This window comes from Brevibacillus choshinensis (genome assembly GCF_001420695.1).
GTDB classification, from domain to species: Bacteria; Bacillota; Bacilli; order Brevibacillales; family Brevibacillaceae; genus Brevibacillus; species Brevibacillus choshinensis.
In genome coordinates this window covers 1363317-1478659 of the sequence record NZ_LJJB01000010.1, presented here as the reverse complement: position 1 = coordinate 1478659, position 115343 = coordinate 1363317, and the positions used below count along the sequence as shown (strand labels likewise).

General features: G+C 48.7%; 101 protein-coding genes and 1 pseudogene (2 of these 102 cut by a window edge). 95 read left to right on the top strand and 7 right to left on the bottom strand.

Going from position 1 to position 115343, the window contains the following annotated elements; genetic code table 11:
* The 5 genes from AN963_RS17105 to AN963_RS17085 all read left to right on the top strand — a co-directional run.
* Nucleotides 1-3706 carry the 3' portion of an ABC transporter permease gene (locus tag AN963_RS17105; protein WP_236708006.1) on the top strand. 188 nt of this gene lie to the left of the window's left edge, so 3706 of the gene's 3894 nt are visible here — the last part of the coding sequence; its start codon lies off the left edge, out of view; its stop codon occupies nt 3704-3706.
* 66 nt (nt 3707-3772) lie between these two features.
* A complete protein-coding gene (locus tag AN963_RS17100) occupies nt 3773-6544 on the top strand; it encodes a lipase/acyltransferase domain-containing protein (protein WP_055745738.1) in 2772 nt (923 codons plus the stop codon).
* A gap of 14 nt (nt 6545-6558) precedes the next feature.
* Nucleotides 6559-6891: a hypothetical protein gene (locus tag AN963_RS17095; RefSeq protein ID WP_055745737.1), complete on the top strand. Its 333-nt coding sequence runs from the start codon at nt 6559-6561 to the stop codon at nt 6889-6891.
* Nucleotides 6892-6972: 81 nt separating this feature from the next.
* Nucleotides 6973-7470 carry a YwhD family protein gene (locus tag AN963_RS17090; protein ID WP_055745736.1) on the top strand — a complete coding sequence of 166 codons (498 nt, stop codon included), beginning with the start codon at nt 6973-6975 and terminating at the stop codon, nt 7468-7470.
* Nucleotides 7471-7844: 374 nt separating this feature from the next.
* Complete coding sequence (locus AN963_RS17085) at nt 7845-8099, top strand: hypothetical protein (protein ID WP_055745735.1); 255 nt, start codon at nt 7845-7847, stop codon at nt 8097-8099.
* A 38-nt stretch (nt 8100-8137) separates the two neighbouring features.
* On the opposite strand, the gene AN963_RS17080 is transcribed toward AN963_RS17085, so the two are convergent.
* On the bottom strand, nt 8138-10189 hold the full coding sequence (locus AN963_RS17080; RefSeq protein WP_055745734.1) for a transglycosylase domain-containing protein: 2052 nt from the start codon (nt 10187-10189) through the stop codon (nt 8138-8140).
* 343 nt (nt 10190-10532) lie between these two features.
* Here AN963_RS17080 and speE point away from each other — a divergent pair, with 343 nt between their 5' ends.
* The 14 genes from speE (at nt 10533) to icmF (ending at nt 28821) form a co-directional block, all read left to right on the top strand.
* Nucleotides 10533-11366, top strand: a complete 834-nt coding sequence (gene speE, locus AN963_RS17075) for a polyamine aminopropyltransferase (RefSeq protein ID WP_055746348.1) — start codon at nt 10533-10535, stop codon at nt 11364-11366.
* A gap of 20 nt (nt 11367-11386) precedes the next feature.
* Nucleotides 11387-12256 carry an agmatinase gene (gene speB / locus AN963_RS17070; RefSeq protein ID WP_055745733.1) on the top strand — a complete coding sequence of 290 codons (870 nt, stop codon included), beginning with the start codon at nt 11387-11389 and terminating at the stop codon, nt 12254-12256.
* Nucleotides 12257-12407: 151 nt separating this feature from the next.
* Complete coding sequence (locus AN963_RS17065; RefSeq protein WP_055745732.1) at nt 12408-13652, top strand: MFS transporter; 1245 nt, start codon at nt 12408-12410, stop codon at nt 13650-13652.
* Between the two features lie 64 nt (nt 13653-13716).
* Nucleotides 13717-14130: a DUF1934 domain-containing protein gene (locus AN963_RS17060; RefSeq protein ID WP_055745731.1), complete on the top strand. Its 414-nt coding sequence runs from the start codon at nt 13717-13719 to the stop codon at nt 14128-14130.
* 75 nt (nt 14131-14205) lie between these two features.
* Complete coding sequence (locus tag AN963_RS17055; RefSeq protein WP_236708005.1) at nt 14206-14604, top strand: hypothetical protein; 399 nt, start codon at nt 14206-14208, stop codon at nt 14602-14604.
* An 84-nt stretch (nt 14605-14688) separates the two neighbouring features.
* Complete coding sequence (locus AN963_RS17050) at nt 14689-16113, top strand: sigma-54 interaction domain-containing protein (protein WP_055745730.1); 1425 nt, start codon at nt 14689-14691, stop codon at nt 16111-16113.
* Nucleotides 16114-16294: 181 nt separating this feature from the next.
* Nucleotides 16295-17653, top strand: a complete 1359-nt coding sequence (gene kamA, locus AN963_RS17045; RefSeq protein ID WP_055745729.1) for a lysine 2,3-aminomutase — start codon at nt 16295-16297, stop codon at nt 17651-17653.
* A 297-nt stretch (nt 17654-17950) separates the two neighbouring features.
* Nucleotides 17951-20026, top strand: coding sequence for a (Fe-S)-binding protein (locus AN963_RS17040; RefSeq protein ID WP_055745728.1), 2076 nt, complete (start codon nt 17951-17953; stop codon nt 20024-20026).
* 163 nt (nt 20027-20189) lie between these two features.
* A complete protein-coding gene (locus AN963_RS17035) occupies nt 20190-21368 on the top strand; it encodes an acetyl-CoA C-acetyltransferase (protein ID WP_055745727.1) in 1179 nt (392 codons plus the stop codon).
* A gap of 13 nt (nt 21369-21381) precedes the next feature.
* Nucleotides 21382-22233, top strand: coding sequence for a 3-hydroxybutyryl-CoA dehydrogenase (locus AN963_RS17030; RefSeq protein WP_055745726.1), 852 nt, complete (start codon nt 21382-21384; stop codon nt 22231-22233).
* 31 nt (nt 22234-22264) lie between these two features.
* Nucleotides 22265-23407: an acyl-CoA dehydrogenase gene (locus tag AN963_RS17025; protein WP_055745725.1), complete on the top strand. Its 1143-nt coding sequence runs from the start codon at nt 22265-22267 to the stop codon at nt 23405-23407.
* 71 nt (nt 23408-23478) lie between these two features.
* Nucleotides 23479-24621, top strand: coding sequence for an acyl-CoA dehydrogenase (locus tag AN963_RS17020; RefSeq protein WP_055745724.1), 1143 nt, complete (start codon nt 23479-23481; stop codon nt 24619-24621).
* A 240-nt stretch (nt 24622-24861) separates the two neighbouring features.
* Nucleotides 24862-25494 (top strand): TetR/AcrR family transcriptional regulator, encoded by a 633-nt coding sequence (locus AN963_RS17015; RefSeq protein WP_055745723.1) that lies wholly within the window; start codon nt 24862-24864, stop codon nt 25492-25494.
* Nucleotides 25495-25569: 75 nt separating this feature from the next.
* Complete coding sequence (icmF, locus tag AN963_RS17010) at nt 25570-28821, top strand: fused isobutyryl-CoA mutase/GTPase IcmF (protein WP_055745722.1); 3252 nt, start codon at nt 25570-25572, stop codon at nt 28819-28821.
* A 75-nt stretch (nt 28822-28896) separates the two neighbouring features.
* On the opposite strand, the pseudogene AN963_RS17005 reads toward icmF, so the two are convergent.
* Nucleotides 28897-29421 (bottom strand): annotated as a pseudogene (locus AN963_RS17005) (DUF1572 family protein); the annotation flags it as partial.
* Nucleotides 29422-29719: 298 nt separating this feature from the next.
* On the opposite strand from AN963_RS17005, the gene rpoE reads away from it, so the two are divergent.
* Together rpoE and AN963_RS16995 are read left to right on the top strand one after the other, a co-directional pair.
* Nucleotides 29720-30289, top strand: a complete 570-nt coding sequence (gene rpoE, locus AN963_RS17000; RefSeq protein ID WP_055745721.1) for a DNA-directed RNA polymerase subunit delta — start codon at nt 29720-29722, stop codon at nt 30287-30289.
* 192 nt (nt 30290-30481) lie between these two features.
* A complete protein-coding gene (locus AN963_RS16995) occupies nt 30482-32083 on the top strand; it encodes a CTP synthase (RefSeq protein ID WP_055745720.1) in 1602 nt (533 codons plus the stop codon).
* A 59-nt stretch (nt 32084-32142) separates the two neighbouring features.
* Here AN963_RS16995 and AN963_RS16990 read toward each other — a convergent pair whose 3' ends face one another.
* Nucleotides 32143-32937, bottom strand: coding sequence for a lipid II flippase Amj family protein (locus AN963_RS16990; protein ID WP_055746346.1), 795 nt, complete (start codon nt 32935-32937; stop codon nt 32143-32145).
* Between the two features lie 160 nt (nt 32938-33097).
* Here AN963_RS16990 and AN963_RS16985 point away from each other — a divergent pair, with 160 nt between their 5' ends.
* The 15 genes from AN963_RS16985 to spoIIR all read left to right on the top strand — a co-directional run bounded on the left by AN963_RS16985 (nt 33098) and on the right by spoIIR (nt 46071).
* Entirely contained in the window at nt 33098-33472 is a 375-nt protein-coding gene (locus AN963_RS16985) for a response regulator (RefSeq protein WP_049740841.1), read from the top strand.
* A gap of 97 nt (nt 33473-33569) precedes the next feature.
* Nucleotides 33570-34424: a class II fructose-1,6-bisphosphate aldolase gene (fba, locus tag AN963_RS16980; protein WP_055745719.1), complete on the top strand. Its 855-nt coding sequence runs from the start codon at nt 33570-33572 to the stop codon at nt 34422-34424.
* A 15-nt stretch (nt 34425-34439) separates the two neighbouring features.
* Nucleotides 34440-35084, top strand: coding sequence for a fructose-6-phosphate aldolase (gene fsa, locus AN963_RS16975; protein WP_055745718.1), 645 nt, complete (start codon nt 34440-34442; stop codon nt 35082-35084).
* Nucleotides 35085-35162: 78 nt separating this feature from the next.
* A complete protein-coding gene (locus AN963_RS16970; protein WP_055745717.1) occupies nt 35163-36446 on the top strand; it encodes a UDP-N-acetylglucosamine 1-carboxyvinyltransferase in 1284 nt (427 codons plus the stop codon).
* A gap of 28 nt (nt 36447-36474) precedes the next feature.
* Nucleotides 36475-37431, top strand: a complete 957-nt coding sequence (gene glpX, locus AN963_RS16965) for a class II fructose-bisphosphatase (RefSeq protein ID WP_055745716.1) — start codon at nt 36475-36477, stop codon at nt 37429-37431.
* Nucleotides 37432-37475: 44 nt separating this feature from the next.
* Complete coding sequence (gene rho, locus AN963_RS16960) at nt 37476-38756, top strand: transcription termination factor Rho (protein ID WP_055745715.1); 1281 nt, start codon at nt 37476-37478, stop codon at nt 38754-38756.
* 71 nt (nt 38757-38827) lie between these two features.
* Nucleotides 38828-39727 (top strand): peptidoglycan DD-metalloendopeptidase family protein, encoded by a 900-nt coding sequence (locus AN963_RS16955; protein ID WP_055745714.1) that lies wholly within the window; start codon nt 38828-38830, stop codon nt 39725-39727.
* Between the two features lie 70 nt (nt 39728-39797).
* A complete protein-coding gene (locus AN963_RS16950) occupies nt 39798-41063 on the top strand; it encodes a radical SAM protein (protein ID WP_055745713.1) in 1266 nt (421 codons plus the stop codon).
* Between the two features lie 104 nt (nt 41064-41167).
* Nucleotides 41168-41368, top strand: a complete 201-nt coding sequence (rpmE, locus tag AN963_RS16945) for a 50S ribosomal protein L31 (RefSeq protein ID WP_055745712.1) — start codon at nt 41168-41170, stop codon at nt 41366-41368.
* A gap of 87 nt (nt 41369-41455) precedes the next feature.
* Nucleotides 41456-41752 (top strand): FAD-binding domain-containing protein, encoded by a 297-nt coding sequence (locus AN963_RS16940; RefSeq protein WP_055745711.1) that lies wholly within the window; start codon nt 41456-41458, stop codon nt 41750-41752.
* 42 nt (nt 41753-41794) lie between these two features.
* Nucleotides 41795-42385, top strand: coding sequence for a thymidine kinase (locus AN963_RS16935; RefSeq protein ID WP_055745710.1), 591 nt, complete (start codon nt 41795-41797; stop codon nt 42383-42385).
* 86 nt (nt 42386-42471) lie between these two features.
* Nucleotides 42472-42969, top strand: coding sequence for a sporulation protein (locus AN963_RS16930; RefSeq protein ID WP_055745709.1), 498 nt, complete (start codon nt 42472-42474; stop codon nt 42967-42969).
* A 193-nt stretch (nt 42970-43162) separates the two neighbouring features.
* Complete coding sequence (prfA, locus tag AN963_RS16925) at nt 43163-44239, top strand: peptide chain release factor 1 (RefSeq protein WP_055745708.1); 1077 nt, start codon at nt 43163-43165, stop codon at nt 44237-44239.
* Nucleotides 44223-45113, top strand: coding sequence for a peptide chain release factor N(5)-glutamine methyltransferase (gene prmC, locus AN963_RS16920; protein ID WP_055745707.1), 891 nt, complete (start codon nt 44223-44225; stop codon nt 45111-45113). The genes prfA and prmC overlap by 17 nt, the downstream gene beginning before the upstream one ends.
* Before the next feature lie 139 nt (nt 45114-45252).
* Complete coding sequence (gene spoIIR, locus AN963_RS16915; RefSeq protein WP_055745706.1) at nt 45253-46071, top strand: stage II sporulation protein R; 819 nt, start codon at nt 45253-45255, stop codon at nt 46069-46071.
* A 65-nt stretch (nt 46072-46136) separates the two neighbouring features.
* Here spoIIR and AN963_RS16910 read toward each other — a convergent pair whose 3' ends face one another.
* Nucleotides 46137-46931, bottom strand: coding sequence for a DUF3298 and DUF4163 domain-containing protein (locus AN963_RS16910; protein ID WP_055745705.1), 795 nt, complete (start codon nt 46929-46931; stop codon nt 46137-46139).
* 230 nt (nt 46932-47161) lie between these two features.
* On the opposite strand from AN963_RS16910, the gene AN963_RS16905 reads away from it, so the two are divergent.
* From AN963_RS16905 to AN963_RS16640, 54 genes are all read left to right on the top strand, one after another.
* On the top strand, nt 47162-48253 hold the full coding sequence (locus AN963_RS16905; RefSeq protein WP_055745704.1) for an L-threonylcarbamoyladenylate synthase: 1092 nt from the start codon (nt 47162-47164) through the stop codon (nt 48251-48253).
* A gap of 62 nt (nt 48254-48315) precedes the next feature.
* Nucleotides 48316-48873, top strand: coding sequence for a manganese efflux pump MntP (locus tag AN963_RS16900; protein ID WP_055745703.1), 558 nt, complete (start codon nt 48316-48318; stop codon nt 48871-48873).
* Between the two features lie 32 nt (nt 48874-48905).
* Nucleotides 48906-49370 carry a low molecular weight protein arginine phosphatase gene (locus tag AN963_RS16895; protein WP_055745702.1) on the top strand — a complete coding sequence of 155 codons (465 nt, stop codon included), beginning with the start codon at nt 48906-48908 and terminating at the stop codon, nt 49368-49370.
* A gap of 144 nt (nt 49371-49514) precedes the next feature.
* Complete coding sequence (rpiB, locus tag AN963_RS16890; RefSeq protein ID WP_055745701.1) at nt 49515-49970, top strand: ribose 5-phosphate isomerase B; 456 nt, start codon at nt 49515-49517, stop codon at nt 49968-49970.
* Nucleotides 49971-50540: a TIGR01440 family protein gene (locus AN963_RS16885; RefSeq protein ID WP_055745700.1), complete on the top strand. Its 570-nt coding sequence runs from the start codon at nt 49971-49973 to the stop codon at nt 50538-50540.
* Between the two features lie 45 nt (nt 50541-50585).
* Nucleotides 50586-51836, top strand: coding sequence for a serine hydroxymethyltransferase (locus AN963_RS16880; protein WP_055745699.1), 1251 nt, complete (start codon nt 50586-50588; stop codon nt 51834-51836).
* A 160-nt stretch (nt 51837-51996) separates the two neighbouring features.
* Nucleotides 51997-52626, top strand: coding sequence for a uracil phosphoribosyltransferase (gene upp, locus AN963_RS16875; RefSeq protein WP_055745698.1), 630 nt, complete (start codon nt 51997-51999; stop codon nt 52624-52626).
* Nucleotides 52627-52642: 16 nt separating this feature from the next.
* Nucleotides 52643-53791, top strand: coding sequence for a non-hydrolyzing UDP-N-acetylglucosamine 2-epimerase (wecB, locus tag AN963_RS16870; RefSeq protein ID WP_055745697.1), 1149 nt, complete (start codon nt 52643-52645; stop codon nt 53789-53791).
* Nucleotides 53792-54021: 230 nt separating this feature from the next.
* Nucleotides 54022-57177 carry a phosphodiester glycosidase family protein gene (locus AN963_RS16865; protein WP_055745696.1) on the top strand — a complete coding sequence of 1052 codons (3156 nt, stop codon included), beginning with the start codon at nt 54022-54024 and terminating at the stop codon, nt 57175-57177.
* A 129-nt stretch (nt 57178-57306) separates the two neighbouring features.
* Nucleotides 57307-58695 (top strand): adenosylmethionine--8-amino-7-oxononanoate transaminase, encoded by a 1389-nt coding sequence (gene bioA, locus AN963_RS16860; protein WP_055745695.1) that lies wholly within the window; start codon nt 57307-57309, stop codon nt 58693-58695.
* A complete protein-coding gene (gene bioD / locus AN963_RS16855; RefSeq protein ID WP_055745694.1) occupies nt 58692-59435 on the top strand; it encodes a dethiobiotin synthase in 744 nt (247 codons plus the stop codon). The genes bioA and bioD overlap by 4 nt, the downstream gene beginning before the upstream one ends.
* Entirely contained in the window at nt 59432-60430 is a 999-nt protein-coding gene (gene bioB, locus AN963_RS16850; protein ID WP_201783758.1) for a biotin synthase BioB, read from the top strand. Before bioD ends, bioB begins: the two co-directional genes overlap by 4 nt.
* Before the next feature lie 13 nt (nt 60431-60443).
* Nucleotides 60444-61637, top strand: a complete 1194-nt coding sequence (gene bioF / locus AN963_RS16845) for an 8-amino-7-oxononanoate synthase (RefSeq protein ID WP_055745693.1) — start codon at nt 60444-60446, stop codon at nt 61635-61637.
* On the top strand, nt 61638-62384 hold the full coding sequence (locus AN963_RS16840) for an alpha/beta fold hydrolase (protein ID WP_055745692.1): 747 nt from the start codon (nt 61638-61640) through the stop codon (nt 62382-62384).
* Nucleotides 62353-63195, top strand: a complete 843-nt coding sequence (gene bioC / locus AN963_RS16835) for a malonyl-ACP O-methyltransferase BioC (RefSeq protein ID WP_055745691.1) — start codon at nt 62353-62355, stop codon at nt 63193-63195. The genes AN963_RS16840 and bioC overlap by 32 nt, the downstream gene beginning before the upstream one ends.
* A gap of 38 nt (nt 63196-63233) precedes the next feature.
* Entirely contained in the window at nt 63234-64424 is a 1191-nt protein-coding gene (locus AN963_RS16830; RefSeq protein ID WP_055745690.1) for an acetyl-CoA C-acetyltransferase, read from the top strand.
* A gap of 133 nt (nt 64425-64557) precedes the next feature.
* The gene (locus AN963_RS16825) at nt 64558-64767 is read left to right on the top strand and encodes an AtpZ/AtpI family protein (RefSeq protein WP_055745689.1); all 210 of its coding nucleotides are present in this window, start codon (nt 64558-64560) and stop codon (nt 64765-64767) included.
* An 11-nt stretch (nt 64768-64778) separates the two neighbouring features.
* Nucleotides 64779-65147: an ATP synthase subunit I gene (locus AN963_RS16820; RefSeq protein ID WP_055745688.1), complete on the top strand. Its 369-nt coding sequence runs from the start codon at nt 64779-64781 to the stop codon at nt 65145-65147.
* 66 nt (nt 65148-65213) lie between these two features.
* Nucleotides 65214-66029 (top strand): F0F1 ATP synthase subunit A, encoded by an 816-nt coding sequence (atpB, locus tag AN963_RS16815; protein WP_055745687.1) that lies wholly within the window; start codon nt 65214-65216, stop codon nt 66027-66029.
* A gap of 54 nt (nt 66030-66083) precedes the next feature.
* Nucleotides 66084-66305, top strand: coding sequence for a F0F1 ATP synthase subunit C (gene atpE, locus AN963_RS16810; protein ID WP_049740871.1), 222 nt, complete (start codon nt 66084-66086; stop codon nt 66303-66305).
* A gap of 110 nt (nt 66306-66415) precedes the next feature.
* Nucleotides 66416-66919 carry a F0F1 ATP synthase subunit B gene (gene atpF, locus AN963_RS16805; protein ID WP_055745686.1) on the top strand — a complete coding sequence of 168 codons (504 nt, stop codon included), beginning with the start codon at nt 66416-66418 and terminating at the stop codon, nt 66917-66919.
* Nucleotides 66916-67443 carry a F0F1 ATP synthase subunit delta gene (locus AN963_RS16800; RefSeq protein ID WP_055745685.1) on the top strand — a complete coding sequence of 176 codons (528 nt, stop codon included), beginning with the start codon at nt 66916-66918 and terminating at the stop codon, nt 67441-67443. The genes atpF and AN963_RS16800 overlap by 4 nt, the downstream gene beginning before the upstream one ends.
* 43 nt (nt 67444-67486) lie before the next feature.
* Nucleotides 67487-68998 carry a F0F1 ATP synthase subunit alpha gene (gene atpA, locus AN963_RS16795; protein ID WP_055745684.1) on the top strand — a complete coding sequence of 504 codons (1512 nt, stop codon included), beginning with the start codon at nt 67487-67489 and terminating at the stop codon, nt 68996-68998.
* 73 nt (nt 68999-69071) lie between these two features.
* Nucleotides 69072-69935, top strand: a complete 864-nt coding sequence (gene atpG / locus AN963_RS16790) for an ATP synthase F1 subunit gamma (RefSeq protein ID WP_055745683.1) — start codon at nt 69072-69074, stop codon at nt 69933-69935.
* 49 nt (nt 69936-69984) lie between these two features.
* A complete protein-coding gene (gene atpD / locus AN963_RS16785; RefSeq protein WP_055745682.1) occupies nt 69985-71394 on the top strand; it encodes a F0F1 ATP synthase subunit beta in 1410 nt (469 codons plus the stop codon).
* Between the two features lie 27 nt (nt 71395-71421).
* Nucleotides 71422-71820 carry a F0F1 ATP synthase subunit epsilon gene (locus AN963_RS16780; protein WP_055745681.1) on the top strand — a complete coding sequence of 133 codons (399 nt, stop codon included), beginning with the start codon at nt 71422-71424 and terminating at the stop codon, nt 71818-71820.
* A 217-nt stretch (nt 71821-72037) separates the two neighbouring features.
* Entirely contained in the window at nt 72038-72778 is a 741-nt protein-coding gene (locus AN963_RS16775) for a DUF6042 family protein (protein WP_055745680.1), read from the top strand.
* Nucleotides 72779-73077: 299 nt separating this feature from the next.
* Nucleotides 73078-73449 carry an NADH-quinone oxidoreductase subunit A gene (locus AN963_RS16770; RefSeq protein WP_055745679.1) on the top strand — a complete coding sequence of 124 codons (372 nt, stop codon included), beginning with the start codon at nt 73078-73080 and terminating at the stop codon, nt 73447-73449.
* On the top strand, nt 73440-73958 hold the full coding sequence (locus tag AN963_RS16765; protein WP_055745678.1) for a NuoB/complex I 20 kDa subunit family protein: 519 nt from the start codon (nt 73440-73442) through the stop codon (nt 73956-73958). Before AN963_RS16770 ends, AN963_RS16765 begins: the two co-directional genes overlap by 10 nt.
* Nucleotides 73955-75340 carry an NADH-quinone oxidoreductase subunit C gene (locus AN963_RS16760; protein WP_055745677.1) on the top strand — a complete coding sequence of 462 codons (1386 nt, stop codon included), beginning with the start codon at nt 73955-73957 and terminating at the stop codon, nt 75338-75340. The genes AN963_RS16765 and AN963_RS16760 overlap by 4 nt, the downstream gene beginning before the upstream one ends.
* Nucleotides 75341-75344: 4 nt before the next feature.
* The gene (locus AN963_RS16755) at nt 75345-76493 is read left to right on the top strand and encodes an NADH-quinone oxidoreductase subunit D (protein WP_055745676.1); all 1149 of its coding nucleotides are present in this window, start codon (nt 75345-75347) and stop codon (nt 76491-76493) included.
* Nucleotides 76493-77500 carry an NADH-quinone oxidoreductase subunit NuoH gene (gene nuoH / locus AN963_RS16750; protein WP_055745675.1) on the top strand — a complete coding sequence of 336 codons (1008 nt, stop codon included), beginning with the start codon at nt 76493-76495 and terminating at the stop codon, nt 77498-77500. The genes AN963_RS16755 and nuoH overlap by 1 nt, the downstream gene beginning before the upstream one ends.
* Nucleotides 77501-77616: 116 nt before the next feature.
* On the top strand, nt 77617-78030 hold the full coding sequence (gene nuoI, locus AN963_RS16745; RefSeq protein ID WP_055745674.1) for an NADH-quinone oxidoreductase subunit NuoI: 414 nt from the start codon (nt 77617-77619) through the stop codon (nt 78028-78030).
* 2 nt (nt 78031-78032) lie between these two features.
* Nucleotides 78033-78542 carry an NADH-quinone oxidoreductase subunit J gene (locus tag AN963_RS16740; protein ID WP_055745673.1) on the top strand — a complete coding sequence of 170 codons (510 nt, stop codon included), beginning with the start codon at nt 78033-78035 and terminating at the stop codon, nt 78540-78542.
* Complete coding sequence (gene nuoK / locus AN963_RS16735) at nt 78539-78850, top strand: NADH-quinone oxidoreductase subunit NuoK (RefSeq protein WP_055745672.1); 312 nt, start codon at nt 78539-78541, stop codon at nt 78848-78850. Before AN963_RS16740 ends, nuoK begins: the two co-directional genes overlap by 4 nt.
* Before the next feature lie 27 nt (nt 78851-78877).
* Nucleotides 78878-80800 carry an NADH-quinone oxidoreductase subunit L gene (gene nuoL, locus AN963_RS16730; protein WP_055745671.1) on the top strand — a complete coding sequence of 641 codons (1923 nt, stop codon included), beginning with the start codon at nt 78878-78880 and terminating at the stop codon, nt 80798-80800.
* Entirely contained in the window at nt 80784-82325 is a 1542-nt protein-coding gene (locus AN963_RS16725; protein ID WP_055745670.1) for a complex I subunit 4 family protein, read from the top strand. The genes nuoL and AN963_RS16725 overlap by 17 nt, the downstream gene beginning before the upstream one ends.
* A gap of 4 nt (nt 82326-82329) precedes the next feature.
* Nucleotides 82330-83856, top strand: coding sequence for an NADH-quinone oxidoreductase subunit NuoN (gene nuoN / locus AN963_RS16720; RefSeq protein WP_055745669.1), 1527 nt, complete (start codon nt 82330-82332; stop codon nt 83854-83856).
* A gap of 734 nt (nt 83857-84590) precedes the next feature.
* Nucleotides 84591-84821, top strand: coding sequence for a DUF1146 family protein (locus AN963_RS16715; RefSeq protein WP_055746344.1), 231 nt, complete (start codon nt 84591-84593; stop codon nt 84819-84821).
* 99 nt (nt 84822-84920) lie between these two features.
* Nucleotides 84921-85667: a YwmB family TATA-box binding protein gene (locus AN963_RS16710; protein ID WP_055745668.1), complete on the top strand. Its 747-nt coding sequence runs from the start codon at nt 84921-84923 to the stop codon at nt 85665-85667.
* A gap of 18 nt (nt 85668-85685) precedes the next feature.
* Nucleotides 85686-87011 carry a UDP-N-acetylglucosamine 1-carboxyvinyltransferase gene (gene murA, locus AN963_RS16705; protein WP_055745667.1) on the top strand — a complete coding sequence of 442 codons (1326 nt, stop codon included), beginning with the start codon at nt 85686-85688 and terminating at the stop codon, nt 87009-87011.
* A gap of 152 nt (nt 87012-87163) precedes the next feature.
* Nucleotides 87164-88174 carry a stage II sporulation protein D gene (spoIID, locus tag AN963_RS16700; protein ID WP_055745666.1) on the top strand — a complete coding sequence of 337 codons (1011 nt, stop codon included), beginning with the start codon at nt 87164-87166 and terminating at the stop codon, nt 88172-88174.
* Between the two features lie 90 nt (nt 88175-88264).
* Nucleotides 88265-88996 (top strand): M23 family metallopeptidase, encoded by a 732-nt coding sequence (locus tag AN963_RS16695; protein ID WP_055745665.1) that lies wholly within the window; start codon nt 88265-88267, stop codon nt 88994-88996.
* Between the two features lie 175 nt (nt 88997-89171).
* Nucleotides 89172-89456 (top strand): sporulation transcriptional regulator SpoIIID, encoded by a 285-nt coding sequence (spoIIID, locus tag AN963_RS16690; RefSeq protein WP_055745664.1) that lies wholly within the window; start codon nt 89172-89174, stop codon nt 89454-89456.
* Nucleotides 89457-89536: 80 nt separating this feature from the next.
* Entirely contained in the window at nt 89537-90553 is a 1017-nt protein-coding gene (gene mreB / locus AN963_RS16685) for a rod shape-determining protein (protein ID WP_055745663.1), read from the top strand.
* A 6-nt stretch (nt 90554-90559) separates the two neighbouring features.
* Nucleotides 90560-91504 carry a flagellar hook-basal body protein gene (locus AN963_RS16680; RefSeq protein ID WP_055745662.1) on the top strand — a complete coding sequence of 315 codons (945 nt, stop codon included), beginning with the start codon at nt 90560-90562 and terminating at the stop codon, nt 91502-91504.
* A gap of 15 nt (nt 91505-91519) precedes the next feature.
* Nucleotides 91520-92353 (top strand): flagellar hook-basal body protein, encoded by an 834-nt coding sequence (locus AN963_RS16675; RefSeq protein ID WP_055745661.1) that lies wholly within the window; start codon nt 91520-91522, stop codon nt 92351-92353.
* A gap of 28 nt (nt 92354-92381) precedes the next feature.
* Nucleotides 92382-92630, top strand: coding sequence for a DNA-directed RNA polymerase subunit beta (locus AN963_RS16670; protein ID WP_055745660.1), 249 nt, complete (start codon nt 92382-92384; stop codon nt 92628-92630).
* Between the two features lie 226 nt (nt 92631-92856).
* Nucleotides 92857-94326 carry a M20/M25/M40 family metallo-hydrolase gene (locus tag AN963_RS16665; protein WP_055745659.1) on the top strand — a complete coding sequence of 490 codons (1470 nt, stop codon included), beginning with the start codon at nt 92857-92859 and terminating at the stop codon, nt 94324-94326.
* Nucleotides 94327-94534: 208 nt separating this feature from the next.
* On the top strand, nt 94535-95056 hold the full coding sequence (locus AN963_RS16660; RefSeq protein ID WP_055745658.1) for a CDP-alcohol phosphatidyltransferase family protein: 522 nt from the start codon (nt 94535-94537) through the stop codon (nt 95054-95056).
* A 186-nt stretch (nt 95057-95242) separates the two neighbouring features.
* Nucleotides 95243-95701: a 3-hydroxyacyl-ACP dehydratase FabZ gene (gene fabZ, locus AN963_RS16655; RefSeq protein ID WP_055745657.1), complete on the top strand. Its 459-nt coding sequence runs from the start codon at nt 95243-95245 to the stop codon at nt 95699-95701.
* A 70-nt stretch (nt 95702-95771) separates the two neighbouring features.
* Nucleotides 95772-96509, top strand: coding sequence for a WecB/TagA/CpsF family glycosyltransferase (locus AN963_RS16650; protein WP_055745656.1), 738 nt, complete (start codon nt 95772-95774; stop codon nt 96507-96509).
* Between the two features lie 27 nt (nt 96510-96536).
* Nucleotides 96537-97637: a glycosyltransferase family 4 protein gene (locus AN963_RS16645; protein ID WP_055745655.1), complete on the top strand. Its 1101-nt coding sequence runs from the start codon at nt 96537-96539 to the stop codon at nt 97635-97637.
* Nucleotides 97638-97816: 179 nt separating this feature from the next.
* On the top strand, nt 97817-102391 hold the full coding sequence (locus tag AN963_RS16640; protein ID WP_055745654.1) for an S-layer homology domain-containing protein: 4575 nt from the start codon (nt 97817-97819) through the stop codon (nt 102389-102391).
* Nucleotides 102392-102473: 82 nt separating this feature from the next.
* Here the strand turns inward: AN963_RS16640 and AN963_RS16635 are convergent, their stop codons facing one another.
* Nucleotides 102474-103127, bottom strand: a complete 654-nt coding sequence (locus AN963_RS16635; protein ID WP_055745653.1) for a YigZ family protein — start codon at nt 103125-103127, stop codon at nt 102474-102476.
* Between the two features lie 288 nt (nt 103128-103415).
* Here AN963_RS16635 and AN963_RS16630 point away from each other — a divergent pair, with 288 nt between their 5' ends.
* The 4 genes from AN963_RS16630 (at nt 103416) to AN963_RS16615 (ending at nt 111663) form a co-directional block, all read left to right on the top strand.
* A complete protein-coding gene (locus AN963_RS16630) occupies nt 103416-104789 on the top strand; it encodes a TolC family protein (RefSeq protein ID WP_055745652.1) in 1374 nt (457 codons plus the stop codon).
* A gap of 357 nt (nt 104790-105146) precedes the next feature.
* On the top strand, nt 105147-108383 hold the full coding sequence (locus AN963_RS16625) for an S-layer homology domain-containing protein (protein WP_330218840.1): 3237 nt from the start codon (nt 105147-105149) through the stop codon (nt 108381-108383).
* Nucleotides 108384-108514: 131 nt separating this feature from the next.
* Entirely contained in the window at nt 108515-110728 is a 2214-nt protein-coding gene (locus tag AN963_RS16620; RefSeq protein WP_055745650.1) for a hypothetical protein, read from the top strand.
* Between the two features lie 110 nt (nt 110729-110838).
* A complete protein-coding gene (locus tag AN963_RS16615; protein WP_055745649.1) occupies nt 110839-111663 on the top strand; it encodes a hypothetical protein in 825 nt (274 codons plus the stop codon).
* A gap of 140 nt (nt 111664-111803) precedes the next feature.
* Here AN963_RS16615 and AN963_RS16610 read toward each other — a convergent pair whose 3' ends face one another.
* Both AN963_RS16610 and AN963_RS16605 read right to left on the bottom strand, forming a co-directional pair.
* Complete coding sequence (locus AN963_RS16610; RefSeq protein ID WP_055745648.1) at nt 111804-112448, bottom strand: hypothetical protein; 645 nt, start codon at nt 112446-112448, stop codon at nt 111804-111806.
* A gap of 21 nt (nt 112449-112469) precedes the next feature.
* Nucleotides 112470-113363 (bottom strand): tyrosine-type recombinase/integrase, encoded by an 894-nt coding sequence (locus AN963_RS16605; protein ID WP_055745647.1) that lies wholly within the window; start codon nt 113361-113363, stop codon nt 112470-112472.
* Nucleotides 113364-113775: 412 nt separating this feature from the next.
* Between AN963_RS16605 and AN963_RS16600 the strand changes: the two genes are divergently transcribed.
* Nucleotides 113776-115343: the 5' end (the start) of a hypothetical protein gene (locus tag AN963_RS16600; RefSeq protein ID WP_152985684.1), read on the top strand. It continues 4798 nt past the right edge of the window; only the first 1568 of its 6366 coding nucleotides appear in the window; its start codon is at nt 113776-113778; its stop codon lies off the right edge, out of view.

Below are 115343 nucleotides of genomic sequence, written 5' to 3'. Positions count from 1 at the left end.
AGCAGATCGAGGCTGGTACTATGTCTACTCGCCTTCACCCCAAGACGCTAGTAAAGATTTTGATGAAGCTTTGTATTGGATTCAACGATTCAATGGAAATTCCAACTACATACTAGGAGGCAGTGCAAACGTTTATAGCAAAATGGTTTCGAATATTACGAATCCCTCAATGCCATCCTACCAAGCCTACAACCTCGCAGAACTAGCAACAGCCTCCGGTGGCGCCGGCTACACGATCGGTGACAACCTCGAGCCAAACGGAAACGGCTATATTTCCGTAGGCCACTTCCGCACCACTTCTCCACCTACCGGGCAAGTTTCGACCAATAAAACCAAATACGCGGTCAACGAACAGGTGACCATTTCGGCAAATGCCACGGACTATTCTTACTATGACCGTGGCATTCTTGTTTGGAATTTGTCGGTTATCAACAAGACAACGGGGAAGGGCTACTACCAGTTTGAAACAAACAAGGAATTTCCCGACCAGAGCGGCTACCTCCCGCCTGTAAACGAGTCCAGCAGTCCCAATCCTTTTCCCTGGAGCCAAGCCTACCAATACAAGCCCACCGAAGCTGGGGTCTACGAGGTTTCCCTCACGATTACTGACAGGCATCATCGCGCCAGACAAGGCTCTGCTAGCATGAGTGTATCGACTCCTTACACCTATCAATTCACGGTAGGGGACACTCCGACTGAGCCGGATCCAGACCCCGATCCGCCTGGAACGTGTAAACGCATCACGATGGACCTCCGATTGGAGCAGGAAAATAGCGACAAGGAACTCACAGGGGTGTCGAGTGGCGGTGAGAGCATCTCTGTGAAAGACGATACGAGAATCATTGCGACCGCCAAGAAAGCGGGAACGTTTAAGCACAATGGCGCAGTGATGCAGAGCGGCTCTGGCAACAATCGCAAAGTAGGGATCACCGATGCTCCAGCAGCAGGTACATTTACGATTGCCTATGAAAGCGATGATGGGACAGAGTGCTGGCAAAAGACATTTGAAGTCTCAAACGGTGAAGACGGAACAGATCGATGCCCGATTATAACCGTAAATGGCAGTACCGCTTACAATGGATCTACGATTGAAGTTGCTCCTGGCGAAGAGGTCAGTCTGCAGGCCAAATATACGGATGCAAATGGAGAGCAGGGACCCGCAGAAATCAAATGGGATGTGACCCGGCCAGATGGCTCTGTTGAGACACTGCCAGGCTTCTACGAGGAAGTAGGAGGACGTGAGAGATGGGGAACGCGGAATTCGGCAAAGCTGAGCCTTCCCTTTGGAACGGGGACCGATCGTCATGATGTCCTGCTGGAAAGAGGAAAAACTTATCAGGTAAAACTGAATTTCGAGAGTGCACAATGGTTGGGCAGACCAGAGTGCGATTGGGTGCTTACGATTAAGGTGAGAGATTCGTCTTGCACGATTACAGAGCAGTCGAAAATCAAGTTCAAAAAGTACGGGGAACCACCTTCTGAATTTCCCTCTGGAGGGGTGACTCTCACTGACTTCGATTTTGATCCCATCTACAAGGAGAATTTTACGCAAACCGCAGATGGATACGATACCCACATGAAAGTCTCAGCAAGCGCAGCAGGTACATGGTATCTGGAATATGGCGGGAAAAAAGTGGCGCTCAGTCAAAAACTGGCGGCTGATGAGAAGCAAGAAGTGCTGCTTCCAGAAGATTTTGAAGTGGGGGAGGAAATGAAGCTCGTATTCATTTCTGAGACGGGCTGCATCAGGGAGTTTGCCTTCACCGTTCTCACGTACAAACGATGCTATGGTCTGGTGGTCAGTATGGAAAACACGTCCGGAGACGAAAAATGGACACGAAACGTGGAACGAGGCGAAATCGTGGAGCTGAGCTCGTCAGATTTTAGCGATGCTGGTTATGATCTCAGAATGTTCACGAGCGAAGATACCAAATTCCTCGTGCAATGGTTTGACCCGGATACGAAGACATGGAAGTACAAGCGGGGGGACCATTCTTTGCCGAACAGTACCAATCCGCGAGAAAATCACTGGTTGAAGCTTCCAAAGGACGAGAACACAGACGAAGTACTCGAAGGGTTGTACATTGTTGAGTTTTATGACGAAGACGCCTCTGCGAATATGTGCGATGGACACTTCTTTATCCAGATCGGTGAAGGTGCACCTGCGGGTGAGAATCTGTTGATCATGAAGAGCAGCTTTTCCATCTCGCCCAAACAGCCGCAAGCAGCAGGGACCGCAAGTACCATCACATTCAAGATCAAAAATGCCGGTCAGCTGGAACATGACACCAAGCTGGCAGTCCGATGGGAGAGCTCTCCACAGGAAACGATGCTTGATGTGGATAAGTTCAAGCCGGGTGAAGTTAGAACAATAACAGTACCCACACAATATCCACAGAAGGGGGAAAACTTTATCGCAAACATCAACCCTGCGAAAAACAAGCCGGACAATGAAACGATTTGGTCCGATAACCGTGCCCTTTGGCCAGTCAAAATAAACGGAGACTCAGAGCTTCCAAATCCGCCTGGCGGGGGAGGAGATTTTGACGGCGGTGAAATCGGTTTAGAGATCTATGACAGTGACAAACGCCAATTGCAAAAACTGGCTGTGCAGGCGGACGGAGTGTGGGAACGTGAGCCTGCGACTGTTCGGGTAGTGATTGACCAGACGAAGATCAACGAAGGCTTTCAAAAGACTCAACAAGAAATCAATGCAAAAATTACGGAGTACAAGGGACAGCTCGAACAATCTGTGAGCGGTGAAGGAATACAAAACGTCACGGTCAATGCACAGCCAGGTTGGATTTCAGATGCGAAAAGCATGGCCAATTACAACCCGGTATTGCTTGATTTAAAAGTCAGTGGACCTGGGGTACCGCAGCAATGGCAAGTGAGTAGCGCATCGACTGGAGGGGATTACATTTACACAGGTACGATTGTCCCTACACAAACGACATGGCGCCAGGAGCTGCAATCGCTGAAATACAAGGCTGAAATCGACGGATTTGTAATTAGCATGGATTACAGCATTCAATTTAACCTGACCTACGATAGCTGCACGACAGACGAAGATGACGGGGAGACTTGTGAGGCAAAAAGCGAAACGAAAACAATGAGTGGCCGTTATACGATTACCGTGAAAGGGGGAGAGCGTCAGTTTGAGGTATTCGAGCCAAATGCTGTAGGTACCATTCACCATACAGCGGAATGGGTAGAGTATCATACCCGGGACCGTTATCCAAATAGCTTGCCCGATGACTTTTATGCAGGGGAGCGCATTTTGTCTCAGGTGGAGCTGCAGACTCGTCACCGACATCCAGTTAGTGGTCAGTACCCCGTCATCGTCTCCGCGCAAGCTTGGATCTCAGAAACAGGAATGAGGCAAACCCTGCTGCAATCATTATTGACACTTGGGGCAGTAAGCCCGCAGCTTTGGAGGGGCAGCACTTATTCAGCATCCAAGCTGGGCACTCGGGAGGTGGGCGTAGACATACCGTTGATGGGTGATAAGCAACGGGGCTTTCAAAAAGACTCCTCTTACGCTGTCTACTACTCCGTGCAGTTCCGTTTTGATGCGAAGAAAGGGTTTTTGTACCCGGTAAAAAGTGGAGGGCAAGGGCACGATCTGAGCGATTACCGGATCCCCTTCCGCATTATCGCTAACGCATGGGAACGCCAAGGAATACGTAACCACACCACTCACTAAATATATTTGCACCCCCTCGCTGTCTTTTTCTACTGTGGAGAAAGAAAGAGACGAGGGGGTATTTTTGTGGGGAAATCGGCTAAACGCCTAGTTTTTCTGTTGCTGATACTCACGTTGATAGGGAGCAGTTTTGATCAGAGTGCTTGGGCCCAGGAGGAACGCCGGTCGCTCGTAAAAGAGGCATGGGCGTGGGTAGAAAAAGGGGAACTACGTATTCAGGCTTCCTTGCAAAAGTCAGTGGATGAGATCGAGGTCACGGTCAAACAAGACGATGAAGAACTCACCTATTCATTTCTAGAGGGAACTCGTTTTTCTGTAGCGATCAAGCCGTCTGATAGCCGTCCATTAACGATCGAGTGGAGAACGGCAGAAGAGGAAGAGCCTGTGATTCGTTGGAAAATCCCTGTGCCTGAGTCAGTAAGGATAAGTACGGATGGAATCGAGCTGAAAGAAGTTTCTTGGGATCGGGGAACCGATAAAAAAGAAGACCGGCTGGAATTGACTTCATCTGAGGTCACAGAGCAGGCCGAAGAGCTGGAAGTACCAGCTCTGAGCCAACAGCAAGCAAAAGTGGAGCGATGGGCAAAAGACTTCTATCGCGAGTATTCCAATGATAAAAAACCGAGAGAAGCGGCTATGCGTAGTAGGCCAGCCACGTTTGAGCTGGAGCCAAACGATACCGTCGGAAAAGCTGATTGGCTGTTTGATGCAAAAGACGCCTTTGGCAAGATTGGGAAATCAGGCGATGTGGATATGTGGAAAATCAAAGCAACTAGAAATGGGACGATGAATATCAGTCTTCGCGATATCCCGAGAGATCAGGACTATAACCTATATGTGTTTTCTGGGGATAATCAGGAGCTGAGGAGCTCAGAACAAGCAGGACAAGCTGACGAAGCGATAGACGGAATCACTCTTGAACAGGGCGAATGGTACTACATAAAAGTCCAAGGAAGCGGCGGATCTTACCACAAAGATTTTTACTACCGATTGAGGGCAGATTTCGTGTCCGAGCAAGGAGAGGCCAAGCTGGATGAGTACGAACCAAACAATTCACTAGCGGAAGCACATACTTTGACCACCGACTACGATACTACCCTGCAAGCAAATCTTCACAGCCTGACCGATATCGATTTCTATCAATTCGGGATTACGCTGGCTTCGACTGTGAGATTAGATCTGAAGGAACTCCCTGAGGGGATGGATGTCGATCTGTACTTGCTGGATCAGGCGGGAAAAGTGCTTTCCAAGTCAGAAAAACCAAAAAACGCCAACGAACAAATTGTCTTTCAAGCCAACCCGGGGACGTATATCGTCAAGGTAGCTGCCAGCCAGCGCTCAGGATTTGCACCGAATACATACAAGCTGGATGTAGCAATAAATACAATCCCTGTTATTGTCATTCCGGGAATAGGCGGCTCTCGGCTTGAAGTAGAGGAAAGTGGCAAGATTTCTGAAATTTGGCTGGGGCTCGGGGATAGTCTGATTGGCATCAATGATCCCAGACATCGTAGACTTCTCTCACTGGAGCCGATTCGGCCAAACAGCGTTGACGTGCAGCCTCGTGAAGATGGAATCAGTATTTTCCCGGAGCGGGCAGACGAAGGGTTTCGTGCCATTGAGTACCTTTCCTATTCACCGTTAGATCCGATCCGAGACACGACAGAGCAGTATTACAGCATGGTCAAACAATTGGAAAAGATGGGATACAAAAAGTTTCGATCGCTATTTGCCATGCCGTATGATTGGCGCTACAGCAGTACCAAAAATGCGGTTGCCCTCAAGCAAAAAATTGATCTCGCCCTCCAAAGATCGGGTGCGAGTCAGGTGCAGCTGGTAGCGCATAGCATGGGAGGATTGTTGGTCCGAGAAACCCTTTTGACCAACGTATCCTACCAATCCAAAGTCAACCGAATCATTTACATGGGGACGCCATTTCTGGGAGCGCCGAGAGCTTATCAGGCCATCCAGTACGGCTACAACTTCTCTATACCGTGGATGGATGAGGGGACAGGAAAAATTATATCGGAGTATGCACCGGCCGTTTATGAGCTGTTGCCGTCCAAAAAGTATTTCCAGACCGTGGGCTTCTTGAAAAAGGACAAAAATGAACCGTACAGCTACGATGAATTTTTGCAAGACAAAGCAATTCGTTTGTCCTATGCACCGCTCGTTAAGCAAGCCGGCAAATTACATGAAAAATGGGATGCCAAAACAATCAATGTCCCACAGTACTCAATTGTTGGACAAGGGGAACCGACGCTGCTTGGCTATTTCTTTGACCATTATCACCAAGCTTGGACCCCTTATTATGACAAAGGGATGGGGGATGGCACGGTACCGTATCTCAGTGCTAGCTATGCGCAAAAAGACATCAAGAAGAAGTATTACGTGACTGGTGAGCACGCAAAATTACCGAGCATCCCGCAGGTCATTCATCAGGTAACGCAGCTGTTACAAGGAATAGAGGATACCCAACCCGGTCTACGTAAGTCCGCAAGCAAACAGCAGAAGTATTTGACCTACATCCTTTCCCGAGACGATGGCTCTTTTCCTGAGGTTAACGTCATCAAATCAGGAAAATCCATGACACTGAACCAAAAGAAAAAGGAAGTGTGGGATGACCTCTCCATTGAGTACCACGGTAATCTCGTCGTATTGCACATAAAAGACGGGGAGGATCTGGAGTTCGAGCAGACCAACCGAACGAAAGCGGGAGGAGCCCAGCTGCAAATCCAGCGTTTTTCATCAGAAGATCCCGAGCAAGAGCAGGAAACTGGAAAATGGTATCGGCTGGGCCAGAGGGGTCTAATGGAAGCAACCGATCTACGTCAGTAAGAAAGGAAGACAACATGGAAAATGTTCTTGTGTGGATCTTCATTGGCCCGTTTGTTTACGCGTGGCAATTAGCGGGTCCCTTTGTAGCGCTATTTATCACAGCCTATATACGCGCTGTATTTGGTTTTCGGGTATGGATAACGATACTAGTGGCGTTTTGTTCTAGTTTTCTCTATTACTTTGTCATCATTCCAACAGGTGGATTATTAGGAGGCGGAATGTGGATCATTGAGCTGTTGATGGCGCTGCATACATCATTGCTCGTGACCTTCTTGCTGTGGATCTTTGAGAAATGGATGTGGCGATCAAACAGAGCAAACAACGCCAAACAACCGACAGATTTATAACTGGGCACACAGTCAAATTGCGTCGCTATACGTTTCCGAGTAGAATATAGAAAGGAGAATGATGATCTGGAGGGTGTTAACGTGGATATTTTTGATAATAAAAAAGGCGGCTTTACCATCATGAGCGGAAAGACCGATGTGCATGGCGGTTTTGGTCAAGGGGTACTGGACCTGAATGCTGTCTCCTCAGTCATTATCGATGGCGACGAAGCATACATCGATATGGGTGCGTTGCATGCCAAGAGTTCAGTGGAAAAAGGGATTAAATGGACGATCAATAAAGACGAAGTGCCAAACGGAAAACCGTATTGGCTCGTATGGGTGACCGTAGACCGCAATGAAGCGGGTCCCTATTATGCGGGAGCGACTGCATGCTACATGGAAGTGGATCGGGAAGCACGCCGTGGCTATAAAATCTTGGCGGATCATGTCAACCGCATGGACTATTCCATGAAGCGCCGTATCATGCTATCTGACTTAGGAGAAAAGGAAAAGGCTGCTCTGAAAAAGCTTTTGACTGATAATAATGCGGCTATGTTTGACAATTCCACAGAGGAATTAAAGCAAGCTTTGTCCTAAACTTGCACAGATAGTAAGTTATTCCTATCTGGTATAAGTGCTGCTAAGCGAAACTTGCGCCCTTTGGTTGCAAAAGCTTCGCGGAGCCAAGCTTTCTAAGAAATCGTGAACGGTCTGTGAACAAATGGTGAAATCAATTGTTACCAGTTTGGGAGTAAGGTAAACTTATTTTCATATCTGTGTACATGTACACTAGGTCATCAAACAGGGAAAGAGCCGTCACTCTTTCCCTGTTTGTCATATATTCAGATCCTTTTTTTAAATGCATTCCGACCCTCCTGACTTAGACTTTTTTTTCAGCTCATGCTTTTTCGTTCAGAGCGGAACACTACAAAGGCATGACAACTTAAGTCTGACCGGAAGGGGCGTTACCCATGAGCGAAGAACCCCGTGAACAGGAAACAAGCGCCGATCATTTTGTTAAGCACGGCGGCGTCCATTTCCGCACGCACGTGTCTCCCCAGGAAATAAACAATTTTATTCGCAAGCTTCCTGCGGGAAAAAGGGACAGCTTGTTTGAAGTTTTGGAGCAGCTCGATCAAGCAGGCCTAATTAGCGTCATCAACGACCACGTCTTTACCGATGGTGATGGGGTCATTGCAGGCGGCGACGAGCGGACTATACGTTAAACAAAAAGGGGCGTGGCAGATACCACGTCCCTTTTCCATTACTCAACCGGCTTCCACCAGCTGCCCATCCGCTGCCAAAAAGAGGATGTATCCGGTGGCTTTAACGGTGTTGGCGCTTCATTCGCCGGTAAATGGTCTGTGCAGTAATCCTGCGGTTCTGTTCCACTCGCAAAGTAGAACAATTGAGGCGTAGGACAATGCTCGGTGGCCAATTTCCCCGAATGAGGATCGATGTAGACGGAGACCACTCCAGCAGGCATATCGAACAGAGCTGGAGGTTGGTCTTTCAAGGCACTCTCCATAAATTGCGCCCAGATTTTTTTGGATAAATATCCTTCTTTCACGTCGTCTACTTTTTGGTTTTTGTCGTATCCGATCCAGACGGTGGACACGAGCTGTGGCGTAAATCCGCTCAGCCAAGCATCATAATCGGTCGAGCCTGTTTTTCCAGCAACCGGGCGATTTAACTCATTTACGACTCGGAAGCCTGTGCCGCCACGCTCAAACACACTTTGCATCAGATTGGTCAGCAAGGAAGCAGCAATCGGATCAGCAGCAGGCGTTTTTTCCGGTTTTTCCTCGACCAAAATATTTCCTTGATTGTCCTCGATGGAAGTAATGGCGATTGGCTTGACAGCCTGGCCCTTGTTGGCAATCGCAGAATAAGCGGTATTCAGTTCCAGCGGGGAGACTGGAGACGTGCCCAAAGCCAGCGAAGGAACTGCTTGTAACGGGCTCGTAATGCCCAGCTTATTCGCTTCATCCACAACCTTCTGTGGACCCAAAAAGTCGATGGTCTTTACTGCGTAAATATTATCCGAGGTCTTGATGGCTTCCCGCATGTTAATCATCGCATGGGCATATTTTCCCCCGAAATTATTGGGGATGTATTGCTTGTTATTGTCGTAGGTAAAAACGGTTGGCTCGCTCTTCATCATGGTCAGAGGCGTGTATCCGTTCTGCAGGGCTGCGAGGTACATAATCGGTTTGAAAGACGAACCCGGTTGTCGTTTCCCAAGTGCACGGTTGTACTGACTCTGTTTGTAATCCCGGCCTCCGACCATCGCTTTGATGTAGCCGGTAGCAGGATCCATGGCGACCAGTGCGACTTGCAGGTTGGGATTATCCTTTGGCAATACAGATGCGACGATATCCTCTGCCTTTTTTTGCATAACGGGGTCCAATGTCGTATGGATCTTTAAGCCCCCGTGTATAAACAATTCTTCGTCGATGCCGTACTTGTTTTTGACCAAATTGGCGATATAGTCGCGGAAATAAGGTGCTTGCTCCGCCACGCTATCCGAAGTTCGATCTTTTAGCTTGATGGTTTCGGCAAAGGCTTGTTCGGCCTGCTTTTGGGTGATCATTCCGTCGCGCTCCATCGCATCCAGAATCAGCTTTTGCCGTGATTTTGCTTTTTCGAAATCGATAAAAGGAGAGTAGTACGAAGGTCCTTTTGGAATTCCTGCCAACATGGCACTTTCCGCGATGGTCAAACTTTTGGCGTCTTTGCCAAAGTATGTTTGCGCAGCAGCTTGTGCACCGTAAGCGGAGTGCCCGTAGTAGATCTGGTTCATATACATCTCCAGAATCTCGTCCTTGCTATAGTTCAGCTCCAATTGGATCGCGAGCAATGCTTCCTTGATTTTTCGTTCCCACGTTTTATCCAGGCTCAGGTATAGATTCCGCGCTAATTGCTGGGTAATCGTGCTGGCTCCTTGACGCATGTCCATGTTGATGACATCCACGTAAGCTGCTTTCGCCAATCGTCTCCAGTCGAAGCCGTAATGCTCGCGAAACGACCGGTCTTCAATGGCGATGGTTGCATCTACGAGCGGAGGAGCGATATCACTGATTGGTACTACGATCCGGTTTTCACCGCGATGCATGGTGTCCAGTACATCACCTGTAGAGGCGTAAATGGTCGTAGTCTGTTTGACAAATGTCTCAGGCAACGGCTGCGAACGTAGATACAAGATCAGGAGCAGGGCGGCAAAAGATACGCATAATAGGCTGAGTATGACAAATTTTACGAATTTCTTGGCCCAACGTAGATAACGGAGCAAGGGCGCTTCCCGAATCACTTCCATGTGCAAATCCTCCTTTCTCCCGATGGATTGTCAGAATCGGGACATACTAAGACACAGGATAATCCTAGTATGGGTCAGTAATTCTCTGGATAAACTTCCCTTAGCCAATGTAAGGAAGCTTGTCCAAAAAAACCTTGCATTTTGAAGGACAGCCACTATAATTTTCTTGTACTATCAGAAAGTATTGATATTCTTATGTTTGATAGTTCGAGCGCAACATAGCGGGACGTCTAACCAAGGAGAAGTGTTTTTCCTTTGGGAGCTAAGGTTGCCCTAAAAGGCTTGGCAAAGTCAAGTCTTCTAATACATGCGGTTACTTGAAGGAGGGTACATAACCATGAACATGGAATTGTGGTACACCGAGAAACAAACGGAAAATCACGGGATTACAACGAAAATTACTGACACCCTATACAGTGAAAAAACCGAGTTTCAACAAATCGACGTCATTACTACCAAGCAATTTGGACGCATGTTAGTGCTCGACGGCATGGTTATGACCACCGATGTCGATGAGTTTGTTTACCATGAGATGATCACTCACGTAGCGCTCAACACTCACCCGAACCCGAAAAAGGTGCTGGTAGTAGGCGGCGGCGACGGCGGAGCAATCCGCGAAATCGTGAAGCATCCATCCGTGGAAAAAGCGGTATTGGCTGAAATCGACGGTGGCGTAATTGAGTCCTGCAAAAAATATTTCCCTGAGATTGCAAGTGCGCTGACTGGTAATTCCCGCGTTGACGTACAAGTAATCGATGGTATCAAACACATTCATGACCACAAAGGCGAGTACGATGTGATCATGGTTGACTCCACAGAACCAGTTGGACCGGCAGTTGGCCTGTTCGAAAAAGGTTTCTACCAAGGCATCCATGACGCTCTGAAGCCAGATGGCATCATGGTAGCGCAAACCGAATCGCCATGGTTCAACCGTGAACTGATCAAGCGCGTATTCAAAGATCTCAAATCGATCTTCCCGGTTACCCGTCTCTATACTTGCAGCATCCCGACCTATCCATCTGGTCTGTGGAGCTTCACCATTGCTTCCAAGCAACACGATCCATTGGAAGTAGATGCTTCTAAAATCAAAACTCTTGATACCAAATACTACAATGCGGACCTTCACCACGCTGTCTTCAAACTGCCTAACTTCGTGGCTGAGCTGACCCGCGACTAATCGGAGGAGGACGAAGAAGAATGCGTTTTGACGAAGCATACTCCGGCAATGTCTTCATCCGTAGCCACGGTAATTACGAGGAGAGCCAGGCAGTCATTTACGGTATGCCTATGGACTGGACAGTGAGCTTCCGTCCAGGCTCCCGTTTTGGTCCTGCTCGGATCCGCGAAGTATCCATCGGTCTGGAAGAGTACAGCCCGTACCTCGACCGACTGTTGGAAGACATCAAGTACTTTGATGCAGGCGACATTCCACTTCCTTTCGGGAACGTGGAAGGTAGCTTGGATATGATCCGCAATTTTGTTGCGAAAGTGCTGGAAGACGGCAAGTTCCCATTCGGTTTGGGTGGCGAGCATTTGGTTTCCTGGCCTGTATTCCAAGCCGTTTATGAAAAGTACAAAGATATGGTGGTTTTCCACTTTGACGCGCATACGGACCTGCGTGACAACTACGAGGGCTATCAGTACTCTCACTCCACTCCGATCAAAAAGGTGTGCAACCTGATCGGTGGAAAGAATGTCTACTCGTTCGGTATTCGCAGCGGTATGCGCGAAGAGTTCGAGTGGGCGAAAGAAAACATGCACCTGTACAAATACGACGTGCTGGAGCCAGTGAAAAAGGTATTGCCAACTATCGGCAATCGCCCGATTTACCTGACGATCGATATTGATGTTCTCGATCCTTCTCACGCGCCGGGTACCGGTACGACAGAAGCAGGCGGCATCACTTCCCGTGAACTGCTGGACACGATTCATTTTATGGCCAACAACGGGGCAAACGTAATCGGTTGCGACCTGGTAGAGGTAGCGCCTGTATACGACCACAGTGAAATGACGCAAATCGTCGCATCTAAAATCGTGCGCGAGCTGCTGTTGAGCTTCGTAAAATAACAGACGATAGTCAAACGTCTCCGGATGCAAAAACCGGAGGCGTTTTTATGTCTTACCTAAAAGACAGATTATTTTTAAACATTTTAGTTTACAAAATATAACAATAACGATACGATGTTCTCGAGAAGTTTTAACGGGGGAGCTGTTTCCGATGAAAGAAGTCTTTGCTAACGTAGATTTTCGTAAATTATTTTTCTCTAATCTTTTTTCCGGATTTGGCCAAGGAATGACGATGATCGGGATTGCCTGGTATTTGGTAGAAACGACGGGATCGGCCCAGCTACTAGGCTCCACAATGTTTTCCTCTGCCGTCTTGATGTTTTTTATTGGTCCATACATTGGCACCTTGATTGACCGCTTTTCCCGCAAAAAAATGCTGCTGGTGGAAAATGCAATCGGATTTAGCGTACTCGGCGCCTTAGCAGTATGGGGCTTTTTTGGTTCGTACGTCGAATGGATGCTCATCGCGATTTATCTCGTGACGACTTTTATGTACCAGATTCATTACCCGGCTCAATCCGCGTTGGTACAGGAAGGCTTTGAACCGAGACATTACAATAGCATTAATAGCTTGTTGGAGATCGAAGGACAGACGGCTTCCGTTCTTGCGGGCGGGGTCGCCGGATATTTATTGAGTTCATACGGCTTGCATATCGTCATCCTTTTTAATGCGCTGACCTATCTGTTTGCTTTCGGTTTGCTGTCCACCATGAAATACACCTTTACCTTGGAGGGCGAAGCCAAGGCAAACCAGGGTGTCAATTGGCTGGGACAGCTCGGGCAAAGCTGGCGATACATACGGGAGAAGCGGGGGTTCCTGGTCTTTGGAATCTCAGCCATGATGCCGTTCATCGCCATTATGGCGAGCAATTTGTTAAAGCCCGTGTATGTGAGCCAGACACTAAAGGCAGACGTTTCGATCTTTTCTTTCGGAGAAATGGCCTATGCGATAGGAGCGGTGGCTGCAGGTGTGCTTGTCTCCATTATGGTCGCCAAAATGGGTCAATTGTCGGCGATCGTGGGCAACACTCTCCTGTTCGCAATTGTAATTATCGCGATGGTATCCTTACCATATGGCTGGGCACTGGTAGCATCCTACATGGTGTACGGCTGGTGTAATGCTTCTGTCCGTTTGATTCGACAATCTCTCTATATGACGATCGTACCGAAACATTTTATGGGGCGAGTCATGAGCTTTTTCAATTCAATCGGTATGATGATGCGTCTGGTGTTGATTGGTCTGTTTACGATGATGATCGACTATACAGGCGCAAGCACTGGGTATGTGATTCTGGCAGGTCTCTTACTGCTGGCTGCTGTTGGTATCGCCATTACGATGCGCTCCATGCTCGCTGAGGCTCATGAGCAGGCCGCGGTTGCAACGGAAGAGCGTTGAAGGGTAAAATGAACCGATGTAAAAGAATCTGGATTGGATGAAAAGGTGGAGAGTGGAGACAGTCATGCTAGACGTGCAAATCGAATTGACAGCCAAACACCGTGTAGACGGCGACTGGGAGGAAACGACCCACTCCTATCAAGGGAAATGTGTGCAGAAGGTCGGGGCCTGGTACTTGACCTACAAGGAGCAGGTAGAAGGCGCAGGAGAGGTCAGTACGACTCTCAAGCTGACGGAACAGTCGATCACGCTTGTACGTCAAGGCGGAGTATCGACACGACAGCAGTTCGAAAAGGGAGCCAGCACCCATTCGAGCTATCAAAGCCCGTACGGACCCTTTGCCATGGAGACTCATACGAATAAGCTGCGAATTCGCTATGAACAGGAGATGCCTACCCATATAGAACTCGCTTACCAGCTGTGGATGAATGAGCAATATGCCGGTGAGCACGAACTGTCCATACTGGTACGAAAATAAGCCGCCCTTGGCAAGGGCGGTTTTTTACACGTACAATAGGAGTATTCTGACTGGAGGCAAAAGGGGGACGTAAGCATGATGTTTGTGCTCGTGAACGGACTGATTGCCGGTCTTGCTTTGGCAGCGTTTCTGGCGTTGGGAGATGGCTTGTTTGGCACCAGCACGTTTTCCGTGTTGATTGATGTCAGCTACGTGCCAGGAATGGAAAACCTGCCTTCCATCGTCGAACTGTTCATCCACCTGCTCATCAGCTTGGTGATTGCCTATGTATGGTTGCGTTTTTATCCACGGGGCCGTGGTATAGAAGCGGCAAAGTACGTATTTTACTGGATGCTGGCTTTTGCGGTTGCGTTTCTGCCGTTTAGCCTGTTGAGCGGATCGACTCTTTCATGGACTGCGCTTTTGATCTGGGTGCTGGGACACCTGTTGTATGCGACAGTTCTCGTGGTGCAGGTGAAAAGGAACCGTGAGTGATCATGCTTGTATAAATGGAATGTGCCGAAAATTCGGCATAGTGATGATTTTTTGGCAGCATGGGTGAAGGGAGTGAGTGCCAGGATGCCATTGTCCGATACAGTGGAAATGTTACAGGCGATTCTCGGGGCAATTGACGAAGGGATTCACGTGGTAGATGCCAGCGGGATCACGATTTTCTATAATCATGTGGCGGCCAAACTGGATGGGCTCACCTCGGAGGAGGTCTTGGGCAAGCCACTACTCGAGGTGTTTCCTTCATTGGATCGCGAGTCCAGTACATTACTCCGCGTAATTGATAGCGGCGAGTCGATCTACAATCAGCCACAGGTCTATAAAAACTGGAAGGGCGTACGGGTGGAGACGATTAATACTACCTTGCCGGTGCGAGTCGGTAAGCGCTTGGTCGGAGCCGTCGAGGTCGCGAAAGACATCGGAAAGCTAAAGGAGCTGTCAGAGCGTCTAGTTGATCTGCAGGCCAAGATCAGCAAGCCCAAACGGACGAAGCGTTCAGCAGATGGACTTTCTTTTCAGTTCGAAGATATCTTGACCAGTAACGAAGAGATGAACCAAGTGAAGGAGCGTGCTCGTCGGGCAGCACGAACTTCGTCCCCCGTGTTAATTTACGGCGAGACGGGTACTGGAAAAGAACTTTTCGTACAATCTATTCACCAGGCATCGGCGCGTAGCAGCAAGCCGTTTATTGCTCAAAACTGTGCGGCGCTCCCTTCTTCTCTGCTGGAAAGCTTGCTTTTCGGTTCGACAAAAGGGAGCTTCACAGGAGCTGATGACAGGCCAGGTTTGTTTGAGCTGGCTGATGGAGGCACCTTGTTTTTAGATGAATTAAACAGTATGCCGCTTGATTTGCAGGCCAAGCTGCTACGTGTTTTACAGGACGGTCAGATCCGTCGTATTGGCGGCAGCCAGCAGATCAAAGTCGATGTGCGCGTGATCGCTGCAGTCAATGAACCGCCGAAAATCCTTGTCCAACAAGGATTGATGCGTACAGACCTGTATTACCGGATCAATGTGGTGTCGTTCGAATTGCCGCCATTGCGCAGGCGGAGGGAGGACATTGATCTTTTGGTAAGCCATTTCCTCGATAAGTTTAACCAGCAATTCGGCATGAATGTACAAGGAATCAGCCCCGAAGTAAAGGGATTGTTTGCCTCTTATGCGTGGCCAGGAAATGTTCGCGAGCTGGAGCATGTCGTTGAGGCTGCGATGAATATGGTCGACTCGGATACGATCGAGGTGGATCACCTGCCCCCGCACTCGCTAGAGAGACCGATGGGGCAATCGACTGCGGAGACGTGGATGCCGGAAACGCTGCTGCAAGCTAGGGAGGGTCGGTCATTGCCCGACCTGATGAAGGAAATGGAGGAGCAAGTCATCCAAGAAGCGATGAAATCGACGGAAGGCAATGTACTTCGGGCAGCAAAGCTTCTGGGAATACCTCGTCAAACCTTGCAGTACAAACTGAATCAGCGAACGAATCCTTTAAACTAACTGCCGAAAATCCGGCACAAAAACCGATCGAGAATAGAGCGAGAACTGCAGGAAGAAGCCGACAAAACGCTCTATTCCTTATTTTCTAAATTTTTCGATTTGGTTGGCACGACCCTTGCATCTCTTGTTTTCGTGAGTGAAATACACTAGCTTCACCACTGACGAGAGGAGATGTAACACGATGACGGTAGCGACTAAGCGCGACTGGCGCCAACTTGAGCTTTGGAAAGATGTAACAGACGAACAATGGAATGACTGGATGTGGCAGCTGACCCACACCATTAAAACGGTAGATGATCTCAAACAGGTGATCAATCTGACGCCTGAAGAAGAAGAAGGCGTACGCATTTCCACGCAGACGATCCCGTTGAATATTACTCCATACTACGCCAACCTGATGGATCAAGACGATCCAAAAGATCCAGTGCGTATGCAGTCTGTTCCTCTTTCTTCCGAGATGGTTCGCACCAAGTACGACATGGAAGATCCACTTCATGAAGACGCGGATTCACCTGTGCCAGGTCTGACTCACCGCTATCCAGACCGTGTCCTGTTCCTCGTGACCAACCAGTGCTCGATGTATTGCCGTTATTGCACACGCCGTCGCTTCTCCGGCCAAATCGGCATGGGCGTACCTAAAAAGCAACTGGATGCTTGTATTGACTACATCCGCCGCACGCCTGAAGTGCGTGACGTTCTTTTGTCCGGTGGAGACGGCCTGCTGATTAACGACCGTGTACTCGAGTACATCCTGAGCAGCCTGCGTGAAATCGAGCACGTAGAAATCATCCGTATCGGTACTCGCGCTCCTGTTGTGTTCCCGCAGCGCATTACCGAAAACCTGTGCAATATCTTGAAAAAGTACCACCCTGTATGGCTCAACACGCACTTCAACCATCCAAAAGAAATTACACCAGAAGCAAAGCAAGCCTGTGAAATGCTCGCCAACGCAGGTGTGCCACTGGGTAACCAAGCCGTTATCCTTGCTGGAATCAACGATTGCGCCAACACCATGAAAAAACTGGTGCAGGACCTGGTCAAAATCCGCGTCCGCCCATACTATATTTATCAGTGCGACCTGTCCGAAGGTATTGGTCACTTCCGCGCACCTGTAAGCAAAGGGATCGAAATCATCGAACACTTACGCGGCCATACCTCTGGCTATGCAGTACCGACGTTTGTGGTGGATGCTCCACACGGTGGCGGTAAAATTCCTGTAAGCCCGAACTACATTATCTCGCAGGCTTCCGACAAAGTGGTATTGCGCAACTTCGAGGGTGTAATTACCTCGTATCCAGAACCAAAGCACTACCACGAGCACGACGAAGAAAACTGCGAATACTGCAAGGCATCCAAAGGAAAAGCTGTGGGTATCGCTGCCCTCATGCAGGACGAAGCAGACAATCTGGAGCCTACCGATCTGCCGCGTAACAAGCGTATCAAAGCGACCAAGGTGAAGTCGCTGGCAGACGTTCGCACCGAGCAAAAAATAAAAAAAGAGCAACCGGATTCCACGGAAAAAGAAGTTTCCGGTAAATAAGAGGAGTTTGTAGAGGCAGTCGTCTGGAGTTGATCCGGACGGCTGTTTTTTGTATCTGCAAGATCGCACCCTCAATAAAGTAAGATTTATTAGATTTTTTCCAGCGTAGTTTTAAGGATGGTTGGCCAGCAATAAGTATGATAAGATCAAGGCATATTCAATATCGAGCGATCGCTCAGTTTTGTTTCATTTTTCGGAAAAAGGCACCTTGGAGACTGAATAGTCATTCATTTTTTTGCCTGATTCTGATAAAATAGAAACAAAAGAAAACTCGATCAATTGAGGAGGAGTAGAATCATGCTGGCACTCATTAACCTGATCGCCTTTTTCCTGGTGCTCGCTTACGGACTTTACTTGGCCGGACATGTCGTCTACAGCAGGTATTTGTTCATCAAGCTGGGCAAGAAGCCAGACGTGAAGGATGACTTTGGCGCACGCATCAATCTGTTGCTGGACAACGTCATTTTTCACAAAAAGCTCTTGAAGGACAAAAAGAGCGGCATCATGCACGGCGTCATGTTTTACGGCTTTATCATTTTGCAGTTCGGTGCGATCGAGTTGGTGATCAAAGGACTGTCAAAAGGCTTTGAGCTTCCATTTGGTAGCGCTCACAAATACTTCAGCTTGATGCAGGAAATCACGACGTTCCTCATCCTGGCTGCTGTAGGATACGCTTTTTATCGTCGGTACATTGAAAAGCTGAAGCGTCTCAAACGCGGCTTTAAATCAGGGATAGTTCTGCTGCTGATCTCCTCGCTGATGGCGTCGGTTCTACTCTCTCTCGCATTTGAGCAGCTCTGGCTGGGTCATGAGCCTTCTGGATTTGCTCCGATTTCATCGGTTCTTGCTATCATTTTTTCCGCGATCGGTATGGGGCAAACAGCAGGTGCAGCGCTATTCTACGTATTCTGGTGGGCGCATCTGATCATTCTACTTGGCTTTGCTGTCTATGTCCCGCAGTCCAAACACGCTCACTTGCTCTTTGCTCCTGTGAACGTCTGGTTCAAAAAGCTGGACCCGCCTGGCAAGCTGTCGAGCATCAACTTCGAAGATGAGACCCAGGAGGTATTCGGGGTCGGCAAAATCGAAGACTTTACCCAAACGCAATTGATCGACCTGTACGCCTGTGTGGAGTGCGGTCGTTGTACGAATATGTGTCCAGCATCGGGAACGGGTAAAATGCTGTCCCCGATGGATTTGATCACGAAAATGCGTGACCACCTGACGGAAAAAGGAGCATCGGTGACATCCCGTACGCCATGGATGCCGAGCTTTGCCTTCGCTGACACGAAAGCCAATCAGATTGCAATGCAGTCTTCTGAAGTAGCAGCGACCTCCGAAGGTGCAACAGCTGTGTATGAGAAAAATCTGATCGGCGATGTCATCACGGAACAGGAGCTGTGGGCTTGTACCACCTGTCGGAACTGCGAAGACCAATGTCCGGTGATGAATGAGCACGTAGACAAAATCATCGACTTGCGCCGTTATCTCGTCATGACAGAAGGCAGCATGCCCGCAGAAGCTCAGCGTGCCCTGAACAACATCGAGCGCCAAGGCAATCCGTGGGGGATCAACCGCAAAGACCGGATGAAGTGGATCGAAGGCTTAAATGGCGAATACGCGGTTCCAACGGTCAAAGAAGCGGAGGAATTCGAGTACCTGTTCTGGGTCGGTTCCATGGGATCGTTTGACCTGCGCAGTCAAAAAATCTCCCAAGCCTTTGTCAAACTGATGCACGAAGCGGGAGTGAAATTCGCTATTCTCGGCAACGAGGAGAAAAACTCAGGTGATACTGCCCGCCGGATCGGGAATGAATTCTTGTTCCAACAGCTGGCACAGGAAAACATCGCCTTGTTTGAAGGGTACGAAGTGAAGAAGATCGTCACATGTGACCCACATGCTTTCAATACGTTCAAAAATGAGTATCCGGAATTTGGTTTGCAGGCGGAAGTCTACCACCACTCCGAGCTGTTGGCCCAGTGGGTGAAAGAAGGACGTCTGAAACCGATCAAGGAAGTCAACGAGCGCATCACGTACCACGATTCCTGCTATTTGGGACGCTACAACGAGATTTACGACAAGCCACGAGTCATTCTGGAAGCCATTCCAGGCGTGGAACTGCTCGAAATGAAGCGTAGTGGTTGCGACAGTATGTGCTGTGGTGCAGGTGGCGGCTTGATGTGGATGGAGGAGCACGAGGGCTCCCGTGTCAATGTGACCCGTACGGAGCAAGCTTTGGAAGTAAACCCTACGGCAATCGCCAGTGCGTGCCCGTATTGCCTGACGATGATGAATGACGGCGTGAAAACAAAAGAAAAAGAAGACGAAGTAAAAACGCGTGACGTAGCGGAGATTCTGGCTGACGCTATCTAATGTTCACATTGGAGGAAAAGCTGCTCGTGCAGGGCAGCTTTTTTCTACCTAAATACATTGACTATTGTGGCAGCAAACGGCAAAATGAGAGTATAACAAATTGAGCGAACGCTCGGTCATATGAGACCTTTGGAATGAAACTTCAAGTGGAGGGATCGTTCACATGAAAACAGTGATTGTAGGGGCGGCGCGTACCCCCTTTGGCAAGTTCGGCGGAGCTTTGAAAGCGTTGTCTGCCGTGGACCTGGGAGCAGCGGTCATCAAGGAAGCGTTGGAGCGATCGGGTGTCTCTGGCGAGCAAGTCGATGAGGTCATCATGGGCATGGTCGTACAGGCTGGAGCAGGCCAGGTTCCTTCACGTCAGGCGGCACGTAAAGCGGGATTGCCGTGGAATGTGGCTAGCGAGACGATCAATAAGGTATGTGCTTCAGGCATGCGTGCTGTGACGATGGGCGATCAGATCATCCGTGCAGGTGACGGTGAGATTATTGTTGCCGGTGGGATGGAGAGCATGAGCAACGTCCCGTATGCTTTACCCGATGCGCGGAACGGCATGCGTATGGGAGATGCGATCGTTCGTGATCTCATGATGTACGACGGTCTCACTTGTCCGTTTGATCAGGTACCGATGGCTGTCCATGGCAGTAATGTAGCGGATGAGTTCGGAATTAGCCGCGAAGCACAGGATCAGTGGGCACTACGCAGCCAACAGAGAGCGTCACAGGCGATCGAGAAGGGGCTTTTCGCAGATGAAGTGGTCGCCGTGTCGATCCCGCAAAGAAAGGGAGATCCACTCCTCGTTACCAAGGATGAGGGACCACGATCGGACACAACGATTGAAGGATTGGCAAAGCTACCGCCTGTGTATAAAAAGGACGGGACAATCACAGCGGGCAATGCCCCGGGAATTAACGACGGTGCAGCTGCCATGGTCCTGATGTCCGAAGCCAAGGCAGCAGAGCTCGGAATACAACCGCTGGCGACTATTTTGGGTCATGCCGAGGTGGGGGCTGAGGCTCCTTACATTGCGACAACGCCAGGTCTCGCCATCCAGAAGCTACTGAAAAAGACGGGAGTAGCATTGGAAGACATCGACCTGTTTGAAGTAAACGAAGCGTTTGCGGCAGTCACTTTGACAAGTGGCAAAATCGTCGGTTGGGATGAGGAAAAAGTGAATGTCAACGGCGGAGCGATCGCACTGGGACATCCGATCGGAGCGAGCGGTGCACGGATCATCATGCATCTCGCCTACGAACTGAAACGTCGAGGTGGCGGACTCGGGATTGCAGCAATATGCAGTGGGGCCGCACAAGGTGACGCGGTTCTGATTAAAGTGGAGTAGGGAGGACTTTTGCATGAACGTACAAGCGATAATGGTGATTGGCGCAGGACAAATGGGCAGCGGCATCGCGCAAGTAGCGGCACAAGCTGGTTTCCGCGTCTATCTAAACGATATCAAGCAAGAATTTGTGGACCGCGGTCTGGCGACGATTACGAAAAATCTGTCGCGTAACGTGGAAAAAGGTTCCCTGAGTGAGGAGGAAAAGCAGGCTGTGCTGTCACGCCTCGTGCTGTCGACCGATTTGGCAGATGCAAAGGATGTAGACTTTGTCGTCGAGGCTGTTACGGAAAACATGGCGGTCAAGACGCAGATCTTTTCCAAGCTCGACGAAGTTTGCCCACCGCATACGATATTGGCTAGCAACACGTCTTCCTTGCCTATTACCGAAATTGCTGCTGTGACCAAGCGCCCGGAGAAAGTCATTGGAATGCATTTCATGAATCCGGTTCCCGTGATGAAGCTGGTCGAGATCATTCGTGGACTGCAAACGGCAGACGAGGTTTACCAGCTGACAGAAGATCTGTCCAAGCAAATGAAAAAAGTCCCGGTCAGCGTCAATGACTTCCCTGGTTTTGTTTCCAACCGAGTACTGATGCCCATGATCAACGAAGCGATCTACTGTGTATACGAAGGTGTGGCAACTCCAGAGGCGATTGACGAAGTGATGAAGCTGGGGATGAACCATCCGATGGGACCGCTCACTCTCGCTGATTTCATCGGTCTGGATACATGTCTGTACATTATGGAAGTGCTACATGAAGGGTTTGGCGATTCCAAATACCGCCCTTGCCCGCTGCTACGTAAATATGTAAAAGCGGGATGGCTCGGCAAGAAATCCGGTCGAGGTTTCTACGTTTATAACTGACAGATGATTTCGGCAGAAAGGTAGGACTGAGATGGATTTTCGACTAAATGAAGAGCATGAAATGATGCGTCGAATGGTTCGTGATTTTGCTCAAAAGGAGATTGCTCCTTTTGTTCCAGTGATGGAGGAGACTGATCAGTTTCCACGCCATATTTTGAAAAAGATGGGCGAGATGGGGCTGATGGGTGTTCCAGTGGCAGAAGAGTGGGGAGGAGCAGGTGCGGACTTTCTCTCCTATATCATCGCCATACATGAAATATCCAAGGTGAGCGCGACAGTGGGCGTCATCTTGTCTGTTCATACATCGGTTGGCACCAGCCCGATTCTGTACTTTGGGACAGAAGAGCAAAAACGAAAATACGTCACCAAGCTAGCTGCAGGGGAGTACCTGGGTGCATTTGCTCTGACCGAGCCACACGCTGGTTCTGATGCGAGTAGCATCCGTACATCTGCCGTTCGTCAAGGTGACGAGTACATTTTAAACGGAAACAAAGTGTTCATTACCAATGGCGGTGAAGCGGACACGTACATCACGTTTGCCGTAACAGATTCCTCCAAAGGAACGAGAGGAATTTCCGCTTTTATCGTGGAAAAAGATACTCCAGGATTTACCGTCGGGAAAAAAGAAAAGAAAATGGGGCTGCATGGCTCCTACACGACCGAGCTGGTGTTTGACAATGCTCGCGTCCCTGCTGAGAATTTGCTCGGGCAGGAAGGGGAAGGTTTCACGATCGCGATGGCAAACCTAGACACCGGAAGGATCGGGATTGCCGCGCAAGCTTTGGGAATTGCGGAGGCTGCCGTACATTATGCGACAGAGTACGCCAAGGAACGAAAGCAGTTCGGTCAGTCCATCGCCAAACAGCAGGCGGTAGCTTTCAAGCTGGCAGACATGGCGACGGCAGCAGAAGCAGCGAGACTCTTGGTTTACCAGGCAGCATCATTGCGCAGTCAAGGGAAAGCGTGCGGGATGGAAGCATCTATGGCCAAACGTTTTGCCTCTGATACAGCGATGCACCTCGCGACCGAAGCTGTGCAAGTGTTTGGTGGCTACGGTTACACGCGTAAGTATCCGGTGGAGCGACTGTTCCGCGATGCCAAAGTCACACAAATCTACGAAGGTACCAATGAAATTCAACGAATCGTGATCGCCAAGCATTTGCTTGCTGACTAAAAAATGAGTTGTTGTCCGGCGAAGCGTTCTGGTTCCGGACTGACCGAAAAGCACACGGGGGAGTGGTAGAAATGAATTTCCAACTGACCGAAGAACATGAGATGCTGCGAAAAATGATCCGTGACTTTGCCGAAAACCAGGTGGCTCCGACGGCAGCGGAACGCGATGAGGAAGAACGCTTTGATCGTTCCATTTTTGAACAAATGGCACAACTCGGTCTGACGGGAATCCCGTGGCCGGAAGAATACGGAGGAGCAGGGGCCGATTACTTGAGCTATGTGATCGCGGTTGAAGAGCTCTCCCGCGTGGATGCATCCATAGGTGTGACGCTGTCTGCTCAAGTATCATTGGCAAGCTGGCCTCTCTACAAGTTTGGTACGGAAGAACAAAAGCAGAAATTTTTACGCCCATTGGCAGAAGGTAAAAAGATGGGAGCGTACTGCCTCACAGAACCGGGCTCGGGCTCTGACTCAGCAGGTATGCGCACCACGGCTGTTCGCGATGGCGACCAATATATTTTAAACGGAAGCAAGATCTTCATCACGAATGCGGGTGAAGCTGAGATTTACATCGTATTTGCTGTGACAAGTCCAGAGCTCAAGCACAAGGGCATTACCGCTTTTATCGTAGAAAAAGGCATGGACGGCTTTACGATGGGGAAAAAAGAGAAGAAGCTGGGGATCCGCTCCTCGCCAACGTTGGCTATCAACTTTGAAGATGTCCGCGTTCTGGCAGAAAACATGCTGGGGAAAGAAGGCGAGGGCTTCAAGATTGCGATGATGACGCTGGACGGCGGACGCAACGGGATCGCAGCACAAGCACTTGGAATCGCACAAGGTGCCTACGAGCACGCTCGTAATTATGCAAAAGAGCGCAATCAATTCGGTAAACCAATCGCGGCTCTGCAAGCGATCCAATTTAAGCTCGCGGACATGGCTACCAAGATCGAAGCGTCTCGTTTGCTCACTTATCAAGCGGCATGGCTGGAGGATCAAGGACTGCCATACGGTAAAGCATCCGCGATGTCCAAAGTATTTGCGGGTGACACTGCGATGGAAGTAACTACGGAAGCCGTGCAAGTATTCGGCGGATATGGTTACACTCGTGAATATCCAGTAGAGCGCTTTATGCGCGATGCGAAAATCACTCAGATCTATGAGGGTACGAACGAAATTCAACGGGTCGTTATCAGCAACTACTTGTTGAAAGAATAATCGAATCGAGAAAAACTGCGGACTCGTTTCCAACCACCGACTGGGGAGCAGCACCCACTGCTCCCACCATTTCTTCTATAATAAAAAGCCCTACTTACTGAATGGGAAAAGAAAGGTTTGGCTTCTGTCGCTTCCTCGCGTATAATAATTGCGAAAAGATACAGAGACGAGCGTTTTTTTGCTTGACTTTTGGTGAAGCATCTGACCAAACGCTCAGTCGGTCGGAAAGGTGGATTTGTTGTGTCCGAGAAAAGAAAAAGCATTCCTTCCTTAGTGAAGGACCCCAAGCTCATCGAGAAGCGGCGGGAACAGATTATTGAAGCGGCAGTGAATCTGTTCATTCATAAAGGCTTTCATAAAACCACAACCAGAGAGATCGCCCGTGCTTCTGGTTTCAGTATCGGTACCTTGTATGAGTATATTGAATCAAAGGAAGATGTCTTGTATCTCGTTTGCGACGCAATCCATGCGGAAATGGAGAGTCGTCTGCGCGAGGCCATCAATTTTAACGGGACCGGTCTGAAAATATTAAAGCTGGCTCTCAAGAGCTTTATCCGTGTGATGGACCAAATGAGCGATCGCGTGTTGCTCATTTATCAAGAGTCTAAGTCGCTGCCAAAAGAAACGCTTCGCTTCGTTTTAGGACGCGAGGAGGAAATTTCGCAAGTTTTCGTGGAGATTATTCGCAAAGGAATTGCTGACGGTTCCCTTCGCATGGACGAAAAACACGTCAAGCTCATGGCCGATAACATTATGGTGCTGGGTGAGATGTGGGTATTCCGTCGCTGGGCCTTGCACAAGCACTATACGCTAGAGGAGTTCACCGAAAAGCAGATAGCCTTGTTACTGCGCGAAATCAGTGTCTCCGAATAAAAGGTAGTTTAAAAAGTTCGGGAAACATCCCCCTTTTTAAACTTATTTCATATGAATCTCGGGGAGAGTGGAACGATGGAAACAGAATTGTATCGTCCGCAAAACAAAGTTCGTTTTGTGACCGCAGCCAGCCTGTACGATGGTCACGATGCCTCGATCAACATCATGCGTCGTATTTTGCAATCTTCAGGAGTCGAAGTGATCCATCTGGGTCACAATCGTTCTGTTGATGATATTGTTACCGCCGCGATACAGGAGGATGTGCAAGGCATTGCCATCAGCTCTTATCAAGGCGGTCATGTGGAATATTTCAAGTACATGATTGATTTGCTGAAAGAGCGGGGCGCAGAGCATATCCGCGTATTTGGTGGCGGGGGCGGAGTCATCGTTCCACGCGAGATTCGGGAATTAGAGGAATATGGAGTCTGTAAAATTTACTCGCCAGATGATGGGCGTCATTTTGGTTTGCAGGGCATGATCAATGACATGATCCGACAATCCGATTTTCCGACGGTCAAGCAGCTGAACGAGGAATTCCAGGAGCTCCGTGAGCAAAACCACCGAGCGGTCGCGCGGCTGATTTCCGTGGCGGAATACGCCGTCGACCAACCTGAGTGGGTAGAATCGATCAAGAACAGCGTTCCTGAGCCGCAAGAGACGATTCCTGTGCTGGGGATTACCGGTACGGGTGGCGCAGGGAAAAGCTCTTTGACTGATGAACTGGTTCGTCGCTTTATTCGCACATACGCTGACAAGACAATAGCCATTCTCTCTGTCGACCCGTCCAAGCAAAAATCAGGCGGAGCGCTTTTAGGTGACCGCATCCGTATGAATGCCAACAACACGCCGCGTGTCTACATGCGCAGCTTGGCTACACGTAAATCCGGTATGGAGCTGTCTGCGGCATTGGAGGATGCGATCCGAGTCGCGCGTGCAGCTCACTTTGACTTGATCATCGTGGAGACGAGCGGGATTGGCCAAGGGGATGCGCAAGTCACTGACGTGTGCGATGTTTCCATGTACGTAATGACCAGTGAGTTTGGGGCGCCATCTCAGCTGGAAAAGATCGATATGCTGGACTTTGCCGACGTGATCGCGATCAATAAGTTTGAACGCAAAGGCTCCGAGGATGCCTTGCGTGAAGTGCGAAGGCAGTACCGGCGAAATCACCAGCTGTTTGAGCTTCCAGACGAGAAAGTACCTGTCTACGGAACGATTGCCAGCCAGTTTAATGATCCAGGGACCAATGTCTTGTTTGCGGCACTGATGCACAGGATTGTGGAGAAGACTGGGGTAGACTGGTCGGTAGAGCAATTGGATACGACTCCTGTCAAAATTCATAAAACTTCGTTGATTCCGATAGAACGGATCAATTATTTGCAGGACATTGCCAATACGGTTCGAAAATACCGCCAATTTACTGACGAACAGTCAGCGATCGCTCGGAAGCTGTTCCAACTGCATGGTGCAAAGGAAACGCTGTTGGCCTCCGGAGATGATTCTGCACAAGAAGTAGCAGCTGTGCTGGATAAACAAATCGGGTTGTTTGAAGAGAAGCTACATGCGGAGTGTAGACGCATCCTCAATCAATGGCCAAAGCTGAAGGCTTCTTATAAACAGGATCAATATGTGACCAAAATCCGTGACAAGGAGATCGTGACAAAGCTGTTCAGCGAATCGTTGTCCGGTACTCGCATCACCAAAGTAGCCGTGCCTGAGTACGAGGATTGGGGCGAGATTTTGAAATGGTCGCTCAAAGAAAACGTACCAGGGGAGTTCCCTTACACGGCAGGCGTATTCCCGTTCAAGCGGGAGGGAGAAGATCCCAAGCGTCAATTCGCGGGTGAGGGAACGCCAGAGCGGACCAACAGACGGTTCCACTTCTTGTCGCAAAATGACGATGCGAAGCGACTCAGTACCGCATTTGATTCGGTGACGTTGTACGGGGAAGACCCTGACTATCGCCCTGACATTTATGGCAAGGTCGGGAACAGTGGTGTGAGCATTTGTACGCTGGATGACATGAAAAAGCTGTACGCAGGCTTTGATCTGTGTGCGCCAAGCACTTCTGTATCGATGACCATTAACGGCCCGGCTCCGATGATTTTGGCCATGTTCATGAACACGGCGATTGAACAGCAGATGGAAGCATTCGTGCAGCGAGAAGGTCGTCAGCCTACCGCAGAGGAGAGCGAGCAGATCAAAGCCTACACGCTCTCTACCGTACGTGGCACCGTGCAGGCGGATATTCTCAAGGAAGATCAGGGACAAAATACCTGCATTTTCTCTACGGAGTTTGCTCTGCGGATGATGGGCGATATCCAGCAGTATTTCATCGATAAAAAAGTACGCAACTACTATTCCGTCTCTATCTCGGGCTACCATATCGCGGAGGCTGGGGCGAATCCGATTACCCAATTGGCGTTTACTTTGTCCAACGGCTTTACGTATGTCGAGTACTATTTGAGCCGCGGCATGAACATTGACGACTTTGCACCGAATTTGTCGTTCTTCTTCTCCAATGGTCTCGATCCGGAATACACCGTGATCGGACGTGTAGCACGCCGCATTTGGGCGACCGTGATGAAAAATCGCTATGGTGGCAATGATCGCAGCCAAAAGCTCAAATACCACATTCAGACCTCGGGCCGTTCACTGCACGCGCAAGAGATGGACTTCAATGACATCCGGACTACCCTGCAGGCACTGGTCGCGATCTATGACAACTGCAACTCGCTGCACACCAATGCTTATGACGAAGCGATCACGACACCGACTGAAAACTCAGTACGACGCGCGATGGCGATCCAGATGATTATCAACAAAGAATTGGGCTTGGCGAAGAATGAAAACCCGCTGCAGGGTGCATTCATCATCGACGAACTGACCGATCTGGTCGAGGAAGCAGTCATGCAGGAGTTTGAGCGAATCAGTTCTCGTGGTGGCGTGTTGGGGGCGATGGAGACTCAATACCAGCGCGGTAAAATCCAGGATGAGTCGATGTACTACGAAATGAAAAAGCACACAGGGGAGCTGCCGATCATCGGCGTCAACACCTTTATCAACCCGAACTCCTCTGAGGAAGACTACGAGATTGAGCTGGCGCGTGCTACGGAAGAGGAGAAGGTCCAGCAGATCCTAAACCTGCGTGCCTTCCAGGAAAGCAATCGAGTTCAGGCTGGAGTAGCTCTTCGTCGACTGCAAGAAGTCGCTACGTCCGGTGGCAATATTTTTGCGGAGTTGATGGAGACAGTGAAGGTTGCTTCGCTGGGTCAAATTAGTGCAGCTTTGTACGAGGTTGGCGGTCAATACCGTAGAAACATGTAAGGAAGTGTCCCTCGGCAGCTAGCCGGGGGATTTTTATGTAACAAAACGGTCATAGAAAAAAGCGGCATAGGGGAATCACTGGCCGCTTTTGTTTTTCTTTTTAACAGTTTCGGTATATTCCAAGGATTTGCCGCGAGGAACACTGAGATTTCTCCAGCTCGTATCCTTGATCTGTTTGGCCGCATAGACAATCTGCCCGATGTGATAGGGATAATGAGACACCTGTCGGATAATCGCCTTTAAGACGGTATGAGGCTCGTCACGGATGGTGACCGTTTTCATCAGGTCTTCGTCACTGAGTTTGGACAAGGCGTCGAAAAACGTTTGCCAGCCATCCTCCCACGCGACCATCAATTCCTCCCGACTCGCGTAGCCGCCTTCAAATTCCAAATCGCGTTTCCGATTGGGCTTCTCCCCATCGCTTGATAAAAAATCTGTCCATCTAGCGATCATATTCCCCGATAAATGTTTGACGATGATGGCGATACTGTTGGATTCAGAGGAAGGTGCCCAATGAAGCTCACCAAAGGTAAGTTGTTCCATCGCTTTTTCTGCCAAGAGTTTGTTCTCTTTAAACTTATCAACTGTACATAAAAGGAATTAGTGTGCCATTTCCAATGGAATCCTCTCCTTCTCTTGGAAATACCCATTATCTACCATGGTAGCATAGCTTTGCTAAAATGATGAAGAGAAAAAGACCGTGAATAATATATCGCGAACCCCGTTTGAAAGCCTTGCATTTTCGTCTAAAATAAGGAATACTGTATGTTAGCCTTCGTATGTAGTACAATCGAAGCATCCGACATTATTGTAGATTTACCTATACAAAGCCGCGCCTCACCAAGAAGTGTAGGCAGTATGGTATCCCATAGTTTTCAATGGAAAGGACGTGCCCTGAGTGAGTCAATTGTTTGCTCATGTTGATTCCGAGAAACTGAGTGAGATGGCATTGGTTGACATTGCGTATGAAATTTTGCGTCAAACCAATCGAACTTACAACTTCCGCGAGCTGATGGATGAACTGGTTGCCGTTCGCAAGATGACGAAGGAACAACTCATGGCCATCATCGCTCAAGTATACACAGAAATTAATATCGACGGCCGCTTCGTTTGCCTCGGTGACAATGTCTGGGGTCTGAAACGCTGGTATCCGACCGACACTGTTGAGGAAACACAAGAGGGCGGAGGAACCAAAAAGAAAAAGGTTATCTTGGACGACGACTTCGACGACTACGATACGGAAGACGACATCGTCGAAGAGTACGAAGAAGACGATGTGGTTATCTTTGAAGACGAAGAAGAATTCGTGGACGAAGAGGCTGAGATCGAGGAAGAAGAAATCGAAGCTGAAATCGACGAAGAGGAAATCGAAGACGAAGAGGAATTGTTCGAAGATGAAGAGCTGGCAGAAGAGGAATCGGACGAAGAAGGCGACGATGATGCCGCTGACGACGATGACAAATTATAAGTCCTTGACTTCCGCTTGAGGGACAGATAAAATACTCCTTGGGCTTCACATGAAGAAGGATCAAATATGGGAAACTATAAAACAAAAGTGCCCCTACCCCATTGCTTTACGGGATAGGACTCCGCTTTTGTTTTTTCTTTTTTTTGGAGCCGTCTTCATACGATTTATCATCATCTTGAGGAGGACGTTAGCATGACGAAGTATATTTTTGTGACAGGCGGGGTCGTATCCTCGTTGGGAAAAGGGATTACAGCGGCGTCTTTGGGACGACTCCTGAAGAATCGGGGTCTCAAGGTAACCATCCAGAAATTTGACCCATACATTAACGTTGACCCGGGAACGATGAGTCCGTATCAACATGGGGAAGTATTCGTGACCGATGACGGAGCGGAAACGGATTTGGACTTGGGTCACTACGAGCGGTTTATCGACATCAACCTGAGCGCGAACTCCAACGTAACGACTGGTAAAATCTACTCCTCTGTTATCGCGAAAGAGCGTCGCGGTGACTACTTGGGCGGAACCGTACAGGTTATCCCTCACATCACCAACGAAATCAAAGAGCGGGTATTCCGTGCAGGGCGTGAAACCGGAGCAGACGTGGTAATCACAGAGATCGGCGGAACCGTTGGTGACATCGAGAGCTTGCCATTCCTGGAAGCGATTCGTCAGATCAAGAGCGACATCGGCCGCGAAAACGTCATGTACATTCACGTGACGCTCGTTCCTTACATCAAGGCAGCCGGCGAAATGAAAACAAAACCAACCCAACACAGCGTAAAAGAATTGCGCAGCCTGGGTATCCAGCCGACAGTCATCGTCACTCGTACTGAGCAACCGATGACACAAGAAATGAAAGACAAGCTGGCATTGTTCTGTGACATCGATAAAAATGCAGTAGTAGAGTGTATCGATGCTGAGACGCTTTATGATGTTCCATTGCAATTGCAAGCACAAGGACTGGACGATTATGTTTGCCGCCATCTGGGCTTGACTTGTCAAGAAGCGGATATGACCGAGTGGAAATCACTCGTTGGCAAAATCAAAAACCTGTCCAAAACCACTCGCATCGCGATTGTTGGTAAATATGTTGAACTGCACGACGCTTATTTGTCCGTTGCAGAAGCTCTGTATCATGGCGGTTATGCTATTGATTCCAAAATCGACATCAAATGGGTGAGTGCAGAAGAAGTCACCTTGCAAAATGCAAGCGAACTGCTCGGTGATGTAGATGGCATCCTCGTACCAGGTGGTTTCGGTGACCGTGGTATCGAAGGGAAAATCATCGCGACGCGCTATGCTCGTGAAAATAAAGTTCCGTTCCTGGGTATTTGCCTGGGTATGCAGATTGCAGTTATTGAGTTTGCGCGCCACGTAGCTGGCATGGATCTGGCAAACAGCTCCGAAATCAATCCAGATACACCTTACCCGGTTATCGATCTCTTGCCAGAGCAAAAAGAAATCGAAGACAAGGGTGGCACGATGCGCCTGGGTGTTGGCCCAACGAAAGTTGAAGAGGGCACATTAACCGAACAGGCTTATGGCAGCACTGTGGTGTATGAACGCCATCGCCATCGTTATGAAGTAAACAACGAGTACCGTGAGCGACTGGCTGAGCTGGGCTTGCGTTTTGCAGGTACGACACCGGATGGACGTCTGGTAGAAATCGTGGAAGTTCCAGAGCATCCTTGGTTCCTGGCTACCCAATTCCACCCAGAGTTTACATCCCGTCCAAACCGTCCACAACCATTGTTCCGTGATTTTGTAAAAGCAGCGCTTACCAACCAGAAGTAATAGGACTAACTGAAAAACGCACCTGCGCTAACATTGTCGCAGGTGCATTTTTTTTGGAATTAGTGGAACAGGGGAGTGATCCATGCGACCCAGTACGCTGCAGGGATGAGCAAGATCTGAGCGAGCAGCGTCCCGAAAAAGCGGGAGATCATCAACCACATGTACATATCGCGGATCGAGTCAAAAGAAGACTTTCCTTGCATCGCCTTTTCCGTCATGAGCGCTACTTGCGGGTCCACTAATATCGTCATGAAAATGGTGGCAAAGCCGTTGATCATCCCGGATGACATCAAGACGGTTGCCTTGTAGTCAGGTGCCAGCAGAGTCGCGTAGAGAACGGACAAGATACTGCTCGTATAGATGCCGGTACCGATGCAATTTAACAACAAGAGGCGTTTGGGCACGCCTTTGATTCGAAAGCGGGAAATGACTTGGAGACTAGGCACACGGACATGGTGCCGGACACTCCGGATGCTGTCGATGGTGACAGCTGTGCGCAGCATCTGTGGGATCGAGCCAGCTAGCTCCAGATGGGCGATCAGTCGTTTCGAGAGCTGTGCAGCAGTCGGAAAGAGCAAGATAGCGGTCAGGGTGCCGAGGGAAGCCGCAGCGATAATCAAGTGCAGCTTCAGGCTCGGATCGGTGTGCATGAGCGCAGCCTGATCGATCAGTCCTCCGGTAAAGGGGCCTTGTATCAGATTCGACGTACGGGACAAAAGTAGGATAATTCCTACGAGCGAAAGGGCAACCGCCAATCTTCCGGTCTGTACGCCTGCATAGCGAACTGCGTAGGAAAGAGTCTCCGTCGTATGGATAATGAAAGTTAACAAGCAGATCAGCAAGACGGCGTCCATCATGGTATGTCGGCTCCTTACTTAGCTAAAAAATAGTATCCCTATTATACTCCAAAGCATTGGAGTGGGAAAATTTCAACGAGATGCGGGGAGGAGTTTCCTGAATTTAGGCGAACCTTATGTCATTAAGGAAAAGGCTCTGGTCAGGGGGGGAATCGAATTGTTGGACAAGCATGATAAAAAAGTATTGGTGGTAGACGATCAGTACGGTATCCGCATCTTGTTATACGAAGTACTAGGTAAGGAAGGTTACAAGACGTTTCAGGCGGCCAACGGAAAGATGGCATTGGAAATCGTTGAAAAGGAATCTCCTGATCTGGTTATTCTAGATATGAAGATCCCGGGTATGGACGGAATTGAGATTTTAAAGCATATCAAAAAAATCAATCAGGACATCAAGGTTATCATGATGACAGCTTACGGTGAGCTGGACATGATAAAGGAAGCGACACAATTAGGAGCATTGACACACTTCACAAAGCCGTTTGATATCGACGAACTGCGTATGGCTGTGCATCAACAATTAGCTTGTTAGTCCCAGAGGTATCCTAGACATGCGTACCTGTTAACAAGCAGGTGTCTGTGATATAATAAGCCACAGATTGAAGTCTGCTAGAGGAGGATTTACTAAAATGCCACTCGTACCTATGACCGCTTTTACCGAAGACGTCAAAAAGGATAAATACGCCGTCGGACAATTCAATTTGAACAACCTGGAGTTCACTCAAGCGATTACCGAAGCAGCGATGGAAGAAAAGTCGCCAGTTATCTTCGGAGTGTCTGAGGGTGCTCTTAAATACATGGGCATTGACTATACCGTAGCCATCGCAAAAGTGGCAGCGGAACGTGCTGGTGTCCCAGTCGCTCTTCACTTGGACCATGGCAGCAACTTTGACATGGTAATGAAGTGCATCCGCGCTGGATTCTCTTCCGTTATGTTTGATGGTTCTCATCACTCTTTTGAAGACAACCTTCGCCTAACGAAGCAAGTAGTAGAGGCTGCGCACGCTGTTGGCGTTTCTGTAGAAGGCGAGCTCGGTACGATCGGTGGGGTAGAAGATGACCTCTCCGTAGACGAAGAAGACGCAACTCTGGCAAATCCAGAGGAAGCAATCCGCTTCTGGGAAGAAACCAAGGTAGACTATGTAGCGATCGCTGTTGGTACAGCACATGGTATGTACAAAGGCGTTCCTAAAATCCGCTACGACATTATCGAAAAAGTAGCGAGCAACATCGGCGCACCAATCGTGCTGCACGGTGGTTCCGGCGTACCGGATGAAGCGATTGTCAAATCGATCAGCCTGGGCGTTGGTAAAATTAACGTGAATACGGAATCTCAAGTCGCATGCACCGAAATGATTCGCAAAGTGTTGGCTGCCAAGCCGAACGAGATTGACCCGCGCAAATACTTGGGCCCTGCTCGCGACGCGATCAAGGAAGTAGTTAAAGGAAAAATGCGCTTGTTTGGCAGTAGCAACCGCGCGTAACCAAGGAGGATAACCATGCGTTTTCTGATAGATACAGCAAACGTCGACGAAATTCGTGAAATTCACGAGTGGGGCGTTCTTGCAGGCGTGACCACGAATCCATCCCTGGTTGCCAAGGAAGGACGAGATTTCGTCGAAACACTCAAAGAGATTATCGACATTGTCGATGGACCCATCAGTGCCGAGGTCATCAGCACCGAAGCGAAAGGCATGATTGAAGAGGGCGAAAAGCTAGCTTCCCTGTCCAAGAACATCGTGATTAAAATCCCGATGACAGCTGAAGGGTTGAAAGCAGCGAAGTACTTCTCGAAAAGAAAGATCAAAACCAACGTGACGCTGGTGTTTTCTGCTAACCAAGCATTGTTGGCTGCACGTGCAGGAGCGAGCTTCGTTTCTCCGTTCCTGGGACGTTTGGACGATATCGGCCAAGATGGCATGAATTTGATCGATGATATCTCTGAAATTTTTTCTGTTCACGGGATCGAAACAGAAATTATCGCGGCGTCGGTTCGCCATCCCGTCCATGTGACGGAAGCGGCAAAGCGTGGAGCACATTTTGCTACCATTCCGTCCAAAGTATTTAAACAAATTATTACTCACCCGCTGACAGATAGCGGTCTGGAGAAGTTTCTCGCTGACTGGGCTAGCATGCAAAAATAAGATCGTATTAATAGCTCCAAGCACCTTTTCCACTGGGGAAGGTGCTTCTTTCCCGATTACGCCTGAGGAGAGCAGAACATGGATAAGCTGATCATCAATGGTGGGAAACCGCTCGCGGGGACGGTAACCATCAGCGGAGCGAAAAATAGCGCAGTCGCCTTGATTCCGGCAGCGCTTCTGGCGGATGGGCCAGTCGTCATTGAAAACTTGCCCCGCATTCAGGACGTGGACATTTATTGTGAGCTCCTGCAAGAAATGGGAGCTGACGTGCTTTTTGAGGATGACTGGATGGAAGTCGATGGGCGAGCGATGAGGCTGATGCTGATGCCCAACGGTCGTATTAAAAAGCTGCGTGCTTCCTACTATCTCTGGGGAGCTCTGCTAGCGAAGTTTGGAGAAGCACAGGTAGGATTGCCGGGTGGCTGTGATCTAGGTCCGCGTCCGGTCGATTTGCATATCAAAGGCTTTGAGGCGATGGGCGCCCAGGTGGAAAATAAGAACGGCGTCATGACTATCAAAGCAAAGAATGGCCGACTCCAAGGAGCGCGGATTTATCTCGATCTGGTCAGTGTCGGTGCAACTATTAACATCATGCTGGCTGCTGCCAAAGCAGAGGGCGTGACCATTATTGAAAACGCAGCTCGCGAACCGGAGATCGTCGATGTGGCTACCCTGTTAAACAATATGGGTGCCAACATCAAGGGAGCGGGCACGGATATGATTCGCATCCAGGGCGTGGAGCGTTTGCGTGGCTGTCGCCATACGATTATTCCCGACCGGATCGAGGCAGGGACCTATATGATCGCTGCAGCAGCGACGAACGGGAATGTGTTGGTGGAGAACGTTATCCCCAAGCATCTCGAATCATTGACTGCAAAGCTGCGAGAAATCGGGGCGCAAGTGGTGGAAATGGACGATTGTATTCAAGTAATCGGTCAAGAGGTCTACCGCTCTATTGATGTGAAAACAAGTCCGTACCCAGGATTTCCTACCGATCTTCAACAACCGATTACAACCCTTTTGACATTGGCAAAAGGATCGAGTATCGTCACAGACAATATTTACAGCTCGCGCTTTCGCCATGTCGATGAACTTCGACGCATGGGAGCGACGTTGAAAGTCGAAGGCAGGTCTGCCGTGATCGAAGGTGGCAGCAGCCTGAATGGAGCGAAAGTGGTGGCGTCAGATTTGCGAGCGGGAGCAGCCTTATTCATCGCGGGTCTGGCTACAAATGGAACAACAGAGCTAGAAGGCTTGGATCATATTGACCGGGGTTATGAAAATTTAGTAGGCAAGCTGCAAACACTAGGAGCCGATGTGGTACGGATAGGCTTGCATCGCTCAGAAAGTCATCAACGTTAATGAATCACCAGGAGAGGAGTCTTCCAGAATGGAACGCAGTTTAACACTTGAACTGGTACGTGTGACCGAGGCAGCAGCTTTGGCTTCGGCTAGTTGGATGGGTCTCGGAAAAAAAGATGAGGCTGACGATGCCGCAACAACTGCAATGAGAAAAGAGTTTGAAAAAGTGCCGATGGACGGAATCGTCGTAATCGGTGAAGGGGAAATGGATGAAGCGCCGATGCTCTACATTGGAGAGCGTCTGGGGCAAGGAGTTGCTCCTGCGGTTGATGTAGCGGTAGACCCGTTGGAAGGAACAAACATCCTCGCCAAAGGTACGTGGGGAGCAATCTCTGTTATCGCGATTGCAGACCGCGGCAATTTGTTGCATGCGCCTGACATGTATATGGAAAAAATAGCAGTAGGACCAAAAGCAGTCGGCAAGATTGATATCAACGCGCCGATTCGCGATAACCTGAAGGCTGTTGCACAGGCGCAAGGCAAGGATATCAGTGACTTGGTAGCGATTGTGCTGGATCGCGACCGTCATCAACAAGTCATTCATGAAATCCGTGAAGCTGGTGCTCGGATCCGCCTCATTTCTGATGGAGACGTAGCTGCGGCTATCAATACGGCATTTATGGATACAGGGGTAGATATCATGTTTGGCTCTGGTGGAGCACCTGAGGGCGTTCTAGCTGCCGTGGCATTGAAATGTCTGGGTGGAGAAATCCAAGGCAAGCTCTTGCCGCAGAGCCAAGAAGAGATCGAACGCTGTATTAAAATGGGGCTGACGAATCCTCATCAAGTCCTGTTCATGAACGATCTGGTAAAAGGCGACGATGCCATTTTTGCTGCGACAGGCGTTACGGATGGAGAACTGCTGAAAGGTGTACGTTTCCAAGGGACACGCGCAACTACGAATTCAGTGGTCATGCGAGCAAAAACGGGAACGGTACGCTTCATTGAAGGGAATCACCGACTGGAGCGCAAACCGACGCTATAGTCACTTTCACATCGCAAGAAGAGTAAATAAAGAGTGGTGGATGTATGTTAATTTCTGAACTAGAAGAAAAGAAACTTACCGATCTCTACAAATTGGCAAAGGAATATCACATTCCGTACTATTCACAGTTAAAGAAGAAGGAATTGATATTTGCGATTCTTCGTGCCAGAGCGGAAAAAGACGGTCTCATGTTTATGGAGGGTGTACTGGATATCCTGCCGGAAGGATACGGTTTCCTACGCCCGATCAACTATCTCCCTAGCTCCGAGGACATCTACATCTCCCAATCGCAGATCAGACGCTTTGATCTGCGGATGGGGGACGTAGTATCGGGTAAGGCACGGCCGCCAAAGGAGAACGAACGTTATTTCGGGCTCCTGCAAGTAGAGGCAGTCAACGGAGAAGACCCCGAAACAGCTGCAGAGCGTTTGCATTTCCCCGCTTTGACACCGCTGTATCCTCAAACCAAGCTCGTACTGGAAACATCTCCTGATCGTGTTTCCACCCGCCTGATGGATCTCCTCTCCCCTGTTGGACTGGGTCAGCGTGGACTTATTGTGGCTCCGCCAAAAGCGGGCAAAACCATGTTGCTAAAAGAAATCGCCAACAGCATCACGGAGAGTCGCCCGGATATACATTTATTTGTTTTGCTTATTGATGAGCGCCCAGAAGAAGTAACGGATATGCAGCGTTCCGTAAAAGGGGAAGTCGTAGCTTCTACCTTTGATGAATTACCTGAAAATCATATCAAGGTAGCAGAGCTGGTCCTGGAGCGCGCGAAACGTCTGGTCGAACACAAGAAAGACGTCGTGATTTTGCTCGACTCGATCACACGATTGGCACGTGCCTATAATCTGGTGATTCCACCGAGCGGTCGGACGTTGTCTGGTGGTATCGATCCAGCTGCTTTCCATCGTCCCAAGCGCTTTTTTGGTTCAGCGCGGAACATCGAAGAGGGTGGCAGCCTGACCATTTTGGCTACTGCACTTGTAGAAACCGGCTCTCGTATGGATGACGTCATTTACGAAGAGTTCAAAGGTACGGGGAACATGGAGCTACATTTGGATCGGAAGCTGTCAGAGCGTCGGATTTTCCCTGCGATCGACATTCGTCGTTCCGGGACGCGGCGTGAAGAACTGCTTCTCACCAAGGAAGAGCTGGACAAGTTGTGGATGATCCGCAAGAACATGAATGAGACCAACGAATTTGTGGATTCATTTATCAAAAAGCTGGCGGATACCAAAACCAATGATGAATTTTTACAAACGCTGGAATCCAAGCAAAGTCGCGGAAAAGCAGCAAATACGACGGTGAGTTCTTCATGACTCACCGTCATTTTTTTGTACCTTTAGGCATACCGTAGGGAATAGAAATTCGAACGAAGGAGGAGTCTTCTGTGGATTACGTGCAACCCGCTCACATAGGGAGCCCGGAAGAGGCCAAAAGGGTGGTCGTGGAGCAGACCTTGTTTCAAGCATTCAATCCTTATGCGAGCTTGGCTAAATCTGATGCGCCATCAAAAAATAAGGTCATGGTGTATGCCGTGAACCAGGGGGATACCCTCTCGGACATTGCCCATCGGTATGGCCTCACTTTGCGCAAGCTGATTGAAATGAACAAGATCAATAATCCCAATTTTGTTGGAGTAGGGATGAAGCTGATCATCAGCCGGGATGAAGTGAAGCATATCGTCAAACGCGGAGAAACGCTCAACTACATATCGACACGATACGGTGTCAGCAGGGAATTGCTGGTAGATCGCAATCCTTTGCTCAAGTGGCTGTCGGACAACCTATATGTGGGACAGGTCGTATATGTCCCAATCATAGGTGATCGACCGTTGCAGGCAGAAGACCTGCAGCAAAAACGGAATACGTCTCAGGCGGCGAGCAGACAAGTGATTGGGCGCGTGCGGGAACGCATGGAATGGCCGGTGAAAGGTGCTACGATCACGAGTGGTTTCGGCGTACGCTGGGGAAAAGCTCATAAAGGGGTAGACCTGTGGAATGAAAGCGAGGCAAAAGCGCCCATCTATGCAGCAAAGTCAGGGGTTGTAGTCGAGGCAGGGGCCAATCGATCGGGTTACGGCCGGATGGTGGTGCTCGATCACGGGGACGGGTTGCAGACGTTTTATGCCCATATGCGCAGCATTATCGTCGCTCCTGGTCAATCGGTGGGAGCGGGCGATATGCTTGGGTTTATGGGACAGACGGGCGATTCGACGGGGTACCACTTGCACTTTGAGGTACGGCAGGACGACGTACCGATCAATCCGCTACCGTATCTCGGCAGGTAACCCTTCACAATTTACATTGCTTTTTCAATGCGTTACAATGGGCAAAGCAAAGAAGCGAGGCGATTTTCCCATGTATTTAGTGTACGCAGATGAAAAAGGTAATGTATACGACCACCCCGGCTTGCTGTCGGTGGCACGTAACGGTGATATATTGACTGAAATTCTGGAGGAAGAGCTGATTCCGCTGCCGGAAGGAGCGACTTTAGTCAGCTTGCCAGATACCGTACCGATCGGGATGGATCCGGATACAGGTGAAATGGTAAAGCTGGATGGTTGTACGGCGGTGGGAGCACTTGTTCCTCAAGGAATTACACGTTTGCTGCTTCCTGGGTATGTGAAATCAAACAAGGATAGCAAGCTACCTCTTTTCGGTTATTCCGCTGTTGTTTGGAAGGATGGTAGTTTCTGGGTAGCGGGTCGAGCGAGTGATGACATCTACAAGTGGGATCCACTCAACTTCCCGATGGACGAGCTTCGTCAGCGCGTGGAGAAAACGTTGGAGCAGTTTCCGCAGAACCGGATTTTGAACCATCTATCTCATTGTGCGCTGGAGTATGAATGTCTGACAGCTTCCAATAACTTCTTCCATCGCTGGGAAGGAAGCCTGCCGGTTTCGTATACCTGTAATGCCGGTTGCTATGGCTGTATTTCCGAGCAGCCCGAGGATAGCGGCTTCCCGTCTCCGCAGACGCGGATGAACTTCAAGCCAACGGAGGATGAGCTGGTGGAGGTCATGCTTCATCATCTGCAGGATCCAGAGAGCATCATCAGCTTTGGACAAGGCTGTGAAGGAGAACCTTCCACGATGGCATCCATCATTGTTCCGGCGATGCGTCGCGTGCGGGAACAGACAGATCTGGGCTACATTAACATCAACACCAACGCAGGGCTGACGGACCACATCAAAGGAATCGTGGACGCGGGTCTTGATCTGATGCGGGTCAGTATTATCAGCGCGATCGATGAGCATTACAATGCGTACTATCGACCACGCAACTATACTTTGGAAAATGTAGCGCGTTCGGCTGAGTATGCTGCTTCCAAAGGTGTTTATACCTCGATTAATTACCTGTGCTTCCCAGGGGTCTTTGACCGTGAAGAAGAGATGGAAGCGATGATTAACTTCATCCGCAGAACAGGAATCAAATTGATCCAGATGCGCAATCTAAACATTGATCCAGAGAGCTACCTGTCGATGATTCCGAAGGCTCAGGGCGAAGTGTTTGGTATGAAGCAAGCCATTGAGATCTACCAGGAAGAGCTGCCAGATGTAGTGATCGGGTCGTTTACTCACATTCCTCCGGAGCAGCTGCGACGCAGGAAAAACATGGCCTAAGTCGGCAACCTGTTGCATTTGTGCTGACGGCGTGCTACTATTTTTTATGTGTTTATATAACTCTGTTTCGGCAAACGATTCAGGGCGGAAAGAGGTGCATTGAGATGAAACAAGGTATTCATCCACAGTACAACACTGTGAAGGTAACATGTGCATGCGGTAACGAGTTTGAATCCGGTTCTGTGAAGCAAGCGCTGAAAGTGGAGATCTGCTCCAACTGCCATCCTTTCTTCACCGGTAAACAAAAATTCGTTGACGCTGGCGGCCGTGTAGACCGTTTCAAACGCAAATACAATCTTTCCTAATCGGAGAGGATTGGAGCAACCAGGTAGAGCAATCTGCCTGGTTTTGTTTTTCTCCGGATCTTTTTCTTATCGATACGAGATGGTGCAATGAACAAATCGGATATCCCATCGTCGATGCGTAAGGGAATGGCGCATTTCCCCATCTTTAACAAGGTAGCGCAGGGAGAGAAATTTGACCCGGATGGAGTTTTTGTAAAAAAATATCTTCCCGAGCTGCAGCAAGTACCTCTACAATATATCCATAAACCGTGGGAAATGCCGCAGAGTTTACAGGAGCAAACGGGATGCGTCATCGGTCTGAACTATCCGCCTCCGTGCGTGGACCATGCGCAAAGAAGGAAGCTCGCTCTGTCCCTGTTCAGGAGGCCAAGGATCGTCGTCTGACAAAGGCAGAGTAATCACTTCTTGATAAAGGGAGATAGAAACGTGGCACAACTTTATTTTCGCTATGGAGCAATGAACGCTTCCAAATCGATTCAGCTTTTGACAGTCGCTCATAATTACGAGCAATCAGGAAAAAAAGTAATGGTGTTTACTCCGGCAGTCGATGACCGCTTTGGAGTGGGGAAAGTAGCTTCGCGTGTGGGGATCAGTCGGGAAGCCTATCCGATTACAGAAGAAACGAATCTGTACGAAACCGTCGCAGCGGAGGAACGAAAGCCGCATTGTGTACTTGTGGACGAAGCTCAGTTTATCGGCAAGCATCATGTCGAGCAGCTGGTGGCGATTGTAGACGAGCTTGGCATTCCTGTGATCGTCTACGGGCTGTTGAAAAACTTTAAAAACGAGCTCTTCCCGGGAAGTGCAGCGTTGCTGTGTGAGGCAGATAAGGTAGAGGAAATTAAAACCGTATGCGTCTACTGCAATAAAAAAGCGACCCATATCCTCAAGTTTAAAAATGGAAAGCCTGTCTATAGCGGAGAGACTATTGAAATTGCTGGAAATGATACCTACAGCAGCGTCTGTCGACGTCATTACTACCATCCGCCAGCCAATCTAGAACGAAAAGAAGATTGATAGTGAGCAAATGCCACCCCGATTCGCCCGTGCATGAGCATCCGACGTGATGCGCAGACTAAGGCAAAACAGGAGGTGGCTTTTTCATGCGACGCTTGCCTATTTGGAAAAGCTCGATGGCAGTGCTTTGTGTGGCTGCCCTTGCTTCCGTGCTGACTGCCGGATGCAATCGAACCATGACACAGGAGAAGGGCTACGGAACCCAAAATCTGGATCGGCAGCACAATACCACGATTAAAGGGGAGACTAGTGGCGATATCATCCATCGTCCTGCGACTCCAACGGAAGATCGGGACGGGCTGATGGGACGAAACCAAAACCCGAATCTGATCATTGGACATAACCAAACGCGTGGATATCAGGTCGATCTGAAAAATATGGAGATGATGGCCAAATCCGTGCCGGGTGTAGAAAATGCCCGCATCACACTGAACGGCGGAAATGCATATGTTACTCTTGATCTGGTGCACAACATAACAGCTAACCAAGCGCGGACAATCGAAAAAGAGGTTATTGCAGGACTGAAGCAGAAAATACCACGCTACGATTTCCATGTAACCTCAAACGAAGGTTTTCATCGCTAGTATCTGAGACAGTTGTGCAACAGCGGTGCGGATCAAGCGAAAGGCTCGGCATCGCCGGGCCTGTTTTGTTGTTTTTCATCTATGGAATCCTTTTCCCAGTAAAATAATGCGCTTTGACTTATTTCTTGTTTCCTCCTATAATTTATCTGTTATGATTGTATTTTCGTATTCTTTACGATTGGGGTGAAGTACAGTGTTTACACGCTTATCCGCAGTTGAAGAGCGTTTTGAAGAAGTGACCAATCTCCTATGTGACCCCGACGTCATTAGTGACACAAAACGCTTGCGTGAATTGTCCAAGGAACAGTCTTCCCTGGAAGAAACCGTGACGACCTACCGTGAATATAAATCAGTTGTATCCCAGGTGGATGATGCCAAGGCCATGCTGGAAGAGAAACTGGACGACGAAATGCGTGAGATGGTCAAGCTGGAAATCAGTGAATTGGCTTCGCGTAAGGAAAAATTGGAAGACCGTTTGAAAATCCTGTTGCTGCCAAAAGATCCGAACGATGAGAAAAACGTTATCGTCGAGGTGCGCGGTGCAGCAGGCGGAGACGAGGCTGCCTTGTTTGCAGCGGTACTGTTCCGTATGTACACTCGCTTTGCCGAGCGCAACGGCTTCAAGATCGAAGTATTGGAAGCAAGCCCTACCGATATTGGTGGATACAAGGAAATCGTCTTCTCGCTTAGCGGTCGCGGCGCTTACAGCAAAATGAAGTTCGAAAGCGGAGCGCATCGCGTACAGCGTATTCCGGCTACTGAGTCCGGCGGGCGCATTCATACCTCTACGGCGACTGTTCTGGTACTCCCGGAAGCAGAAGAAGTAGAAGTAGAAGTACACGACAAAGATATTCGTATCGACACCTTCTGTTCGAGTGGTGCCGGTGGACAGAGCGTTAATACCACCAAGTCTGCCGTACGTGTAACCCATCTTCCTACAGGTATCATGGTTTCCTGTCAGGATGAGAAGTCGCAGCACTCCAACAAAGATAAAGCATTGCGTGTATTGCGTGCTCGTCTGTACGATTTTTACATGCAGCAGCAAAATGCCGAAGTAGATGCCAACCGCAAGAGCTTGGTGGGTACTGGTGACCGCAGTGAGCGTATCCGTACGTACAATTATCCACAAAGCCGTGTGACCGACCACCGTATCGGCCTGACGTTGCACCGTTTGGAGTCAGTTCTCGAAGGCGAGCTGGATGAAGTGATCGACAACCTGATCATGCATGAACAGACGGAGTTGTTGAAAAGCCATGCAAACACAGCTTGATTGGTCTGATGTCACGACGATCCGAGAAGCCCTGACACGGGCTTCTTCCTTTTTACGCGAGAATGAGGCCAAAGATCCTGTATTTGAAGCGGAGCTGTTGATTCGGCATTGTCTGGACTGGGATCGTACGCGATTTCTGATCTCCATGATGGATCCTATCACTCCCGAGACGATTGAACGATTGGATGAGTTGCTCCAGCGACGTGCCCAGCACGAACCGTTGCAGTACATGTTTGGTTCTCAGGAGTTTTACGGACGCCCTTTCGTCGTACGACCAGGGGTGCTGATTCCTCGGCCTGAAACCGAGATCCTGGTGGAGCAAGTGCTCTTGCATGCAGAAAAGCTGTGGCCAGACAGTAGTAGTCTTGATGTGGCTGATATCGGAACAGGGAGCGGAGCCATTTGTATTACGCTTGCTTGTGAGCGTCCGGGCTGGAACGTCACAACGGTGGACCTTTCTCCAGATGCGACGACCATCGCCAAGGAAAATGCACAACGGCTTGGTGCGCAGATACGCTTTTTGCAAGGGGATTTGGTGCAGCCTTTACTCACAGCAGCTGAGCAAGTCGATATCCTTGTTTCCAATCCGCCCTATATCCCGAGCACGGATGTAGACGAGCTGGATGCTGAGGTGCTCGAGCATGAGCCGCGGTTGGCCTTGGATGGTGGTTCGGATGGTTTGGATTGCTATCGTCGCCTGTGCGAGGCGCTGCCAGCAGTGCTGCGATCGCGATCGCTTGTCGCCTATGAAGTCGGCATTCATCAAGCTCGTGATGTAGCTGATCTGATGTTGGCTTCCGGTGTGATTGATGAGGTGCATATCGTTTCAGATTTGGCGGGAATCGAACGGGTAGTTATCGGTGTCAGACGATAAGGACCTGCTCGTCTCGCCTTTTTTTGCTATATGGACGAATATTTTAGATCCGTGTTTGAATTCAGAACCTTCTGCCCATACTGATGCTAGAGAGAAAAAAGAGAGAAGTACAAGCACAGTATAGAGGGAGAGGTTGTATATGAAACGGACAGTGTTGATGGTATTTAGTGTATTGATGCTAATGATGAGCTGGGAGGGACAGCTTACTTCGGCCAATGTGATGGACAATGGGCCGATCCCTCAAGAATCGATTCGCCTGCGGATCATTGCCAACAGTGATTCCTTTCAGGATCAATGGCTAAAGCGGGAAGTACGTGACGCGCTCATCGCGCAAATGGATACGTGGGCAAAAGACATCGGATCATTTGAGGACGCGGAAAAGGTAGTTTCCGCCAATCTGCCGGTGATGCAGCAAGTGGTGGATCAAACGATTCGCGATCGCGGTTTTTCCTATCAGGCAGTTGTTGATTTCGGACAGGTTCCATTCCCGACAAAGCTGTATGGCTCCTACGTCTACCCGGCAGGTAATTACAAAGCGCTGCGCGTACAGATCGGGGAAGCAAAGGGACAAAATTGGTGGTGCGTTCTGTTTCCGCCACTCTGCTTTATCGATATGTCCAATGGGGATGCGGTGCAAGCGACTGCGACTTCTGAGGAGAACGAGCAAGCAAAAACGAGTGACGCAAACATAGAAGGAAATGTGCAACCGATCGAGGAAACGCACACTGCTGTGACTGGCAGAACGCGTGAGGGCTGGCAGGAATGGCGGCAAATGCGTTTGGAGGACGGGCAAGCTGGCCAACAACCAGAGGAAGAAGTAGAACCAGAAATTCGTGTGGTTGCAGCTGAGACTGATCAGACCGATTCTGTGGAACAAATACAACCAGAGGCTGTGCCAGCGCCACAGGTTCAAGTGCGATTCTATCTGCTGGAAAAGCTGGAGAAGCTGTTCTCCTGATCATAAAAGATGAAACGACACCCGGCGGAGGCTAGGTGTCGTTTCGTCGCGATCAGGGACAGATTTTATTGCAGCAATGCTTTGACGTCAGGCTTCAGCAAGTTGACGAAGCTACGCGAAGGAATCGTGAAGGAAGGCATTCCTGCGGCATAAGGAGCGATTTCGTACTGAGTGAAATGGATGACCAGATTTCCGTTTTCAAAGGAGAAAGGTTGATTTTCAGCGATGGTTTCAAAGTTATACATATCTTTGATCTCAGGGTTGGTCTGAATTTGTTGTTTGATCAGATTGTTTAGAACGTAGCGATAGTCGTATCCTGGTTGGAACAAGTCAGAAAGCTGCAGGTTTTTCGCCTTGTCCAGATTTGCGATGTTGTAGAACGTCACATCTGTCATTCCGTGGGCTCCGCCGGTGTACGTGTAGGTTTGTACAGAGAAGGCTACGAGCTTGCCAACGGATTGCACTTTATAAGAAATGTCGATGGCATGTGGATGCACGGGATATCCATATTTCTTGGCGTCAATCGCGTCTTGCTTGCCCCCGATTTGACTGGCTTTGAGTTCATCCTGAGCAAGCTTGAGTATGTCGGCATTCAATTTGGCTTCGAAAGCTTTGTCGGTCAAGCCACTGATGACAGGGAGCGAAATGTTGGCTTCATACTCCGCCGTTTTCTGTTGAATGACTTTCGATGTGATCACGACACCTTTTGCCTGTGGTTTTTGGACTTGTACGACAGGCGTAGCCGGTTTTGTCGGTGCGGCCGGTTTGGCTGCAGTTGCAGCAAATGCAGGTGCGGCTACAGCGCTGAGTAGGATAGCAGAGCTAATAACATTTACTGCCAAAGATTTGAACGATTTCATATGAATGTCACGATCCTTTCAATAAGGGGCCGTCTTAGATTTTGTTGACTCCCTTATCCTACTACATCTGTGAGAGACGTTCGGTTAAAAATTGGTAACAATGACTTTTTCCACGGGGATTGAAGAAGTTATTCACAAGTTACCCACAGGCTGTTGAAAACTTTAATCAGCACATCTATACTAAAGGCACTCATTGTTAAGAAACGTGCTAGAGAAAGGACATTTATAGAATGGAACGAAACGTAGTGACGAAAGTTTGGTCTGTGGATAACGATGTGGAAAATGCTGTGGAAAAATTACAGAGTTGTACACAGATTGTGGATGCAGCGCGTTTTCTCCGTGAAAATGCGGCTGTCGCGTTTCCAACGGAGACTGTCTATGGTTTGGGAGCCAATGCATTGTCCAATGATGCAGTGGAAAAAATATTTGCAGCAAAAGGCAGACCTAGTGATAATCCACTGATTGTGCATATTGCTACAAAAGAGCAGTTATCCACGGTCACGTCTGATATTCCGGCCAAAGCGGAACAGTTGATGGATGCTTTCTGGCCAGGCCCACTGACTATTATCCTCCCAAAAACGGATCAGGTAGCTTCATTAGTGACGGCTGGACTGGATTCAGTCGGGGTGCGCATGCCTGATCATCCGGTTGCGCTCGCATTGATCGCAGCAGCGGGTGTCCCTATTGCAGCCCCTAGTGCCAATCGTTCTGGTCGCCCGAGTCCAACGACAGCAGCACATGTACTTGCTGACTTGGAAGGCCGTGTAGCGGGAGTGGTGGATGGTGGGGCGACGGGTGTAGGACTCGAATCGACGGTGATTGATGTGACAGTTGAGCCACCTGTGGTCCTGCGTCCTGGGGGCATTACTCGTGAACAGCTGGAAGAGGTGATTGGCCCCGTAGATTTGGACCCATCCTTTCAGGCAGGAGCTTTGGAGACTCCGCGAGCACCAGGCATGAAGTACACGCACTATGCGCCAGAAGGTGAAATGTGGCTGGTAGATGGTGACGAAGAGCCTGTGCGCGAAAAAATGGGTGACATGCTTCGCGAGGCGAAACAGCACGGTCGAAAAACCGGTGTCCTGGCTACCACAGAATCCTCGGATTATTGGCAAGCGCATCCTGATGCCGATGTGGTTCTCTCGGTAGGCTCACGAAGCGATCTGGGAGAAGTCGCGCATCAGTTGTACGCCGTACTGCGCGATTTTGACCATCATAACGCCCAATTTATCGTGGGAGAGACTTTCTCTCGTGAGGGACTGGGTATGGCGGTCATGAATCGCCTGGAAAAAGCAGCAGGGGGCCGCATCCAGCACGCCTAAAATGTCTTGTCTAAACTCCTTCTTGTCCGCATAGGTTGAAGAGACGAGGAGGGGGAGGCCAGTTGGATCAAGTCTTGTTTCAGTGGGGGCAATTTCTGACCTTGCTCATGATAGCCTTTGCGTTGAGTATGGATGCCTTTTCTTTGGGGATCGGCGTAGGCATGGTAGGGATTCGATTGCGGGAAATACTAAAAGTTAGCATCACCATCGGGCTTTTTCATATAGGAATGCCTATAGTGGGAATCCTCGTCGGAGCGTATTTGTCCGAATTGGTTGGGGATATTGCCGTTTTTATCGGCGGAGGTGTCCTCATGGCGATAGGTTTGCATATGTTATGGAACGGATTCGTCAATGGCGATCAAAAGGTTTTGAGAACCAAAGGATTTGGCCTGATGATCTTTGCCTTCAGCGTGAGTCTGGATGCTTTGACCGTAGGGTTTTCTTTCGGATTGATTGAGGTGAACAGGCTGTTGGCTATTTCCCTTTTTGGCATTATGGGAGGCGCCATGTCCTACTTCGGTTTGCTTCTGGGCAGAAGTGTGGGAGGATGGCTGGGGGATTATAGCGAATTAGTAGGTGGACTTATTTTGTTTTGTTTTGGGTTAAAATTTATCTTATAGCACGATGACGCAGGCAGAAGGAGGCGAGTTACGTGAAACGGATATTGTTTGTCTGCACAGGCAACACATGCCGCAGTCCGATGGCAGAGGCGATGTTTCGCGTCAAAACGGCTGGACAAGGCTATGAAGTTCGCTCTGCAGGCGTGGCAACTTTTGACGGACAATCGGCTTCGTTGCATGCCAGAGAAGTAATGGCAGAGCGCGGGATCGAGCATGTACATCAGTCTAGTCGACTGGATGCGGGGCTCATCGACTGGTCTGATGTGATTCTGACCATGACAACGAGTCATAAACATGCCATCCTGACGTATTTTCCAACTGCGGCGGGCAAGGTACACACCTTGCGAGATTTCGTTGGTGTGGAAGGTTATGGCGATATAGCCGACCCGTTTGGTGGGACATTGGAGGATTACCGCAGGTGTGCGGAAGAAATTGAAGAGTCTCTGGACAGGCTATCTGTTCGATTGCTCCAAGAGCGCTTTCGTGAATCGCGTTAAGAATGAAGTGCTGGTGTGAGAACAGTACCTTGTTTCGTGTGATAGTACGAACATTTTCTTCGCCAAAAGGTTAAATGTTCACTTTTTACTTGTGCGATTATGATGTATAATGAGTGAGATCATGAACAAGCGAGGGATGACAAGATGAAAGTAGCAATTGCTGCTGATCATGGTGGATACAAGCTGAAAGAGGAGATCAAGACGCTGTTGGCCTCCTTGAATATCCAGACGGAAGACTTTGGCTGTTCTTGCGCAGATTCGGTTGATTACCCAGACTATGCTTTGCCAGTAGCTGAAAAAGTAGCAGCTGGTGAGTTCGACCGTGGGATTCTGGTCTGCGGGACTGGGATCGGTATGTCTATCGCGGCCAACAAGGTACCGGGTATTCGTTGCGCATTGGTGCACGACACGTTCTCGGCAAGAGCAACACGCGAGCATAACAACACAAATGTACTGGCTATGGGAGAACGCGTAATTGGTCCTGGACTCGCGCTCGATATCGTGAAAATCTGGCTGGAGACGGAGTTCCAAGGTGGACGCCACGAACGCCGAGTGGAAAAGATTTCGGAGATCGAAGCGAAACATGCGGGAGTGAAGTAAGTGGATCTGCTCGCCATTGAAAAACAGGTCAAGGAAGTTGTTGAGGAAGTTGCCCGCATGGCGGAGCTTGCGCCTGGACAAGTCTTTGTTATCGGCTGCAGTACCAGCGAAGTGCTGGGCAAGCATATCGGCAAGGCAGGAAGCAAAGAAGTAGCTGCCGCCCTTTATCGTGGCATCCGCACCGTTCAGGAACAGAGCGGGTTTGCCGTGGCTTTTCAATGTTGTGAACATTTAAACAGGGCATTGGTCGTGGAACGTGAAGTGATGGAGCGATACGGATGGGATGAGGTATCGGTCGTCCCCGTCCCCACAGCAGGTGGTTCCATGGCAGCCCACGCTTACGCACAGATGAAGGATGCGGCTGTGGTAGAGCATATTCGTGCTCATGCGGGTATTGATATCGGCGATACGCTGATCGGCATGCATTTGAAGCATGTTGCGGTACCTGTAAGGCCGACTCATCGTGTTGTAGGGGAAGCACATGTAACGGCAGCACGGACTCGTCCCAAGTTGATTGGCGGTTCTCGTGCTGTGTACGAATCAGCACCACTCAATGAGAGTTGTACCTAAAAAGAATGTGAGACAAGCTCATGTTCACGAAGGAGAGAATAGATCATGCTAGATTTTTTGCGTAAACAAGACCCGCAAGTATTGGAAGCCATCCAGTTGGAGTTGGGAAGACAGCGCGACAAAATTGAACTGATTGCGTCCGAGAACTTCGTTAGCCGCGCGGTTATGGAAGCAATGGGAACTGTCCTGACAAACAAATACGCAGAAGGTTATCCTGGCCGTCGTTACTATGGCGGATGCGAGTACGTAGACATTGCGGAAAACATCGCACGCGATCGTGTCAAAGAACTGTTTGGAGCAGAACACGCAAACGTTCAACCGCACTCTGGCGCTCAAGCTAACATGGCTGTATACTTCACCATTTTGAAGCCAGGCGATACTGTACTCGGTATGAACCTGTCCCACGGTGGTCACTTGACGCACGGAAGCCCAGTTAACTTCTCCGGTACCTTGTACAACTTCGTAGAGTACGGTGTTGATCAGGAATCTCATCTCATCAATTACGAAGACGTTCGTGCCAAAGCTCTGGAACACAAGCCAAAATTGATCGTAGCTGGTGCGAGTGCGTATCCACGTACGATCGACTTTGCGAAATTCCGTGAAATCGCGGATGAAGTGGGCGCATACTTCATGGTAGACATGGCGCACATCGCTGGTCTGGTAGCAGCAGGTCTGCATCCAAACCCAGTGCCACACGCACACTTCGTTACTTCTACTACTCACAAAACCTTGCGCGGACCACGTGGCGGTTTGATCCTTTGCAAAGAAGAATTTGCGAAAGCGATCGATAAATCCGTATTCCCTGGCGTACAAGGTGGACCATTGATGCACGTGATTGCTGCAAAAGCTGTTTCCTTTGGCGAAGCGCTGCAACCTGACTTCAAAGACTACGCAGCTCGCATTGTGAGTAATGCAAAAGCTTTTGCTGAAGCACTAAAAGCAGAAGGCCTGACGCTCGTATCTGATGGTACCGATAACCACCTGGTGCTGGTCGACGTGAGCAAAATCGGCTTGACTGGTAAAGTAGCTGAGCATCTGTTAGATGAAGTCAGCATTACGACTAACAAAAACACCATTCCTTACGATTCCGAAAGCCCGTTCGTAACCAGCGGTGTTCGCATGGGTACTCCAGCGGTCACTAGCCGTGGCTTTGATGAAGAAGCCATGAAAGAAGTAGCGGCAATCATCGCGCTGACTCTGAAAAACCCAGAAGACGCAGCGAAACACGAAGAAGCACGCCAGCGCGTTGCGGCTCTGTGCCAACGCTACCCGATGTACGAAGGATTGGAAATCTAAGTTTTACCATGTTCGAAAACAGACCCTTAGTGGGTCTGTTTTTTTTACATAGCCAGCTAGAAAGTGAACAAAAAAAGAACGAAGATTGGGCAAATTGACGGCAGGACACTCCTTCGCTATGATGAGAAGGATGTATTGATAGGGAAACGGAGGAACGATGATGAGCCGTGTATACGTGTTTGACCATCCGCTGATCCAGCATAAAGTAACTTATATCCGTGACAAGAATACGGGGACCAAGGAATTCCGCGAATTGGTGGACGAAGTTGCCACATTGATGGGCTATGAAATTACCCGCGACATGCCTTTGGAGGAGACCACGATTGAAACACCAGTGGCTACCTGCAAGTCCAATGTGATCGCAGGGAAAAAAGTAGGTCTGGTACCGATTTTGCGCGCTGGTCTCGGTATGGTTGACGGACTTTTGAAGCTGATTCCTGCTGCGAAGGTAGGCCACGTCGGTCTGTATCGCGATCCGGAAACTTTGCAGCCAATCGAGTACTATGTCAAGCTGCCATCTGACGTCGCTGAGCGCGAATTGATCGTGATCGATCCAATGCTGGCAACAGGCGGATCTGCTGTAGCAGCGATTGCCGCACTGAAAAAGCGCGGAGCGAAAAATATGAAGCTGATGTGTTTGATCGCGGCCCCAGAAGGAATCAAAATGGTACAGGACGAGCATCCAGATGTGGATATTTTCGTTGCTGCTATAGACGAATATTTGAACGATCATGGATATATCGTGCCAGGTTTGGGCGATGCGGGTGACCGCTTGTACGGCACGAAGTAGCGGGAGAGGGAAACCGATGAAAACTTGTAAAGTGATGACGGTATTCGGTACGCGTCCGGAAGCGATCAAAATGGCACCGCTTGTGCACGAGCTAAACAAGCACGGCGAGCAGATTGAATCGGTCGTTTGCGTGACGGCACAGCATCGTCAAATGCTGGATCAGGTGCTGGAGATTTTTGAAATTAAACCGGACATTGATTTGAATATCATGAAAGACCGGCAGACATTGGTGGGAGTCACGACTCGTGCACTGGAAAGTCTGGATGCGGCTATCAAGGAAGTGAAGCCAGATATCGTGCTGGTTCACGGTGATACGACCACGACTTTTGTTGCGAGTCTGGCAGCGTTCTACAACCAGGTGGCGATCGGCCATGTGGAAGCGGGCCTGCGTACGTGGGACAAGTACTCGCCATTCCCGGAAGAGATGAATCGCCAGCTGACCGGTGTGATGGCAGACCTGCACTTCTCGCCAACAGACGGCTCCGCAAATAATCTGCGTCAGGAAAACAAGCGAGAAGAAACCATCTACATCACCGGTAATACGGCGATCGATGCGTTGAAAACAACGGTGCGTGACGATTATACACACCCTGTACTCGACCTTGTTTCCGATCATAAAATGGTGCTGATGACGGCTCACCGCCGCGAAAATCTGGGTGAGCCGATGCGACAGATTTTCCGTGCGGTGAGAAGAATCGTCGACGAGCATCCAGAGATTGCCGTCGTCTATCCGGTGCATCTCAACCCTGCCGTGCAGGAAGTGGCGCATGAGCTCCTCGGAAGACACGAACGAATTCATCTGATCGACCCACTGGATGCTTTTGATTTCCACAACTTTGCTCGACGCGCGCACTTGATCCTGACCGACTCTGGTGGGGTTCAGGAAGAAGCTCCTTCTTTGGGTGTTCCAGTTCTCGTATTGCGTGATACGACTGAACGCCCAGAAGGTATCGCAGCAGGCACACTGAAGCTGGCGGGTACAGATGAAGAACAGGTATACGCAATGACAAAAGAACTGCTGACGGACCAGAAAGCATTCGAAGCTATGGCTCATGCCGCCAATCCATACGGTGATGGGGAAGCATCCCGCCGGATTGTGGAAGCCATTCTGTATCATTTTGGCTTGCGTTCGGATCGTCCGGAGCCGTTCCAATCTGGTCATTAAATACCCAGTCTCTATAAAATGTCGTCCACAAGATCCCGCCCGGTTTATTGTCACAACCGGGCGGGATTTCTTTCCATTCCGTAACGGCATACTATTTGGTATATTTTTCTAATAGAGAATATAGCGACAAGGTGAAACTATCAACCACCTTGCTGCGTCTAAGTTTTAGTTAGGACACCTACATACACAAAGACACAAAAGAGACAGGAAAACGGAGAGGAGTTACCAACATGAGAGCGCGGAAGGCAGTGACGCTGCTCACGGCTGCAACAGTAGCCTGGGGAGCTTTTGTTCCGTTTGTGCCCCTTGCGACGAATGTCGCGCTGGCGAGAGCGGAATCAAGTCCATTGCAAATGATGTGGCAGACCCCGATTGGCGAGGGCACCACTTTACTCAAATACACAAAATCCTTTGCGAATCAATTGGTTACTGTGATGGTGACCAAGGTCGATTTGAGCAATCAGTACGTAGAAGTAAAGCCCGTCTACGGAACAAAAGGGAAGTTGACCGAAAGACAAACGGTTACGCAAATGGCACGTGAGACGGGAGCAATTGCGGCGATCAATGCCGACTTCTTCAACATGTCCAAACGCGGCGCTCCATTCGGGATCGTCCAGAAGGATGGGGAACTGATCTCTTCGATGGGTCTCATTTCTTACTGGTACAGCCTGGGTCTGACTGGAGACAAGACCGCAATCATCGAAAAATTCGGATTTGGCGGGAAGGTAACTGCGCAGAACGGGGCTACCTATTCCATTCAAGGGGTCAACAAGGAAGAGTACAACCCCAGCGAAGGACGAAAAAGTCACCAGAATCAGCTGAATTTGTACACGCCTTCTTTTGGTAAGACAAGCCTAGGCGCTATTTCCGGCTACAAGGATGTTGTAGAGGTGCTGTTCGTCGACAACGTAGCCAAAGAAGTTCGCATGAATCAGCCAGGAGTATACATACCTTACAACGGCTACGTCCTATGGGGCCACGGAGAAGCGGCTGCCTACTTGAAGCAAAACTTCCCGGTAGGTTCTACCGCTCAGGTCGAATACCAAACGACACCGCAAAACCTCAACCTGTTGCAAGCAGTGGGAGGAAACGTTCTCTTGGTCAATCAGGGAAAAGCGCTCACCTCTTTCCAAGCGGATAAATCCATCACGTCTATCAACTCACGTACGGCCGTAGGGATTTCTCAGGATGGCAAAACGCTGTACATGGTGACGATTGATGCCAGCAAAGGGGTATACCTCGATGAATTGGCGAAAATCATGGCAGAACTGGGGTCCTATCGTGCTGTGAACTTTGACGGGGGCGGTTCCACGACTCTTGCTGCACGAATGCTGGGGGAAACACAAGCGAATTTGTCCAACGTACCGAGCGGGGGCGTTGAGCGCAGAGTGCCTACTGGTCTGGCCGTGTACAATACGGCTCCTCCAGGAGATCTGAGAGGCTTTACCATCGATGTACCTTCGGATGTGCTCATTGGACAGACTGTTTCGATGACTGCTTCCAAAGGGTATGACACGCATTTTCAGCCGTTTGCCATCAATTCCTCCAATGTCAACTGGAACGTCAGTGGCTCGGATGCGGGTACGGTTGAGGGAACGCGCTTTACGCCTGCGCGTTCGGGGCAGATCACATTGCAGGGACGCTTGGGCAATGTGACGCAAAATAAAGAAATTCACGTCGTTTCTGGCAGCGAAGTCCAGCAAATCGTCGTTTCTCCAAATCCAATCACGGTCGCTCCAGGCCAATCCCTGACGCTTGATATCAAAATCAAGACGAAGAAGGGTGCGCTGGTTCAGGCTACACCGCTTAGTGTGCAGACCAGTGTAGATTCGTCCATAGCCACTGTGAACGACAAGCTGCAGCTGGTAGCGGGTGAACAGCCAGGCAACGGGAAAGTGACCGTCACCTATGATGGCGTCTCGACTACGATCCCATTTGCTATCGGTCAATTCGAACAGCCTTGGTTGACCTTTGATAATCAGGTCGGCATGTTTCATGCAGCGAATCCAGCGAGCATCAGCTCTGCCGGTTCATTTGCAGCAGTCAGCGATCAAGTATTCCGGACGAAAAAATCCGCGAAACTCGTTTACAACTTCTCAGGAGCTCCGGCGAGCAGCATGAGGATTGCCTACGGTGTGCTCGGAGCCAAACCGGTAGCGATCCCAGGCAAGCCGCTTGGATTGGGACTGTGGGTAAATGGCGACAACAGCAGACACTGGCTGCGTGCAGAAGTGATCGATGCGAACGGCAAAACGGTCTACGTCGATCTGGCAAAAGAAATCGACTGGTCGGGCTGGAAGCAGGTCAAAGGCTACTTCCCGAGCAATGCCGCTTATCCGTTGCAGCTCAGAAGCATTTACGTCGTCGACCAGCCAAACGACGGCATTACACACGATCAAGGCACGCTGTACTTCGATGAAGCTTCGCTCCTGTTGCCAAACCAGACAGGTCAACCGAGTGATACAGCGGTCGTACCGGAATTGCCAGGCAACATGTCACTGGGATCGGAGCTCGACTTGCAGCATTCCTTTGTGAATACCGCATCCTTCCTGGAAACAGCACTGATTGAGGTCGATCCGATCGTGACACAGGCCCTCCCAGGCTATGTACCGGCGGATTACTCTTTCACCATCAAGCCAGGAGAGCTAAAAGCAGGTGCAGAGGATCGCATTTCGACGTCGCCAATCCAGTTGACGCTGGTACCGAAAAAATGGATCGCCGGAAAAGGAATTGGACTCTTGTACGTGAATGAAGCCAACAATACGCTCGATCCACTGCTTGGTACGAGAAATGCACAGGGGCAATGGGTCTATGACGTCAACTCCTACGGCAAGTATGTTCCGTACTATCTGGACAACGCAGGTGCATCGTTTACCGATATCGCCAATCATCCAGCAAAAGCAGAAATCACGTACATGGCAGATAAAGGCTATGTAAAAGGTTTGACGGAAACCACATTTGGCCCTGAAGTGTCTTTGACTCGGGCGCAGTTTGTCACGTTGATCGCTCGCACCTTTGACTGGGAGCTTCCATCTACACCAAAGCTCGGCTTCAAAGACAAGGTGCCCGCTTATGCGCAGGGAGCTGTGCAAGTTGCCGTATCCAAGGGATTGGTCAAAGGCTACGGGGACAACACGTTCCGTCCAGACCAGCCTGTGACACGTGCAGAAGCGGCTGTGATCCTCGACCGTCTCGTGAATAAAAAGGGAGCGTCCAAAACGGTTGGTGACAAAGGAACATGGCCTTCCTGGGCCTCCACGTCTATCACCAACATGGTGGGACTTGGTCTGATGGATCCGGTAAGCAACAAGTTCCAGCCAAACAAGGCAACGACCCGTGCTGTATGCGTCGTGGCACTGTATCGCATTTTGCAGCAAACGAAATAAGTAGAAAACAACCAATAAAAGGACCTAGTTTCTCCAAATGGAGCGACAAGGTCCTTTTTTGTTGCCAAACGGAACAAAAATGTTTTGCGAAAATATGTTAACCAAATTAAAATACAAGTTAACAAATAAGTGTTAACGAAGGAGTTGGTTTGGTTGCTTTATTCGCAAGATGAGTTGGCTGCCAAGAACAAGCAGTATCTCTGGCATCCTTTTACACAAATGAAAGACTACATAGAAGAGGAACCGCTGATCATTGCCAGCGGGAGGGGCATCAAGCTCTTTGATGTTCATGGAAAGGAATATTACGACGGCTTTTCGTCTGTATGGCTCAATGTTCACGGTCACAATGTGCCAGAGCTGAATCAGGCGATTATCGAGCAGCTCGATCAGGTTGCCCATTCTACGTTGCTCGGTATGGCGAATGTGCCGTCTATTCTGCTGGCGGAGCAGCTGATTCGATATGCACCAGAAGGCTTGACCAAGGTGTTTTATTCGGACAATGGGGCTACCGCTGTGGAAATATCACTGAAAATGGCGTTCCAGTATTGGCAAAATCGCGGCATTGCAGGTAAGCGGTCTTTTATCACCATGAACAATGCCTACCATGGCGATACCATTGGGGCAACCAGTGTGGGAGCCATTCCGCTGTACCACCAGGTCTACAAGCCGCTCCTGTTTTCGCCGTATGTGATCCCGTATCCGTACCCTTACAGAGAGGGGGGTGACGATGCAGCAGTGAACGCTACGCTCGATCAACTCGAGCAGCTGTTGCAGGAAAAAGCGACTGAGATTGCCGCCATGATTGTAGAGCCAGTGGTACAGGGAGCCAGCGGAATGATCATCATGCCGGACGGTTGTCTGAAGAAAATAGCCGACATGCTGCAGGCCTACGACGTACTTCTGATTGCGGATGAGGTAGCGACTGGTTTCGGGAGAACGGGGAAAATGTTTGCCTGCGAGCACGATGGCATCACCCCAGACATCATGGCAGTGGCAAAAGGAATAACGGGAGGATACCTGCCAGTAGCGGCGACACTCGTCAAGGAAGCAATCTACGAAGCCTTTTACGCTGACTACGAGGAGCAGAAAACATTTTTCCACGGACATTCATTTACGGGAAATCCACTAGGGTGTGCAGTCGCATTGGCCAACCTGCGCTTGATAGAGGAGCGACAAATGGTAGCAGAGGTTGCGAAGAAATCGGAGCAGCTTGCCGGGATGTTGCAATCTTTTGCAGATGAGCCTCACGTTGGGGACATACGACAAAAAGGGTTAATGGTTGGAATTGAGCTCGTACGGGACAAGGAAACGAAGGAGCCCTATCACTGGAATGAGCGCATCGGGGTACGTGTTTGCAAGCTAGCCAGGGAGAAAGGTCTCTTGACCCGACCGTTAGGCAATGTGATCGTCCTCATTCCTCCTCTCGTCTCTACCGACGAAGAGCTGGGTGATATGGTAAACATCCTCTTTGAATCGATCAGAGAGGCCACTCGAGAGGCGAGGGTGGGAGTGGAATGAAGGAGCAGCGATATGCCGGTTTGTTTATAGCTGGAACGGATACAGGAGTAGGCAAGACCTTCGTAACGGCAGGCTTGGCAGCCGCTTTGCGTGAGGAAGGGCTCAAGGCGGGGGTGTGGAAGCCGGTCATGTCTGGAGCATTGGCAAACGAGGTGGGGAGTGATGCTTACCGACTGCATAGCATTTCCGGGGTGGAGGATTTGCCAGAGGAGATCGCTCCGTTGGTATTTCCAGAGCCGCTCACCCCGCTGTTAGCGGCAAGGGCAGCAGGACAGGAACTCACGATGGAGCAGGTTCTGCGAGGTGGGAAGATCCTCAAAGAACGCCATCATTATTTGCTCGTGGAAGGTGCGGGTGGACTCGCAGTTCCCCTTACCGAGACAGAAATGATGATCGACGTGGCCGTTCAGCTGGGGCTTCCCCTCCTGTTAGTAGCACGATCTGGACTAGGGACGATCAACCATACATTGTTGTCCATCTGGTACGCGCGAGAAAAGGGGGTACCAGTCGCTGGGGTCATTTTGAATGAGGCAAAGACAGATCATACCGACGATGCCAGTATCGCGACCAATGCGAGACTGATTGAACGGTATGGAGAGATCCCTGTTTGGGGGAAGGTGCCGAGACTGAAGGAGTCGCTCTCCCGTCAGCAACTGGTTGCGTTCATGCGGCAGCATGTAAACCTGGCAGCTATTCGTTCTGAGCTAGAAGCACAAATGATTGGAGGAGAGGGATCATGATCGATCAGACTACGGTTTTCGACTGGATGGACTTTGCGAAAAAGGCAATAAACAAGGACATGCTTACGCGTGAAGCGGCATTGAGCGTGTTACATGCGGATGACGATGAGCTTTTGCCATTGATGCATGCGGCATTTCAAGTCAGAAGACACTTTTTTGGCAAGAAGGTGAAGCTAAATATGATTCTGAACGCCAAAAGCGGTCTCTGCCCGGAGGATTGCGGGTACTGTTCCCAGTCTATTGTATCTACTGCACCAGTAGCCAAGTACACGATGCTGGACAAGGAAACGCTACTGGCAGGTGCCAGGGAAGCGATGAACCGCAAAGCCGGGACCTACTGCATCGTAGCTTCTGGTCGTGGTCCTACCGAAAAGGAGCTCGGGCAGGTCATCGATGCGGTAAAGGAAATTCGCGAGACGATGCCTCTGAAGATTTGTGCTTGTCTGGGGATTCTGAGCGAAGAACAGGCATCTCGTTTACAGACGGCTGGGGTCCACCGATACAACCACAATCTCAATACGAGCCGCTCCCATTATGGGGAAATCACGACCACCCATTCGTACGATCAGCGGGTGGAAACGGTAGATACAGTAAAGAGAGCCGGCATGTCACCGTGTTCTGGAGTCATTATCGGAATGGGCGAGAGCGACGAAGAAATCGTAGAGATGGCGTATGCTTTGAGAGAGTTGGACGCGGACTCGATCCCGGTCAATTTCCTGAATGCGATACCAGGCACACCTTTAGAAAATAACGGGCGGACTCCGGCTATCAAAGCACTGAAAGTTCTCGCGCTGTTCCGCTTCCTTTGTCCTACTAAGGAAATTCGTGTAGCAGGTGGACGGGAAGTCAATTTACGGTCTATGCAGCCATTTGCCCTGTACGCGGCCAATTCGCTATTCGTGGGAGACTACCTGACGACCCCGGGTCAGGAAATTACGTCCGATCATCAAATGATTGAAGACCTCGGATTCGAGATCGAGTTATGCGCGCTGTAGGCAGGAAAACGGCATGACGAATCGATATGCTTGGATGGACGAGGAATGGGGGCGTCTGGAAAAAATCGCTCAGTCGAGGCAAATAAACACCGTGGATTCCGTACTTGGGGAGCGGGGGGCATGGATCCGGGTATCAGGCAGATCCTTGCTGAATTTGTCGTCGAATAACTATCTTGGACTTGCGCATGATCCAAGGTTGAAAGCAGCTGCGACGGAGGCGATCGAGGTTTGGGGGGCGGGCGCGACAGCCTCCCGATTCGTCAATGGCAGCTGTTCCTTGTATACCGAACTAGAACAGCGTTTGGCAGATTGGAAGCAGCGAGAGGCAGCGCTGGTATTTGCAAATGGCTATCAGGCGAATACCGGTGTCATCTCTGCTCTGGTTGGTCGGGGAGATGCGGTATTTAGCGATCGGCTGAATCATGCCAGTATTGTGGACGGGATCGTTTTGAGTCGCGCTGAGCATTACCGTTACCGCCATAACGATACCGAGCATCTAGAGTTCCTGTTGAAGCAGCATAGGAATGCGCGTAGAAAATTAATCGTCACAGACACCGTATTTTCGATGGATGGCGATACGGCTCCGCTGGCCGAACTGGTGACACTGAGAGATCGATATGGAGCTTTGCTGATGGTCGATGAGGCCCATGCAGGAGGGGTGCTAGGAGAACGCGGTGAGGGGCTGAGCCACGAGCTTGGTCTGCACAACGAAGTCGATGTGATTATGGGGACTTTCAGCAAGGCGTTTGGTGCATACGGGGCGTATATTTGCGCGGACCAGAGCGTGATCCGGTATCTGACCTCCAAGGCTCGTTCCCTCATCTACTCGACCGCTTTGCCACCTTCTGTGATTGCCTCGATCCATGCAGCACTGACGATCGTGCAGGAAGATACGAGCAGGCGGGGGCGCTTGCGTCAAATGTCCAGCTGGTTCCGGAAGCGGCTAAACACGCACCCATTTGAAGTAGGAGCAGGATCTTCCCCCATCATCCCGTTGATTATCGGGGATAACGAAAAGGCACTCCAATACAGCAGGATGCTGGAAGAGCGTGGTATAGCCGCAGTGGCGATTCGCCCGCCTACAGTGCCTGTGGGAACAGCGCGAATTCGCTTCACGGTAATGGCAACACATACTCTTTCCGAACTGGAGTGGGCAGCTGATCAATTGAATCAAATTCGTGCGGATCTGGAAGGGGAGAGAGGATAAATGGCGACGAATCCAGCCATTGTGTGGCTACCTGGATGGGGGATGCCTGATGAGCTCTGGGACCCGATTCGGTCGGGGTTACCTGCTTACCATCACGTCATTCCAGACTATACGAGAGTGACACAGCCAGAAGAATTTATCGTCATGATTGAAAAAGAGGTAGGGAGAATCAGCCACTTGCCATTGATCGTGGTCGGTTGGTCCATGGGTGGCATGCTTGCGCAGAGATTGGCGGCTCGTTATCCAGTGACAGGGCTCGTCCTCATCAGCACCACAGGTCGCTTTGTCCGTTCGAGGGAGGAGCGGAGCAAAGGCTGGCCAGAAGCCTATGTGACGAGGATGCAGCGCGGGCTGGTAGAAGACAGGAAGCACGTGATGGAAGCATTTTACTTGAGTATCCTCTCAGAGCGGGAGCGGCTAGAGAAAAAGTGCTCGTTTCAAGTAAAGGGGCAAAACGAGTGGACCCAAGAGGCCCTTAGGGCAGGACTCGAATATTTGCGGGAAGAGGACTGCCGTCCGTTCTCTCCCGCTCTTTTTTGTCCAACAACGATCATACATGGAACGAATGACACTGTTTGTCCGGTTGCAGCTGGTGAAGAATTGGCAGCGCAAATCCCGGGTGCGACCTTTATGCAAATAGAAGACTGCGGTCATGCGCCGCTCATTTTTCATCCAGAAATCATCACGCTTGCTGTACAAAGGATGGTGGAGATACATGGGGAAACGGACCGTAGGAAACCGATTTAGTGAAAAGGCGGGTACGTATGATCAGTACGCGCTGGTGCAAAAGAAGATGGCTGAACGGCTACAACAGCTCATTTTCAATGCTGCCATTCCGGAAAAAGTCACGCAGCTTCTCGAAATTGGATGTGGAACGGGAGGACTGACCCGTTTGCTGCGAAGGCATTTTTCTGAGACAAAGTATCAGGCGATCGACATTGCCCCGGGGATGCTCGATCAAGCGAGAAATCAGTTGCGGGCAGAAGGTCTGGATTGTGACTTTCTGCGGGCGGATATCGAAGATTGGGTCTGGGCACAGAAGGAAAGGACGATGGATTTGATCGTATCTGGCGCCTGCTTTCAATGGCTTTCACAACCTGCCGAAACGTTGAAAGGTATTGGTAAGCTTCTGCGACCGGGTGCTCCTCTGCTTTTTTCGACGTTTGGTCCAGATACATTTGAGGAGCTTCATGCGTCATTCGGGTATGCGCACTTGTGCTTGGGACAGGCTGATGTTCGTCACGGTTTATCGTTTTACTCTGGTGACCAATGGGAATCGATGCTGCTAGTAGCGGGCTTTGAGGAGATACAAGTCACCTCGCAAAAGGTCGTCCTGACTTATCCATCCGTGATCGATTTTTTGCATGCAGTAAAGGCAGTTGGGGCAAATGAGAGCCAGGAAAAAGCGTCTGGTCTGGGGCATAGGAGTCTTCTAATGGAAATGATAGGGTACTATGAACGAGCATTTGCGACTGAACACGGCATACCGGTTACATACGATTTGCTGTATATTCAAGCAAACCGAAGCAGGAATCTACAAAAAAACATGGAATCATAGGAAGGTTGACTAACTTGATTCCGAGGAGTGTTTCGACTATGGGTCAAAAAGAAATCGTAATCGCTAGTGCCGTGCGCACTGCCATAGGAAGCTTTCAAGGGGCGCTGTCTGGTGTAAGCGCTACAAAATTGGGTGGTATCGTGCTGGAGGCTGCTCTGGAACGCGCTGGCGTACCCAAGGAAGCGGTAGACGAAGTAATCATGGGGAATGTGCTGCAGGCGGGTCTGGGACAGAATCCGGCGCGTCAGGCATCGATACAGGCGGGTTTGGCAAATGAGGTACCATCACTCACGATCAACAAAGTTTGCGGCTCTGGACTCAAAGCCGTGCATTTGGCTGTACAGGCAATTCTGAGCGGTGATTCAGACGTCGTGCTCGCCGGTGGTATGGAGAACATGAGTCAAGCGCCATACTTGCTGGAAGGCGCTCGCAACGGCTACCGCATGGGCGATCAAAAAGTGGTAGATTCCATGATCCGCGATGGTTTGTGGTGTGCCTTTAATGACTATCATATGGGAATCACGGCTGAAAATCTGTGCAGCAAATTCGAGATTGGCCGCGAAGAGCAAGATGAATTCGCCGCGTGGAGCCAACAGAAGGCACAGAAAGCTCTGGAATCCGGACGCTTTCAGGAGGAGGTCGTACCTGTTGCCATTCCTCAGAGAAAAGGCGATCCAGTGATGTTCACGGTCGATGAATTCCCGCGTGCGGGAGTGACAGCAGAAGCACTGGGTAAATTAAAGCCTGCTTTTAAAAAAGACGGCAGCGTGACGGCTGGAAATGCTTCGGGCATCAACGACGGGGCAGCAGCGCTTTTGATTATGTCCAAGGAAAAAGCGGATGAGCTGGGCGTCAAACCATTGGCACGAATCATTGCCAATGCTAGTGCAGGTGTCGATCCGAGCATCATGGGCTACGGTCCAGTTCCGGCTACAGAACGGGTTTTGGAGAAGGCTGGATTGTCTATTTCCGACATTGACCTGATCGAAGCAAACGAGGCATTTGCCGTACAATCCTTGTCTGTAGGCAAGGCTCTCGGCTTTGATTCCGAGAAAGTAAATGTGAACGGAGGAGCGATTGCCCTGGGTCACCCGATCGGCGCCAGCGGAGCTCGAATTTTAGTTACCCTTGTTCACGAATTACAAAAGCGTGACGGGGTAAAATATGGGTTAGCGACTCTTTGCATTGGCGGAGGACAGGGAGTAGCGACAGTCATTGAAAAAATATAGTTTTCAAATGTGAACGCTTTGTGTACAGACGGAGTCGAACGTTGACAAAGGGAATAATTCTTCGTTAATATGGATGAGGGCAAAGGGGCACTTGACACCAGCCCTCTCCTTATGTATGAAAGGAGAATGTCCTGTGTCGAAAATTGATAATCCTTGGCGAGCCATCACATTGGTCACTTTGATTGGTGTCGATATGGCAATTTGTGTGATTGCAGGGGTGTTTCTGGGTAAGTATCTGGATGGGCTCTTTGCTACCAATCCTCTGTTTTTGATGATTGGACTTCTCGCAGGATTAGGTATAGGCGTTTACAGCGTCTACCGCATTATTCGCGGGTACCTCTAGGGAGATGGGACATGCAAACGTTTTCTTTGGCTATGCGAGCCACTTTTCGCTATGCCTTTTTCAGTATGGCGATCGCCACGATACTCTGGGCGGTGTTGCCATCATACCGATTTTTCTTGCAAAGCCTCCTACTTGGGATGGCTTGCAGTCTTGTGAATGGGACTGTCCTCTTCAGCAAAACCTGGCGTATCGGTCAGATGGCTGTCGATCCAAGTGTACGGCCTAGAGGGACTGGCATGCTACAACGCCTCATCGTCGCGGGGTTTGCTGTCTTCCTGACGATGCGCTTTCCTCACTTGTTTGGACTTGCCGGAGTTTTGATAGGATTGTTCCTCTTTCAGGTTCTCAGCTTCCTTTTTGTGTATCGCTCCTTTAAATAGATAACTGGATTTCTTTTTTACATGTACGCTTGAAACATACTCGCGCGGAAGAAAGGGGTGAAATACATGCATTATTCTCTGCGATTTGAATGGTTGGGCATGGTATTTGACATCTCCACTATTCTCATGATTCTGGTAACCTCTCTGGTCGTACTCTTCATGTGTATCGGGATGACACGCAGCCTGACCTCCGCTACTCCAAGCGGCGCGCAAAACGTGATGGAATGGATTGTGGACTTTGTCACCGGTATTACCAAGAGCTACATTACACCAAAGAAAGCCGCGGGTTTTGTATCCTTGGCACTCACGTTGTTCCTCTATATTTTCTTAGGGAACCAATTGGGACTTTTGCTCAACGTGAACACAGCTCACCATAATGGTCCAGGCCATGAGGTTAGCCAAGGTGTCGTCGACATGCTGACGATCTCCACCAATGATGAAATGAAACAGCAAAAGGTGGAAAAGGTTACGGAAGAGTTGAACTCTACCGATCCGCACGCGCATGGCGTAGTAATTGGTTGGTGGAAATCGCCTACCGCAGCGCCGAGCGTAACATTCGCTCTGGCACTCATCGTTCTTCTATACGCTCATTATCTGGGAATCAAGAAGAGCTTTGGCGGTTGGCTGAAACATACATTCCTGAACCCGATTCACATTCTCGAGGAGTTCATCATCAAACCGTTGACGCTTCCTTTGCGTCTATTCGGTAACATTTTTGCGGGTGAGGTTTTGATCGCCTTCCTGCTGAGTGTAGGAATCTTCGGTAGTATTCCGCTGTTCATCTGGCTGGGTTACTCCGTATTCGTTGGTTCCGTACAGGCGTTCATCTTTACAACGCTTGCGATGGTGTACCTCTCGCAGCAAGTGAACGAAGATCATTAATCGGCAATTTCCGTATCTCATTCTTTTTTACAACACTAAGGAGGTTTTTAAACAATGGAAGGTTTGGCACTAGCAATCGGTATCGTATTTGGTCTTGCTGCTCTTGGCGCGGCAATCGGTAACTCCCTGGTAATCTCTCGTACAATTGAAGGCGTAGCTCGTCAACCAGAAGCACGTGGTAACCTGATGGGTCTCATGTTCCTGGGTCTTGGTCTGGTAGAGGCAGTTCCGATTATCGCTGTTGCGATCGGTTTCATCCTCTACGGTCGTCTGTAAGCGAGCAACGGAAACGATAGGCGGGCGCTTGATACCCGCCTCTATTTTTGGATGAAGCGGTATGAATCCGTGAAGATACATCTTTCTTTTCGCAGGAAGGAGTGAAACGAATGCTCGACTTTGGTGCCGTATCCCTGGAATGGGGAACGCTATTAATCCAAGCAATTGTATTCTTGTTGTTGTTGCTGGCTGTTCGTAAATTCGCCATGGGCCCGATCGTGGGCATGATGGAAAAACGCCGTCAGCATATCGAAAGTGAAATCTCCTCAGCTGAGCGCAACCGTAATGAAGCGGAAGTACTGCTCGCTGAGCAACGTCGTGTACTGGATGAAGCACGTGCTGAATCCAAAGCCATCATCGACCGTGCTGCAAAGCAAGCGTCCGATGAAGCTAGCAAAATCGTAGCGGAAGCACAAGCTGCATCCGAACGTATGAAAGCGGAAGCAAGCGCTGAACTGGCTCGTGAAGTAGAAAAAGCGAAACTGGAACTGCGTGAGCAAATGACTAGCCTTTCCGTACTCTTGGCTTCCAAGATCATCGAGAAAGAACTGGACGAAGCTGCACAAAAGTCTACTGTTGACAAATTTCTCGCACAAGTGGGAGATCGCTTATGAGTAGCGCAGTAGGTAAACGTTATGCTCGTGCTCTCTTCGATGTAGCGAGCGAGCGTGGCAAGATCGATCAGGTGGAAGCAGACCTCGGCGCAATCGTGCAAGCTGTTGAGCAGAATGCCGATCTGAGCAAGATCATGCATCATCCGCACATTGCTGCTGATGCAAAAATCAAGCTGGTTGACGACCTGTTCAAAAGCCACGTAGGGGAAGAAAGCTACAATTTCCTCTGCGTGCTGATTCAAAATGGACGGGAAGTAGAACTGGCTGAGATCTACAGTTCCTTCGTGAAGCTGGCGAATGATGCTCGTGGTGTCGCAGATGCGATCGTTACGAGTGCAAAGCCACTCACATCCGAAGAACAAGCAGAGTTGGCTGAGAAGTTCGGTCAAACCTTGAATAAAAAGCTGCGTTTGACGGCAGTGGTAGACCCAGCTATCCTCGGTGGCATCGTGATCAAAATCGGTGACCGTCTGTACGATGGCAGCCTGAAAACCAAGCTGGAAACCTTTGCGCATCAAGCGTAAAGTTCGGTGGACTCAAGAAGTTGGATGAATGGGGTGAATGTAAGTGAGTGCAATCAGACCAGAAGAGATTAGCTCCCTCATCAAAGAGCGGATCGCTAACTTTAAATCTGAAATCGAAGTTGTGGATGTAGGCACAGTCATCCAAGTAGGTGACGGTATCGCCCGCGTTCACGGTTTGGAAAAGGCCATGCAAGGGGAGCTCCTCGAGTTCCAAAATGGCGTAATGGGTATGGTACTCAACTTGGAAGAAGATAACGTGGGTGTCGTTATTATGGGACCTTTCCGCGACATTAAGGAAGGCGATACTGTAAAACGTACCGGCCGCGTTATGGAAGTTCCAGTAGGGGAAGCGCTGCTCGGCCGCGTAGTAAACCCACTGGGTCAACCAATCGATGGTCAAGGCCCTATCGCTAATGACGGTTTCCGCCCAATCGAGAGCCCAGCTCCTGGTGTTATGGCGCGTAAATCCGTACACGAACCACTCCAAACCGGTATCAAAGCGATCGACGCGATGATCCCAGTTGGTCGTGGACAGCGTGAGTTGATCATTGGTGACCGTCAAACTGGTAAAACAGCTGTGGCGCTCGACACGATCATCAACCAAAAAGGTCAAAACATGATTTGTATCTACGTAGCAATCGGTCAAAAGCAATCTACCGTTGCAAACATCGTAGAAACTCTGCGTAAAGCAGGCGCTTTGGAATACACCATCATCGTATCCGCTACAGCTTCTGACCCAGCTCCGATGCTGTATCTGGCTCCTTACACAGGTGTAACGATGGGTGAATACTTCATGTACAAAGGACAACACGTCCTCTGCGTATACGATGACCTGTCCAAACAGGCTTCTGCATACCGTGAGATGTCCCTGTTGCTCCGTCGTCCTCCAGGCCGTGAAGCATACCCTGGTGACGTTTTCTACTTGCACTCCCGTTTGCTGGAGCGCGCTGCGAAATTGTCCGATGAATTGGGTGGCGGTTCTATTACTGCTCTGCCTTTCATTGAGACTCAAGCTGGCGACATCTCCGCTTACATTCCTACCAACGTAATCTCCATCACGGATGGACAGATCTTCCTGGAGACTGACCTCTTCAACGCAGGTCAACGTCCAGCGGTGAATACTGGTCTTTCCGTATCCCGCGTAGGTGGTTCTGCGCAAATCAAGGCGATGAAAACGGTAGCAGGTCCGCTCAAGCTCGAGTTGGCTCAATACCGCGAGCTCGCTGCTTTCGCTCAGTTCGGTTCCGACCTGGACAAAGCGACCCAAGCTCGTCTGACCCGTGGTGAGCGCTTGATGGAAATCATGAAACAAGGTCAGTTCGATCCAATGCCTGTTGAGAAGCAAGTCGCTTCTATCTATACAGCAACAAAAGGTTTCCTGGATGACATTCCAGTTGGCGACGTAGGCCGCTTTGAGAAGGAGCTTCTGTCCTATCTGGATTCCAACAAACCGCAACTGTTGGAGCATATCCGGACTACGAAACAGCTTCCAGATGCAAAAGAAATGAACGCAGCAATCGAAGAGTTCAAAAAAGGCTTTTCGGTAACTCGATAATCGAGTGCGGTTGACATCAGATGCATGCCGGGCGATAAAGCTCGGGCATGCGTCCTCAAGGTGGTGAATACGAGTGGCTAAAGGAATACGTGAGATTCGACGCAGTATCAAAAGTACGAAAAATACGCGCCAAATCACGAAAGCGATGAAAATGGTGGCAGCTGCAAAGCTTCGCCGTAACCAGGAGAAGGCAGAGGCGGCACGTCCGTACGCTGACAAAATCCAGGAAGTGATTTCTAGCATTGCGAGCGGTACCACTGGTTCCAAGCACCCAATGCTTCAATCCCGTCCTGTGAAAAAGACTGGTTACATTGTCATCACTTCCGACCGTGGACTTGCAGGTGGCTACAACGCCAACATGCTTCGCGCAGTGATTAATACAATCGCTGAAAAGCACAAGTCTAAGGATGAGTATGGCATTTTCGTCATAGGTCGCAAAGGTCGCGACTTTTTCCAGAAACGTAATCACCCGGTAATGGAAGAAGTGACAGGTCTGCCAGCTAGCCCAGCCTTTGGCGACATCAAGAAGATTGCAGGTGCAGCGATTCAGATGTTCGCGGATGAGAAAATCGACGAACTGTACCTCTGCTACAACAAGTTCCAGAGTGCAATTTCGCAGGTACCTACCGTAAAACGCTTGCTGCCGTTGGAAGCTCCCGAGAGCAACAGCGAACGCAAAATGAATTACGAGTATGAGCCGTCCTCGGAAGAAGTACTGGCCGTTCTGCTGCCGAAATATGCGGAAACACTGGTATACAGTGCGCTTCTGGAAGCGAAGGCTTCCGAAGAAGGTTCCCGTATGACTGCAATGGGCAACGCGACAGACAACGCAACGGATATGATCAACCGTTACACATTGATCTACAACCGTGCCCGTCAGGCAGCCATTACTCAAGAGATTTCCGAGATCGTCGCAGGTGCAAACGCACAAGCGTAAAGGCAGCGAATAGCTCCCAATTCAGCTTTACAGGAGGGGAAGAAGTAAGATGGCGAATGGACGCGTGGTTCAGGTAATGGGTCCGGTTGTTGACATCGAGTTCGATCGTGGACACCTGCCTGCCATTTACAATGCGATCAAGATTCAACATAAAGCACAAAGCGCTGGCGAGCGTGACATCGATTTGACTGTTGAGGTTGCGACTCACCTTGGTGATAACCAAGTTCGTACCGTAGCGATGTCTTCTACCGATGGTTTGGTTCGCGGTATGGAAGCAGTAGATACTGGTGCAGCTATTTCCGTTCCAGTGGGTAGTGTAACCCTCGGACGCGTATTTAACGTATTGGGAGAACCGATCGACCTGCAAGAGTTGGGTCAAGTAGATCGTCGTGACCCAATTCACCGCAAAGCTCCTGAGTTCGTTGATCAAGCGACTACTATTGAGATCCTTGAGACAGGAATCAAGGTTATTGACCTCTTGGCTCCTTACATCAAGGGTGGTAAGATCGGTCTGTTCGGTGGTGCGGGTGTAGGTAAAACCGTTACCATTCAAGAACTGATCAACAACATCGCACAAGAGCACGGCGGTATTTCCGTATTCGCTGGTGTAGGTGAGCGTACCCGTGAAGGTAACGACCTGTACCACGAGATGAAAGACGCAGGCGTTCTGCCGAAAACCGCGATGGTATTCGGTCAAATGAACGAACCACCTGGTGCACGTCTTCGTGTAGCTCTGACCGGTTTGACCATGGCGGAATATTTCCGTGATGAAGAAGGCCGCGACGTACTGTTGTTTATCGATAACATCTTCCGCTTTACCCAAGCGGGTTCTGAAGTATCCGCTCTCTTGGGCCGTATGCCATCCGCGGTAGGTTACCAGCCAACACTGGCTACCGAAATGGGTCAACTGCAAGAGCGTATTACTTCTACGAAAAAAGGTTCCGTAACGTCTATTCAAGCGATCTACGTACCAGCGGATGACTATACTGACCCGGCTCCTGCTACTACGTTTGCTCACTTGGACGCTACGACTAACCTGGAGCGTTCTATCGCTGAGTTGGGGATCTTCCCTGCGGTTGACCCACTCGCATCCACTTCCCGTGCCCTGTCTCCGGACGTTGTAGGTCAAGAACACTACGATGTGGCTCGTGGCGTGCAAAAAATTCTGCAACGTTACAAAGAACTGCAAGATATCATCGCAATCTTGGGTATGGATGAGTTGGGTGATGAGGACAAGCAAGTAGTTGGACGCGCACGCCGCATTCAACGTTTCCTGTCCCAATCCTTCCACGTTGCTGAACAATTTACCGGTAACCCTGGCCAATATGTGCCATTGAAAGATACCGTACGCAGCTTCAAAGAAATCCTCGAAGGTAAGCACGACCACCTTCCAGAGGTAGCGTTCCTGTATGTTGGAACGATTGATGAAGTGGTAGAGAAAGCGAAGTCCATGGCGTAAGACACCCTGGAAAGGGGAGACCAGTAAGTGAGCAAGATGACAGTTGAAGTCGTAACTCCTGAACGGGTTGTCTACAGCGGTCAAGCTGAAATGGTCATTGCCCGCGGTGTAGTTGGGGATCTCGGTATTTTGCCGAATCACATGCCGCTGGTGAGCCCGCTGAAAACAGCGCCAGTTCGGATCAAAACAGAAGGCGAAAAAGAAGTAGTGATGGCTGTAAGCGGCGGCTTCATGGAAGTTCGCGGCGATAAAGTGACCATCCTTGCTGAAACGGCTGAATTGCCGGGAGACATCGACGTTGAACGTGCGCAGGCTGCGAAAGGCCGTGCAGAAAAGCGTTTGAATGAGAAGTATCCTGACCTTGACTTCCAACGTGCTGAGCGTGCGCTACAACGTGCGATCGCTCGTCTGGATGTAACGAAGTAATGCAATAGGCTGGTATCCCCGCGCCCACGAGGTTGCGGGGATTTTTCGTACTTAGGTTGTATGAGCTGGGACTGTTTGGGGGCATGATATTTCCAGTTGGTAATTGCCTATGGTTTCTGTGTATAATAGACCTAATGCCCTGCCGACAAGCGTAATTGTATGGATGTCATCGGGATGAAACGGCATTGGCTATTGGGGAAAAAGGAGAGTAGTAGTGATGCAAACCATTCGCGATATCCGCCAAAACAACGAAGGCGTAGTAATTCCCAGCAGCTATGCGGCCAATGGTTGGTCCAGCGTGCTGTCTCATGAAATGAACGTGTTGTTTCAAGCTATGTGCTATGTAGTTACGAAATTCGAAACCAAAGCAGAAATGGAAAGCGCGCTGAAAGATTTCAACGCTCTGGAAGGCACGTTTACTGCTCCGGTTAAAGATCAATTTAAATCAGAAGAAGATTTCAATGGCTACGTGAACTTGTTGAATCGCTTTAAAGCTTTCATGAGCCGCTCCAACTATGAGTATCCAAACTCTCGTGAAGCTGCGGTTGAACTGTTCACCAAATGGGGCTTGGTTATCGACAAAGGGGATGTATGGGATGTTCCTGTTTACCCATTCCCGGATGCTGCTGAGCTGTTCCAATTGAGTGATGCTGAAACACTTGCTCTGGCTCATGTGAAGCTGGAAGCATTGGTTCATCCGATCTTCAGCCGTCTGATCATGACGTTGCATGAGCAAGATGAGAATACGTTCAATCTCTCCAAAGCTGAGCTGAAGAATATGCTCAACACGAACGACGAGATGTTGACGGAAGTGTTGATCAAATTGACGCCGTACATGGAAGAAGCGATTGAAAACATCCTGGAGATTCCAGAAGACGAAGCCATGACCTTTACCGTTGTGTGGGAGCGCGTTTACGAGGACTTCCTCGGAGAACAGTTCTCTAAAAACGTGCAATAATGGAATACAGGATGATTAGACAGGCCTATTCGTTTAGTCATCAAAGTATGATGGAAAAACTTAGGGAAACTACCCTGAGTTTTTTCCTTTATATGGCACATTAGGGAGGCTTTCGTTAGACACTTTATAGGCAATTTGCTATAATGATAAAGGTATTTTTTTCTATCAGTATCAGATTGCGCCAATAAAAAAACCTACATCCGAATACTGCAGGCAGTACCCTTTGCAGGAGTCTCCACTCCATCAGAGGGCACGAAGCAAGGGATCCATACACTTTCACGAAAGCGGAGGGAACGTGGGTGAATGACATCTATACCAACAATTATGTCATTGTCGCCATCTTTTTGATCCTTGGTGTGTTATTGCCCGTGGCTACTGTCAGTTTCATCGGTCCGCTGTTACGTCCAAAGAAACCAACGCGGGAGAAACAAACTACTTATGAAAGCGGTAACATTCCGGTTGGGGACAGTTGGGTACGCTTCAATGTGAAGTATTACATCTTTGCCCTCATGTTTGTGATTTTCGATGTAGAAACGCTCTTTCTGTACCCGTGGGCCGTCGCCTACAACAAGCTCGGTCTGTTTGCATTAGTGGAGATGGTCATCTTTATATCCTTGCTGGTAGTAGGATTGATCTACGCGTGGAGAAAGAAGGTGCTGGAATGGAACTAGACCTGACAAGCATTGCGCCTGAGTTACAAGAAGAACTGGATCGCAACGTCATGTTTACGACGTTGGAGACAGTAAAGGGTTGGGTACGCAGTAACTCCCTGTGGCCCTTGACATTTGGACTCGCCTGTTGTGCGATCGAGATGATGGGAACGGGTGGGGCTCGCTACGACCTGGACCGTTTTGGAGTGATTTTCCGTGCGTCACCGCGACAATCCGACGTGATGATCGTGGCGGGTACGGTAACGAAAAAAATGGCGCCATTATTGCGCAGACTGTACGATCAAATGCCGGAGCCAAAATGGGTCATTGCGATGGGGTCATGTGCGACTGCCGGAGGCCCGTATGTGCGTTCCTACAGCGTGGTAAAAGGCGTGGATCAGGTTGTGCCTGTCGATGTGTACATTCCAGGTTGCCCACCGAATCCAGCTGCATTGATCTATGGAATCAACAAATTGCAAGAAAAGATTCGGTATGAAGCGAAGACTGGGAAGCAGGTGACCAGTCAATGAGTGACGAAAAACGCAAGCCGACGCCAGAGGAAAAGGCACAGGCGGCAGCAGAGGCTCGTGCCAAAGCTGAAGCTTTGCGAAAATTAAGAGAACTAGAAGCGGCGGATGAAACTTCGACGCAGGCAGATGAGAACGAACCGGCAGAAGCGAACCCTGCTCCAGCTCCAGTAAAGCCCGTCTCAGAAATGACAGCAGAAGAAAAGGCCGCAGCCAAAGCCTCAGCGGCCGCCGAGGCGAAAGCGAAGGCTGCGAAAGAGGCGAAAGAGGCGGAAGCAGCACCAGCGAAGCCCGTCTCAGAAATGACAGCAGAAGAAAAGGCAGCAGCTAAAGCCGCAGCGGCCGCAGAGGCAATCGCGAAAGCGAAGGCTGCGAAGGAAGCGAAAGAGGCGGAAGCAGCACCAGCGAAGCCCGTCTCAGAAATGACAGCAGAAGAAAAGGCCGCAGCCAAAGCTGCAGCAGCCGCCGAGGCAATCGCGAAAGCCAAGGCTGCGAAGGAAGCGAAAGAGGCAGTAGCTCCGTCTAAACCAGTATCTGAAATGACACCGGAAGAAAAGGCCGCTGCCAAAGCCGCCGCAGCCGCGGAAGCATTAGCAAAGGCCAAGGCTGCGAAAGAAGCCAAGGAAGCAGCCCAAGGCGCAGAAGCTGGCGACACAGGTACAGATGCCGATGCCAAGGCGAAAGCCGCAGCGGCAGCAAAGGCAAAAGCGGCCGCCGCAGCCGCCGCGAAGGCAAAAGCAGCGCGTGAAGCAGGTGCAGATGCCGGTGATGCGGGTGGAGAGGATGCCAAAGCCAAAGCAGCAGCTGCAGCCAAAGCCAAGGCTGCTGCAGCAGCCGCAGCAAAGGCAAAAGGTGCGCAAGCGACGGATGACGCCGGGGGAGCAGAAGAAACACCGAAAGCTCCTTCTAAAAATCAGCCTTACCTAGATAAATACATTTCCCGACTGACCGAAGTATTTGGCTCTGAGACGTTGGAAGCCTCCTATATCAATGTGTTGGCAAAAGAAGTTCCGACTCTTGTCATCAAGAACGATCGCTGGCTTGAAGTCGCTCATTTTTTGAAAGAAGACGAGCAATTGGGTTTTGACTACTTGTCCGATCTGCATGGAGTAGACTACGAGGACCGGATGGAAGTCTACTACCATTTATATTCCTACAAGAATCGGCAAAGTGTGGCGGTGAAGGTCAAAACGGACAGAGAGCAATCAGCAGTTCCTTCCGTCATGGACATCTGGTATGGAGCCAATTGGAATGAACGAGAGACGTTTGACCTTTTAGGCATTCATTTCCCGGGACATAGGGATATGCGTCGAATTTTGTTACCAGACGACTGGGTAGGCTACCCGTTGCGAAAAGATTACGTGCAATACGACGAGGAGGTTTAATTCAATGAGCCAGAACATCCTCACGACTCAAGTAGAGACCTCTCCTGATACAGGCATTCGCACGGAAGAGATGCTTTTAAATGTAGGACCACAGCATCCTAGTACGCACGGTGTGTTTAGACTGGTTGTAAAGATCGACGGTGAAACGATCCGAGAAGCGATTCCGGTGATGGGATACCTGCATCGCGGTACAGAGAAGCTGGCGGAAAACTTGACCTATACGCAAATCATTCCGTACACGGACCGGATGGACTATGTGTCGGCGATGACCAACAACTACGTTCTCTGTCATGCGGTAGAGACGATGATGGGCTTGGAAGTTCCAGAGCGAGCACAGTTTCTGCGTCTGATCGCGATGGAACTGAACCGTGTAGCCAGCCACCTGGTCTGGTGGGGAACGTATTTGCTCGACATCGGGGCGATGGGACCGTTTCTCTATGCATTCCGGGATCGGGAAATGATTCTCGACTTGTTCAATGAGCTATGTGGAGCACGGATGACCTTTAACTACATGCGCGTAGGCGGAGTCAAATGGGATGCGCCTCCTGGATGGGTCGAAAAGGCCAAAGAATTCGTGCAGTACATGAAGAGCGAGCTTCCTAGCTACCATCAACTCGTGACCGGAAACGAGATCTTTATAAGCCGGATCAAAGGGATCGGGAAGTTTGATACCAAGACGGCCTTGGACTATTCGCTCTCAGGAGTGATGCTTCGTTCGACCGGTGTCAAATGGGATCTTCGCAAAGACGAACCGTATTGCATCTACGATCGCTTCGAATTTGACGTCCCTACTGCGACCGAGGGAGATTGCATGGCGCGCTACCATTTGCGCATGGCAGAAATCGAGCAATCGCTGCGTATTCTTGAGCAGGCGCTCGATCAATTCCCGAGTGAGGGAGAAGTCATCGGAAAAGTACCTCGGGTTATCCGTCCACCTGCAGGTGAAACGTACGTGCGTATCGAATCCCCACGAGGAGAAATCGGCTGTTACATCGCCAGCCAGGGCAAGGATAAGCCATGGAGGCTAAAGTTTAGACGTCCTTCATTTACCAATCTACAAATCCTGCCCAAGCTGTTGGAGGGGGAAAGTCTCGCCAACATGATCGCCATCCTGGGCAGTATCGACATCGTGCTCGGGGAGGTTGACTGTTAATGAGTACACTCTTGCAGCAAGCACCCTCATGGGGAACCACCTTTTGGTTTATCCTGGCGGCAGTCGCAATGCTCGCGGTATTGCTGGGATTTGTGACCTACGCCATTTACTTTGAACGGAAAGTCATCGGCTGGATGCAATTGCGTATCGGCCCGAACCGGGTAGGTCCATTGGGCCTTTTGCAAACGGTCGCCGACGTTACCAAGCTTTTGCTCAAAGAAGACACACGTCCTCTGAACGCTGACAAAGCTTTGTTTACGTTAGCACCGATTTTAGCTTACGCGCCTGCCTTTGCCGTATTGGCTGTGATGCCCTTTACCGAAAGCATTCAGTTTGCGGACCTGGGGATTGGCCTTTTATACTACATCGCCCTGTCCGGGATCACGGTTCTGGGTGTGATTACAGCAGGTTGGGCTTCCAACAACAAGTATTCGCTGATCGGGGGTCTCCGCTCCGCTGCGCAGATGATCAGCTATGAAGTACCGCTGGTCATGTCCGTAGTGGGTATCGTTCTACTTACGGGCAGCATGAATCTCAGAGAAATCGTCGAGGCACAGCGGGATGTCTGGAATATCGTTCCGCAGTTTATCGGATTCGTCGTATTTATCGTTGCTGCACAGGCAGAGCTGAACCGTACTCCTTTTGACCTGCCAGAAGCAGAGTCCGAGCTGGTTGCCGGCTACCACGTAGAGTACTCCGGTTTCCGCTTTGCCATGTTCATGCTCGCTGAGTACGTTTACATGTTTGGAATGGGGACACTGATTACCATTCTATTCCTGGGAGGTTGGTTGCCGATCCATCCAGCCTTGAGCTTCATTCCAGGAATTATCTGGTTCATCCTGAAATTTTCGCTCTACGTCTTCCTTCAGTTCTGGATACGCGCTACGATGCCGCGCATGCGTGTCGACCAGCTGATGTCGTTTGCTTGGAAAGTGCTATTGCCCGTGGCGCTGTTTAACATCCTTCTCACAGCCGTAGTCGTCTCTTACCAGAATGGCATGTTCTAAAGAGCATCATGCCCGATTGCAGCGGCATTGGATGGAAGACCACATCCCGTGTTTCATAGCATAGGCTCGCCAAAGGCTTGGCGCAGCGAAGTTCTCAAATCTGAGGGGTGACATACATGCTAGGACTGGCCAAAGGCCTGGGATATACGTTTAAAAAACTGACCGAGAAAAAAGTGACGCATTTTTACCCGGATGTTCCGTTTCCTATGCCGCCCCGTTTTCGCGGCATTCAGCACTTTGTTCCGGAGAAATGCATTGTTTGCAACCAATGTGCACGTATTTGTCCGACGGAGTGTATTCAACTGACAGGAAAGCCCCACCCGGATCCGGATAAAAAGGGAAAAATCATCGACACCTATGATATCAATTTTGAGCTCTGTATCCTTTGTGACTTGTGCACGGAGGTGTGCCCGACAGAAGCAATTGTCATGACCAACAACTTTGAATTGGCTGCATACAGCAGGGATGAATTGTACAAAAACCTGAAATGGCTCGACGATAACAATACGAACGTCAGGGAGGAGAACTAGCGATGACAGGGCAATTCGTAGCCTTTTTTATCCTCTCTCTGATGACGATTGGCGGAGCCGTCTTTATGATCAGCTTCACCCGTGTTGTACACATGGTTATTTCGCTCGGCATTACGTTCATCAGCATTGCCGGTTTGTTCGTGTTGGTAGGGGCAGAGTTCGTCGGTGTTGCACAGGTGCTTGTTTATTCAGGAGCCATCTCCATCCTGATGCTGTTCGGGATCATGCTGACCAAACACGATGCTTATGATGAAGGGACGGGCCGCACGTGGAAAAACCGGTTCATCCTACTGTTCGTGGTAGTCGTATTCGCGCTACTGTTCTGGGGAATTCAAAACACTCCTTGGCCAGCGTCGCCACCACCAGTGGCTTCGAACGTAAGCAATGCACAAGAAATTGGTTTAGAGGTGTTCACCAAATACGTCATTCCATTTGAACTGGTATCTGTATTGCTGCTGGTCGCTTTGATAGGATCGATCATCATGGCAAAGAAGGAGGAGGATAACGAATGACGGTAAGCATTACCTCCTATCTGCTAGTCGCGTTGATTCTCTTTTGTGTCGGCTTGTATGGGGCTTTGACCAAGCGCAATGCAGTCGTCGTTTTGCTGTCAATCGAGCTCATGCTGAATGCGGTGAATATTAATCTGGTCGCATTCTCTAAATACGGCTTGTACCCATCGGTATCCGGGCAAATCTTCACGCTGTTTTCCATGACGGTCGCAGCAGCTGAGGTAGCACTGGGATTGGCCATATTGATCGCCTTCTACCGAAACAAGGCGACGGTCAATGTAGACGAGATGGATCAAATGAAACGATAAGATGGAAACCTGATAAGGAGGACAAAGATGGATATTCTTCTGCACTACGCCTGGCTCATCCCTCTGTTTCCGCTTCTTGCTTTCATCGTGATCGTTTCGTTTGGTCGCCAGTTGAAAGAAGGAGCTTCTCTCGTCGGCATTGTGCTGACGGCAGTTTCGTTCGGGATAGCGGCGCTCACCTTTTGGGAGAGATTCCACGGGGGAGCGACAGACTACAAGTTCGTCGTCGATTGGCTCCAGGTCGGAGACATCGTGATCAATATGGGCTACGAAGTCAATCAGCTCAATGCCATGATGCTGGTGATCGTGACTTTGGTGAGCCTGTTGGTTCAGATTTACTCCAAGGGCTATATGCATGGAGATGAACGCTTTCCTGTTTTCTATCAGTACCTCGCGTTGTTTACTTTTTCGATGCTGGGGCTCGTGATTTCACCCAATCTGCTGCAAGTGTACATTTTCTGGGAGCTGGTGGGTGTCTGTTCGTTCCTGTTAGTGGGTTACTACTTCTTCAAGCCGGAAGCAAAGGCTGCTGCCAAAAAAGCGTTCATCGTCACACGCGTCGGCGACCTCGGGTTGTTTATCGGGATTTGCCTGTTGTTCTGGTGGACTGGCAGCTTTGATTACGAGCAAATTTTTGAAAGTGTGGCACTTGGTAGGCTTGAACCATGGATGATCACGCTAGCGGCGATCCTCATTTTCATAGGAGCCATAGGGAAATCAGGTCAGTTCCCACTCCATACGTGGTTGCCTGATGCGATGGAAGGTCCTACGCCCGTATCTGCACTGATCCACGCTGCAACGATGGTAGCTGCAGGGGTGTATCTGGTAGCAGCGACGTATCCCGTGTTCATCGCTTCGGATACGGCTTTGACTGTTGTGGCTTACGTGGGTGGTTTCACCGCGATTTTCGCTGCTTCTATTGGCTTGACTCAGCGAGATATCAAGAGGGTGCTCGCATATTCGACCGTCAGCCAGCTCGGGTATATGATGATGGCCTTGGGTGTAGCCGGAGCAGCCGGGTATGTCGCCGGATCCTTCCATCTGATGACTCACGCCTTTTTCAAAGCACTTCTCTTCCTGGGGGCAGGTAGTGTCATCCATGCCGTACATACGCAGGATGTGTTTGAGATGGGGGGTCTGTGGAAAAAGATGCCAATCACCGCACTTACGTTTTTGATTGGGTGTTTGGCGATTGCGGGGATCTTTCCATTCGCCGGTTTTTGGTCGAAAGAAGCGATCCTGGGTGCGGTCTACGCAGCACATCGTTACGATCTGTTGGTGATCGCGCTTGTAGCTGCTTTCTTTACAGCATTCTACATGTTCCGTCTATACTTCCTGACATTTACCGGCAAGCCGCGCGGCAAGCATGAAGCACATGAGTCACCAGCCGTAATGACAGGCCCACTCTTGGTTTTGGCTGTTTTGGCTATCGTCGCAGGCTTCGTCAATACACCGTACGCGCCGATGCTGTCAGAGTGGCTGCTGGCTTCGAATACGGGAGCCGCCATTGTCAGCTTGTTTGGAGACGGAGCGGAGCACACGGCTACCTGGTTGCAAGTACTTGCCCTAGCCATTTCGATTCTGGGTCTCGTGCTTGCCTATCTGATGTACGGAAAAAAATCCATTTCCGCGGATGCGATTCCGGAGACGTTGCCTTGGCTCTATCGGTTGTCCTACCGGAAGTACTACGTAGATGAGTTCTACCATTACGTGATCGTCCGGCCGCTGGGATGGCTGGGTATCATACTGAACGGCTTTGACAAGTACATCGTGGATGGGTTGGTAGGCCTGACGGCAAAGATTACGCAGGGGATCGGATCCTTGCATGCCAGAGTGCAGAGCGGACAGATGCAGTCCTATGGGGCGATGGTAGTGTTTGGCTTGCTGCTTTTGATTGTCGCTATCAGCTTGACGGCTCGAGGAGGTGGACTCTTTGGATTCGGTCACTAATATCCTTTTGTCGTCACTCGTGTTTTCCCCACTGCTGGCGATTGTGATCCTCGCTTTCGTGCCAAATCATCAAGGCGGGGCCATCAAACAGATAGGGATATATGGAACATTGCTCCCGTTGATCCTGTCCTTGTGGATGTTCGGACATTTCAATTACGAGACGGCTAACCTGCAGTTTATGGAAAAGCATGACTGGATCTCCATTCCTATCGGCTTGGCGCAGACTGGCGCGGTCTTTACGTTTGATATCAACTATGAGCTGGGTGTAGACGGGATTTCGATGCCGCTGATCCTGTTGACCGCGATTATCGGTACACTGGCAGCAGTAGCCTCTTGGCAGGTCAAAAAGAGATTGAAAGAGTATTTTATCCTGTTTCATATCTTGCTGATTGGGATGCTTGGCGTCTTTGCGGCCGACAACCTGTTCCTGTTCTTCATCTTCTTTGAAATGACGCTGGTGCCTATGTACTTCCTCATCGGCATCTGGGGCTACGGAGAGCGTGAACACGCTGCGAACAAGTTCCTGTTGTACAACGGAATCGGTTCAGGCATCATGCTCCTGGCTTTCATCGTCATCTTTATCATGATGCGTACGCTGAATATCGATCAGATTGCCACCATTCTGTCCACGCCGGAACACCCGGCTGCAGGGGCACTGACACCGGGGTTCCGCTTTGGATTGTTCCTGGCACTGTTTATTGCATTTGCAATCAAGCTGCCGGTCTTTCCTTTCCACACGTGGATGCTAAAGGTACACGTGCAGGCGCCTCCTTCAATCGTGATGATTCACTCGGGGATTTTGCTGAAAATGGGAGCTTACGGATTGCTACGGATGGGTATCGGGTTCTTTCCGGAGCAAGCCTATCAGTTTTCGACATGGCTCGCGATTCTGGGGATCATCAACGTTCTGTATGGAGCGGTGCTGGCTTTCGTTCAAAAGGATCTGAAAATGGTGCTGGCTTACTCCAGTATCAGCCACATGGGAATCGTCCTTCTCGGTTTTGCCTCGATGAATACGATCGGCTTTCAGGGAGCGATGTTCCAGGTCGTGTCCCACGGATTCATCTCGGCGCTGCTATTCTTCTTGATCGGCGTGATTTGGGATCGGACGCAGACCTCGATGCTCGACGAGCTGGGAGGCTTGGCCAAATCGATGCCTTTTGTCAGCGGGATCTTGCTGGCTGGGGCGATGGCCTCTCTGGGCCTGCCGGGAATGTCCGGATTTATCAGTGAATTTTTTGCCTTCCTCGGCTTGTTCGGACGTATGCCCGTTCTCGCTGCAGTAGGTGCGCTGGGAATTGTACTGACGGCGGTGTACTTGCTACGGGCGATCCTGCGCACGACCTTTGGACCAACGCCTGATCGGTTTACTGGGCTCGCAGACGCACAACCGATGGAAGTCATTCCAATGGTGGTTCTCTTGGGCTGCATTATCCTGATCGGGGTATATCCAGCGGTTCTGGGAAATCCGATGCAGCAAGCACTGAAAACGATCGTACCCATAGTCACGGGAATAGGAGGGTAAATCCATGGACGTTAAAGATATCTTCTCGTATAACTGGAGTTACCTTCTGCCCGAGTTTATCATCCTAGGTTTTGCAACGGTGTTGTCGCTTCTGGACCTGTTTGCAGGAAAAAGACTCGGCAAACAAGTGATCGGGTGGCTGTCGTTGGTCGGAGTCGTGCTGGCTGCCGTGTTTGTTTTCGTCAATGTAAACACGCTCGACAAGCCCTATAGCTACATGACGGACATGATCCGCATCGACAACTACGGTAATGCATTCAAGCTGATTTTCCTTGCGGGTACGGCATTTGTCCTGCTGATTTCTCTGTCCTATTTGAAGCAGAGAGAAGTCGAGCATACAGGTGAGTATTACTACTTGCTCTTGACAGGCCTTCTGGGAGCGATGGTCATGGCGTCCTCCGCTGATTTGATCACGTTGTTCGTCGGGCTGGAGCTTTTGTCCCTTTCTTCCTACGTCTTGGTAGGGTTGCGGAAAAAGTCGCTCCATTCCAACGAGTCGGCTTTCAAATACGTGGTTTCAGGCGGTATTGCCACGGCTATTACGTTGTTCGGGATGTCGTACGTCTATGGTTTGACGGGAACGACGCATGTGTACGAGATTTCCACTCGTTTGGCGGAAGCAGGCATGGCGGGCTATCAGTTCCTCGTCTATATCGCATTTGCCTTTCTGGCGGTCGGACTCGCCTTTAAAATATCCGCGGCTCCCAATCACATGTGGGCTCCGGACGTCTACCAGGGTGCACCTACTCCCGTAACGGCATTTCTTGCAGTCGTCTCAAAAGCGGCTGGCTTCTCCTTACTGTTCCGTTTGTTGATGATCTCGTTCTTCAATGTGACGGATGGCACGAGTCGATTCTTCTTTGATCAGGGGAGTCTGTATCTTGGGATCATGGCAGCGGCATCGATGATCATCGGGAACACGATGGCGCTGAGGCAGACGAACGTCAAGCGGATGATGGCCTATTCCGGGATTGCACAAGCGGGATATTTACTCGTTCCGTTCGTACCGCCGACCACACTCTTTTTCAGCGAAGTGATCTTCTATCTTTTTGGCTACTTGCTCGTCAGCTTTGGGGCTTTTGCCGTCATTATGGTCGTCTCACGCGAGCAAGGAACAGAAGATCTAAAAGGCTTTGCTGGTTTGTATCACCGCTCGCCAATTATGGCCATCGCGATGAGCATTTTCCTGCTTTCCTTGGCAGGGATCCCGATAACAGCAGGGTTTTTCGGTAAATTCTATCTGTTCATGGGGGCATTGGCACAGGAAAACTATTGGCTCTCAGCGGTGATGATCATCACGAGTGTCATTTCGTACTACTACTACTTCGGGATCATTCGTCAGATGTACATGCGCCCGGGGACGAGCGAAACTCCTATGTATGTGCCTAAAGGCATCTGGACGTTTGTCCTCGTCATGGCAGTCGCTACCGTGTTCTTCGGTGCTTTCCCGGGACTGGTGACCGATTACGTCCAGGCGCATTTTAATCCGTCATTTGATTTTGGTAATATGCTCCCGCCGACTTTTCAATAAGCTCGTAACGGAGTAGCCATTCATGTACAATAGAGGGATAGCCTGTTTGACGGGCTGTCCCTTTTTTTATACAGATAGGAATTTATTAGATTAGGTGATACAAATGTGCTGTGGTTGTGGGGAGAAGCAGGTTTCCGATCTGCGCTCTAGCCTACACCCCGCATAGGAGAATAGACTGTCCGCTCCACAACGATTCATGGGGAAGCGGTAAAGTAGTAGCCGGTTCCCAGCGAATACAGAGGTACCTCTTCTGAATCCCATGAATTCGTTGTTCCGCTAGGGTGGGTTCCGGAGTCGCTCCGCCTGGAAACCTGCTTCTCCTGCGAGCTATTGTGGTTTCTAGTAACCTGATTTTGCGGAGGTTCCGGGTTCGTACGATGTCACATGTAGTATTGTTCTCATAGAAACTCCATGGAAGGCTCCCAAGAGATGGCGGGTGGGAGAATCAAGGTTAGCCGAGGAAAAAGGAGAAAAAAGCGAAGATCTTTGGGGCACTAACTGAAGCGGAATGGAAAAAGTGAAACACGCTCTTAAGCGTCCACCTTTGAGATTCACCATGATTCGGCTGCTTTGGACGCGGTTTCACTTTTTACATGGAGCTGGACAGGGATGACCCTCAGCAGGGGACCCAAGAAGCTGGAGCGTTTTCTCCTTTTTCCTCTCCTCCACTACAGTCTGAACTAGTGAAAAAATGGAACCAGGTGTATGCAACGAAAACAGAGGAGGAAATGAGTGTGCCGCAAGAAGTCTACGGCTTTATGAGCATCATTTTAACAATCGTGTTTATCGGTCTCAGCTGGTGGGCCCTGCAGTCGCTTCGTTTTGAAAAGTTCGTGAAAAACCCAAACGGAGCCCAGGCCAAGCTGCTGCAAATTTTTCTGTCCATCGTGGTAGGGTATGAGATATCCCGCTTCTTCCTTGATTACTTGGGCTGGTCTCTCACTTTCGGGAATATGTTCTCCTAATAACCCAAACTTCCGCAAGATTTATTGGTATATCCACCCAGTTTCATGTGCAAAATGGGAAGTACAAAGAGATGCATGTGAACGGGGAGAGGGATAAATATGGGGAAATGGTCAGGGTGGTTGATGCTGGCAGTTGTCATGATCATGGGTGCCATCTACTGGATGCCTGCGCAAGCGACAGAAGTAAAGCCAGTCGCCGCACAGCTGTTACGTGTTTTGGAAGACTCCGGAGCAATTGGGGAAACCATTCAGGTACGTGCACGGACCTCAATGGGACAGATGCAGAGCCCGGAGGAAGTCAAAGAGTTGGCGAAACGATGGGCTGAACAGCTAGAGATTCCTTTTTCCCATGTAGAACTCTCGCGGAAAAATCATATGATCGTCTATCAGAACGAAACCAAGCAAGATGGCGTTCAGTTACGCTACGAGGTGTCAGCGGTTTCCAAAAATGGTTCTTTTGACACATATTTAGTACTCCAGTTGACTGGAAGCCGTCAATCGCTACTATATATTGAAGAGATACAAGAAACGTTCGCGAAAGCCTTGAAAAGAGCCGACTTTATTCCGCAAATTAGCACTTGTATTCGCGGAATGTACAATGTTAAGATGGGTGTTGACCAACAGGAGGGTAAAATTTTGTCGATTTTTCAGACTCTCCATGCATCAGAGCTCGAACGTTTACAGGATGTTTCGGTTGTGAGCATATCTGGGTATACACATATGTGGGAACCATTCATCTCGTTAAACGGTCAAAAGATGAATCTACAGGTGGCGACCCATCGTGACAGCGAATCTGCAGGAACGTGGATCACCGTAGGAACACCAATCATCACTGTGGAATATTAGCACGCGGAGGGGTACACATTGGATAAAATTATTGTCCGCGGTGGTAAGGCATTGACGGGGAATGTGAAGGTCTCCGGCGCCAAAAATGCCGTACTCCCTATTATTGCAGCATCTATCCTGGCCGAAGAAGGGACATGCGTCATCTCAGATGTGCCGGCTCTCGACGATGTCAGGACAATATGCGACCTCTTGAAATCGATGGGAATCTCCCTTACATATGATCATGAAGTGCTGACTGTAAATGCTAGCCAGCTGACCAGCGTGGAAGCATCCTACGAACTTGTCCGCAAGATGCGTGCATCCTTCTTGGTAATGGGTCCGCTCTTGGCAAGACAAGGACGTGCTCGAGTCGCTCTTCCAGGCGGATGTGCCATTGGTACTCGCCCGATCGATCAACACCTTAAAGGGTTTGAGGCTATGGGAGCCAAAATCGAGATCGGACAAGGATTCATTGAAGCAAGCGTAGAAGGTCGATTGAAAGGTGCGAAAATCTACCTCGATATCGCTAGTGTAGGCGCGACGGAAAATATCATGATGGCAGCTGCTCTGGCAGATGGAACCACCGTGATTGAAAATGCAGCAGAAGAACCGGAGATCGTAGATTTGGCAAACTTCCTCAATCGGATGGGGGCTAAAATTCGCGGTGCCGGTACAGGCTCGATTCGCATTGAAGGTGTAGATAAAATGACGGGCTGCACACATTGCGTGATTCCAGACCGGATTGAAGCGGGGACCTTTATGGTGGCTGCGGCAATCACTGGAGGAGATGTCTTTGTGGAAGGCGCGATTTGTGATCACCTCAAATCTGTGACCGCTAAGCTGCGCGAAATGGGCGTAGAAGTGGACGAGCAGGAAAATGGAATTCGCGTTCGCCGTACTGGTGCGCTGAAAGCCGTTGACCTGAAAACATTGCCGTACCCTGGTTTCCCGACAGACATGCAATCGCAGATGATGGCGCTCTTGCTCGTGTCAGAAGGTACCAGCATTGTCACTGAGACCGTTTTTGAAAACCGCTTTATGCACGTGGAAGAATTCCGCCGCATGAATGCGAATATCAAAATCGAAGGTCGCAGCGCGATCGTCGATGGCGGCTCCAAGCTGACTGGAAGCAAAGTCGCTGCAACGGATTTGCGTGCGGGTGCTGCACTCGTATTGGCTGGTCTGGTGTCGGATGGGGAAACAGAAGTATCTGCTCTTCATCACATCGATCGTGGCTACGTCAACTTTACGGAAAAGCTGCAGGCATTGGGAGCAGACGTCGAACGTTATGTTCCTGAGACCAAGACTCGCGAAACCGCTGTGACGGAAACCGTGAAGGTAAGCTTCTCTCCTAATTTTGCATGATTAACGTGTCAAATAGATGGCAAAAACGAGACTCTCTGTGAAAACAGAGGGTCTTTTTTTGCTCTCGCTTCTCTCTCATTCTCTCGTTCTATCGCCTCGGGACAGGACATAGACATAAAAGTGTCTAGCACTCAACGAGGAGGATCTGTCGCATGAAACGTTACCTACTCATGTGGTTCATCGCTTTGCCGATCTTGCTCGTCGCCATTCCTGCAACGCTGGTCTACTGGTTTGCTCCAGGAGCATCCCCAGAAGGTCCAGCCAATGTCGCCGTGTCTGTTCCGGACAACCTTACCGAAGCGGGACCGCCTCTCCAAGTGAAGGTCTATCGCACGGAGAAAAAGGTGGTAGAAACGGTGCAGTTGGAAACGTACATCGCGGGAGTGGTAGCAGCAGAGATGCCTGCCGAATTTGAGCTGGAAGCACTTAAGGCGCAAGCATTGGCAGCGAGAACGTATATCGTTCGCAGGTTGAGCGAAAGCAAACTGGACGATGTGCCACAGGGAGCACAAGTACTGGATACCGTTCAACATCAGGTGTATATGGATGAAAGTCAGCGACGCGAACGTTGGAAGGATCAGTACGAGTGGAAGAACCAGCGTATTCTTCAAGCCGTACGGGCAACAGCAGGCGTCGTGCTGACGTACGATGGGAAGCCAATTGATGCTACTTTCTTTTCCACGAGCAATGGCTTTACAGAAAATTCGGGTGAGTACTGGGAAAAGCCAATTCCCTACCTGAAAAGCGTGCCGAGCCCTTGGGATATCCAATCCCCACGCTATGAAGAGACCGTGACGATGACGACCGATGAGCTCGAGAAGAACCTCGGTGTTAAGTTAACCCAAGAGGCATCCACGAACGGTGCCTGGTACCAGATCGAATCAAAGACGACGGGGAATCGAGTCGGCAAGATTAGCATTGGCGGCAAGGAGTTCACCGGGCGGGAATTTCGTGAAAAGCTAAACCTGAACTCGTCCTCTTTTACGATGGAGCTGCGAGGCAATCAGGTGTACATTACGACCAAAGGATTCGGGCACGGTGTAGGCATGAGCCAATGGGGAGCCAACGGCATGGCCAAGAAAGGGAAAAATGCCGAACAGATCGTAAAGTACTTCTATCAAGGAGTCTCCCTGCAAAATTTTACGAAGATCATCCCTGTTTAGTTACAGTTGCGCAAATTTTTACTTTTCCCTTCTCTCTCAGGTTTATACGCTAAAATTCTGGCGATACTGAGGGATGAGGTGATGAAAACAATGGAAGATCAAAAAAATCAGAATCAACCGATTCCATTCAAGAAGTCGAGTTCTTGGAAAAAAGTATTGGGTAAGAAATGGGCTTTTCCTGCAATCTACATCGGGACCGCAGCAATCATTCTCGCTTTTGTGATGTGGTATCAGGGTAGCGTCATGGACACGGTATCCAATCTGACGAACGTCAAGGAAAACGTGGCAGTGACTACCCCTGAGACCCCAGTGGCTTCACCACAAGGCGAAGAGTCGGTACCAGTCGCAGGAACTGTACAACCGTTGGCATGGCCAGTTGGAAAAGGCGTTCAGTACGATTTGGGGATGAGCTTCTATGACGAGCAAGCCTCCAAGGACAATCAGCAAAAAGCTTTGGTGAAGTACAACAACTCTTACTTCCCGCATACGGGCATTGATTTGAAATCCACGGATGGCAAAGGCTTTGATGTCGTCGCTGCACTGGCAGGGAAAGTCCTCAAAGTGGAAAATGACCCACTCGTAGGGAAAGTGATTGAAGTGGAACACGCAGACAAAATGGTTACCGTGTATCAAAGCTTGGAAAACGTAGTCGTCAAACCGGGCGATGAAGTGACGCAAGGTCAGGTAATCGGGTCTGCAGGACGCAACGAATATGAGAAAGATTCTGGTGTCCACTTGCACTTTGAAGTTCGTGTCGATGGAAAATCAGTCAACCCTGAACAGTATTTGATTCAAGGCGATACCACCGTCAAAAATCAATAAACACGCACAAAACACCTGTAAAAGACGACCTTTTGCAGGTGTTTTTTTGTTTTTGGTACAAACTGTTGAAAAAAGATGCGGCCGTGCTGGCTTGTCAGGCTTGGAAACGTAGAATATGTGTCCCTACGCACCCATATATTGTATCAGACAATGTAGATACAAGGAGGCGAGTGACGTGCACGACTACATCAAAGAGCGAACCATCAAAATAGGCCGATATATTGTGGAGACGCGAAATACGGTCCGGATGATCGCCAAAGAATTCGGTGTTTCGAAAAGTACAGTGCACAAGGACTTGACTGAGCGGCTGCCTGAGATAAATCCAGAGTTGGCAAACCAGGTAAAGGAAATTTTGGAATATCACAAAGCCATCAGACATTTGCGGGGAGGGGAAGCAACGAAAATCAAGTACAAACGACGTAGTAAAAAGGTTCGAATAGAACAGGAGGAAAGTGTATAAGAAAGAATTTCCTTGTCCTCTTACGTAGAAGAGCCTATGATATTAGGTAGAAATGTAACTGGTAACAGGGAGGACCTTTCATGTTTGGCAAAGATATCGGGATCGACTTGGGGACAGCCAATGTCTTGGTTTTTGTAAAAGGCAAGGGAATTGTCCTGGATGAACCATCTGTCGTAGCTATTGACAGCAAAACCAGAAAAGTATTGGCTGTGGGCAACGAAGCTCACCGAATGGTGGGCCGCACCCCAGGAAACATCGTAGCGATCCGACCTTTGCGAGAAGGCGTTATTGCGGATTTTGAAATTACTGAGGCCATGCTGAAACACTTTATGACCAAAATTGGCGGCAAAAGCATGTTTGCCCGTCCACGTATCCTGATTTGCTGCCCGACCAACATTACTTCTGTTGAGCAAAAAGCAATTCGAGAAGCTGCTGAACGTAGCGGTGGCGCCAGAGAAGTATACATTGAGGAAGAGCCGAAAGTAGCCGCAGTAGGGGCAGGAATGGACATTTTTCAGCCGTCGGGCAATATGGTAGTGGATATCGGTGGGGGTACTACCGATGTAGCAGTACTGTCGATGGGCGACATTGTGACTTCATCCTCCATCAAAATTGCAGGCGATACATTTGATGTGGCTATTATGCGGTACATAAAAAATAAATATAAGCTGCTGATTGGGGAACGCACGGCTGAAGATATCAAAGTTCAGATTGGTACCGTTTCCGACTCACGCCAGGACGAAATGGACATTCGCGGTCGAGATATGGTAAGCGGGCTGCCACAGACAATTACTATTCGATCAAATGAAGTCCAAGAAGCCCTGGCCGAGTCGGTCAGTGCAATTGTACAAGCCTCGAAATCTGTTTTAGAACGAACACCTCCGGAGCTTTCTGCCGATATAATTGATAAGGGTGTTTTCTTGACCGGTGGCGGCGCATTATTGCATGGCATCGACCAAATACTGGCGGACGAATTGAAGGTCCCTGTACTGGTAGCGGACGAGCCTATGATGTGTGTAGCCAAAGGAACAGGAATGATGCTGGACTACCTGGACAAAGTACCAGCGCACCGGAATAAGAAATTATTCAGGGGGTAAGATTACGTGATCAGAGGCTTGTATACGTCTGCATCTGGCATGCTGGCCTTGCAGAACAGGCAAGAATCGCTGGCGAACAATCTGGCTAACGTCAACACTCCAGGGTTCAAGCAGGACTTGGGTGTGATGCGTGCATTTCCGGAGCAATTGATTTCCCGTATTCGTGATCAAGAGGGTCCTGATATTCAGGGCTATCCCAATTTGAGTGGACAGGCTGCTGTGATTGGTCGGCTGAACTCCGGCGTCTACATGTCGGAGGCCATGCCCATGTTTACACAGGGTGATATCGCAGAGACGCGCAATCCTTACGATGTCGCTTTAATGGACAACCTGCAGCCTGATCAGGACGGCAATGAGCGCCGCTTGTTTTATAGCGTGGCTCGATTGGAAGATTTGACTCAGCCAGCACAGCCAGAGGATATTCGCTACACACGAAACGGCAACTGGAGCGTCAATTCGGACGGTTACCTCGTGACGGCGGACGGCTATTACGTGTTGGATGCTCAGAATCAAGCTGTTCGAGTGAATAATCCGGATGATCTGTTGAACGGTGTGAGTGTAGGGCAAGGTCTGATCATCAGTAAAACCGGGGATCTTCAGTATGAGGACCCAACTACCAAGGAACTTGTTTCATTGCCAAACAATCAAAGGCTTGGACTGAGTGTCATTACCGATCCTATGAAGCTGGTCCGTGAAGGTACGAACATTTTCCGTTTCGAAGGAGATATTCCTGTCGAATCGCTCGATGTAGCGGAGGCAAATGACCCACTTATCGCTGGGCGCTATGGCACCCAGCAAGGCTGGATCGAGCGGGCAAACGTCGATCCGATGCAGACGATCACAAGCATGATGAGCGCATTGCGCGCCTATGAAGCAAACCAACGTGTCATTACCACAATAGATGGCACACTGGAAAAAGCGGCAAACGAAATCGGCCGGGTAAACGGGTAATAGGAGGTAGCACAGATGCAGTCGCTTAACATTTCCACAGCTGCCATGCGCGGCATTCAGCAAGCGCTGGACAATACGTCCAACAACCTGTCGAATATCGATACGGTTGGCTTCAAGCGTCGAGTGGCATCGTTTTCCGAGCTACTTTCTGACTCGATGAACGAACAGCCCGCAGCAGATAATCAGAACCGCAATACGCCAGCTGGTTTGCGCATTGGCAGCGGTGCCCGTCTCGGACTGACCAAGCTCGATATGGGTCAGGGTAGCATGAAACAGACAGATGTACCGACGGACTTGATGATTCAGGGGGAAGGTTATTTCCTCGTTACGAGAAAAATCAAAGATGCAAATGGTGCATTGCTTCAAGAGGAAAACCGCCTAACACGTGAGGGGAATTTCAAACTCCAGTATAGTGATGATGACGGAGGATATGTCCTCCATACAGCATCCGGTCATATTTTGACCAATAGTAGCGGTAATCCCATCACCTTTAATGACCCTGTAGGAGATATCCTGATTACTGAGGATGGCAGTGTCACAATGGATGGTGAACCGGTTGATACAATTGGTTTATGGAAAGTGGACAACCCCGACGAATTGCAGCAGGTAGGACAGGACCTCTTCGATCCGGATCTGGCCTCTGGAATTGCGCCGGATACCAAATATAAAAATGCTCTTGACGAAGATGTCGCAACTCTGCGCCAAGGTGCACTCGAATCCTCCAACGTCAATATGATGGAGGAAATGTCCCAGCTGGTAAACATCCAGCGGGCGTATCAGTTAAACTCACGGGCAATTGGCATCAGCGATCAGATGATGGGCATTGCCAATTCAATCAGAAGCAGATAATTCAATCATGATGACGGGAGAGAGGAGCATGGATCGAGGAAAGGGACAACCATTCCCGCGTGATACCCAAGAGGTCAAGACAAAAGAACGCGCACGAAGAGGTAAGAATTGGCCCATCGTCATGATCAAGATCTTGATGGTCCCCCTTCTGTTGTTCTTCTCGCTGGTCATCGGACTGATGATCGGTTATGGTGTGGTTGGACATAAACCAACATCAGAAGTGTTTGATCTGGGTACATACAAGCATATGTGGGATTTGTTGTTTGCAGGGACTTAAGAAAAGGCTTATCGAAAAACGATTGCCCCAGAATAAATTTGCAAGGACTGTGCAGAAGCAATGGCTGCACAGTCCTTCGTTTTTAATTATTGCCGTATCGGCACAGTTATCAACATGTTACGCACGTAAACCTGCATGTCAGACAATAATTAACGGAAAATTCTAAATAAATAATATAATAAAACGCGTGAAAGCATTTTCATGAAACGAGAGGAGGAACTACATAATGAAGCGCAAGTTTATTGGTACAGCCTTTCTTACACTGTCCCTCTTGACAAGCCTTACCCCTCTTTCGTCGGCAGCAGCGGTTTCCAACGTACAATCGGAGGTCGTCAGCAGCGAGACAGCCAAACTGCTTCAAGAACTGCTCCGCTTCGATTCGACCAATCCTGGAGGACAAACTCTGGCGCTGGCAGAATTTTTGAAGAGTAAATTCGATAAACTCGGAGTGGAGACGGATGTCATCAAAACTCCTTCCGGCCAAGCTCACTTCATCGCTCGTTTAAAGGGAAATGGCACTAAGAAGCCAGTATTGCTCGCCGCTCATTCCGACGTCGTACCCGTCGAGCGAAAAAACTGGACCGTCGATCCGTTCGGAGGTGTTATCAAAGACGGATATGTCATGGGGCGCGGAGCTATGGACTTCAAAGGCGGGTTGGCAGTTTTTGCCCAAGCGGTCATGATGGTGAAAGAAAAGAATGTTTCGCTAGATCGGGATGTGATTTTTCTTGCGGAAGCCGACGAGGAAGCAGGAGAATATGGCACGGAATGGCTGGCGAAGAATTACTGGGAAAAGATCGACGCCGAATTTGCGCTTAACGAGGGCGGATGGATTTTCCAAGACGCCGATGGAAAGACAACACAGGTCAATATTACTACACGAGATAAGATCTATGTTTCCTTCAAGCTGACTGCGTCCGGAAAACCGACCCATTCTTCCCGGCCGATGCCTGACAGTGCCATTAAGAGTCTTTCGCTGGCACTGACGAAGATCACCAACTGGGATACCGACCCGACTCTTAACGATCAAACCAGAGAGTATTTTCTGGCCCTCTCGAGGACTGCCAAGGAGCCGCTCGCAAGCCATTTGAAGAAATTAGCTGAAAGCAAGGATCCATCAAAGGCTCGCGAGGCAGGGGAGAAGGTGGTGGAACTGGGTAGCTATCCACTCCTTTGGCATGCCTTAATGCGCAATACCGTTGCACCGACGATCATTCAAGCAGGCGTCAAGGAAAATGTCATTCCAGGTTCAGCTGAGGCCATCATCAATGTGCGGCTTGTACCCGGTTCTACGCCGTTTGAGGTAATGGAACAGCTTCAAAACGTGATTGCAGACCCTGAGGTTAAGGTAAGTTTGGCGAGCAATATGAGCGAAGAAGAGGCCGGGAAATACTACGACCAACGTACGAAAGCTGTACCGTCTTCAACAGAAACGGAGCTCTATAAGGCACTTGCGGAAAGCAGCAAATCGGTTTGGCCTGAAGCAGAGGTGGTTCCAGCATTGTTTGAGGCGGGTACCGACGGAGCGGCTTGGCGGAACAGGGGAGTCCCGGTCTACGGCATCTACCCGTATCCGCTTGATAACGATACCCTTGAGCGCATGCATGGTAATGACGAAAGAATATCCGTAAATTCACTCGAGGAAGGAACCAAAATGATTTACAACACCCTCATCAAGGTTGCTGGAAGCAACTGAAGAAAAAAGGACTGCCGGCAAGGGGTTATGGCAGAGGAATGGGAACCGTGTAGAACTTAGTTCTATGCGGTTCTTTATCTTTAAAAGGGAGGTCTAATTTCAAATGCCTTTGGCTTCCGTTTTTTGCAGGGACTTGTTGGGGCGATTGTCCACAGAGTATAATAGATCGAGTGGTTGAAAAAGGAAGTGACGATCTGACTACGGAGGGATATCCGTGAATCTTCCTAATTTGCTTACGATCTTTCGCATCGTGCTCATCCCTTTGTACCTGTACATCTTTTTTTCCGAAGAACCGTATCATGTAGAGATCGCATTGGGCATCCTGATTTTGGCGGGACTAACGGATATTGCAGATGGGTACATTGCGAGAAAGCATAAGCTAGTGACCACATTCGGGATCATGATGGATCCGCTTGCCGATAAATTAATGATGTTGTCAGTGATTGCTTCGTTGTTTTTAACAGAGCGAATCAGCTTGTGGGCAGCCCTGTTTTTCTTTGCAAGGGACGTAGCGATGATCGTTACAGGTGCGATCTACCACCTGCGCGGGAAGAAAACCGTACCGGCAAATGCGTATGGCAAGGTCACCACGGTATTGTTTTACCTGGTAATTCCTTTGGCGATGTATCGGTATGAATACAGTGAAGAGATTCTGTGGACGGTCATTGCGTTCTCGTTTATTACGAGCGCGATCTACCTGGGAAAGTTTCGTTTGCTGAACCGTACGTAAGGGAATACATTCTTGGTAGAGAAGAACACTTCCTTGGAAAAAGAGCACTTCCACAGAGGAAGCGCTCCTTTATCTTAACCCCGTTCCTCCGACAAGCGGAGATGGGTGTTGTCTTTATTCTCACTTAGCAGTAAGGTCTTCATGCATGGACAAGTCTAGTTAAGAATGGAAATGGAGCGGTGTTTCATGGAAATTAAAGCGCCTTTAGATATCGTACAGATTCAAGAAATCATTCCTCATCGGTATCCGTTTTTGCTGGTAGACAAGATTGTGGAGCTGGAGCAAGGCAAGCGAGCAGTTGGCGTAAAGAACGTAACGATCAACGAACCGTTCTTTCAAGGTCATTTTCCAGGCTATCCAGTGATGCCAGGCGTCCTAATTGTGGAAGCTTTGGCGCAGGTAGGAGCAGTAGCCATGCTGAGCATGGAGGAACATCAAGGAAAAATCGGACTGTTTGCAGGGATCGATGAGTTTCGATTCAAAGACCAAGTAAAGCCCGGCGATACGCTAACGCTCGATGTTGAGCTGACTCGCGTTCGCGGAACAGTCGGCAAAGGATATGGGAAAGCATTGGTAAATGGCAAGGTTGTAGCTGAAGGCGGATTGATGTTTGCACTTACTGCAGCAGCTCAGGCACATTCATGATCATCTTGAATGTGCCTTTCTTTTCAGGTAAAATGGCTAGTGGGCAACTTATACATTGAAGGTGAAACCATTGACCAAACAGGTCGCAAGTATATTAGGTGTACCGTTTACTACACGAGGCTTTCGCGAGAGCGTGGATTACATGGTCGAGAGGATTGAGAGCGGAGAGCACACACACGTAGTAACCGCCAATCCCGAGATCGTCATGCTGGCGAGAGAGCATCGGGGCTTTCGTTCCATTGTTGAACAAGCCTATGTCGTTCCTGATGGTATCGGCATTGTCTATGCAGCCAAATGGACGAATCAGCCAATCTATGAGCGCGTTACGGGAGTTGAGCTACTCGAAGCCTTGATGGCAGAAGCAGATCGGCGCCGTTGGAATGTATATTTGTTGGGAGCGCACCCGGAGGTAATCAGCCTGGCTGCAGAAAAGCTGGCTGAGCGCTATCCGAGCGCGTGCGTAGTTGGGTATCGGGACGGATATTTCCGACAAGACGAAGAAGAACAAATCGTGCAGGAAATCGCAGAGAAAAAGCCCCACCTCTTGTTTGTGGCGTTGGGTGCGCCGAGACAGGAAGAATGGATGGTCAAGTATCGCGATCAGTTGAATGCTTCCCTGATGATGGGAGTTGGCGGCAGCTTTGACGTCATTTCCGGGAAAGTAAAGCGTGCCCCTGTCATTTGGCAGAAACTGCATCTGGAGTGGTTCTATCGCCTGGCCTCCCAGCCTTCACGCTGGAAGCGTCAGATCGCCATTCCGCGGTTTGTCCTGACTGTCTTGAAAGAAAAATGGAGGTTCCGCTCCTAGATGCACCCGTAGAGAGGAGAACAGTCGATGTCTACATTAATCCTCGGATTTCTGACTTCGCTGATCGTATCATTTATCGCAACACCCTATGTCAAAAAGCTCGCAGTCAAAGTAGGAGCTGTGGATGCACCTAACCAACGCAAGGTACATACGCGGATCATGCCGCGGATGGGTGGCTTGGCCATTTACCTGGGTTATTTGGTGGCGTTCTTCCTATTCGTTCCCTACTCGAGCATGGGGGAAATGCTGGGGATTTTCATCGGTAGCTCGATTGTGATGATCGTGGGAATGCTGGATGACAAGTACCAGCTCTCGCCAAAATGGAAGCTGCTTGGCCAATTGGTCGCCACTGCGATTGTCGTCATTCCATTTGGTCTGAAAATTGGTGTCGTCAATCTTCCCTACACGGGCAGCATCGATTTCAGTAGCGGATGGCTCATGTGGCTAGCGATCCCGATCACGATGTTCTGGATCGTTGGAGTGACCAATGCAGTCAATCTGATTGACGGTTTGGACGGTCTATCGGCTGGTGTTTCTGCTATTGCCACCGCGACGATGGCAATCATGGCGCTGCTGATGGGCGATCACAACGTCGCGATCTACTGTTTTGTGCTCCTCGGAGCGATACTCGGTTTTCTGTACTTCAACTTTCACCCGGCCCGCCTGTTCATGGGCGACACCGGTTCACTCTTTTTAGGCTTCAACTTGGCTGCCCTGTCGATCATGGGCTTTAAAGAAGCGCTATTCGTTTCTTTCATCATCCCGATCGTCGTGCTGGGCGTTCCACTCTGGGACACATTCTTTGCTATCGTGCGCCGAATTGTCAACAAAAAGCCAATTTCCAGCCCCGACAAAGGGCACTTGCACCACTGTCTGCTCAACATGGGCCTGTCCCACCGTAGAACGGTTTTGACCATTTACTCGATCAGCATCTTCTTCGGAACGATGGCGATCCTGCTGACCAAGACCACCAAGTGGACAACCATCATTGTCATGATTGCACTCCTGATTGTGACCCACCTCGCAACGGAAATTGTCGGCCTGGTAAGTCGCCGCCACCGCCCGTTGATCAATGCGTATCGACGGATGCGATTGAAGCAGGCGGAGGAACAGCGAAGAACTCAATAGCGTAGAAAAATAGAAAGAGAGCTCCTGCTGATGCAGGGGCTTTTTTTTCACCATTATTTAGGGGGAAACCCTTAAGTACGAGCGATGATTGTCCGATAAAGTAAGGGAGAGTATAAGCCCGAACTTATAGTGAGAAGCGGGCTGAACACGAGTAACAGAAATTATGGAGAGGTGAAAATATGAAAAAGCCATATCAACAATTTCGTCGTTGGTTCGCCATGTGCCTGACGATGATGCTGCTTGTCACGGGTGTGTTGCCGGCGGTTCCTGCGTTTGCGGCAGTTGGTCCAGTTGGAACCAATTGGACAAATGTTACTACACCTGCGAAGGTCAGTGGTAGCGGTACAAGTACTGATCCTGTCTTAACGGATGTAAAACTCTTGTCAAAAGTTGAACTGACATACACAGACTCTACTAGAGATAACCAAGGTGTGGATGTAACTGTAGACGGAGTAACAGTTCCGACCACGAGCGCAAACAATTTTACTGCAGGTAAGGTGACTTTGCCTAACTTTTACTTGAATGGTGATGGGAGTCTGACCAAAGTAACAGTGAAGCCTAAAGTTACGCCTGACGCCGCGAAAGACATTGCGGAGATTTATTATAAGTATGTTCCAACAACGCCATCTACCAAACTCAAATTTACGGAACCTGTTTCTCCTACTGGGCGTTACGCCAGTGATCCGATTAAGGTATCAAATCGTACGCTGTCGGGTCTAAAGTATACATACAGCGTCCTTAATACGACAGACGTTACACAGGCCGTGGAAGTAAGAGTAAACGGGACTACCGTACGAACACTATATGGGGGCGGCACTACAATACCGGATATTGATTTAGCTCCAGGTCTGAATGCAATACAACTATTTGCATCCAACACTTCGGAGAACGAGACTGTTTATTATGAGTACAACTCAACGAACAGCCCAATCACCATTTCTAACTTCACTGGTGGGACTACAGCTTATACCCCGGTAGTCTATGGCGACTCTAAAATCACCTTGACAGGTACATTCGGTAGTGGAGTAAGTGGTAGTAACTTACGCCTGAAAATCATTACCAATAATGGTCAAACCGTACAAGATTTAAGTAATACAGCACCTCAGATTAACGGTAGTACGTTTACCTTTACGGATATTGGTTTAAAACCTGGATTAAACCAAATTGCCTTCTATGAAAAAGTAGGGAATGTAACGAAAGAGCACTATCAATTTTATGTACAATACAATAATACGCCACTCGTCAGTGATTTAAAGATTAACGATACACCACTGAATGATCCAAACGTTAACTCGAATCCTACTTATATCTCAGTACCATCGCTAAACCGTTTGAACTTGAATATGGATGGTAAAGCACTGAATGCGGATACGGTTGAAGTGAAAAATGTGCGTACCGGTGACGTAGTCAAGACATCCGTTAATCGCACAGGATCTTTTGGATTGAGTGTTCCATCACAACTGGGTGAGAATACCCTGGAAATCCGTGTCTATAATCAAGATAAAGAAGTTGGTACGTTTATTCGGAAATTACTTGTGACAACTACTTCATCTGGAAACTCGGACCAATTCTACAAAGCTAGTTTGATAACTGATTCGGGTGGGGTAACCTTAGAACCGAACCAACAAACAGTTGTGAAGGGGACAGCCCCTTCGCCAGCGGCAGGTATTGATCTGAACGGAACGGCACTTGTGAAATTCGTGAATATAACTAATCAACAAGTATTTGATCAGTTTAAAGTAACCATTTCAGAAGGTTCTACTAAAAAAGAATTCGTCAAGGCAAATGGGGTCAATTTTTCTTCAGTTGGAAATCCTCAAAGCGGATTTACAGAGTACAATGTACAGTTTGAGGATATTCCGGCTGATACCTTTGAAGACGGAAAAACTTATAAAATTAGTCTCAGCTATCAGTACATTTCCAAAGGCTCTAGTGGGTTAATTGATTCCCCATCCGGATATATTACCATTAATAACTATGAGTATGAGATAAAGTATGTTGACAAAGCTAAACCTATCATTGTTTCAACAACGAATACTGCAAGCATGCAAACACTTACGTCAACGGGTACGAATACCATTGTTACATCTCCGTTGGATCTCAATGTGATCACTGAAAACATAACTCCGAGCAAAACCAATATGTTAGTTCTATACAATTCTCAGGTTCTGACAGAAGGAACTGATTATGTATTAACACCAGGATCGGGAACTCCTGCAAATCAGGCTAAAATTTCTTTGAAGAAATTACCTCAAGGTCTTGGGAAATTGACGATTGGTTACCTTAAGACACCTCCTGCAACATTACCTGACCCAATAGTATGGGATACATCAGTTAATTACACTTTGGATGTTCGAATTACACCGTATGCACAAATCACCTATGTAGACACAACTGGTCAAGTTAGAAGCTTTGAAGATGGGTACCAAATAAAAAGTGATAATGATATCCAAAACTTGGATGGTAAGCTTTATAACTATGTTCTGAAAAGTGTAGGGACTAACAGCTACAATATTGAAGCTACGTTAAACGATCAACCGATTACATTTACTGGTTCGGAAATTGACACGACTAAAGCGACGTTTAGAATTTTAAAAACGAAACTGGCATACAAAAAAGGAAACAACGTACTTAAAGTAATTTTGAAGGATGCTCCACAAACAGTCTTTACGTACAATGTCTCCTATAACACATCCAAGACGCCAGCAGTTGAAGACATAAAACTTGAGATCAACTCTAACGGCGACACGGAAGAGTTGACTAAAAAAGCAACAGAATCCGCATACAAAACCGGAGCAAACTTCCTGAGCAGTCTCAGCTTTACAGTAAAAGATGCAACACACGTCTACATCGAGAAAAATGGAAAACGCATCAACGACTTCCGCTATAAGAGTGGAGACTGGGATCAGGATACAACCAACCAAGAATACGTGAATGCACGTCTTGACGCAGCGTTGAATAATGATCTAGAAGAAATCTACGACAAACGCAACATTGATTCCATCTCCCGGTCAAAATTCGAAGGGAAAATGACCACAAAGCAATACGGTGACCTCGTCGAAGAAATCCAAGACGCAGTTACAAACGCACAAGAACAAGAACAAAAACTGTCTCTCTTCCCGCTGACCTTGAAAAAAGGCGGCACTACCGTATACACGATCGTAGCGGAAGATGACAACGGTACCGTCATTCGCTATGACATCAACATCGAGCAAAAGTACTCCAGCTGGGAAGTTCTCTCCCCAGTAAAAGCAAAAGAAACCGACCAATACATCATCGTAAACAGCAATAGCGCAGTAGTGAAAGTATTTGCGGAAAATGCCAACAAAGTACTGTTCGGCAAAAACGAAGCTAAAGTAACGAACACGACCAATCGCGATTTCTACTACGACGACGATTTGGGCAAAACAATTCCAGAAACGTACTATGTCTTCACCTCTACGGTAGCTCTCAAAAAAGGTCTGAACACGATCAAGTTCTCCGTAGTAGTAGGTGACAGTACGTACAATGACCAAATCCAGATTTACAACGCAAACTCCACAGTAAACGGTGCAGAATACCGTGAAGTATTGGGTAAAAAAGTGGCGTTCAGCGTGTTTGAAAAACAGTTCGACCTGAAGTTCCCATCCGGAACCGTACTCTTGTCTCCAGATGATGGTCGTGCTGGCCAAGAAGTCAAAGATCCAAATGGCGACATTTTCGTAGACGTACCGCTTTACTTTGGTATCGCAGACCGTACGACTGGACAAGTAAACATCGCAGATGATGATTTGGAAGACAGACTAGTTCTCGAATCCAACTTCAACTACGCAAGTCCGCTGTACTATGTAGACGCAGGTGATATAGAAGCGCCAGGTGGTCGCGATCCGTATTATGATGAAGGCGATGCGCAAGACTTCAAGAGCCGTTGGGAAGATAACTTGGTGCCTAGCCGCCGAGGAACACTCACGATCAAATACGATCCTTCTATTGTTAATGCAGCAAACAACATCCTGACTATTTACTACCACAACGGTGATGAATGGAAAAACATCGGTGGGATCGTAAATACGGGTAGCAAAACGGTACAAGTACCTTTTGCAGGCTTTGGTTTCTACATGGTCATGAAAACAAGAGAGACGTATGATGATGTTGTGAATCATGATTATGCTCGTGATGCGATTGAGACCCTTTATGCAAAAGGTGTTATGCCAGCGTACAGTGGCAGTTCCTTTGGAGCAAACCGTGATATGTCGCGTGGTGAGTTTGCGACCATGCTCGTAAAAGCATTGGCATTGCCAGTGAATGCAGGTCCATACCGCGATAGCAACGAGCGTGATCCTCTGGAGCCAACCTTCACGGACGTACGTCCAAACCGCAATCAGTGGGATTACGAATACAAGTACATCGAGACAGCAGCTCGTGCAGGTATCATCCGCGGTAAGCAGCCAGGTTACTTCCGTCCAGATGACACACTGACTCGCGAAGAAGCAGCTATCATGATTGCTCGCGCGATGAACTTGAAGCTAGCAACCTTGGATGCATCCAAACTGGCACTGAACAAAATGTTTACAGATGCCAAAGATGTAGGGTATTATGCAGCTCCATCCGTACTGGTAGTCGCCAAAGCAAAACTGATGAATGGTGAGCCAAACGATGCAACGGTGAAAAAGCCAACTTACAGCTTTAAACCAACAAACTATCTGACTCGTGCAGAGATGGCGGTCATTACGGTTCGCGTAATGGTCCAGCTGAAAAAACTGCCGAAACAATAACACACAATTTGAAACGTATATAATAGAAGAAAAGCTGAAGAGGTCATCCGCCTCTTCAGCTTTTTTCGTTCTTTTTATCCCACTATTCCTCGTCCTCAACAGCCTCAACAGGCACCTCGACATATTCCTTATCTCCAAGCACGATCTTCGCCTGTCCATTCGTCAGATCAATCATGCCTGCGATAAAATCATCCTGATGACCATCTGGAATGAGTACATGCGCAGTGACCCGATCGGTAAAATCCGTCCCTACCACGCGTTGCTCCGTCAACCGCAGTTCATTCTCGACTTTCCCCCACCAGTGATAGTCCACATCCACAGATATCTTCTGATGAAGCGTATGTACGACAATCTTAGCTGCCTTTAAAGCAGTGACGGTCCCAGCCGTATAAGCACGAACTAGTCCTCCAGCCCCCAGCTTTATCCCACCGAAATAACGTGTTACGACAACGACCGTATCTTTCACGCCATTTTTCTTGATGCATTCCAGGATCGGTTTACCTGCAGTACCGCTCGGTTCACCATCATCACTTGACCGCTGGATCTGATCATTCTCGCCGATGACAAAGGCAGAGCAGTTATGTGTCGCGTCCCAATGCTTCTTTTTAATCATGGCGATAAAAGCACTGGCCTCTTCTTCAGTAGTTACCCGTTGCGCATAGCCGATAAATCGGGAACGTTCAATAACGATATAATCCTCTCCATAACCGGCTACGGTTTTATATTGCTGCAGCATAGTCGATTCACCTCAAGAAAAGGATAGCATGTTGCACATTTGTAAGCGAATCCTGAAATTTTTTTGACACATAATCGTATTAATCTAGGGGGTATGAGTGTACTAAAGAGGAAAGGGATGATCTATACATGATACAGTGTGCCTAATCCCTTATGAAAATAGTGGTATAACGCTAATTTTTCGTGTGCGAAACATTACTCTGTGATATAGTGATCTTGGGACAAACAGTGATATTTCAAGTAGTGAAAGGTTTTACTATCAACACAAATGAAAAAGGAGTGGAATCGAGTGAATTTCCCATATTCAAACAAAAAATGGATGACCATTAGTTTGGCGGCAGTTTTGACTACAGCGATTGGCGCAGGAACCTTGACGGCATCTGCAAATACAGCTACGACCGAACAAACCAAGACTGCAGTCACCGCAACAACTGAGCAAGACAAAGCTACAGCCACAAAAGAAACGACGGCAACGGGAACAGAAGCAGCAGCAACTGCAACTGATGCGAAAGACCAAGCCACCACAGGTACCCCAGCACCTGCTGCAAACTCGACAACAACTGAAAAAGCAACAGCAGCTCCAACTACGACAACTACAACAGCACCAACTGCACCAACAACTACGACTCCAGCTACCACTACACCTTCCGCTAGTGTTGGTGCAGAATTAACCTTGGAAAAAGCCATTCAACAAGCGCTGGAGACCAACGCGACTCTGGCAACCGCTCGTCTGGATGCGAAAAATGCTGACCTTAACCAAATGCTTTCCTATAAAACGTCTGCAGACATGCCAGCCGACATGATTGAATCTCTGAATGCTGCGAAAGCAAAGTACATCAGCAATGCACAAGGTGAGATGACTAAAAAGCTGAATGCCCTGCAAGTAAATGCAACAGAAGGTAAAATCAAGCTTGGTGCACAGCAAGCGTATTACAACCTCATTTTTGCTCAAGACGACTTGAACTTGAAACAACAGAGCTTGGCTCGTGCCCAAACTCAGTTGAAAGTAGCAAACGCAGCATTTAAAGTGGGTACGAAGGCAAAAACAGATGTCCTGCAAGCTGAAATGGGATTGGCAGGTGCGCAAGCCAACCTGACAAGCGCCAAGAATAGTGTAGAAGTCGCTCGTATGGATCTGAACGACTTTTTGGGCGTAGACCTGACGAAAGACTGGAAGGTTGTTTCCTCCAACAAGCAGACTGCTCCAATCAAAATGACCATGAAGCAAGCTGAGGATCAAGCAATTGCCAAGCGTGTAGAAATGACAAAAGTACAAGAAGAACTGAAATTGGCTGAACTGAACGTGAAGCTGATTGAGGAATATTCTGCTCTATCCACCTTGCCAGGACGTGTAGCTCGTAACAACGTAGAGAAATCCCAATTGGCGATTGAAGAGCAAAAACGCGCGATCTCCAAAGAAGTATCTCAGGCTTATTTGAACCTCAATGCTGCCAGAGAAGCGATTGATTACCAAAAAACAGCGAAAGATTCTGCAGCAGAAAGCTATCGTCTGACGAATCTTCGCTTTGAAAATGGTCTGGCAACTACCCTCGAAGTGATTCAAGCAGAGGAAGAATTGTCTAATCGTGAGAACCAGTACCAAAAAGCGATCCTTCAATATAACCTGTCTGTTGTAAACTTTGAAACAGCTCTTGGAAACTAAGCAAGATTTGTAAGGTTTTGAATGGAATTGGAAAAAGGTTCAGTGGTGACAGTCCGTCCGGCGTAACCTATAATACGAGATGTGGCGGATGTCACTGCGTACATATTACAGGTGAAAATGACCACGGAAGGCCACGAAAAAAATCTTTAAACTTTTTTTCTCCGGCGCCGCAACTTTTGCTGAGCTGAGGCGTTTAATAGGATGTCACACGAAAAACGGGGAATTGTGTAAAAAAGATTCACGGATTCTAGCAATTGTGTTACACTAGTGATTGTTGCATTTTACACAATACTGTATATACTAGAGATTTTTAACACAAAAAAGCGAAGCTGTCCTGCGAAAGGAGGTGACACGCGCTTGCAGGATTCGGGCTTTAAAAAGAAAGATAGATTAACAAAAAATATTCCCCAAGAACAATTTGTTTATACTAGAGGAGGAGAACACAAGGTTATGAAAAAGGTCGTTAACAGTGTACTGGCTAGTGCCCTCGCACTTACTGTTGCTCCAATGGCATTCGCTGCTGAAGCAACTACAGAAGCTCCTAAAATGGATGCTGCAATGGAAAAAACCGTAAAACGTCTGGAATCTCTTGGCCTGGTAGCAGGTTATGGAAATGGCGATTTCGGTGTAGACAAAACTATCACTCGTGCAGAGTTCGCTACTCTGATCGTTCGCGCTCGCGGACTGGAGCAAGGTGCGAAACTGGCTCAATTCAATACTACTTACACTGACGTTAAATCCACTGACTGGTTCGCTGGATTCGTAAACGTTGCTTCCGGTGAAGAAATCGTTAAAGGTTTCCCGGATAAATCTTTCAAACCACAAAACCAAGTTACTTATGCTGAAGCAGTAACCATGATCGTTCGCGCTCTGGGTTATGAGCCATCCGTTAAAGGTGTATGGCCAAACAGCATGATCTCCAAAGCTTCCGAGCTGAACATTGCAAAAGGTATCAACAACCCTAACAATGCAGCAGTTCGTGGCGACATCTTCAAAATGCTGGACAACGCTCTTCGCGTAGACTTGATGGAGCAAGTTGAATACGGTACTGATATCCGTTTCAACGTAACTGACGAAACTCTTCTGACTAAATACCTGAACGTTACTGTTCGTGACATGGAATGGGCTCACGATTCCGATAACGATTCCGATGACTTGCCAGTAGTTTCCAACGTTCCAGCTATCGGCTTGGGCAAAATCAAGTCCAACGAAGTTACTTTGGCTGGTAAAAACGCTGGTCTGGGCAACACTACTTACAAAGTAGCAGACAGCATCAACCCTAACGAATTCGCTGGTCAACACGTACAAGTGTGGATCAAAGATGACAAAGAAAACGTAATCGTTTGGATGGAAGGTTCCGAAGACGAAGAAGTAGTTATGGACCGTCTGGACACTTTCCAACTGAAAGGTAAAACTTACACGAACCCATCCGATCTGAGCAACTCCGATCTGAACGATCTGAAAATCTCCATGGATGGTAGCGGAAAATCCTACAAATTCACCAAAGACACTGAAGTTACTTACAACTTCACTCCTTTCAACGATGCTGCTGAAGGTCTGAAAAAGATCATCAAAGACAACGTTGACGGTGGATTCACATTCTCCGCTAAACTGGTTCTGAACGATAACAACGAAATCAGCTACATCCACGTAATTGACGACCAATCCTTGGATATGTCCAAAAAAGGCGTTAAATACGGTTCCGAAGTAATCGAGAAAATCGATGCTGACAAGAAAAAAATCACCAACCTGGATGGCGGTAAATTCAGCGATCTGGACAAATTGGATGAAGGTACAGACTTCCTGGTATTCCTCGATGGCAAAACAGCTAAATTGGCTGACCTGAAACCTATGGACGTTTACAGCGTTTACTACGCTGATGGCGATACTGACAAATTGCTGGTATTTGCTAGCCGTACTGTAGTTGAAGGTAAAGTAGACAAAGTAGTTACTCGTAGCAGCACTGACGTTCGTCTGACTATCGGTGACAAAACATACCGTCTGCGTAAAGGTTCTACTTACTCCGACAACGCTAACAAAGACGTTAAAGTGATCGACGACAAAAACTGGGATCTGATTGGCGACCTCGACGGTGAAGATGTAAAACTGTTCTTGGATGCTTCCGGTCGTATCCGTCACGTTGAAACAAAAGACAGCGTAGACGATCGCAAACTGAAAGCTATCGTTACTCGCGCAGCTGTTTACAGCCCTAGCGATGATGAGTATGCTTTCACTGTAATGACTGAAAAAGGTAAAAAACTGACTCTCTCCTTGGAAGCTAAAGACATCGAAGACACTGATGGTCAAGACTTCGACGAAAACGGTAACCAAGACGAGCTGGAAGATATCCTGGTACCAAGCAAAGACGAGAGCCTCGTTATGCTTGAAGTAACTTTGGATTCCAAAGGCGAACCAAGCAAAGTAAAACTGATGGACACTAAAGGTCTGGAATTCTCCGAAGGTCAAGCTTGGGATGACCTGGCAGACGAAGATGACAACATCGTTGGCGACGCTGAAGTAACTGACGACACTGCAATCTTCGACATGACTGGTGCTATCGAAGGCAAACGTCTGGAACTGAAAGATGCTGGCATCGCGAAGTTCAAAGACATCGCTGACGAGAACGACCTGAAAGTTTACTACCTGCTGGATGAAGATGGCGAAGAAGTAGATGCAATCTTCGTTGTTGAAGGCGACGGTTTGGGCGGCGACGCTTCCCTCGGTTATGTACTGCAATACGGTACTAAAGGCGGAGAAGATAGCGTAATCGTTCTGACTAAAGACGACTCCAATGCTGTTGTTCAAAAAGAATACAAATTGGATGACGATAAAGATGGCCTGATCCGTAAAGGTATCAAGCGTGGTGACTTCATCGCATTCGATCTGAATTCCGATGGCGAAGTAGTTGTTGATGACGTTGCTGAAGTAATCGACGGCGCAATCAACAGCGAAAAAGCGAAGTTGAAACTGGATTCCTCCAAATGGGACAAAAACTCCATCGAAGATATCCAATTTGCTCAAGTAAAAGACGTTGATGGTACTACTATCACGACTACTAAAGGCAAAAAACTGTACACTCAATCTTCCACAGCGTTCATCGATGCTTGGGATGATATCACTGGTATCGACGGTGTAGATGATGGCGACCTGATCATCCTGATCGACACTGATGATGACGGTAAACGTTATGACTACGTACTGGTAGTTGGTACAGAAGACTACATCGATGAAGAAAACATCACAGATGCTGAAATCGAAGCATTCTTGACTCAAACTCCAGTTGTAGATCCTGAACCAGGAACTGACTGGAATGCTATCGACAGCAAACTGGATGGCGTTTCCACAGCAGTTGGCGGCGGAGTATACGCATACCAAGTAGTTGCTAACCTGAACTCCAAAGTTTCTGAAGACGACATCGACACTGTAGAACTGACCATCAATGGCAAAGTAGTTACAGATGCTCGTGTTGAAATCAAAGATGGCAAAATCAAAGTACAATACACTACAGATGCAAAAGTAACTTCCGGCGAACTGAAAGTTACTAGCACTGAAGGCGACACTGACAAAGCTACTGTAACTTTCAAAGAAGCTTAATCAACCCGCTAGCAGTGTAATGTTCTTGGGGATGCAATAGTGGGGCATAGGGGGAATTCGTTCCCCTTATGCTCTCTACATACCCTATATAAAAAATAGAACTTCCTATCAAACATACGGAGGGGTAGTACGTGAATAAAAAAGTGGTTCTTTCTGTTCTTTCAACCGCAGTTGTTGCCAGCATGGCAGCTTCCGCTTTTGCGGCACCGAAAGATGGTCTCTACATTGGCGGTAATGTGAACAAATATTATTCCACAGATGTTCTGTTGAACATGAATGCAGCAGCTAAAGCAGCTTATGTAAACGAAGTTAAGTCTATCACAGACTTCAACAACCTCGTGTTCGTCGACTTCTCTGGTAAAGGTGCTTCCATCCAAGAAATCTTGGAGGATGGTCTGGCAAATGCAAAAGCAGAAGCGCTGGTTAAAGAAGACTTCGCAACTAGCTATGCTGTAGCAACTGTAACTGGTTCTACTGATGGTACTTACGATGCTCGTGCAGCAGTAGATCCTTCTACTCCAGTTGGCGATCTGAAAGTTGAGTCTGTAAGTGCTATTAACACTTCTGGTGTTGAATTCAAGTTTGCAGCTTTGACTGCGGACATTAAAGGTGCAACTGTTGAAGTAAAAGACAACAACAACAACGTTGTTCCTGTAGTAGCTCAAGACCTGGTTAAGGGCGAAACCTCTGCTGCATTTGACTTCGTGACTGCGCTGACCACTGCTCCTACTGGAGTATGGAAAGTTAACGGAGTATCTTTCAACCTTGATGATGTTAAGAAATTTGACGATATCGTTGCAGCTGCATTCTCTGGTAATGAGGTAACAACTCTTTCCCTTCTGAAAGCAGCAGGTCTAACAGATATTAAAGATGAACAAATTTCAAACTATGTAGCTGCTATCAATACTTCTACAACTAAACAAACACTTGCTGATATTCAAGCTATTATCAAAACTGTGAACGATACAGCTTTGACAGGCGCAGAAGAAAAAGCAATTACTGATGCAGTAAACAACGCTACAAACCAAGTTCAGTTGTTGGCTGCTTTGCAAAACAAGGCATTTAAACATGTAAATGCTGATTGGATTCAACAATACAAAGCTGATATCGACGCAGTTAAAGCGCCACCTGCTTTTGGCACAACTGACACTGTAATTGAAATTCAAGCTATTGTTGATGCGGCTAACATTGCTAAAATTGGTGCTGCTAACACTGCCGCTACTACAGCTGCAGCGCAAAACGCAGTTACTGCATTGATTCAAGCGTATATGGTGGATGATGCTACTACTCCAGGAGCTCTTACACCTAAAGCTGATGCAATTAAAGCCTCTCAAATTAAAGCTGGTGTATTCAAAGTAAAAGAAGCTACAACTCAAGGAACTCTTTACAGTGCTTTGACTGCGTTGGCTTCTCTTGATTCTGCTAACCTGCCAGCTGCTTCCTTGAACGGAAACCTGAAAGCAGAGTACTTGACTGCGAAGGGTACTGCTACTATTACCAACACAGCCAGTGTTAAAAGCGATATCGTAGATGCAGGTGCTACTGCTGGTCTCAATGCCGCTCTGACAGCACTTGATGCACTGACTGCTACTGCAACAGATGCACAGGTTAAAGCAGCTCTTCAAACAGTTGCAAATGTAACTGCTCATGAAACTGTTGCTGCTAACAAACTTGATATGAGCTCTGTTAAAGATGCTAACCTCAACAAATATCTGACAGATACAACTGTTGGCTTTGATGCGGTTGGTGGTCCTTTGACACTGGCTGAGATTCAAACTGCGATCTCAACTGTAAACGCTGATGCAGGTCTTGGTGGTGCAGTTGCAACTGTTAACGCAACTACTTCTACCACTTCAAATGTTCGTGCTGCATTGATCGATATCGCTGTAGCTCAATCCGCTACCGGTTCCAAAACAGTAGTTGATAACTTCCTTAGCTTGTCAACCCAAGCTCAACTGGAGGTTGCACAACTCGTAATTGACAACCGCCCAGCGGCTCCTGGCTACGTTGATGCTGAAGCGATTGTGAAAAAGGCTGACGGTACGGGTGCAATTGATACCCAAGTAACTGCTCATGCTGCTCAACTCGCAAAATTCAATGCAATTGATGACCTTGCTTCCGCAACAACTGCTAACATTAAAGCAGCACTTGATGACTATGCATTTGTTGGTTATGTAAGCTTGACAAACACTCAAAAAGTAGCTGTTGCTCAAGAGATTGGCAAACTTACTAAAACATCTGGAACTACAACTACTCCTCTTAACTTCGGTGGAACAGATGCAGTTAAATCCTTCAAACAAGCTAATGACATCATTACTGCTGCTAAAACTGCAGCTGGTATCTAAGAATTAGCTTAAAAAAGGGCCGATCGAATGGTCGGTCCTTTTTTTTATTTATGCAGTTGTTAATATCATTTAGTTATTTGATTATATTTTTAGCAGAAAGGAAGGGTTTTATGGATTATATAAACCAAATGTTGCAGTCCACAACTGCTAAAAAGTCTAATCAATCTTTATCAGAAGAGCAGATTAAAATAACACCCTGGATCAAGGTTACGTTCACAGAAGGAAAAAATATTGAATCGCTTTCCATGAGAATAGTAGATCAACTAAATTATCTTGAGTCTCAAATTAATTTAAACGAGGATGAGTTAAGAGAAGTAAAAACTTTAATTTCGTACCTTCCGCACGATAGCGATCTGCGTGTGGATGGTGAGTACAGGATAAGTCAAATAAATGAAGCATTAAAGACGAATGATTTATTGGGAAAATTGGATTGCAAATTAAAGGATCGATACGATGAACAGGAAGTTTTGGATTTATATAATCTTATTCAACTGAAACTAAAAACAACTCATAATAGTCCTCTTAAACAAAGTTTACTGGAAAAGATGAGGGATATATATGATCATCATATAGTCAATTTATTAGTTAATGTGACCGAACAACAAACTACGCTTGAATTAATAAATAGAGCTACAACTATAGATGACTTGGATAATGCTTTATTAGACTTGATGATACCGGATTACATCAACTTAGACACTAAAAAGCGAGTTGAAGTTGCTAGCGCTTTTTATGAGTCTCAAAAATATCGACTTGAGGCTGAAGAAGAAATAAGAAGTGAGTTACTGACAATCATAGAAGAATATATTTCAGTAGTTCTTGTTGACGAAGAAAATCTAATCACGGAGAAAACAGAATCAAATGTCTTGGTTATCACTAGCAAAACTGACGGTATAGAAATTGTTGATGGTCAAATTAGAATTAAGAAATGTTAAATTACTACTTCTTTCACATTCGAAAGACGCGAGCTAGTCTATCTCGAAAGAGGTAGGCTTTTCTTTTTGTCTGATATTCCTACAATAATTCCCTGACGTTCACCTCACTTGCACAGAAAAAAAGAGCCCAATTAGGGCTCTTAACCACCATACCTCTGCAAAAAATCCTCTACGGCCTTATTCATGACATCTTTCACCGTATAACCGGTATTGTTCACGAATCCCGTCAGTCTTTCTGATAACTGTGCCTGAATTTGCACCGTTTTCGTTATCGCGGGTCCCTTATATCGCTTCATATAAAGATCCTTTGGCTGATCCGTAACCATCATCATTAGTTTGTCTTTATGCTGAAGAATCTCTTTTAGGTTCTGGATTAACTCAATTGGTAAAACATCTTCTTTCTTTGGGAAATCTCTGATTGGCAATGCGATTAGATTGTTTGTTTGATGAAATTGACTTGCATCTTGCAATTCATAAATTGTTTCTTCTTGCTGGGAAGAGACTACTGTATCCTGCTCATGTACTTGTATATTGGAATTAGTTTCTGGTGTTTGTTGTTTGTTTATTGCAAGTACTGGATTCATAGAAATTGACGAGTCAGATATTTTCATAAGCGGATCCCTAACATAATTTTTTGTTCCCCAGTCCCAGCGATACCCGTGACGTCTCATGTAACCACTGACGCCACCTTTACCCTTGTATCCGAGAAGATCTGCGATTTCCTCTGCAGAATGTCCTTCACGAAATAGATCGCTGATTACTTCAACACGATCGTTTGATTCCACAATGAATCCCTCCCTGTTCCGTTAAGAAAGTTTCTCTAATGCTTCGCGTAAGTGCTCTGGCGTTGTATGTGTATAGATGGATGTTGCCCGAGGGGAAGCATGCCCAAGTAGTTTACCGATCCTTAACAAATCCACTCCATGGTCCTTGTAAAGAGAGGTTGCAAATGAATGTCGTAAAACGTGAGGTGTAACCTTTTTTGTGATACCTGCATCCAGAGTCGCTTTGTGTAAAATCACACGTATGTAACCGGTAGTGATTTTTGTTTCGGTTTTTTTGGTTACAAAGAAGTGGGGGTCGTTACTCTTTGGCCTTACATGATCCAGGTATTCTTGTAATATCGGTGCCAAATCTGGATGTAAGGGAATGATCCTGTATTTGTCTCCTTTCCCATGCCATACCGTAATTGCCGCCTCTTCAAGATTCACATCATTTATTTTCAGATTGGCTAGTTCGGATACCCTTAGTCCTGTATAGCGTAATGCTTGGATCATGGAATAATTCCGTTTTCCTTTGTCCTGGTCTTGTGAAATGGCGGACAAAATGCGTTCAATTTCTTCTTTAGAGAGAAACCGAGGAATACTTTCCGGTTTTTTGGGGGCATCGATTTTCAGACTAGGATTTTTGCTGATGTACTCTTCTCGCTCGAGGAAACGGAAAAAAGATCGAAAGGTTGCTACAGTACGGATGATGCTGTTCGTCTTATATTGCTTTTCCTCGGCGACGTACCGTAGATACGAGCGCAAATGAAAAGGGTCAATTTCATCGACGAAGGGTTTTACTATCCATCGCTCTAGGTAGAACCGGTGAAACTGCGAAAGATCCTTGTGATACCCTGTATAGGTTTCCTTGCTTCGATTAACCTCGATCTTTAGATAGGTGACAAACTCATCTATGGCCTCAAATAATGCAATCAAATGGAAGCACTCCTTTAAAAATTAGACTTTGCAACTAGTGAAGATGCTCCACAAGTCACTATCTATACAATGGTTCCAACTCAAGACCAATTGTAAGTTGCACATTCGAAATAGATAGAAATAACTCTTTGCTACTCTTCTGCTAAGGAGGAGATACTGCTTGTTGCCCTTAATCATACGTCGATTAAGGGTATTTTTGTCGTTTAATAAACGATGTGTATTCTCGAAGTTCTCGAAGTAATTAGGTTAAAGCATAATGAAAACAAAATGATTAAAAAATATGTAGTCTCTTACATAATTCGACAAAAGTAATGTAACTATTCATATAAAATTACATTTGTTGGTATTGTTTAGGTAATACTACCTATCACTTTGTTACTAACAGAATCTATTTGGAGGAATGCATGTGCTCATGAAGGTAAAAACGGGTAGGAGTAATTGGCAAACGAAAGTGTTAACAAGCTTTGTTTCTTTAGCAATGATACTTACGCTCATAACACCATCTATTGTCTATTCTGAGAGCTCTACAGAGCTATCAGGTAACGTAGTAGATAACATCAAAGTATCCATTCAAAACTATTTTGGAATGTCAGACATCGTGACAGTACAAGATGTAAAGGGTGGGGACATTGTCAAAGTTTACTCAGGTCCCAATGCATCCTCGAAGCTCCTGGGGTCAGCAATTGTCCCAACAGGGAAGACTAGTGCAATTATTACTATTCCGCAATTAGGACCGGCTTCTGGAAGCGTATTTGTAACGCTCACGAGTGCAGGTAAAGAGACTGAACGGATGGAATTCTCGTTTCCTTCAGAAGGTTCAATCGCAGCTCCAGAGACCGGCATGATTGCAATCAAAAATCTGGTAGGTGTTGCAGACACAATAGAAGTAACCGCTCTACTAGTTGGGGACACTGTCAAGGTCTATGATGCAGCAGGAACGAGAGTATTGGGAACCGCGACTGTACCAATCGGAAAGAATGTTGCCGTAGTAAATGTGGCTCAATTAGGCCAAGGTGCGGGTGCAGTCAATGTTACCCTCACACGAAGAGGTTATCTCGAGAGTGAGAAAACCACCAAAGAATATGCGGCAGAAGAAAAGGCACCAGTAGTAAAGGAAGAAGCCATTTCGATTAAAAACCTAGTGGGTGTAACGGATACCATCGAGGTGATCGATCTACTAACAGGAGACAGTATTAAGGTCTATGATGTAGCAGGAACGAGAGTATTGGGAACAGCGACTGTACCAACAGGAAAGAGCGTTGCGGTAGTAAGTGTAGCTCAATTAGGGCAAGCAGCAGGGAGAGTACAAGTAACCCTTACACGCAGAGGCTTCTTGGAGAGTGACAAAACGTCCAAGGAATATGATGCTGAACAAAAGGCACCAGATGTAAAGGAAGAGGCCATTTCGATTAAAAACCTAGTGGGTGTAGCGGATACGATAGAAGTGATTGATCTACTAGCAGGAGACAGTATCAAGGTCTATGATGCAGCAGGAACGCGAGTATTGGGAACCGCCACTGTACCGACAGGAAAGAGCGTTGCGGTTGTAAGTGTAGCTCAATTAGGGCAAGCAGCAGGGAGAGCACAAGTAACCCTCACACGCAGAGGCTTCTTGGAGAGTGACAAAACGTCCAAGGAATATGATGCGGAACAAAAGGCACCAGCTGTAAAGGAAGAAGCCATTTCGATTAAAAATCTAGTAGGCGTAACGGATACAATCGAAGTGATCGATCTACTAGCTGGAGACAGTATCAAGGTCTATGATGCAGCAGGAACGCGAGTATTGGGAACCGCGACTGTACTGACAGGAAAGAGCGTTGCCGTAGTAAGTGTAGCCCAATTAGGGCAAGTTGCAGGGAGAGTACAAGTAACCCTCACACGAAGAGGATATCTCGAGAGTGAGAAAACTACCAAGGCATATGCAGCTGAAGAAAAAGCACCGGCTGTAAAGGAAGAATCCATTTCGATTAAAAATCTAGT

What these genes read in the sequence shown, in the direction of transcription:
- AN963_RS17095 (WP_055745737.1), top strand. Translation starts at nt 6,559, where the DNA reads ATGGAAAATGTTCTTGTGTGGATCTTCATTGGCCCGTTTGTTTACGCG.
- AN963_RS17085 (WP_055745735.1), top strand. Translation starts at nt 7,845, where the DNA reads ATGAGCGAAGAACCCCGTGAACAGGAAACAAGCGCCGATCATTTTGTT.
- AN963_RS17080 (WP_055745734.1), bottom strand. Translation starts at nt 10,189, where the DNA reads ATGGAAGTGATTCGGGAAGCGCCCTTGCTCCGTTATCTACGTTGGGCC.
- speE (WP_055746348.1), top strand. Translation starts at nt 10,533, where the DNA reads ATGGAATTGTGGTACACCGAGAAACAAACGGAAAATCACGGGATTACA.
- speB (WP_055745733.1), top strand. Translation starts at nt 11,387, where the DNA reads ATGCGTTTTGACGAAGCATACTCCGGCAATGTCTTCATCCGTAGCCAC.
- AN963_RS17065 (WP_055745732.1), top strand. Translation starts at nt 12,408, where the DNA reads ATGAAAGAAGTCTTTGCTAACGTAGATTTTCGTAAATTATTTTTCTCT.
- AN963_RS17060 (WP_055745731.1), top strand. Translation starts at nt 13,717, where the DNA reads ATGCTAGACGTGCAAATCGAATTGACAGCCAAACACCGTGTAGACGGC.
- AN963_RS17055 (WP_236708005.1), top strand. Translation starts at nt 14,206, where the DNA reads ATGATGTTTGTGCTCGTGAACGGACTGATTGCCGGTCTTGCTTTGGCA.
- AN963_RS17050 (WP_055745730.1), top strand. Translation starts at nt 14,689, where the DNA reads ATGCCATTGTCCGATACAGTGGAAATGTTACAGGCGATTCTCGGGGCA.
- kamA (WP_055745729.1), top strand. Translation starts at nt 16,295, where the DNA reads ATGACGGTAGCGACTAAGCGCGACTGGCGCCAACTTGAGCTTTGGAAA.
- AN963_RS17040 (WP_055745728.1), top strand. Translation starts at nt 17,951, where the DNA reads ATGCTGGCACTCATTAACCTGATCGCCTTTTTCCTGGTGCTCGCTTAC.
- AN963_RS17035 (WP_055745727.1), top strand. Translation starts at nt 20,190, where the DNA reads ATGAAAACAGTGATTGTAGGGGCGGCGCGTACCCCCTTTGGCAAGTTC.
- AN963_RS17030 (WP_055745726.1), top strand. Translation starts at nt 21,382, where the DNA reads ATGAACGTACAAGCGATAATGGTGATTGGCGCAGGACAAATGGGCAGC.
- AN963_RS17025 (WP_055745725.1), top strand. Translation starts at nt 22,265, where the DNA reads ATGGATTTTCGACTAAATGAAGAGCATGAAATGATGCGTCGAATGGTT.
- AN963_RS17020 (WP_055745724.1), top strand. Translation starts at nt 23,479, where the DNA reads ATGAATTTCCAACTGACCGAAGAACATGAGATGCTGCGAAAAATGATC.
- icmF (WP_055745722.1), top strand. Translation starts at nt 25,570, where the DNA reads ATGGAAACAGAATTGTATCGTCCGCAAAACAAAGTTCGTTTTGTGACC.
- AN963_RS16995 (WP_055745720.1), top strand. Translation starts at nt 30,482, where the DNA reads ATGACGAAGTATATTTTTGTGACAGGCGGGGTCGTATCCTCGTTGGGA.
- AN963_RS16990 (WP_055746346.1), bottom strand. Translation starts at nt 32,937, where the DNA reads ATGGACGCCGTCTTGCTGATCTGCTTGTTAACTTTCATTATCCATACG.
- fba (WP_055745719.1), top strand. Translation starts at nt 33,570, where the DNA reads ATGCCACTCGTACCTATGACCGCTTTTACCGAAGACGTCAAAAAGGAT.
- fsa (WP_055745718.1), top strand. Translation starts at nt 34,440, where the DNA reads ATGCGTTTTCTGATAGATACAGCAAACGTCGACGAAATTCGTGAAATT.
- AN963_RS16970 (WP_055745717.1), top strand. Translation starts at nt 35,163, where the DNA reads ATGGATAAGCTGATCATCAATGGTGGGAAACCGCTCGCGGGGACGGTA.
- glpX (WP_055745716.1), top strand. Translation starts at nt 36,475, where the DNA reads ATGGAACGCAGTTTAACACTTGAACTGGTACGTGTGACCGAGGCAGCA.
- rho (WP_055745715.1), top strand. Translation starts at nt 37,476, where the DNA reads ATGTTAATTTCTGAACTAGAAGAAAAGAAACTTACCGATCTCTACAAA.
- AN963_RS16950 (WP_055745713.1), top strand. Translation starts at nt 39,798, where the DNA reads ATGTATTTAGTGTACGCAGATGAAAAAGGTAATGTATACGACCACCCC.
- rpmE (WP_055745712.1), top strand. Translation starts at nt 41,168, where the DNA reads ATGAAACAAGGTATTCATCCACAGTACAACACTGTGAAGGTAACATGT.
- AN963_RS16940 (WP_055745711.1), top strand. Translation starts at nt 41,456, where the DNA reads ATGAACAAATCGGATATCCCATCGTCGATGCGTAAGGGAATGGCGCAT.
- AN963_RS16930 (WP_055745709.1), top strand. Translation starts at nt 42,472, where the DNA reads ATGCGACGCTTGCCTATTTGGAAAAGCTCGATGGCAGTGCTTTGTGTG.
- prmC (WP_055745707.1), top strand. Translation starts at nt 44,223, where the DNA reads ATGCAAACACAGCTTGATTGGTCTGATGTCACGACGATCCGAGAAGCC.
- spoIIR (WP_055745706.1), top strand. Translation starts at nt 45,253, where the DNA reads ATGAAACGGACAGTGTTGATGGTATTTAGTGTATTGATGCTAATGATG.
- AN963_RS16910 (WP_055745705.1), bottom strand. Translation starts at nt 46,931, where the DNA reads ATGAAATCGTTCAAATCTTTGGCAGTAAATGTTATTAGCTCTGCTATC.
- AN963_RS16905 (WP_055745704.1), top strand. Translation starts at nt 47,162, where the DNA reads ATGGAACGAAACGTAGTGACGAAAGTTTGGTCTGTGGATAACGATGTG.
- rpiB (WP_055745701.1), top strand. Translation starts at nt 49,515, where the DNA reads ATGAAAGTAGCAATTGCTGCTGATCATGGTGGATACAAGCTGAAAGAG.
- AN963_RS16880 (WP_055745699.1), top strand. Translation starts at nt 50,586, where the DNA reads ATGCTAGATTTTTTGCGTAAACAAGACCCGCAAGTATTGGAAGCCATC.
- upp (WP_055745698.1), top strand. Translation starts at nt 51,997, where the DNA reads ATGAGCCGTGTATACGTGTTTGACCATCCGCTGATCCAGCATAAAGTA.
- wecB (WP_055745697.1), top strand. Translation starts at nt 52,643, where the DNA reads ATGAAAACTTGTAAAGTGATGACGGTATTCGGTACGCGTCCGGAAGCG.
- AN963_RS16865 (WP_055745696.1), top strand. Translation starts at nt 54,022, where the DNA reads ATGAGAGCGCGGAAGGCAGTGACGCTGCTCACGGCTGCAACAGTAGCC.
- bioD (WP_055745694.1), top strand. Translation starts at nt 58,692, where the DNA reads ATGAAGGAGCAGCGATATGCCGGTTTGTTTATAGCTGGAACGGATACA.
- bioB (WP_201783758.1), top strand. Translation starts at nt 59,432, where the DNA reads ATGATCGATCAGACTACGGTTTTCGACTGGATGGACTTTGCGAAAAAG.
- bioF (WP_055745693.1), top strand. Translation starts at nt 60,444, where the DNA reads ATGACGAATCGATATGCTTGGATGGACGAGGAATGGGGGCGTCTGGAA.
- AN963_RS16840 (WP_055745692.1), top strand. Translation starts at nt 61,638, where the DNA reads ATGGCGACGAATCCAGCCATTGTGTGGCTACCTGGATGGGGGATGCCT.
- bioC (WP_055745691.1), top strand. Translation starts at nt 62,353, where the DNA reads ATGGGGAAACGGACCGTAGGAAACCGATTTAGTGAAAAGGCGGGTACG.
- AN963_RS16830 (WP_055745690.1), top strand. Translation starts at nt 63,234, where the DNA reads ATGGGTCAAAAAGAAATCGTAATCGCTAGTGCCGTGCGCACTGCCATA.
- AN963_RS16820 (WP_055745688.1), top strand. Translation starts at nt 64,779, where the DNA reads ATGCAAACGTTTTCTTTGGCTATGCGAGCCACTTTTCGCTATGCCTTT.
- atpB (WP_055745687.1), top strand. Translation starts at nt 65,214, where the DNA reads ATGCATTATTCTCTGCGATTTGAATGGTTGGGCATGGTATTTGACATC.
- atpE (WP_049740871.1), top strand. Translation starts at nt 66,084, where the DNA reads ATGGAAGGTTTGGCACTAGCAATCGGTATCGTATTTGGTCTTGCTGCT.
- atpF (WP_055745686.1), top strand. Translation starts at nt 66,416, where the DNA reads ATGCTCGACTTTGGTGCCGTATCCCTGGAATGGGGAACGCTATTAATC.
- AN963_RS16800 (WP_055745685.1), top strand. Translation starts at nt 66,916, where the DNA reads ATGAGTAGCGCAGTAGGTAAACGTTATGCTCGTGCTCTCTTCGATGTA.
- atpD (WP_055745682.1), top strand. Translation starts at nt 69,985, where the DNA reads ATGGCGAATGGACGCGTGGTTCAGGTAATGGGTCCGGTTGTTGACATC.
- AN963_RS16775 (WP_055745680.1), top strand. Translation starts at nt 72,038, where the DNA reads ATGCAAACCATTCGCGATATCCGCCAAAACAACGAAGGCGTAGTAATT.
- AN963_RS16765 (WP_055745678.1), top strand. Translation starts at nt 73,440, where the DNA reads ATGGAACTAGACCTGACAAGCATTGCGCCTGAGTTACAAGAAGAACTG.
- AN963_RS16760 (WP_055745677.1), top strand. Translation starts at nt 73,955, where the DNA reads ATGAGTGACGAAAAACGCAAGCCGACGCCAGAGGAAAAGGCACAGGCG.
- AN963_RS16755 (WP_055745676.1), top strand. Translation starts at nt 75,345, where the DNA reads ATGAGCCAGAACATCCTCACGACTCAAGTAGAGACCTCTCCTGATACA.
- nuoH (WP_055745675.1), top strand. Translation starts at nt 76,493, where the DNA reads ATGAGTACACTCTTGCAGCAAGCACCCTCATGGGGAACCACCTTTTGG.
- nuoI (WP_055745674.1), top strand. Translation starts at nt 77,617, where the DNA reads ATGCTAGGACTGGCCAAAGGCCTGGGATATACGTTTAAAAAACTGACC.
- AN963_RS16740 (WP_055745673.1), top strand. Translation starts at nt 78,033, where the DNA reads ATGACAGGGCAATTCGTAGCCTTTTTTATCCTCTCTCTGATGACGATT.
- nuoK (WP_055745672.1), top strand. Translation starts at nt 78,539, where the DNA reads ATGACGGTAAGCATTACCTCCTATCTGCTAGTCGCGTTGATTCTCTTT.
- nuoL (WP_055745671.1), top strand. Translation starts at nt 78,878, where the DNA reads ATGGATATTCTTCTGCACTACGCCTGGCTCATCCCTCTGTTTCCGCTT.
- nuoN (WP_055745669.1), top strand. Translation starts at nt 82,330, where the DNA reads ATGGACGTTAAAGATATCTTCTCGTATAACTGGAGTTACCTTCTGCCC.
- AN963_RS16710 (WP_055745668.1), top strand. Translation starts at nt 84,921, where the DNA reads ATGGGGAAATGGTCAGGGTGGTTGATGCTGGCAGTTGTCATGATCATG.
- spoIID (WP_055745666.1), top strand. Translation starts at nt 87,164, where the DNA reads ATGAAACGTTACCTACTCATGTGGTTCATCGCTTTGCCGATCTTGCTC.
- AN963_RS16695 (WP_055745665.1), top strand. Translation starts at nt 88,265, where the DNA reads ATGGAAGATCAAAAAAATCAGAATCAACCGATTCCATTCAAGAAGTCG.
- mreB (WP_055745663.1), top strand. Translation starts at nt 89,537, where the DNA reads ATGTTTGGCAAAGATATCGGGATCGACTTGGGGACAGCCAATGTCTTG.
- AN963_RS16675 (WP_055745661.1), top strand. Translation starts at nt 91,520, where the DNA reads ATGCAGTCGCTTAACATTTCCACAGCTGCCATGCGCGGCATTCAGCAA.
- AN963_RS16670 (WP_055745660.1), top strand. Translation starts at nt 92,382, where the DNA reads ATGGATCGAGGAAAGGGACAACCATTCCCGCGTGATACCCAAGAGGTC.
- AN963_RS16665 (WP_055745659.1), top strand. Translation starts at nt 92,857, where the DNA reads ATGAAGCGCAAGTTTATTGGTACAGCCTTTCTTACACTGTCCCTCTTG.
- fabZ (WP_055745657.1), top strand. Translation starts at nt 95,243, where the DNA reads ATGGAAATTAAAGCGCCTTTAGATATCGTACAGATTCAAGAAATCATT.
- AN963_RS16645 (WP_055745655.1), top strand. Translation starts at nt 96,537, where the DNA reads ATGTCTACATTAATCCTCGGATTTCTGACTTCGCTGATCGTATCATTT.
- AN963_RS16640 (WP_055745654.1), top strand. Translation starts at nt 97,817, where the DNA reads ATGAAAAAGCCATATCAACAATTTCGTCGTTGGTTCGCCATGTGCCTG.
- AN963_RS16635 (WP_055745653.1), bottom strand. Translation starts at nt 103,127, where the DNA reads ATGCTGCAGCAATATAAAACCGTAGCCGGTTATGGAGAGGATTATATC.
- AN963_RS16615 (WP_055745649.1), top strand. Translation starts at nt 110,839, where the DNA reads ATGGATTATATAAACCAAATGTTGCAGTCCACAACTGCTAAAAAGTCT.